106 protein-coding genes, 1 tRNA gene, 1 other RNA gene and 1 pseudogene (1 of these 109 cut by a window edge) are annotated in these 113,290 nt (G+C 64.5%); 47 read left to right on the forward strand and 62 right to left on the reverse strand.

Annotation, left to right across the window (positions count from 1 at the left end; translation table 11 throughout):
• Nucleotides 1-297: 297 nt before the first annotated feature.
• From EHH60_RS22195 to phnG, 9 genes are read right to left on the reverse strand one after another with little or no spacing between them, the layout of a single operon-like run.
• Entirely contained in the window at nucleotides 298-909 is a 612-nt protein-coding gene (locus tag EHH60_RS22195) for a pyridoxamine 5'-phosphate oxidase family protein (RefSeq protein ID WP_124161572.1), read from the reverse strand.
• 27 nt (nucleotides 910-936) lie between these two features.
• A complete protein-coding gene (gene phnN, locus EHH60_RS22200; RefSeq protein WP_124161573.1) occupies nucleotides 937-1,533 on the reverse strand; it encodes a phosphonate metabolism protein/1,5-bisphosphokinase (PRPP-forming) PhnN in 597 nt (198 codons plus the stop codon).
• Nucleotides 1,530-2,687 (reverse strand): alpha-D-ribose 1-methylphosphonate 5-triphosphate diphosphatase, encoded by a 1,158-nt coding sequence (locus EHH60_RS22205; protein WP_124161574.1) that lies wholly within the window; start codon nucleotides 2,685-2,687, stop codon nucleotides 1,530-1,532. The genes phnN and EHH60_RS22205 overlap by 4 nt, the downstream gene beginning before the upstream one ends.
• A 12-nt stretch (nucleotides 2,688-2,699) precedes the next feature.
• The gene (phnL, locus tag EHH60_RS22210; RefSeq protein ID WP_199751758.1) at nucleotides 2,700-3,398 is read right to left on the reverse strand and encodes a phosphonate C-P lyase system protein PhnL; all 699 of its coding nucleotides are present in this window, start codon (nucleotides 3,396-3,398) and stop codon (nucleotides 2,700-2,702) included.
• 8 nt (nucleotides 3,399-3,406) lie between these two features.
• Nucleotides 3,407-4,219, reverse strand: a complete 813-nt coding sequence (gene phnK, locus EHH60_RS22215) for a phosphonate C-P lyase system protein PhnK (RefSeq protein WP_502697417.1) — start codon at nucleotides 4,217-4,219, stop codon at nucleotides 3,407-3,409.
• Nucleotides 4,212-5,102: an alpha-D-ribose 1-methylphosphonate 5-phosphate C-P-lyase PhnJ gene (locus EHH60_RS22220; protein ID WP_124161576.1), complete on the reverse strand. Its 891-nt coding sequence runs from the start codon at nucleotides 5,100-5,102 to the stop codon at nucleotides 4,212-4,214. Before EHH60_RS22220 ends, phnK begins: the two co-directional genes overlap by 8 nt.
• A complete protein-coding gene (locus EHH60_RS22225) occupies nucleotides 5,099-6,202 on the reverse strand; it encodes a carbon-phosphorus lyase complex subunit (protein WP_124161577.1) in 1,104 nt (367 codons plus the stop codon). The genes EHH60_RS22220 and EHH60_RS22225 overlap by 4 nt, the downstream gene beginning before the upstream one ends.
• Nucleotides 6,203-6,206: 4 nt before the next feature.
• The gene (phnH, locus tag EHH60_RS22230) at nucleotides 6,207-6,815 is read right to left on the reverse strand and encodes a phosphonate C-P lyase system protein PhnH (RefSeq protein ID WP_199751760.1); all 609 of its coding nucleotides are present in this window, start codon (nucleotides 6,813-6,815) and stop codon (nucleotides 6,207-6,209) included.
• Between the two features lie 4 nt (nucleotides 6,816-6,819).
• The gene (gene phnG, locus EHH60_RS22235; protein WP_124161579.1) at nucleotides 6,820-7,284 is read right to left on the reverse strand and encodes a phosphonate C-P lyase system protein PhnG; all 465 of its coding nucleotides are present in this window, start codon (nucleotides 7,282-7,284) and stop codon (nucleotides 6,820-6,822) included.
• A gap of 117 nt (nucleotides 7,285-7,401) precedes the next feature.
• On the opposite strand from phnG, the gene phnF reads away from it, so the two are divergent.
• Complete coding sequence (gene phnF / locus EHH60_RS22240; RefSeq protein ID WP_124161580.1) at nucleotides 7,402-8,133, forward strand: phosphonate metabolism transcriptional regulator PhnF; 732 nt, start codon at nucleotides 7,402-7,404, stop codon at nucleotides 8,131-8,133.
• 242 nt (nucleotides 8,134-8,375) lie between these two features.
• Here the strand turns inward: phnF and phnE (EHH60_RS22245) are convergent, their stop codons facing one another.
• The 4 genes from phnE (EHH60_RS22245) to phnC all read right to left on the reverse strand — a co-directional run bounded on the left by phnE (EHH60_RS22245) (nucleotide 8,376) and on the right by phnC (nucleotide 11,999).
• The gene (phnE, locus tag EHH60_RS22245) at nucleotides 8,376-9,191 is read right to left on the reverse strand and encodes a phosphonate ABC transporter, permease protein PhnE (protein WP_502697419.1); all 816 of its coding nucleotides are present in this window, start codon (nucleotides 9,189-9,191) and stop codon (nucleotides 8,376-8,378) included.
• Between the two features lie 29 nt (nucleotides 9,192-9,220).
• Nucleotides 9,221-10,105, reverse strand: a complete 885-nt coding sequence (phnE, locus tag EHH60_RS22250) for a phosphonate ABC transporter, permease protein PhnE (protein WP_124161582.1) — start codon at nucleotides 10,103-10,105, stop codon at nucleotides 9,221-9,223.
• Between the two features lie 72 nt (nucleotides 10,106-10,177).
• A complete protein-coding gene (gene phnD, locus EHH60_RS22255; protein ID WP_124161583.1) occupies nucleotides 10,178-11,113 on the reverse strand; it encodes a phosphonate ABC transporter substrate-binding protein in 936 nt (311 codons plus the stop codon).
• 76 nt (nucleotides 11,114-11,189) lie between these two features.
• A complete protein-coding gene (gene phnC, locus EHH60_RS22260; protein WP_124161584.1) occupies nucleotides 11,190-11,999 on the reverse strand; it encodes a phosphonate ABC transporter ATP-binding protein in 810 nt (269 codons plus the stop codon).
• A gap of 174 nt (nucleotides 12,000-12,173) precedes the next feature.
• Between phnC and EHH60_RS22265 the strand changes: the two genes are divergently transcribed.
• Genes EHH60_RS22265 through EHH60_RS22275 form a run of 3 tightly spaced genes read left to right on the forward strand, consistent with a single transcriptional unit; the run spans nucleotide 12,174 to nucleotide 14,752 of the window.
• The gene (locus EHH60_RS22265; protein WP_124161585.1) at nucleotides 12,174-12,845 is read left to right on the forward strand and encodes an LbetaH domain-containing protein; all 672 of its coding nucleotides are present in this window, start codon (nucleotides 12,174-12,176) and stop codon (nucleotides 12,843-12,845) included.
• Nucleotides 12,842-14,035: an alpha-D-ribose 1-methylphosphonate 5-triphosphate diphosphatase gene (locus EHH60_RS22270; protein WP_245454558.1), complete on the forward strand. Its 1,194-nt coding sequence runs from the start codon at nucleotides 12,842-12,844 to the stop codon at nucleotides 14,033-14,035. The genes EHH60_RS22265 and EHH60_RS22270 overlap by 4 nt, the downstream gene beginning before the upstream one ends.
• An 18-nt stretch (nucleotides 14,036-14,053) precedes the next feature.
• The gene (locus tag EHH60_RS22275; RefSeq protein ID WP_124161587.1) at nucleotides 14,054-14,752 is read left to right on the forward strand and encodes a DUF1045 domain-containing protein; all 699 of its coding nucleotides are present in this window, start codon (nucleotides 14,054-14,056) and stop codon (nucleotides 14,750-14,752) included.
• A gap of 9 nt (nucleotides 14,753-14,761) precedes the next feature.
• Here EHH60_RS22275 and EHH60_RS22280 read toward each other — a convergent pair whose 3' ends face one another.
• The 14 genes and pseudogenes from EHH60_RS22280 to EHH60_RS22345 all read right to left on the reverse strand — a co-directional run bounded on the left by EHH60_RS22280 (nucleotide 14,762) and on the right by EHH60_RS22345 (nucleotide 31,515).
• Nucleotides 14,762-15,349, reverse strand: a complete 588-nt coding sequence (locus tag EHH60_RS22280) for a hypothetical protein (RefSeq protein WP_124161588.1) — start codon at nucleotides 15,347-15,349, stop codon at nucleotides 14,762-14,764.
• 83 nt (nucleotides 15,350-15,432) lie between these two features.
• Nucleotides 15,433-16,833, reverse strand: a complete 1,401-nt coding sequence (locus EHH60_RS22285; protein ID WP_124161589.1) for a selenium-binding protein SBP56-related protein — start codon at nucleotides 16,831-16,833, stop codon at nucleotides 15,433-15,435.
• Between the two features lie 229 nt (nucleotides 16,834-17,062).
• The gene (locus tag EHH60_RS22290; RefSeq protein WP_124161590.1) at nucleotides 17,063-18,004 is read right to left on the reverse strand and encodes a dihydrodipicolinate synthase family protein; all 942 of its coding nucleotides are present in this window, start codon (nucleotides 18,002-18,004) and stop codon (nucleotides 17,063-17,065) included.
• Nucleotides 18,005-18,163: 159 nt separating this feature from the next.
• Nucleotides 18,164-18,934, reverse strand: a complete 771-nt coding sequence (locus tag EHH60_RS22295; RefSeq protein ID WP_124161591.1) for an enoyl-CoA hydratase — start codon at nucleotides 18,932-18,934, stop codon at nucleotides 18,164-18,166.
• A 14-nt stretch (nucleotides 18,935-18,948) separates the two neighbouring features.
• Entirely contained in the window at nucleotides 18,949-19,398 is a 450-nt protein-coding gene (locus EHH60_RS22300; RefSeq protein WP_124161592.1) for a MarR family winged helix-turn-helix transcriptional regulator, read from the reverse strand.
• A gap of 48 nt (nucleotides 19,399-19,446) precedes the next feature.
• Nucleotides 19,447-19,671, reverse strand: a pseudogene (locus tag EHH60_RS22305) (tannase/feruloyl esterase family alpha/beta hydrolase); the annotation flags it as partial.
• 167 nt (nucleotides 19,672-19,838) lie between these two features.
• Nucleotides 19,839-21,293, reverse strand: coding sequence for a GntP family permease (locus EHH60_RS22310; RefSeq protein ID WP_124161593.1), 1,455 nt, complete (start codon nucleotides 21,291-21,293; stop codon nucleotides 19,839-19,841).
• A 3-nt stretch (nucleotides 21,294-21,296) separates the two neighbouring features.
• A complete protein-coding gene (locus EHH60_RS22315) occupies nucleotides 21,297-22,316 on the reverse strand; it encodes a patatin-like phospholipase family protein (RefSeq protein ID WP_199751763.1) in 1,020 nt (339 codons plus the stop codon).
• Between the two features lie 204 nt (nucleotides 22,317-22,520).
• Entirely contained in the window at nucleotides 22,521-23,765 is a 1,245-nt protein-coding gene (serA, locus tag EHH60_RS22320) for a phosphoglycerate dehydrogenase (protein ID WP_124161595.1), read from the reverse strand.
• A gap of 351 nt (nucleotides 23,766-24,116) precedes the next feature.
• Nucleotides 24,117-25,349, reverse strand: coding sequence for a rhodanese-like domain-containing protein (locus EHH60_RS22325; RefSeq protein ID WP_124161596.1), 1,233 nt, complete (start codon nucleotides 25,347-25,349; stop codon nucleotides 24,117-24,119).
• Nucleotides 25,350-25,445: 96 nt separating this feature from the next.
• A complete protein-coding gene (locus tag EHH60_RS22330) occupies nucleotides 25,446-26,735 on the reverse strand; it encodes a DUF1963 domain-containing protein (protein ID WP_124161597.1) in 1,290 nt (429 codons plus the stop codon).
• 153 nt (nucleotides 26,736-26,888) lie between these two features.
• Nucleotides 26,889-28,076, reverse strand: coding sequence for a PepSY-associated TM helix domain-containing protein (locus EHH60_RS22335; protein WP_124161598.1), 1,188 nt, complete (start codon nucleotides 28,074-28,076; stop codon nucleotides 26,889-26,891).
• A 2-nt stretch (nucleotides 28,077-28,078) separates the two neighbouring features.
• Complete coding sequence (locus EHH60_RS22340) at nucleotides 28,079-30,418, reverse strand: TonB-dependent siderophore receptor (RefSeq protein ID WP_124161599.1); 2,340 nt, start codon at nucleotides 30,416-30,418, stop codon at nucleotides 28,079-28,081.
• A gap of 212 nt (nucleotides 30,419-30,630) precedes the next feature.
• Entirely contained in the window at nucleotides 30,631-31,515 is an 885-nt protein-coding gene (locus EHH60_RS22345; protein WP_199751765.1) for a dihydrodipicolinate synthase family protein, read from the reverse strand.
• A 174-nt stretch (nucleotides 31,516-31,689) separates the two neighbouring features.
• Between EHH60_RS22345 and EHH60_RS22350 the strand changes: the two genes are divergently transcribed.
• Both EHH60_RS22350 and EHH60_RS22355 read left to right on the forward strand, forming a co-directional pair.
• The gene (locus EHH60_RS22350) at nucleotides 31,690-33,102 is read left to right on the forward strand and encodes an FAD-binding oxidoreductase (RefSeq protein WP_124161601.1); all 1,413 of its coding nucleotides are present in this window, start codon (nucleotides 31,690-31,692) and stop codon (nucleotides 33,100-33,102) included.
• 7 nt (nucleotides 33,103-33,109) lie between these two features.
• On the forward strand, nucleotides 33,110-33,775 hold the full coding sequence (locus EHH60_RS22355; RefSeq protein ID WP_124161602.1) for a GntR family transcriptional regulator: 666 nt from the start codon (nucleotides 33,110-33,112) through the stop codon (nucleotides 33,773-33,775).
• A 6-nt stretch (nucleotides 33,776-33,781) separates the two neighbouring features.
• Here the strand turns inward: EHH60_RS22355 and EHH60_RS37645 are convergent, their stop codons facing one another.
• On the reverse strand, nucleotides 33,782-33,946 hold the full coding sequence (locus EHH60_RS37645) for a hypothetical protein (RefSeq protein ID WP_199751768.1): 165 nt from the start codon (nucleotides 33,944-33,946) through the stop codon (nucleotides 33,782-33,784).
• Nucleotides 33,947-34,245: 299 nt separating this feature from the next.
• Here EHH60_RS37645 and EHH60_RS22360 point away from each other — a divergent pair, with 299 nt between their 5' ends.
• On the forward strand, nucleotides 34,246-36,267 hold the full coding sequence (locus tag EHH60_RS22360) for a YgiQ family radical SAM protein (RefSeq protein ID WP_124161603.1): 2,022 nt from the start codon (nucleotides 34,246-34,248) through the stop codon (nucleotides 36,265-36,267).
• A 523-nt stretch (nucleotides 36,268-36,790) separates the two neighbouring features.
• Here EHH60_RS22360 and EHH60_RS22365 read toward each other — a convergent pair.
• Nucleotides 36,791-37,999: an MFS transporter gene (locus tag EHH60_RS22365; RefSeq protein ID WP_124161604.1), complete on the reverse strand. Its 1,209-nt coding sequence runs from the start codon at nucleotides 37,997-37,999 to the stop codon at nucleotides 36,791-36,793.
• 973 nt (nucleotides 38,000-38,972) lie between these two features.
• On the opposite strand from EHH60_RS22365, the gene EHH60_RS22380 reads away from it, so the two are divergent.
• Entirely contained in the window at nucleotides 38,973-39,194 is a 222-nt protein-coding gene (locus tag EHH60_RS22380; RefSeq protein WP_124161605.1) for a hypothetical protein, read from the forward strand.
• 821 nt (nucleotides 39,195-40,015) lie between these two features.
• A complete protein-coding gene (locus EHH60_RS22385; RefSeq protein ID WP_124161606.1) occupies nucleotides 40,016-40,201 on the forward strand; it encodes a hypothetical protein in 186 nt (61 codons plus the stop codon).
• A 123-nt stretch (nucleotides 40,202-40,324) separates the two neighbouring features.
• Here the strand turns inward: EHH60_RS22385 and EHH60_RS22390 are convergent, their stop codons facing one another.
• The 5 genes from EHH60_RS22390 to EHH60_RS22405 all read right to left on the reverse strand — a co-directional run bounded on the left by EHH60_RS22390 (nucleotide 40,325) and on the right by EHH60_RS22405 (nucleotide 53,099).
• Entirely contained in the window at nucleotides 40,325-40,951 is a 627-nt protein-coding gene (locus tag EHH60_RS22390) for a hypothetical protein (RefSeq protein ID WP_124161607.1), read from the reverse strand.
• A 419-nt stretch (nucleotides 40,952-41,370) separates the two neighbouring features.
• Nucleotides 41,371-42,189, reverse strand: coding sequence for a methyltransferase domain-containing protein (locus EHH60_RS22395; RefSeq protein WP_124161608.1), 819 nt, complete (start codon nucleotides 42,187-42,189; stop codon nucleotides 41,371-41,373).
• Between the two features lie 551 nt (nucleotides 42,190-42,740).
• A complete protein-coding gene (locus tag EHH60_RS38100; RefSeq protein WP_245454560.1) occupies nucleotides 42,741-43,619 on the reverse strand; it encodes a multicopper oxidase domain-containing protein in 879 nt (292 codons plus the stop codon).
• Between the two features lie 9 nt (nucleotides 43,620-43,628).
• The gene (locus EHH60_RS38105; RefSeq protein WP_245454561.1) at nucleotides 43,629-44,075 is read right to left on the reverse strand and encodes a multicopper oxidase domain-containing protein; all 447 of its coding nucleotides are present in this window, start codon (nucleotides 44,073-44,075) and stop codon (nucleotides 43,629-43,631) included.
• 528 nt (nucleotides 44,076-44,603) lie between these two features.
• Nucleotides 44,604-53,099, reverse strand: coding sequence for an ExeM/NucH family extracellular endonuclease (locus EHH60_RS22405; RefSeq protein ID WP_124161609.1), 8,496 nt, complete (start codon nucleotides 53,097-53,099; stop codon nucleotides 44,604-44,606).
• Between the two features lie 501 nt (nucleotides 53,100-53,600).
• Between EHH60_RS22405 and EHH60_RS22410 the strand changes: the two genes are divergently transcribed.
• The 4 genes from EHH60_RS22410 (at nucleotide 53,601) to EHH60_RS22425 (ending at nucleotide 58,415) form a co-directional block, all read left to right on the forward strand.
• Nucleotides 53,601-55,379, forward strand: coding sequence for a type I secretion system permease/ATPase (locus tag EHH60_RS22410; protein WP_124161610.1), 1,779 nt, complete (start codon nucleotides 53,601-53,603; stop codon nucleotides 55,377-55,379).
• 10 nt (nucleotides 55,380-55,389) lie between these two features.
• Nucleotides 55,390-56,712, forward strand: a complete 1,323-nt coding sequence (locus EHH60_RS22415) for an HlyD family type I secretion periplasmic adaptor subunit (protein WP_124161730.1) — start codon at nucleotides 55,390-55,392, stop codon at nucleotides 56,710-56,712.
• Between the two features lie 446 nt (nucleotides 56,713-57,158).
• Nucleotides 57,159-57,521 (forward strand): hypothetical protein, encoded by a 363-nt coding sequence (locus EHH60_RS22420; RefSeq protein WP_124161611.1) that lies wholly within the window; start codon nucleotides 57,159-57,161, stop codon nucleotides 57,519-57,521.
• A 132-nt stretch (nucleotides 57,522-57,653) separates the two neighbouring features.
• Entirely contained in the window at nucleotides 57,654-58,415 is a 762-nt protein-coding gene (locus EHH60_RS22425) for a hypothetical protein (RefSeq protein WP_124161612.1), read from the forward strand.
• Between the two features lie 220 nt (nucleotides 58,416-58,635).
• Here EHH60_RS22425 and EHH60_RS22430 read toward each other — a convergent pair whose 3' ends face one another.
• The 5 genes from EHH60_RS22430 to EHH60_RS22450 form a co-directional block, all read right to left on the reverse strand.
• Nucleotides 58,636-59,559 (reverse strand): acetamidase/formamidase family protein, encoded by a 924-nt coding sequence (locus EHH60_RS22430; protein ID WP_124161613.1) that lies wholly within the window; start codon nucleotides 59,557-59,559, stop codon nucleotides 58,636-58,638.
• Between the two features lie 42 nt (nucleotides 59,560-59,601).
• Nucleotides 59,602-60,426: an ABC transporter permease gene (locus EHH60_RS22435; RefSeq protein WP_502697418.1), complete on the reverse strand. Its 825-nt coding sequence runs from the start codon at nucleotides 60,424-60,426 to the stop codon at nucleotides 59,602-59,604.
• Nucleotides 60,427-60,446: 20 nt separating this feature from the next.
• Complete coding sequence (locus tag EHH60_RS22440; protein ID WP_124161615.1) at nucleotides 60,447-61,274, reverse strand: ABC transporter ATP-binding protein; 828 nt, start codon at nucleotides 61,272-61,274, stop codon at nucleotides 60,447-60,449.
• Nucleotides 61,271-62,314 (reverse strand): ABC transporter substrate-binding protein, encoded by a 1,044-nt coding sequence (locus tag EHH60_RS22445; protein WP_124161616.1) that lies wholly within the window; start codon nucleotides 62,312-62,314, stop codon nucleotides 61,271-61,273. The genes EHH60_RS22440 and EHH60_RS22445 overlap by 4 nt, the downstream gene beginning before the upstream one ends.
• A gap of 329 nt (nucleotides 62,315-62,643) precedes the next feature.
• Nucleotides 62,644-63,012, reverse strand: coding sequence for a transposase (locus EHH60_RS22450; RefSeq protein ID WP_158626756.1), 369 nt, complete (start codon nucleotides 63,010-63,012; stop codon nucleotides 62,644-62,646).
• A 193-nt stretch (nucleotides 63,013-63,205) separates the two neighbouring features.
• Here EHH60_RS22450 and EHH60_RS22455 point away from each other — a divergent pair, with 193 nt between their 5' ends.
• The 3 genes from EHH60_RS22455 (at nucleotide 63,206) to EHH60_RS22465 (ending at nucleotide 65,426) form a co-directional block, all read left to right on the forward strand.
• On the forward strand, nucleotides 63,206-64,144 hold the full coding sequence (locus EHH60_RS22455; protein WP_124161618.1) for an acetamidase/formamidase family protein: 939 nt from the start codon (nucleotides 63,206-63,208) through the stop codon (nucleotides 64,142-64,144).
• A gap of 113 nt (nucleotides 64,145-64,257) precedes the next feature.
• A complete protein-coding gene (locus EHH60_RS22460) occupies nucleotides 64,258-64,716 on the forward strand; it encodes an Rrf2 family transcriptional regulator (RefSeq protein WP_124161619.1) in 459 nt (152 codons plus the stop codon).
• Between the two features lie 26 nt (nucleotides 64,717-64,742).
• A complete protein-coding gene (locus tag EHH60_RS22465; RefSeq protein ID WP_245454562.1) occupies nucleotides 64,743-65,426 on the forward strand; it encodes a class I SAM-dependent methyltransferase in 684 nt (227 codons plus the stop codon).
• Between the two features lie 196 nt (nucleotides 65,427-65,622).
• On the opposite strand, the gene EHH60_RS22470 is transcribed toward EHH60_RS22465, so the two are convergent.
• From EHH60_RS22470 to styA, 3 genes are all read right to left on the reverse strand, one after another.
• Nucleotides 65,623-67,074, reverse strand: a complete 1,452-nt coding sequence (locus EHH60_RS22470) for a DUF1254 domain-containing protein (RefSeq protein ID WP_124161621.1) — start codon at nucleotides 67,072-67,074, stop codon at nucleotides 65,623-65,625.
• A 147-nt stretch (nucleotides 67,075-67,221) separates the two neighbouring features.
• Nucleotides 67,222-67,707: a styrene monooxygenase NADH-dependent flavin reductase subunit StyB gene (gene styB / locus EHH60_RS22475; protein ID WP_124161622.1), complete on the reverse strand. Its 486-nt coding sequence runs from the start codon at nucleotides 67,705-67,707 to the stop codon at nucleotides 67,222-67,224.
• A 24-nt stretch (nucleotides 67,708-67,731) separates the two neighbouring features.
• Entirely contained in the window at nucleotides 67,732-68,982 is a 1,251-nt protein-coding gene (gene styA, locus EHH60_RS22480; RefSeq protein WP_124161623.1) for a styrene monooxygenase subunit StyA, read from the reverse strand.
• A 103-nt stretch (nucleotides 68,983-69,085) separates the two neighbouring features.
• On the opposite strand from styA, the gene EHH60_RS22485 reads away from it, so the two are divergent.
• From EHH60_RS22485 to EHH60_RS22500, 4 genes are all read left to right on the forward strand, one after another.
• On the forward strand, nucleotides 69,086-70,054 hold the full coding sequence (locus EHH60_RS22485) for a LysR family transcriptional regulator (protein WP_124161624.1): 969 nt from the start codon (nucleotides 69,086-69,088) through the stop codon (nucleotides 70,052-70,054).
• Nucleotides 70,055-70,156: 102 nt separating this feature from the next.
• Nucleotides 70,157-70,630, forward strand: coding sequence for a hypothetical protein (locus EHH60_RS22490; RefSeq protein WP_124161625.1), 474 nt, complete (start codon nucleotides 70,157-70,159; stop codon nucleotides 70,628-70,630).
• 165 nt (nucleotides 70,631-70,795) lie between these two features.
• Entirely contained in the window at nucleotides 70,796-71,818 is a 1,023-nt protein-coding gene (locus EHH60_RS22495; protein WP_124161626.1) for an LLM class flavin-dependent oxidoreductase, read from the forward strand.
• 99 nt (nucleotides 71,819-71,917) lie between these two features.
• Nucleotides 71,918-72,379 carry a DUF2846 domain-containing protein gene (locus EHH60_RS22500; RefSeq protein WP_124161627.1) on the forward strand — a complete coding sequence of 154 codons (462 nt, stop codon included), beginning with the start codon at nucleotides 71,918-71,920 and terminating at the stop codon, nucleotides 72,377-72,379.
• Between the two features lie 103 nt (nucleotides 72,380-72,482).
• On the opposite strand, the gene EHH60_RS22505 is transcribed toward EHH60_RS22500, so the two are convergent.
• The 4 genes from EHH60_RS22505 to EHH60_RS22520 form a co-directional block, all read right to left on the reverse strand.
• Nucleotides 72,483-73,802 carry an aminotransferase class V-fold PLP-dependent enzyme gene (locus tag EHH60_RS22505; RefSeq protein WP_124161628.1) on the reverse strand — a complete coding sequence of 440 codons (1,320 nt, stop codon included), beginning with the start codon at nucleotides 73,800-73,802 and terminating at the stop codon, nucleotides 72,483-72,485.
• Between the two features lie 264 nt (nucleotides 73,803-74,066).
• Nucleotides 74,067-76,205, reverse strand: a complete 2,139-nt coding sequence (locus EHH60_RS22510; RefSeq protein ID WP_124161629.1) for a GumC family protein — start codon at nucleotides 76,203-76,205, stop codon at nucleotides 74,067-74,069.
• Between the two features lie 256 nt (nucleotides 76,206-76,461).
• Nucleotides 76,462-77,505, reverse strand: a complete 1,044-nt coding sequence (locus EHH60_RS22515; protein ID WP_124161630.1) for a zinc-binding dehydrogenase — start codon at nucleotides 77,503-77,505, stop codon at nucleotides 76,462-76,464.
• 13 nt (nucleotides 77,506-77,518) lie between these two features.
• Complete coding sequence (locus EHH60_RS22520; protein WP_245454563.1) at nucleotides 77,519-78,184, reverse strand: class I SAM-dependent methyltransferase; 666 nt, start codon at nucleotides 78,182-78,184, stop codon at nucleotides 77,519-77,521.
• Between the two features lie 337 nt (nucleotides 78,185-78,521).
• Here EHH60_RS22520 and EHH60_RS22525 point away from each other — a divergent pair, with 337 nt between their 5' ends.
• Together EHH60_RS22525 and EHH60_RS22530 are read left to right on the forward strand one after the other, a co-directional pair.
• Nucleotides 78,522-78,848: a hypothetical protein gene (locus EHH60_RS22525; protein WP_124161632.1), complete on the forward strand. Its 327-nt coding sequence runs from the start codon at nucleotides 78,522-78,524 to the stop codon at nucleotides 78,846-78,848.
• 140 nt (nucleotides 78,849-78,988) lie between these two features.
• Nucleotides 78,989-79,354, forward strand: a complete 366-nt coding sequence (locus EHH60_RS22530) for a BA14K family protein (protein WP_124161633.1) — start codon at nucleotides 78,989-78,991, stop codon at nucleotides 79,352-79,354.
• Nucleotides 79,355-79,378: 24 nt separating this feature from the next.
• Here EHH60_RS22530 and EHH60_RS22535 read toward each other — a convergent pair whose 3' ends face one another.
• Nucleotides 79,379-79,603 (reverse strand): hypothetical protein, encoded by a 225-nt coding sequence (locus EHH60_RS22535; protein WP_124161634.1) that lies wholly within the window; start codon nucleotides 79,601-79,603, stop codon nucleotides 79,379-79,381.
• Between EHH60_RS22535 and EHH60_RS22540 the strand changes: the two genes are divergently transcribed.
• Nucleotides 79,596-80,387, forward strand: coding sequence for a phytanoyl-CoA dioxygenase family protein (locus tag EHH60_RS22540; protein WP_124161635.1), 792 nt, complete (start codon nucleotides 79,596-79,598; stop codon nucleotides 80,385-80,387). The two genes, EHH60_RS22535 and EHH60_RS22540, sit on opposite strands and share 8 nt — an antisense overlap.
• Before the next feature lie 111 nt (nucleotides 80,388-80,498).
• Here the strand turns inward: EHH60_RS22540 and queD are convergent, their stop codons facing one another.
• From queD to EHH60_RS22555, 3 genes are all read right to left on the reverse strand, one after another.
• On the reverse strand, nucleotides 80,499-80,855 hold the full coding sequence (gene queD, locus EHH60_RS22545) for a 6-carboxytetrahydropterin synthase QueD (RefSeq protein ID WP_124161636.1): 357 nt from the start codon (nucleotides 80,853-80,855) through the stop codon (nucleotides 80,499-80,501).
• Between the two features lie 83 nt (nucleotides 80,856-80,938).
• Nucleotides 80,939-81,015: transfer RNA gene (locus EHH60_RS22550), tRNA-Arg, on the reverse strand.
• 267 nt (nucleotides 81,016-81,282) lie between these two features.
• Nucleotides 81,283-82,782 (reverse strand): sensor histidine kinase, encoded by a 1,500-nt coding sequence (locus EHH60_RS22555; protein WP_124161637.1) that lies wholly within the window; start codon nucleotides 82,780-82,782, stop codon nucleotides 81,283-81,285.
• Between the two features lie 350 nt (nucleotides 82,783-83,132).
• On the opposite strand from EHH60_RS22555, the gene rpmH reads away from it, so the two are divergent.
• The 10 genes from rpmH to dapE all read left to right on the forward strand — a co-directional run bounded on the left by rpmH (nucleotide 83,133) and on the right by dapE (nucleotide 91,758).
• Nucleotides 83,133-83,267: a 50S ribosomal protein L34 gene (rpmH, locus tag EHH60_RS22560; RefSeq protein ID WP_008542748.1), complete on the forward strand. Its 135-nt coding sequence runs from the start codon at nucleotides 83,133-83,135 to the stop codon at nucleotides 83,265-83,267.
• A gap of 27 nt (nucleotides 83,268-83,294) precedes the next feature.
• On the forward strand, nucleotides 83,295-83,681 hold the full coding sequence (rnpA, locus tag EHH60_RS22565) for a ribonuclease P protein component (RefSeq protein ID WP_061879588.1): 387 nt from the start codon (nucleotides 83,295-83,297) through the stop codon (nucleotides 83,679-83,681).
• A gap of 16 nt (nucleotides 83,682-83,697) precedes the next feature.
• A complete protein-coding gene (yidC, locus tag EHH60_RS22570) occupies nucleotides 83,698-85,548 on the forward strand; it encodes a membrane protein insertase YidC (RefSeq protein WP_124161638.1) in 1,851 nt (616 codons plus the stop codon).
• Between the two features lie 110 nt (nucleotides 85,549-85,658).
• Entirely contained in the window at nucleotides 85,659-86,312 is a 654-nt protein-coding gene (gene yihA / locus EHH60_RS22575) for a ribosome biogenesis GTP-binding protein YihA/YsxC (RefSeq protein WP_124161639.1), read from the forward strand.
• The gene (locus EHH60_RS22580; RefSeq protein ID WP_245454564.1) at nucleotides 86,312-86,677 is read left to right on the forward strand and encodes a DUF423 domain-containing protein; all 366 of its coding nucleotides are present in this window, start codon (nucleotides 86,312-86,314) and stop codon (nucleotides 86,675-86,677) included. Before yihA ends, EHH60_RS22580 begins: the two co-directional genes overlap by 1 nt.
• 163 nt (nucleotides 86,678-86,840) lie before the next feature.
• The gene (argB, locus tag EHH60_RS22585; protein WP_124161640.1) at nucleotides 86,841-87,728 is read left to right on the forward strand and encodes an acetylglutamate kinase; all 888 of its coding nucleotides are present in this window, start codon (nucleotides 86,841-86,843) and stop codon (nucleotides 87,726-87,728) included.
• A 185-nt stretch (nucleotides 87,729-87,913) separates the two neighbouring features.
• Entirely contained in the window at nucleotides 87,914-88,900 is a 987-nt protein-coding gene (locus EHH60_RS22590) for a DUF1036 domain-containing protein (RefSeq protein ID WP_199751797.1), read from the forward strand.
• A 14-nt stretch (nucleotides 88,901-88,914) separates the two neighbouring features.
• Nucleotides 88,915-89,607, forward strand: coding sequence for a pyrimidine 5'-nucleotidase (locus EHH60_RS22595; RefSeq protein WP_124161642.1), 693 nt, complete (start codon nucleotides 88,915-88,917; stop codon nucleotides 89,605-89,607).
• Between the two features lie 128 nt (nucleotides 89,608-89,735).
• Complete coding sequence (dapD, locus tag EHH60_RS22600; RefSeq protein WP_124161643.1) at nucleotides 89,736-90,581, forward strand: 2,3,4,5-tetrahydropyridine-2,6-dicarboxylate N-succinyltransferase; 846 nt, start codon at nucleotides 89,736-89,738, stop codon at nucleotides 90,579-90,581.
• A 10-nt stretch (nucleotides 90,582-90,591) separates the two neighbouring features.
• Complete coding sequence (gene dapE / locus EHH60_RS22605; protein ID WP_124161644.1) at nucleotides 90,592-91,758, forward strand: succinyl-diaminopimelate desuccinylase; 1,167 nt, start codon at nucleotides 90,592-90,594, stop codon at nucleotides 91,756-91,758.
• 38 nt (nucleotides 91,759-91,796) lie between these two features.
• Here the strand turns inward: dapE and truA are convergent, their stop codons facing one another.
• The 3 genes from truA to def form a co-directional block, all read right to left on the reverse strand.
• Nucleotides 91,797-92,534, reverse strand: coding sequence for a tRNA pseudouridine(38-40) synthase TruA (gene truA, locus EHH60_RS22610; RefSeq protein ID WP_199751771.1), 738 nt, complete (start codon nucleotides 92,532-92,534; stop codon nucleotides 91,797-91,799).
• A gap of 110 nt (nucleotides 92,535-92,644) precedes the next feature.
• Entirely contained in the window at nucleotides 92,645-93,568 is a 924-nt protein-coding gene (gene fmt, locus EHH60_RS22615; RefSeq protein ID WP_124161646.1) for a methionyl-tRNA formyltransferase, read from the reverse strand.
• A 210-nt stretch (nucleotides 93,569-93,778) separates the two neighbouring features.
• The gene (gene def, locus EHH60_RS22620) at nucleotides 93,779-94,306 is read right to left on the reverse strand and encodes a peptide deformylase (RefSeq protein WP_124161647.1); all 528 of its coding nucleotides are present in this window, start codon (nucleotides 94,304-94,306) and stop codon (nucleotides 93,779-93,781) included.
• A gap of 171 nt (nucleotides 94,307-94,477) precedes the next feature.
• Between def and EHH60_RS22625 the strand changes: the two genes are divergently transcribed.
• Nucleotides 94,478-95,677: a DNA recombination protein RmuC gene (locus tag EHH60_RS22625; RefSeq protein ID WP_124161648.1), complete on the forward strand. Its 1,200-nt coding sequence runs from the start codon at nucleotides 94,478-94,480 to the stop codon at nucleotides 95,675-95,677.
• Between the two features lie 140 nt (nucleotides 95,678-95,817).
• Nucleotides 95,818-97,179: an AmpG family muropeptide MFS transporter gene (locus EHH60_RS22630; protein WP_124161649.1), complete on the forward strand. Its 1,362-nt coding sequence runs from the start codon at nucleotides 95,818-95,820 to the stop codon at nucleotides 97,177-97,179.
• 128 nt (nucleotides 97,180-97,307) lie between these two features.
• Here EHH60_RS22630 and EHH60_RS22635 read toward each other — a convergent pair whose 3' ends face one another.
• The 5 genes from EHH60_RS22635 to ffs form a co-directional block, all read right to left on the reverse strand.
• Nucleotides 97,308-97,742 carry a hypothetical protein gene (locus tag EHH60_RS22635; RefSeq protein ID WP_124161650.1) on the reverse strand — a complete coding sequence of 145 codons (435 nt, stop codon included), beginning with the start codon at nucleotides 97,740-97,742 and terminating at the stop codon, nucleotides 97,308-97,310.
• Between the two features lie 27 nt (nucleotides 97,743-97,769).
• Nucleotides 97,770-98,372, reverse strand: a complete 603-nt coding sequence (gene recR, locus EHH60_RS22640; RefSeq protein WP_124161651.1) for a recombination mediator RecR — start codon at nucleotides 98,370-98,372, stop codon at nucleotides 97,770-97,772.
• Between the two features lies 1 nt (nucleotide 98,373).
• Entirely contained in the window at nucleotides 98,374-98,694 is a 321-nt protein-coding gene (locus EHH60_RS22645) for a YbaB/EbfC family nucleoid-associated protein (protein WP_028176358.1), read from the reverse strand.
• A 24-nt stretch (nucleotides 98,695-98,718) separates the two neighbouring features.
• Entirely contained in the window at nucleotides 98,719-100,545 is a 1,827-nt protein-coding gene (locus EHH60_RS22650; protein ID WP_124161652.1) for a DNA polymerase III subunit gamma/tau, read from the reverse strand.
• Nucleotides 100,546-100,639: 94 nt separating this feature from the next.
• Nucleotides 100,640-100,736: signal recognition particle sRNA small type (ffs, locus tag EHH60_RS22655), an RNA gene on the reverse strand.
• 184 nt (nucleotides 100,737-100,920) lie between these two features.
• Here ffs and EHH60_RS22660 point away from each other — a divergent pair.
• The 9 genes from EHH60_RS22660 to EHH60_RS22695 all read left to right on the forward strand — a co-directional run bounded on the left by EHH60_RS22660 (nucleotide 100,921) and on the right by EHH60_RS22695 (nucleotide 107,560).
• Nucleotides 100,921-101,766, forward strand: coding sequence for a transporter substrate-binding domain-containing protein (locus EHH60_RS22660; protein WP_124161653.1), 846 nt, complete (start codon nucleotides 100,921-100,923; stop codon nucleotides 101,764-101,766).
• Between the two features lie 123 nt (nucleotides 101,767-101,889).
• Nucleotides 101,890-102,552, forward strand: coding sequence for an amino acid ABC transporter permease (locus tag EHH60_RS22665; RefSeq protein ID WP_124161654.1), 663 nt, complete (start codon nucleotides 101,890-101,892; stop codon nucleotides 102,550-102,552).
• Entirely contained in the window at nucleotides 102,549-103,343 is a 795-nt protein-coding gene (locus EHH60_RS22670) for an amino acid ABC transporter ATP-binding protein (protein WP_124161655.1), read from the forward strand. The genes EHH60_RS22665 and EHH60_RS22670 overlap by 4 nt, the downstream gene beginning before the upstream one ends.
• Nucleotides 103,343-104,098 carry an SDR family NAD(P)-dependent oxidoreductase gene (locus EHH60_RS22675; RefSeq protein ID WP_124161656.1) on the forward strand — a complete coding sequence of 252 codons (756 nt, stop codon included), beginning with the start codon at nucleotides 103,343-103,345 and terminating at the stop codon, nucleotides 104,096-104,098. The genes EHH60_RS22670 and EHH60_RS22675 overlap by 1 nt, the downstream gene beginning before the upstream one ends.
• Nucleotides 104,095-105,222: a muconate cycloisomerase family protein gene (locus tag EHH60_RS22680; RefSeq protein WP_124161657.1), complete on the forward strand. Its 1,128-nt coding sequence runs from the start codon at nucleotides 104,095-104,097 to the stop codon at nucleotides 105,220-105,222. Before EHH60_RS22675 ends, EHH60_RS22680 begins: the two co-directional genes overlap by 4 nt.
• 165 nt (nucleotides 105,223-105,387) lie before the next feature.
• The gene (locus EHH60_RS22685; RefSeq protein WP_199751774.1) at nucleotides 105,388-105,807 is read left to right on the forward strand and encodes an HIT domain-containing protein; all 420 of its coding nucleotides are present in this window, start codon (nucleotides 105,388-105,390) and stop codon (nucleotides 105,805-105,807) included.
• A gap of 11 nt (nucleotides 105,808-105,818) precedes the next feature.
• A complete protein-coding gene (nudC, locus tag EHH60_RS22690) occupies nucleotides 105,819-106,763 on the forward strand; it encodes an NAD(+) diphosphatase (protein ID WP_124161659.1) in 945 nt (314 codons plus the stop codon).
• A gap of 13 nt (nucleotides 106,764-106,776) precedes the next feature.
• A complete protein-coding gene (locus EHH60_RS37165; protein ID WP_158626757.1) occupies nucleotides 106,777-106,953 on the forward strand; it encodes a hypothetical protein in 177 nt (58 codons plus the stop codon).
• 97 nt (nucleotides 106,954-107,050) lie between these two features.
• Complete coding sequence (locus tag EHH60_RS22695; RefSeq protein WP_124161660.1) at nucleotides 107,051-107,560, forward strand: Lrp/AsnC family transcriptional regulator; 510 nt, start codon at nucleotides 107,051-107,053, stop codon at nucleotides 107,558-107,560.
• Nucleotides 107,561-107,624: 64 nt separating this feature from the next.
• Here EHH60_RS22695 and EHH60_RS22700 read toward each other — a convergent pair whose 3' ends face one another.
• The gene (locus EHH60_RS22700; protein ID WP_124161661.1) at nucleotides 107,625-108,974 is read right to left on the reverse strand and encodes a sensor histidine kinase; all 1,350 of its coding nucleotides are present in this window, start codon (nucleotides 108,972-108,974) and stop codon (nucleotides 107,625-107,627) included.
• A complete protein-coding gene (locus EHH60_RS22705; protein ID WP_124161662.1) occupies nucleotides 108,974-109,696 on the reverse strand; it encodes a response regulator in 723 nt (240 codons plus the stop codon). Before EHH60_RS22705 ends, EHH60_RS22700 begins: the two co-directional genes overlap by 1 nt.
• A 185-nt stretch (nucleotides 109,697-109,881) precedes the next feature.
• Between EHH60_RS22705 and EHH60_RS22710 the strand changes: the two genes are divergently transcribed.
• The 3 genes from EHH60_RS22710 to EHH60_RS22720 all read left to right on the forward strand — a co-directional run bounded on the left by EHH60_RS22710 (nucleotide 109,882) and on the right by EHH60_RS22720 (nucleotide 111,331).
• Nucleotides 109,882-110,103: a hypothetical protein gene (locus EHH60_RS22710; RefSeq protein ID WP_124161663.1), complete on the forward strand. Its 222-nt coding sequence runs from the start codon at nucleotides 109,882-109,884 to the stop codon at nucleotides 110,101-110,103.
• A 73-nt stretch (nucleotides 110,104-110,176) separates the two neighbouring features.
• Nucleotides 110,177-110,482, forward strand: a complete 306-nt coding sequence (locus EHH60_RS38110; RefSeq protein WP_245454565.1) for a cysteine rich repeat-containing protein — start codon at nucleotides 110,177-110,179, stop codon at nucleotides 110,480-110,482.
• Nucleotides 110,483-110,491: 9 nt separating this feature from the next.
• Nucleotides 110,492-111,331 carry a sterol desaturase family protein gene (locus EHH60_RS22720; protein WP_124161664.1) on the forward strand — a complete coding sequence of 280 codons (840 nt, stop codon included), beginning with the start codon at nucleotides 110,492-110,494 and terminating at the stop codon, nucleotides 111,329-111,331.
• A 14-nt stretch (nucleotides 111,332-111,345) separates the two neighbouring features.
• Here EHH60_RS22720 and EHH60_RS22725 read toward each other — a convergent pair whose 3' ends face one another.
• Together EHH60_RS22725 and EHH60_RS22730 are read right to left on the reverse strand one after the other, a co-directional pair.
• Complete coding sequence (locus EHH60_RS22725; RefSeq protein WP_124161665.1) at nucleotides 111,346-112,845, reverse strand: phosphomannomutase/phosphoglucomutase; 1,500 nt, start codon at nucleotides 112,843-112,845, stop codon at nucleotides 111,346-111,348.
• Between the two features lie 195 nt (nucleotides 112,846-113,040).
• A protein-coding gene (locus tag EHH60_RS22730; protein ID WP_199751777.1) for a TIGR02281 family clan AA aspartic protease crosses the window boundary here: on the reverse strand, nucleotides 113,041-113,290 show its final stretch. It continues 263 nt past the right edge of the window; the window shows 250 of its 513 coding nt (coding positions 264-513); the start codon falls outside the window, past its right edge; the stop codon is at nucleotides 113,041-113,043.

The following is a 113,290-nucleotide window of genomic DNA, read 5'->3' on the forward strand; positions in this document are numbered from 1 at the left end:
GCCGACGGGCAATGGCAGGTGCGCTTCTTCAACGTGCCGATCGGCATCATCGACCAGAAAACATCGACGCTGCGGCGCTGCGCTAGCGCAGCGCCGCAGCAGACCGAACCATGAACGACTGTTACCTATCCATCCGGTCTGTTTTGTTACCCATCCATCCGCTGGACAGCGAAGCGCCGGATGAGGGGTTTCTATCCGCAAAGTAAAATCGCGAGTGATGTGCTTGCGGAGGCAAACCCTCACCCGTCTCGCCGCTTCGCGGCGAGCCACCCTCTCCCGCAAGGGAGGAAGACAGAGCTACCACATCGTCGCAGCCGCGCGTTCGGGCCAGATGCGGTCGTACTCCGCGCCGCCGACCTTGTTCTTGCTCATCTCGGCGAGGATCTCGCCGGGCGTCGGCAGCGTTTTCGGATCGACGCGCTTGTCGGGATTCCAGAGGTCGGAACGGACGATGGCGCGGGCACACTGGAAGTAGATTTCATCGACGTTCATCACCATGACGCTGCGCGGCGCCTTGCCTTCGACCTTGAACGAGGCCAGCAGCTCCGGATCGATCGACAGATAGGCGCGGCCGTTGGCACGGACCGCGTTGCCGGAGCCGGGGATCAGGAACATCAGCGACACCCTGGGATCGCGCACGATGTTGCGCAGCGAATCGACCCGGTTGTTGCCGCGGCGGTCCGGCAGCATCAGCGTCTTGGAATCGTGGATGCGGACGAAGCCGGGCAGATCGCCGCGTGGCGAGCAATCGATGCCTTCGGGCCCGATGGTGGCAAGCGCGGCAAACGGCGCCTTCTCGATGAAGATGCGGTAGAGCGGGGTGACGTGGTCGGCGACTTTCACGGTCGAGGCGTCATTGGTGGCGCCGTAGATGGCTTCCAGCTGTTCGACCGTTTCGATCACCGACATTCCACTTTCTCCTCGTTGCATCGGCAGCTATTCGTGCCAGCCTTCATTCCTGATCACGCGGACGAGCTGGCGGCCGTGATAGTCCGCGCTGCCGGCGTTGAGGATGGTGACGTCGGCCCGCGCCGATGCGTCGTCGACGCTGCGCGACAGCCGCTCGGCGATATTGCCGTCGCTGTGTCGTGCCCGCGCGGCAAGCCGCTGCGCCAGTACATCGGGTGGCGCCGTGATCGCGACCACCACGACGTTTACATAAGCTCGGCGCAGCGTGCCGATCACCGTACGCGAGACGTTGGCAACCACGGCCCGGCCGGCGCGGATGTCGTCGTTGATCTCGAGCGGCAGGGCATAGGAATGCCCGTGCGCCTCCCAATGCACGGCAAAATCGCCGTGCTCCCGCACGCGGCGGAATTCTTCCTGGCTTATCGCAATGTTGTCCTCGTCGGCGGAGGACTCACGCGTCACGACGCGGCGCGGGAAGATGATGTCGGGATCGTCGGCGCAGGCCGCTTGCGCCAGCCGCAGCAAAGTATCCTTGCCGGCGCCGCTGGGGCCGACCACGAGCACAAGCCGCCCGGGGCCGATGGCACCCGCCTCGTCCTGCGCCGTGGTCACGGTCTCGCTCATGCGACGCGGTTCCCTTCGCGCCAGACGCTGCGGACGACGGGAACGTTGCCGGCCACGTGCACGCGGATCAGGTCGGCGCGCTTTCCGGTCGCAATCTCTCCGCGGTCGGTGAGGCCGACCGCCTCGGCAGGCGCTTTCGTCACGGTGCGAACCGCGGCCGGCAGGCTGATCGCGGGCACATGCTCCGGCAGCTGCAGCGCGCCCATCAAAAGGCTCGAGGGGATGTAGTCCGACGACAGAATGTCGAGCAGGCCTTCGCGGGCGAGATCGACCGCGGCGATGTTGCCGGAGTGCGAGCCGCCGCGCACGACGTTGGGCGCGCCCATCAGGATGTCGATGCCGGCCTGGTGCAGGCCGCGCGCGGCCTCCAGCGTGGTCGGGAATTCCGCCACCGAAACGCGGTCACGCACCGCGTCCGCGACGTTCTCCTCGGTGGTGTCGTCGTGGCTCGCCAGAGGGATCCTGTATTGATGCGCCAGCGCCACGATCTCGCGCATGTTGTGCGCCGCATATTGCTTCTGATACTCGAAGCGCTTTGCGAACAGCTTGTCGAGCTCGGCATCGGTCTTGCCGCCGCCCTTGCCGCGATAATAATCGCGCAGCTTGACCTCATCGCGAAACTGGCGCTGTCCCGGCGTGTGATCCATCAGGGACATCAGCTTGACGTCGGGACGGTCGATCAGCTCCTTGGCCTCCTCGACCACGCTCGGCATCGGGATCTCGCAGCGCAGGTGCAGGAAATGGTCGGCGCGCAGTAGGCTGGCCTCGCGCGCGGTCGTGATCGCGGCAGCGAGCACGCCGGCGCGGCCATCGACTTCCTCGGCGCCGTCCTCGCGCCAGACCCGGAGCGAATCGAAAACCGTGGTGATGCCCGAGGTCGCGAGCTGGCTGTCATAGGAGATGACGGCCGCGACCGGATTCCAGAACACCTTCGGCCGCGGCACGTAATGCGCTTCGAGGTGGTCGGTGTGGAGCTCGATCAGGCCGGGCATGATCAGGTCGCCCCCTGCGTCCTCGGCACCCGCAGGCGCCCTGCCCTCGCCGATCTCGGCGATGCGTCCGTCGGCAAGAGCGAGCCAGCCCTGCTCGATCACCTGGTCAGCCAGCACGATCCTGGCATTGGCGATCACTGTTATCTTCGGCTTGGCGTTCATTTCCCTCTTCCTTCAGGCCGCGGCGGCAAAGCTGGTGACGTCGACGATGCGGTCCGCAATCAGATGACGGATTTCGTCGTCATGGACAATGGCGACCATGGCGACGCCCTGGCGCTTCTTTTCGGCGACCAGCTCGACCACGACGGCGCGATTGGCAGCGTCGAGCGAGGCAGTCGGCTCGTCCAGCAGCAGGACCGGCAGATCCGAGATGAAGCCGCGCGCGATGTTGACGCGCTGCTGCTCGCCGCCGGAGAAGGTCGCGGGCGGAAGCTGCCAGAGCCGTTCGGGGATGCTGAGGCGATGCAGCAGCGCGCCCGCCCGATGCTGCGCATCAGGTCTGGCCAGGCCGTTGACGATCAACGGCTCGGCGACGACGTCGATGGTCGCAACGCGCGGCACAGCCCGCAAAAACTGGCTGACATAGCCGATCGTGGAGCGGCGGATGTTGAGCACCTGCCGCGGCTCGGCGGTGGCGAGATCGACCACCGTGCCGCGATGGCGGATGCCGATGCGGCCGCTATCGCAACGGTAGTTGCCGAAGATCATCTTCAGGATCGACGATTTGCCGGCGCCTGACGGCCCCGACAGCACGACGCACTCGCCGGGATTGACGTGGAAGGTCACGCCGCGCACCACCGGCAGCTCGATGCCGCCCTGCAGGTGCATCGTAAAGGTCTTCCGGGCATCGGCAACGTCGATCATGGCGGTCATCGAAAAGCTCATGGCGGGAGAATCGAGGAGACGAGGAGTTGGGTATAGGGCTCGCGGGGATCGTCGAGCACCTGGTCGGTGAGGCCGGTCTCGATGACGCGGCCGCCCTTCATCACCATCACGCGATGCGACAGGAGGCGCGCGACCGCGAGATCGTGGGTGACGATGATGACGGCGAGATGCAGCTCGGCGACGAGGCTGCGCACGAGATCGAGCAGGCGCGCCTGCACCGACACGTCGAGGCCGCCGGTCGGCTCGTCCATGAACACCAGCCGCGGCTCGGTGACGAGGTTGCGGGCGATCTGAAGACGCTGCCGCATGCCGCCGGAATAGGTCCGCGGAGCATCGTCGATGCGCGCGACATCGATCTCGACGCGGGTGAGCCAGTCCGACGCGGTCTCGCGGATGCGGCCGTAGTGATTCCAGCCCACGGCCATCAGCCGCTCGCCGACATTGGCACCCGCCGAGACCGCCATGCGCAGGCCCTGCGCGGGGTCCTGATGCACAAAACCCCAATCGGTGCGGAACAGGAAGCGCCGCTCGGCTTCACCGAGCGTCGTGAGATCACGCGTGACGCCGTCGCGCATCCGGTAGGACACATGGCCGGCGCTCGGTGCGAGCTGGCCCGACAGCATCTGCAGAAGCGTCGACTTGCCCGAGCCTGATTCGCCGACGATCGCCAGCACCTCGCCGGGATAGAGCGCGAAGGAGACGTCGCGGCAGGCGGCGATGCGGCCGAACGACTTGCTGAGAGACTGCGCGACCAGCAGCGGCTGGTCGCTTCCGAGCGTATCGAGATCAGCCAAGTCTTGATCAACCATGTGAGCCCGCCTTCTCCCTGTATGGCGCGGCGCTGAGGCTGCCGTAATGGCCGGCGGCCTGGCGGCCCTCGCAATAATCGGTGTCCGAGCAGACGAACATCCGCCCGCCCTTGTCGTCGGTGACGATCTCGTCGAGATAGGAATTTTCCGCCCCGCAGAGCGCGCAAGGCGCGTTGAACCGGTACGGCTCGAACGGGTGATCCTCGAAATCGAGCGAGACCACCTGCGTATAGGGCGGGATCGCGTAGATGCGCTTCTCGCGGCCGGCGCCGAACAATTGCAGCGCGGGGCAATTGTCCATCTTGGGATTGTCGAATTTCGGCGTCGGCGACGGATCCATCACGTAGCGCGCGTTCACCCTCACTGGATAGGCGTAGGCGGTCGCGATATGGCCGAAGCGCGCGATGTCCTCGTAGAGCTTCACATGCATCAGGCCGTATTCGGCTAGCGCGTGCATGCGCCGCGTCTCGGTCTCGCGCGGCTCGAGGAAACGCAACGGCTCGGGGATCGGCACCTGATAAACCAGCACCTGGTTTTCATTCAGCGCCCTCTCCGGGATGCGGTGACGGGTCTGGATCACCGTCGCCTCCGCCGTTGCGGTCGTCGTCGCAACGCCCGCTGTCTTGGCGAAGAACTTTCGGATCGAGATCGCGTTGGTCGTGTCGTCGGAGCCCTGGTCGATCACCTTGAGCACGTCCTGGGGACCGAGGATTGCGGCGGTGACCTGCACGCCGCCGGTGCCCCAGCCATACGGCATCGGCATTTCGCGGCTGGCGAACGGCACCTGGTAGCCGGGAATGGCGATGGCTTTCAGGATCGCGCGGCGGATCATCCGCTTGGTCTGCTCGTCGAGATAGGCGAAGTTGTAGGCGGGCGCGTTCATTCCGCGGCCTCCTTCATGGCATCAGACGCATTGGCATCGGCGAACTCCTGCCGCAGCTTGCGCAGCAGGCCGAGTTCGGACTGGAAGTCGACATAGTGCGGCAGCTTCAGGTGCTCGACGAAACCGGTCGCCTGGACGTTGTCCGAATGCGACATCACGAACTCCTCGTCCTGCGCCGGTGCCAGCGCCTCCTCGCCGAGCTCGCGGGCGCGCAATGCGCGATCGACCAGGGCCATCGACATGGTCTTGCGCTCGCTCTGGCCGAAGGCAAGGCCGTAGCCGCGGGTGAAGCACGGGGCTTCCGTGGCAGACCCCTTGAACTGGTTGACCATCTGGCACTCGGTCAGCTCGATCGAACCGAGCGGCACGGCGAAGCCGGCGTCTTCGGCGAAGAACTCCACCTCGACCTCGCCGAAGCGGATCTCGCCGGCGAAGGGATGATTGCGGCCATAACCGCGCTGGGTGGAATAGCCCATCGCCAGCAAAAATCCTTCGTCGCCCCGCGCGAGGTTCTGCAGGCGCAAATCGCGATCCGCCGGAAAGTTCAGCGGCTCGCGAGTGAGATCGCCGACGCTGGCGCCATCCTCGGCTTGCGGCGAGGATTCGATCAGCCCGTCGCGGCCGAGAATGTCGGTCACGCGCGGCGTTGGGGCAGTGGACGCTTCAGCCGTCGCTGGGGCGTCGGGAACGAAGCCTTCGGCGAGCGAGGGGTCGAGCAGGCGATGGGTATAGTCGAAGGTCGGCCCGAGGATCTGCCCGCCTGGAATATCCTTGAAGGTCGAGGACACGCGCCGCTGCACCCGCATGGCGCCGGTGTCGACCGGTTCGCTGGCGCCGAAACGCGGCAGCGTGGCGCGGAAGGCACGGACCAGGAAGATCGCCTCGATCAGATCCCCGCGCGCCTGCTTGATCGCCAGCGCCGCGAGCTCGCGGTCATAGAGCGAGCCTTCGCTCATGACGCGATCGACGGCAAGGCCCAGCTGCTCCGAGATCTGATCCAGCGAAATCTCCGCAACGCTCTGGTCGCCGCGCCGCTTATGCGCGAGCAGGCGATGGGCGTTCTCGATGGCGCGCTCGCCACCTTTGACTGCGACATACATGCTTTCAGCTTCCCTTGCTCACGACGCGCGTGGTGCGGGGAATCGCGACCACGGCGTCATCGGCGACCAGCACCACATCGATGCCGCGCGGAAACAGCGCTTCGTTGATCTGCAGGCGCTCGAACAGGTCGAAAGGCTTGATCGACGCTTTCAGCGTCGCGACCCCGTCGATCCCGGGGCCGCGCAGCTCGAAGCCGCGCCCGGAGGTGAAGCTGTCGATCTGGACGATCACAGTGGTCGAGCGGTCCGGATACTCGCCGGTGCCGAGCGCGAAGGACTCGAACGAAGGCAGGGCGCCACCGTCGCCGACGAGCGCGAACGAGGCGACCGACGAATCCTGCACCACCGGCGCGCCGGTGTGGAACTTGAGCCACTTCGTCACGTCGGCACTCTCCGCCATCCGCGCATCGAGCCAGAGCGGCGTGTCGTGGTCGAACAGCGTCAGCGCGATAGCGGCGGTGCCGCGCATCATCGTATCAGGCGCTCCCGCCATCGGCACGATGCGCTGGACAGATCCCGGCCGCGCCATCGCGTCCATGACCGAGCGAAAGGTCGATTGCGCCGACAGCACCTTGTCGGCAAAACCCGGCGGCAGTTCCGCAATAGTGGTCATGATCTCAGCCCTCACCGCGCACCATGGTGTAGAAATCAACCTTCGTCGCGGCGGTCTCCGCCGCCGCCTGCTGGCGCCGAATCATAAGCTGCTCTCGCAAGGGCGCGATGACACCCCGCTCCACCGCGCCGCCGTGATCACGGGACTGCATCAGCGCATCGCACAGCGCGATCAGCCGCGCCTTGTCACCGTCGCGGCCGAGCGTGTAGCCGAACCCGACCTCACCGCTTGCAAGCCGTACCGCGGCGCGCGAGACCGTGGCTTCGCCGAGATTGAACGGTGCGCCATCGCCGCCGACCCGGCCGCGCAGCATGACGAGGCCGTTCTCCGGCGTGCGCAAATCCTGATGGTCCGGGAGGGACAAGTTGCGGAGGCGAGCGGCGATCTCGCCCGCCTCCGCGTGCGCCAGCACCGCCATTGCGGCCTTGCGCTGGGCTTGCTGGTTGTTGTGCTGCGTCACCTGGTCCACCGAACTTTCTATAGAATTGCCGCATCGAAGTTGTCTATGTTAATAGACAACTTCATACCGACGCGCCATGACTGTTTCGTGACAATGATGTGATTTCTGGAGTAGGTTTCCCGCGACATGAGCATGCAGGACACAGCCTCCTCGGGCGTCGCGCTATGGCGCCTCGTAGCCGACGGCATCGAGCGCGGCATCGCCGACGGCCGCTTTGCGGCCGGCGACAAGCTGCCGGGCGAGATGGAGATCGCCGGAACCTACCGCGTCAACCGCCACACCGTGCGGCGCGCGCTGGCAGCCCTTGCCGAGCGCGGCCTGGTGCGGGCCGAGCGCGGCAGCGGAACCTATGTCGAGGCGCAGAAGCTCGCCTATCCGCTGCGCTCGCGCACGCGTTTTTCCGAGATCGTCGGTGCCGGCGGCCGCGAACCGAATGGACGGCTGATCGAGGCGACCGACGATATCGCGACGCGCGAGCTCGCACGGGAGCTGGGACTGAAGACCGGCGCGCCCCTGGTGCGGATCGAAGCGATCCGCCTCGCCGACCGCACGCCGATCTGTGTATCCACGACATGGGTTTCAGCGGACCTGTTCCCGGATGCGGGCGCCGTGTTCGCGGCAACGCGCTCGATGACGAAACTGCTGGAGCATTTTGGCGTGCGCGACTATCGCCGCGGCGCGACCCGAATCACCGCCGGCATCGTCGACGCCACCGACGCCGCACGGCTCGATCTGGCGCTGGGGCGACCGATCCTGGTGGTGGACGCCACCGACCACGATCTCACGGGCAAGCCGCTGGTGACGAAGCATTCGCGCTTTGCCGCAGAGCGGGTGGAGTTTCTGGTGGAGAACGGGTGAGATGCCTGCTCTCGCTCTCCCGTTCTCATGCAGGGCTATCGCCTATGAGTTCGTTCTTGGCAGGGGCCTGAGCGAGCGCCTCGTCCTTCGAGACGACCGCTTTGCGGTCTCCTCTCCATGAACCACCTGTCAGACGTCGTCTGAGGTGGTTCATGGAGAGGGCCCGCCAAAGGCGGGCGTCGCGAAGGATGGCCGCAGGCAAAAGCTCTCAAATGCGATCTCCCGCGTTTCTTGCGAAGGACCTACGCCACAGCCCGCCTGCCAATGATCGCAAAGCGCAGCTTGCCCGAGATGAAATCGATGGCGGCGACTGCGACCAGGATCATCAGGATCAGGAACGAGACCTTCTGCCATTCCAGCACGCGAATCTGCTCGGCGAGCTGGAGCCCGATGCCGCCGGCGCCGACGATGCCGATAATGGTGGCCGAACGGGTGTTTGATTCGATGAAATAGAGCACCTGGCCGGCGATCACGGGCAGCACCTGCGGCAACAGGCCGAAGCGGATCTCGTGCAGCGCGCTGCCGCCGGAGGCGCGGATGCCCTCGACCTGCTTCTGGTCGGCGCCCTCGATCGCCTCCGAGAACAGCTTTCCGAAGGCGCCGAAATCCGACACGGCGATGGCGAGCACGCCGGCGAACGGGCCGAGCCCGACCACGTTGATCCACACCAGCGCCCAGATCAGCGTATCGACGCCGCGAATCGAATCCAGGAAACGACGAACGGGAAAGCGCAGGATGTTCGACGGCACGATGTTGCGCGCCGCGAGCAGGCTGACCGGCAGCGCGAACACTGCCGCCAGCGTCGTGCCGAGCAGCGCGATCGACAGCGTCTCGCCGAGCGCCTTCAGATAGATCGGCAGCGACGAGCCGGGATCGGGCGGGATCATCATCAATGTGATCCAGCCGAGCTGGCTGAGGCCGGCGAAGAACCGCGAGGGCGAGAAGTCGAGATCGACTAGGCCGTAGATGAGGATCGCGAACGCCGCGGCGATCATCGCGGGCGTCGCGAGCCGCGACGAGGCCGGCCGGTTGAATACATCGGGATAGCGCGCACGCATCTGCGCGGCATCGACCTCCTGCGGCTTCGTCACGTCCGCGCCTCCTTGCCGAACAGGTGGCCGCGCAGCCAGCCGGTGGCGATGTCGATGATGAATACGGCAATGATGATGGTGAGCAGGATCGCGCTGACGTCCGAATAGTAGAACTTGCGGATGGCGACGACGAGCTCCTGGCCGATGCCTCCGGCGCCGACAAAGCCCATCACGGAGGCCTCACGGACGTTGATCTCGAAACGCAGCAGCGCGTAGCTGGCATAGCCCGCCGTCACCTGCGGCACCACGGCAAATCGCATGCAGGACAGCCAGCTCGCGCCGGTCGAGCGGATGCCCTCGACCGGCTTCATGTCGGCGTTCTCCACGATCTCCGAGAACAGCTTTCCGAGCGCGCCGGTGGAGTGGATCGCGATCGCCAGCACGCCCGCCATCGGACCGAGCCCGAAGGCGATGACGAAGACCAGTGCGAACACAATCCCGGGCACCGTGCGGGCGAACTCGAGCAGCCGCCGCACGACGAAGCGCAGCCAGGGCGCAGGCGAGGTATTTTCAGCCGCGAAGAAGTTCAGACAGAAGGCGAGAGCCGCGCCGATCAGCGTGCCGACGTAGGAGATCAGCAGCGTCTCGCCGAGCATCTTCAGCCATTTGCGCCAGCCCCAGAACCACTCGCCGATATCGGTCCAGACCCGCTGGCCGCTGTCGAGCGTGAGGATGCGGTCGAAATAGCTGAGGAAGTTGCCGAAATAGGTGAACAGCGTGCGCAAATTCACTTCGGCACCGATCGCGGCGAGAACCAGCGCGGCGGCAAAGATCGCTGCTCCCAATAGGAGGCGGAGCCGTCGCCGCGAAACCGCCTGGCGATAGGCGGCATTCAGCGCGGCGAGCTGCTGCTCGGGGAGGATCGAAACCGCTGTCGTCATCTGTCGAAACAGGTCCCGTCAAAGAAAGAGCCGGGTCCTACGGACCCGGCTCAGGTGCATCGTCCCGAAGACTCAGGACGCCTTCTTTTTACGCAGTGCGTCGACGAACTTGATCAGCTCGATCGTGCCATCCCAGTCCTTGGTGGTGGCGGGATGAAAACCCTTCTTCTGGCCATCCTGGAGGCGGTCGAAGGCCGCCTTGTCCTTGGCCGGCGCGTCGAAGAATGCCTTCGCGATCGCCGCCTTCGCGTCTTCCGGCAGGTCGGAGTTATAGGCGTAGGGACCGTTGATGATCGGCGCCGACTTGTGGATGATGCGGAAATCGTCCTTCTTCATCGCCGAACCATCGGCGTTCTTGAGCATGCCCTTGGTGAGCATCTGCGCCAGCGTCGAATCGTCGTCGCTGGTCCACTGGTTGGCGGCGACGTCGACGGTGCCCTGCGCCAGCGCCAGCACCGCGTTCTCATGGCTGCCGGTGAAGACGACCTTGCTGAAATAGGTGTCGGCATCGTGGATGCCCATCTTGTCGAGCTCGAAGCGCGGCACGTTGTTGCCGGAGGTCGAATTCGGGTCGACGAGGCCGAGGTTCTTGCCCTTGAGGTCGTCGATCTTCTTGTAGGGACTACTCGCCTTGACGAAGAAGACCGAGTAGTAGCCGGTCGAGCCGTCGGCGTTGATGTCGTTGGCGAAGGCGTCGGTCTTGACGCCGGTCAGGCGGGCGCGGGCGAACGAGGCCGAGCCGTAGCTCGCGATGTGGATGTTGCCGGCGCGCTGGCCCTCGATCACAGCGGCGTAGTCGTTGGCGATGCGCAGCGTGACCTTCACGCCGAGCTCCTTGGAGAGATAGCTCATGAACGGCGCCCAGCGCTCGGTGACGCCCGAGGCGTTCTCGGCCGGAATGACCGCGAAGGTCAGCTCGGGATACTTGGTTCTCCAATCGTCCGCGGAAGCGGAGGCGGTGAACGCGAGCGCGGCGGCGCCGGCAAGGACTAATCTGCGAGTGATCATGATACCCTCTTCATCGGTTGGTCATCGGTTGGGTCGGTTGACGCAAGAACCTGCAACTCAAAAGATGCGCCGCGGCTCAGGCCGCAGCGGCCGTTCCGAGCGCCGGGACGCCGGCGGACGCCGGCACAGGCATGCCGCCCATGACCTCGTTGGCTTCGAGATCGTAGAGCTCGCGCGCGACCTGATCGGTCAGCATCGACGGCGCGCCGTCGAACACCACGCGGCCCGCGGACATGCCGATCAGGCGGTCGCAGTAACTGCGGGCGAGATCGAGCGAATGCAGATTGCAGAGCACGGTGATGCCGAAATGCTTGTTGATGCGCAAAAGCGCATCCATCACGACCTTGGTGTTGCGTGGGTCGAGTGAGGCAATCGGCTCGTCGGCCAGGATGATATCGGGCTGCTGCACGAGGGCGCGGGCGATCGCCACGCGCTGCTGCTGACCGCCGGAGAGCTGGTCGGCGCGCTGGGCGGCGAGCGACGCGATATCGAACTGCTCCAGTGCGGACATCGCCAGCGCCTTGTCCTGCTCCGGCCAGATTTGCGACAGCGAGCGCCAGGCCGGCATCGTCGCGAGCCGTCCCATCAGGACGTTGGTGAGGACATCGAGCCGGCCGACCAGATTGAACTGCTGGAAGATCATTGCCGACCGCGCCCGCCATTGGCGCAGATCCTTGCCGCGCAATGCGGTGACGTCGACGCCGTCGAACAGGATGCGTCCCTCAGTCGGCGTCACCAAGCGGTTGATGCTCCGCAGCAACGTCGACTTGCCGGCACCGGATCGCCCGATCACACCGACGAAGCCGCCCGGGGAAACCTCAAACGAAGCGTCGTCCACTGCGGCTTTTGCGCCGAAGCGACACGTCAGACCATCGACCACCAGCATGCGGGGCTCCAGATTAACTGGAGCCAATCGCTAACGTCCATGCTTAACACTTGTGTGACACGGCCGTTGCAGCGCAGCGATCCTGCACACGTCATCCCCTGTCATCGCCACGTCATGACATCGTCATGAATCCGCTCGAAGAGGAACGCCCGCCCCTCGCACCTCGGATACAACATGGCCGCCAAAGCCCTATCGGTTCAGCCGACCATCGCCCCCTCGGCCAATTTGCATGAGACCCGGCTCGGCGCCTATACCGAGGTTGGCGCGCGCACGATCCTGCATGAAGTGGCGATGGGCGATTACTCCTATGTCGTCAACGATTCGCAGATCACCTACACCACTATCGGAAAGTTCTGCTCGATCGCGGCGATGACGCGCATCAATCCCGGCAACCATCCGATGCACCGCGCGACGCAGGCGCACTTCACCTACCGCTCCAGCGCCTATTTCGACGGTGAGAGCGACGATGCCGAGTTCTTCGACTGGCGACGCCAACATCACATCCATATCGGTCACGATGTCTGGATCGGCCATGGCGCGATCGTGTTGCCGGGTCGAAACGTCGGCACCGGCGCGGTGATCGCAGCCGGTGCCATCGTCACCAAGGACGTGCCGGCCTACACCATTGTCGCCGGCAATCCGGCCCGTATCGTGCGGCGGCGGTTCTCGGAGGAGATCGCCGGACGGCTCGCGAAGCTCGCCTGGTGGGACTGGGATCACGACAAATTGCGCGCGGCGCTGCCCGATTTCCGCAATCTCGGGATTGAAGATTTTCTTTCGACATACGAAGCACGGGCGAGCTCTCTCGCCAACTCTCCTGCCAGCAAACGAAGCGCGATCGCGTGACAGACATATTCCTCGAAGGCGGCCGCGCCCTGATCGGCGTCGAGTTCGTCGAAACCTCACTTCTCGTGTCCGGAACAGACATTGCACAGGTCGATGCTTCTCGCAGTCGTGCCCGGCTGGCGATCGATGCCCGCGACCTGTTGGTGCTGCCCGGCATCGTCGATCTGCATGGCGATGCCTTCGAGCGGCAGATGATGCCCCGCGCCGGCGTCGATTTTCCGATCGACGTCGCGCTCGCCGACAGCGACCGCCAGGCGATCGGCAACGGCATCACCACGGTCTTTCACGCAACGACCTGCTCCTGGGAGCCGGGCCTGCGCAGCGCCGACAATGCGCGCGGTCTGATGGAGGCGATCGAGCGGCAGCGTCCGCAATTCGCCGCCGACACCCGCTTCCATCTGCGGCACGAGACCTACCATCTCGACGCCGAGGCCGAGATCGCCCAGTGGCTCGCCGAAGGCCGCGTCGACCTGTTCGCCTTCAACGACCACATGGACGGCACCGTCGCCGACATGGCCAAGCCGCGCAAGCGCAACCGCATGGTGGAACGCACTGGCCTTTCGAGCGAGGAATTCGACCGGCTGGTCGAGCGTGTGGTTTCGCGCGCCGACGAGGTGCCCACCTCGGTGTCGCGCCTCGCCGCTTCTGCCCGCGCGGCGGGCGTGCGGATGCTCTCGCACGATGACGCAACGCCGGCGATGCGCCGGGAGTATCGCGAACGGGGAGCTGACATCGCGGAGTTTCCGATCAACGAGGAGACGGCGCGGGCTGCCGCAGAAGCCGGCGATGCCATCGTCTACGGCGCGCCGAACGTCGTGCGCGGCGGCAGTCATACCGGCTGGACCAGGGCCTCCGACATGATCGCCAAGGGGCTCTGCTCGGTGCTGGCTTCGGACTATTATTATCCAGCACAGCTGCTCGCCGCGTTCCGTCTCGCCGCCGATGGCGTGGTGCCGCTGGCACGGGCCTGGGACTTGGTCTCTGCCGGCCCGGCGCGCGCGACCGGCCTTGCCGATCGCGGCATTCTCGCGGAAGGACGCCGCGCCGACATTCTCCTCGTCGACGACAGCGCGAGGCTGCGGCCGCGGCTGATCGCGGTGATCTCAGGCGGCAAGCTCGTCCATCTCACCGATGCAACGCGGCTGCTCACTGCTGTGGCAGCGCCGCGCGAAGCTGTCGCGGCAGCGTGAATCGGCTATGCTGAGCCGATGACAGGTTTTCCCCGCTACGCGATCTATTTTGCCGCTGGCAGCAACAGCGCCCTCTCCCGCTTCGGCGCCGAGCTGCTCGGCTATGACGCCCACACCGGCGACGAGGTTTCGTTTCCGCAAGAGGCGTTGCGCGTCGCGCCGGACTGGCGCGACATCACCGCCGATCCTCGCAAATACGGCTTTCACGCCACGCTGAAGGCACCGATGGCGCTGGTATCAGGCAGGATCGAGGCCGAGCTCATGGCGGCCTGCGCGATGTTCGCCGGCCAATCGCGGACAATTCCAGTGATCCGCCCTGTCGTCGATACCATCAGCGGCTTCATTGCCGTCATTCCCGCCGAGCCGGTCGACGCTCTCCAGCAGCTTGCCGCTGATTGCGTCCGTGAATTCGACCCCTTCCGCGCGGCCCTCGCCGCGGAAGATCGCGCGCGGCGCAAGCCCGAAAAACTCACCGAGCGGCAGCGCGATTATCTCGACCGCTGGGGCTACCCTTACGTGATGGAGGAGTTCCGCTTCCACATGACACTGACGGGACGGCTGGATGCAGAGCGCCGCGCGCCGATTCTGGAGATGTTACGGACCAGGTTTGCGTCGCTTCGTCTCGGCACGCTGGCAATCGACCGCCTCGCCCTGTTCAAGCAGGACGAGGCGAAGGTTCGCTTCCGCATCATCGGCGAGTGGGCGTTGACGCGGTAGGCCTCACGGTCAGCTCCCAAGATTGACGGCGAGCGCCACGGCACCGACCAGAACGAGGCTGATCGCCCAGACTGCATCCAGATTGAACCAGCTTCGCGAGACGAACCTCAATCCCAGATAGCGGTAGACCAGCCAGGCCAGACATCCGCCGGCGCTGACCATCGCGACAACATGCACCAGGGACACCAGCACCGCCATCCCGACACTTGCCTTCATCAACTCGCCCGCCGCCTCATGTCCGGCATCGAGTTCGAAGGCCTGGCAGAGCCCAAGATAGATCGGCACGAGCATCAAGGCGGCACCATGGGCAATGGCAACGGCAAACGACCAGAGCACCAATTGCGTCGGAGGAATTCGTGCCAGCGCGCGGGGATGACGCCGCTCGATCAGCCGATAGCCGCCAAAGCCGATGACGAGAAGACTCGCACCGATCTGGATCGGACGCTGCCATTCGGCCAGTACGAGCAGGAAGGCGAACGGCAGCAGCACGAGAAGTGTTGCCAGGAGATGCCCGGCCGCCAGAGCCCACAATGCGCGGAAGAGCGCGAGGGGGCTCTTGTCCATAAGCCCGGCCGAAACGGCGAGCGGCCATCCCATTCCTGGATTGACCCCGTGGTAAAGACCGCTCGCAACAAGCGCGAGCCACAGCCAGCCAAGGGCCGGGCTCGCCTGCGTCCCATCTAGACCGACGGGTAGCAAAAGGAGTCCGTCGAACAATCGCCGCCCTCGAGCCTGATCTGGTGCGCACGATATCCGTCGGGGAAGCTCACGAAATAGTCCTTGTCGAGCTCGAGGCCTCCGTTGCGACCGACATTGGCCATGACCTCCACGCCCGGAACCCCATCGGGATAGAACTGGTCATCCCAGGTGGAATAGAGCGAATTGGTCCAGTACACGCGCCTGCCGTCGCGGCTGATCTCGACCATCTGCGGACCCGCCGCAAATGCTTTGCCGCTCGGATGGGGCGTGCGGCGCGCGATACCGCCGATGTGGACCGAGCCCGCAAGCTTCGGCTTTCTGGGATCACTGACGTCGTACTGGCGCATTTCGCCCGTGCCCCAGCACGAGACATAGAGAAACCGGTCATCCATCGACAGGTCGATGTCGGTCACCAGCGGCGGCACGGCGCCAAATCCCTGGAGCAGCGGCGGGAGCTTCTCCTTTGGCGCAGGCTCGGGCGGGATCGTCGCCGTCTTCTCCGCATGGAATTTCCCGCCTTCTCGCCACCAGGTCCAGATCGATGCTTCGAGATTCGTGGTGTCGACCACGACGCCTACGAAGCCGTACTCGCGAACCGGATCGTGCGCCGGTCGTACCTCCAGCGCCATTTGATGATTGGCGCCGAGGTCGATGGTCTGGACGTTGCGACGTGCGCGAAGATCCCAGAAGTGGAGACGATGGCCATATTTGTTCGACAGCAGATCTTCCGGGACGATCCCATTCTCGAACTGCGGCGGCAACGCCCATTCGCTCGTCACCATGTAGTCGCGCGGCAGATTCCACCAGAAATCATAATGCAGCGCCTGCGGTCCGCGGTCGATTTCCCATCGCCCGAGGACCTCGAAGGTCTCGCAATCCATGATGAAAACGCCGGGGGGGCCATCGGTCCCGTCCTTGCCGCCGCCGCCCAGCGTGCTGACGTAAATGCCGTCCGGCCCGCAATGGATCGTGTGTGGCCGCGAGTAGCCGGTCTTCTTGAAGACTTCCTCCGGCTCGATGATCTTGTGGATCTTGGCTTGGGTCGGATCGGGCTTGGTATCGATGATGTAGATCCGCGACGAGCGCAGCCCGGGAATGATGAGATAGCGCCGCTCGATGAAGGCATGTCCGGCGAGCGGCGACAAGGCGGAGGAGCAGGCATTCCAGCCGAAGTGATGGAACTCGTCGCCCTTGTTGGGCATCGTCACGGTGTGGACGATTTGGCTATAGGTCGGCGATCCCGGCTTGACGTCGATGACCGCGAGAGCATCCGGCTTTGAGAAATCCGGACTGAGCAGCAACGTGTAGGCAAAGTTCTCCGCAGGCGCTTCCATCGCAAGCTTGGGCGATGCGTGAAAGGTGGGATCCGGCCTCATCGTCATGGCACTGCCTCCCTGTTCTGTCGGTTTGCGCCAACCTGACTCGGGATAACGGCATAGTGAAGAGGTATTGCGCGATGTCTTGGACTCTCCGCAGGGCCGGTTGGCGAGCGTACAATATGCCATCGCCGGGCTGCGCGAAACCAGCGGAATCGCGTTAATTCGACGCCGTCAGCCGAAATGGGCAGACCCCGTCATCGCGAGCGAAGCGAAGCAATGACGATGGAGAGACTTACCTCCCCCACCGCAGCGCCAGCGCGTCGCGTTCCTTGGCGAGCTCCAGCAATCCCGCGCGCGTCGCCGGATGCAGCGGCTGTAGCGGATGCCGCACGGCTTCCGACTTGATCACGCCGCCGGCCTGCATCATCACCTTGCAGGCGATCAGGCCGCATTGGCGGTTCTCGTAGTTGATCAGCGGCAGCCAGCGCTCATAGGCGGCCTTCGCTTCCTCGCGCTTGCCGGCGAAATAGGGATCGATGATCTGGCGGATGCCATCGGGATAGCCACCGCCGGTCATGGCGCCGGTGGCGCCGGCATCGAGATCGGCCAGCAGCGTGATCGCCTCCTCCCCGTCCCAGGGGCCTTCGATGTCGCTGCCGCCCGCCTCGATCAGGCTGCGCAGCTTTGCGGCGGCGAAGGGAACCTCGATCTTGAAATAGCGGATGTTGGAGAATTCGCGCGACAGCCGCGCCAGCAGCTCGACCGAGAGCGGCGTGCCGGCCACGGGCGCGTCCTGGATCATGATGGGAATGTCGATAGCGCCCGAGAGCACCTTGAAGAATTCGACGATGCCCTTCTCGGGGACGCGGAAGGTGGCGCCGTGATAGGGCGGCATCACCATCACCATGGCGGCGCCGGCCGCTTCGGCCTGCCTGCTGCGCGCCGCGCACACGGCCGAGCTGAAATGCGTGGTGGTCACGATCACGGGAACCCGGCCGGCCACATGTTCCAGCACCGCATGCATCACCGTCTCGCGCTCGGCGTCGGTGAGCACGAACTGCTCGGAGAAATTGGCGAGGATGCAGAGACCGTGCGAGCCGGCGTCGATCATGAAATCGATGCAGCGGCGCTGGCCTTCGAGGTCGAGCTCGCCGCGCTCGTCGAAGATGGTGGGCGCGACCGGGAACACGCCGCGATAGGGGCGCTGGGCCTTGTGTTGTGGCGCGACCGGCATCGAACTCTCCATCCCTGATATGTCTTGCGTCTGTCTCGGCGCCCGCAGAGCGAGGCGCCACAGATGTACCCGCCATGCGGGGCGACGGCAATGCCCGCGCGACATCGGATGGGGAGACCGATATGAGCTCGGAAGCTGCCACTCCGTCGGGAAGTCGGCTCACGCCACCTTGGTGAAATCCGGCGGCCGGCGCTCGGCGAACGCCGTAAACGCCTCGCGCGCCTCCGCGGTGCGCAGACGCTGCGCGAACTGCTCGCCTTCGGCCTGCATCTGCGCGACCAGCGCCTCGCCGTTCCGCATCAGCCGCTTGGTCGCGACGAGGGCACCGGCCGGCTGGCGGGCGAGACGCTGCGCGAGGGCGAGCGCCTCGGCATCGAGCTTGTCGAGCGGCACCACGCGGTTGGCAAGGCCCCATTCCAGCGCCGACCTGGCCGGCACGGTCTCGCCCAGCGCGAACATCTCATAGGCGCGCGCATAGCCGATTCGCGCCGGCATCAAGAGGCTAGAGGCAGCCTCCGGCACCAGCGCAAGGCTGACGAACGGCGTCGACAATTGCGCGTTGTCGGCGAGCACGACGAGATCGCAATGCAGCAGCATCGTGGTGCCGACGCCGACGGCGCGGCCCTGCACGGCTGCGACCAGCGGCCGGGTGCAGCGCGCCAGCGCCTGGATGAAGCGCACGACGTTGCGGCTGCCTTCGGACTTGCCGGCTGCGACCGCGGCGAATTCGCCGACGTCGTTGCCCGCGGTGAACATGTCGCCGTCGCCGCGGATCAGGACGACGCGAGTGGACGGATCGAACTCGGCGGATTCGATTGCATCCGCCAGCTTGCCGTACATCGCATCGGTCAGCGCGTTCTTCTTGTCGGGACGTGCCAATGTCAGCGTGAGAATTCCGCCGTTGCTCTCGATCCGGACGTGCTCGGTCATTCGTCTGCTCCGTGTTATTCGTCTGAACTTCTTGGAAACTTGTCCTGAATGCTCGTCAGCCAGCGCGCGACGATGTCGATCTCCGCAGCCGTAAATCCTTCCGTCAGCGCCGCGTTGACCTCCGCCGCCGCGGTCTTCGCCTGCGTCAGCGCGGCGCGCCCCTTCGGCGTCAGCCAGATGCGCCAGGCGCGGCCATCCTCGCGATCGGCGCGCCGGTCGATCAACTTAGCGGCTGCGGTGCGGTCGACCAGGCCGGAAATGCCGGCCGGCCCCATATCGAGCGCCGCGCCCGCCTCGCCGATCAGGACGCCGTCCTGCTTGCCGAGGATGAACAGCAGCCCCGCTTGCGCCGGCGTCACCGTGCTCTGCGGCTGCGCCGCCATCCAGCGCTGCAAGCGGCGATGCGCGACGCTCAGCAGGTAGATCAGCCGATGATGCTTCGCGGCGCCCGCATTATTTCGCATGCGAAACATCTAGCCGGACACGAGGCGATTGTCAAACGAGCCGTTTCGTCACGGCGCACAGGTGAAGCTCGACGCCTCCGTCACCGCACCCGCCTTGTAGTGCGGCCAGGCCAGCCGGCGGCACAGCGGCAGCGCGCGCAGCGTCGCGAACGAAGGCGCCTCGGCCTTCTGCTCGCTGACTTCGAGATCGCCGGGCGCCTTGCCCTTCTCGACCCGGTCGACCAGCACGCTCAGCAGGTCGACATTGGCCGGCCCGCCGAAGCCGACATGGTCGCATGCTGCAGGCCGACCCAGTTGATCACCGGCACGCCACGAGCCATGCACACAGCTTCGCTCTGTTTCGCTTCATCGTTTCCACGCGGTTTGTTCTGTTGCGTTCGGAAGTTGGCCGTATTCAATGCAGCCTTCTCCCGTCCGTCGACCGCTGACGCCGGCTTTCGTCAGAACGAGCCCAACGCAGTGCCCAGGGCGATCACCGCCACCAGAGCCAGGAGCGAGGTCACGATGCCCACCATGACGATGTCGAAATAGCTGTCACGATGTGTCAGGCCGCAAATCGCGAGCAGGCTGACCACTGCGCCGTTGTGCGGCAGGATGTCGAGGGTACCCCCACCGATCACCGCCACGCGATGCATCAACGCAAGGTCGATGCCGCTCCGCGCGGCAAGCTCGACGTAGGTCGGGCCGAGGGCGTCGAGGGCGATGGTCATGCCGCCCGATGCCGACCCTGTCAGTGCGGCCAGGATATTGGTCGCGACGGCGAGCGAGACCAGCGGTCCCCCTTCGATCGCCAGCACCCAGTCGCGCACGATCGTGAACGCCGGCAGCGAGGCCACGACGGCGCCGAAGCCGACGAGGCTGGCGACGCTGAACGCAGGCAGGACCGATGCATTGGCCCCGGCGTCCATGGTCCGGCGCAGCGCCGGCAGGCGCGCCCAATTCAGCGCGATGGTCGTGACGATAGCGGCAGCCAGCGCCACCGCGACCGACCACACGCCTGCAACGGCTGCAAGCGTCGTGTCACCAAAGCGTTGCTCCGCGAGATAGCTGACATCGAGCCGCGGCAGCACCACCAGCGACATCACCAGATTGACGGTCACGACGACGACGAGCGGCGCCATGGCGTTCAGCACGGGCGATGGCCGCCCGCTGCGATGACCGTGCTGTAGCTCCGCCGGATCGAACTCACGGGCAGTCGTCGCACGCTCGCGCACGAGCTCGTCGGCAGCGGCCTGCTCGATCGCGCCCTCGGCATCGTCGCCATAGTCTTCTCCAGCGCGGCGCGCCGCAGCCTCAGCACGATGCAGCCACCACAATCCGGTGCCGAGCATGATGAACGAGGCGACGACGCCGAGGCCCGGCGCGGCAACCGGCGTCGTGCCGAAGAACGGCATCGGGATCGCATTCTGGATCGACGGCGTGCCAGGCAGGGCCGACATGGTGAACGTCGACGTTCCCAGCACGATCGCGGCTGGGATCAGACGACGCGGTATCGAAGCGGCACGAATCAGCGAGCGTGCCATGGGAACGATGACGAAAAACGCAACGAACAGGCTGACACCGCCATAGGTGACCAGCGCACCGGCGAGCGCGACCGCCAGGATCACGCGCCGTTCGCCGAGGCGCTCCGCCATGAAGCCGGCGACCGACGTCACCGCGCCACCGTCATCCATCAACTTGCCGAAGACGGCGCCAAGCAGAAAGATCGGGAAGAACTGCGCCAGAAATCCCGCCGCATTCACCATGAACACCTGGGTCAGGTTCGCGAGCAGCGGCTCGCCACCGAACAACGCGGCAATGAGTGCGGCGAACGGCGCGAGCAGCAGGACGCTCCAGCCGCGGAAGGCGAACAGGACCAGCAGACCGAGCCCGACGAGGAGGCCGAGGAGACCCATGCCTCAGCACTCCGACAGCAGGACATCGAGATCGGCGGTCGAACGACGGCCGATCTCCGCGCCGTGCTCGGCGAGGAAGTCGTCCGCAGCCATGCGCCCCTCGGCGCGCAGCATCGAAACAAACTCCCACTCCGCGTTGAGCTTCGAGGAGGCGCCGAACTTCGCCAGCATGTCGCTCTTGATCCGGTGTATCCGCATCTTCGCCCAGCGCGCGCCCTCGCCGCTGCCGGGGTCCGCCGCCTGTCGCAGCAGCGCGATCATGCGCAGTTCCTTCATCAGCGGCGAGTTGAAGGAGATTTCGTTGAGCCGGTTGAGGATTTCCGCAGCCGTCCGCGGTTCCTCCAGCCGCTCAGTCGGATTGATCTGGACGAGAATGGTGTCATGCGCGTCGCTTTCGCGCACCAGCGGCGTGATCGTCGGGTTGCCGGCGAAGCCGCCATCCCAATAGGGCTCGCCGTCGATCTCGATTGCGCGGAACATGGTCGGCAGGCAGGCCGATGCCAGCAGCACATCTGCCGTGATCTCCGCTTTGCGGAAGATACGGCCGCGCCCGGTGCGCACCCGCGTCGCGGTGATGAACAGCTGGATCGGCGAGCGGACGAGGCGTTCGAAATCGATGCTCTTGGCCAGCACCGCGCGCAGCGGATTGTAGCCGGTCGGATTGAGGTCGTAGGGCGACAGCACACGCGACATCAGGTCGGTGAGGATGTAGAAGGGCGACGTATCGAGGGTCCAGCGCCCCATCAAGCGGTCGAGCGGCGAGCGTTGCAGCGGGCTGAAGGCCGCGGCCTTGGAGACACGGCGCCAGTATCGATCGAGCGCCTCGCGCGCGCCCTCGGCGCCGCCGGCCGTCCAGCCGTCCGCCAGAACCGCCGCATTCATCGCGCCTGCGGAGGTTCCGGAGATTGCGGCGATCTCCAGCCATTTCTCTTCCAGAAGACGGTCGAGCACCCCCCAGGAGAAGGCGCCGTGCGAACCGCCGCCCTGAAGCGCGAGATCGATCAGTACGGCGTCCCGTTCCATGGCGGACACTCACGCAACTGAAGCTCAAATTCGACGCGATTTTTGGCCGGGCCGAATTCGGCGACAGTGTGGGAGCAGTTGCTACAAGTTGCAACCGGAACGTGGGGTGGTCTAGAGCTATTTCCGTTCTGATGCGATCGGAACGGAAATGGCTCTAGATTCTGGTTGACGCGTTTTCTTTGTATCCACTTCGCTCGAAAGCGCTTAGTGCTCGAACACCAGCCGCGCGCCGACGGTGCCTTCGAGGGCGCGGATCTGCTGGAGCAGTTCGCCGGAGTCCTGGCCGCCGAGATCGGCGTCGAGCACGACATAGCCGAGGTCGCCGGCGGTCTCCAGATATTGCGCGGCGATGTTGATGTCGCGCTGGAGGAAGACCTCGTTCAGCCGCCGCAGCATGCCCGGCACGTTGCGATGGACATGGCTGAAGCGCGCGCCGGAGGGGCGAAGATGCAATTGCACTTCCGGGAAGTTCACCGCGCCCATGGTCGAGCCGGTGATGAAATAGTCGACCAGCTTGCGCGCGACCTCGCCGCCGATGCGCTCCTGCGCCTCTTCGGTCGAGCCGCCGATATGGGGGGTGAGGATGACGTTCTCGAGGCCCTGAATGGGACTCTTGAAGCGATCGGAATTCGAGGACGGCTCGACCGGAAACACGTCGACGGCCGCGCCGGCAAGGTGACCATCGCGCAGGGCGCCGGCAAGCGCGTCGAGATCGACCACGGTGCCGCGGCTGTTGTTGATCAGGAACGAGCCCGGCTTCATCGCCCGCAGCTGCTTCTCGCCGATCATGCCCGCGGTCTCCGGCGTCTCTGGCACGTGTAGGCTGACGACATCGCTCAGCGCCAGCAGCTCTTCGAGCTTCTCGACCGGCTCGGTGTTGCCGTGGCGAAGCTTGTCGGTACGGTCGAAATAGATCACGCGCATGCCCATGGCTTCGGCCAGGGTCGAGAGCTGCGAGCCGATATTGCCGTAGCCGACAATGCCGAGCGTGCGGCCTCGCACCTCGCGGCTGCCGGTCGCCGATTTGTCCCACCCCCCGGCATGGGCCGACACCGAGCGCGGAAAGATCCGCCGCAGCAGCATCACGATCTCGCCGATCACGAGCTCGGCGACGCTGCGCGTGTTGGAGAACGGCGCGTTGAAGACGGGAATGCCACGCTTGCGCGCCGCCGAAAGATCGACCTGGTTGGTGCCGACGCTGAAGCAGCCGACCGCGAGAAGCTGGTCGGCGGCCCCGAGCACCTCATCGGTGATCTGAGTCCGCGAGCGGATGCCGAGCAGCGATACGCCCTTGAGCGCGCGCCGCAGGTCCTCGCCGTCCAGCGCCTTGGTCAGCCGCTCGACATTGGCGAAACCCGCGCTCCTGAACAGGTCCACGGCACTGTCATTGACGCCCTCGAGCAGCAGCGCCTTGGCGCTTCGCTCAGGGCTTTGACCTGGGGCTGACATGAAATCTCCGTAAGTCACAGCTTTGCCGCAGCTCATAGACCGTGGAGGATGTGCAGCACAATAGGGGCCGGATACGGGGAGAAGATGGCAGGAGCCCGTGCGCTTGGCATCCCACCAGCTCCGCCGTTCCCGCGCTCACAGCAGCCGTGCCGTCATCCCTGCGCAGCGGCGAAGCCGCTGTCGCTGGAGGTGCGAGTGGCGCGATGCTTGGCATCGCGCCGGGAGCCTCGAAGAATGAACAGCCCCGATGCAGCCGGGCCGTCGCCCTTCGGAGGGCCGCTGAAGGAGCGGCCACCTCAGGGTGACGGTGATAGATCAATGCGAGCGGCAAGGATCACCGCTCGCTCGCCGTCAAATCACGTAGAATCCGTGCGTGCCGTCGCGGCGGAGCTGCTCGACGAGGCCATATTCCCAATCGAGATAGGCCTGCATCGCAGCTTCGGCCACATCGGTGCCTTCATAGGGGCGGCGGTAGCGGTGTGCCGGATCCGGCCTCGGCAGGACGTGCGGCTGCCCGATCTCGAGCGCACCGTCATAGCCGCCTTCGAGCACATAGACTCCCCAGCCCATCTGCGCCAGCCAGGACGCCGTCATGTCGGCGCGGACGTATCTGTCGTCGGTCAGGAGAATGCGCGCACCGCGCACGGGAGCGGCGATGTCAGTCTCCTGGACGAGCTGGCCGCCCGGATAATGGCGGAAACCGGGGAGATGGCCGGCCGCATATTCCTCTGCGTCGCGCACGTCGAAGCGATAAAGCGTACGATGGGCCTGGGCGGCAAGCGCAGACATCTCGTTCACACCGACACGGCGAACACCTGCGCGGTAGGCGACATCGCGGGCATTGGCCGGACCGCCCTCGAACGGCCCGATCGCTCCGCGCCTGTCAGCGCCGTGGTCGAGATTGTGCCGCGCCAGCGTCCAGCCGATCGTGCCGTTGCGCAGCGCACGCACCTTGTTGGGCACGCCGGCATTGATCAGCGACTGGGTGCCGATGATCGAGCGGGTGCGGCCGGCGCAGTTGACGATGATCGTCGTCTCGGGATCGGGTGCGGCTTGCCCTGCCCGCAGCACCAACTCCGCGCCGGGCACGCTGACCGAGCCCGGAATATTCATGGTCGCATATTCATCGAAACGGCGGACGTCGAGGATGGCGATGTTGGCCTTGTCGGCGATGAGCTTTGCCACTTCATCGGCACTCAGCGAGGGTGTATGGCGGCGCGACTCGACCAACTCGCCGAAGGCCTTGGAATAGGAATTGACGTCCTCGAAAACCTCGAAGCCCGCATCGCGCCAGGCGGTCAGCCCGCCGTCGAGCGCGCCGATATCGGTGTAGCCGAGCGCGGCGAAACGCTCCGCGCCGGGTGCGACCAGCCCCTTCCCATCGTCATAGAGCACGATCGGCACGTCCTTGCGCGGCAGCCTGACCTCGGCCTCGACGGCGATCCGGTCCAGCGCCATGTTGGCGGCGAACAGCGGATGGCCGGTCGCGAAGGCCGCCTCGTATCTGAGATCGAGCAACGCGATCTCCTCGCGCAACAGCAGCGCGCGGCGGATGTCGGCAGGGGTGACGGTCGGAAGCTTCATGGCATGGACCTTGAGGACAGAGCCAGGAGCTTTTGAACCATTGCGGCGGTGTTGGCCAGCGATATCGGAGAACAGGACAATGGCGCAGATATCGGGCTAGTCGCACTCGAATGTCGCGACGACCTGCGAGAAGTCGCGTTGATCAAGAGCATCCCGACCGATCCAGAAATGAAGCACACCGCCAATGTTGGAGTGCCAATTGAAGAAAGCAAGATCACCCTGAATCTGAAGCAACAGCACGTCCTCCAGGTGCACCTCGGTCGCATCTTGCGGGCCGCTGCCGTATCCCAGCATCTGATGAAGCGCAGTTCTGAAGTGGCGGTGCTTGCCGTCGCCTACGGTTGGCGTCTTCCAGTGATTCTGCCGCGCCAGATTTGCGACGTAGCTGGACGGGGCGTGGTCGGAGATATCGACGTCCTGAGTCGCCATGCAACGGATCGTATGGTTGATGGCGTTGCCGAGGTCGTGCGCGATTGTACCCGCATATGTGGGCACCTGCCCGTCCAGCTTCTCGTAGGCATGCACGATCTTGAACCACCAGGATCTGAAGCTCGTCTTTGTATCCGGATCGACGTCGTCCATTGGGGTAAGCGCCCGACAGCGCTCGAGCCACCCGATTGCACCAGCGCGTAGCCGCTTCAATTCAACAGTTGCTTCGTCGGTGAGCGGCTTGCCATAATATCCACGCGTCAGATCGCGTTGGACGTGCGACAATACCGACCGAACCACATAGGTGATCAGGAGCCAGTTGAAGGGCCAATCCTCGTCCTTTTCGTATTCGGACGCAGCTCGGAATTGAAGCAGATCATTCTCGTGCGGCTCCCCCGGACCCAGCGCCCTACACAACTCTTTGACCATAAGCCCCCCTCCGACGGCGTCCTCCCGGAAGTAGAAATCCCGGAACGGTCGGAAGGAGACCGGATATTTGAATTCGACCCTAGAATGAAAATCGAGGTTGGGGTCGAGCCATCTGACCTGGGAATCACCGTCGGTGCCTGCCAGCGGCATCAGGTCTGGCGGTGGTGCGCGGTCGGGATACGCGCCACCATCCGTCGGGCTATAAAGTACGCGACAAGGTGGATGCCCTTCGCCAACAAACACAGAACTACAGAAAAAATAAAGGGTGCCCCGCGTCGGAAGCGGCGACCAGCCGGCCCCAGGCACTTCAGCCAGGTCAATTTGAGCCACGAATGTAAGCGCAACCTTTTCCGGTTTTTCATTGGCCGTGACCTCTGCCGTCGGCCAATCAAATTTCGGGGGCAGCTTGGGAAGCCCGCCGAAAAAGCTCCGCGCCGGGTGCGCGAGCGGCACGGGCAGATCGCTGCGTCTGACCAGCACCGCAGGCAGCGCCGTCTCTTCGATTTCATCTTGCTCGGATCGCGCCATCGATCACCCCAACTTTCGCATGGACTTCGCCAATCGAACCATTTGTGGAGAGTTCAGACAAGTCGCTCCGGTCCGCTGTGTGCGGCAGGCGTCGTTGCATTGGCTGCGGATGAGCTATCGGCGGCGCGTGGCGCGGCGGCTAGCGCGTCACTATCATTCGCCGGGAACGAGCCGCCCGAGCGGTGGCTGCGCCGAACGGCGCAGCTTGCGGCGCGACAGATAGAGCAGGATTCCCGTGGCCGAGAACAACGGCATCAGGGCCGCGGCAATCATGAACGCGAGCTTGCCCGGCCATCCCAGGATTGCGCCACGATGGATGTCGTAGATGGCCGCGATGACCTTCTCGCCGAATGTCTTCTCGGCATGCCGTTCAGCGGAAAGCAGCTGCCCGGTAAAGGCATCGACGCGGAATTCGTCGCGTGTCGCCTCGAGTGTCCTATCCTTCTCCCACGACCGGATCCGTATCACCGTGCCGTGGCCGGCCGGCAGCGTCAGCAGAGCCCTGGAGAAGCGGCCGCCCTCCTCGCGCTCGAACGTCGTCCATGCCCGATCGAATCCGATCGGCTGCGTGGTCTCCGCCGCAAGCAGGCGCTTTGACGGCATCTTGGGCTGCATCTTCGCAGCAGCGAGTTGCGGACGCGACAGCAGCCAGGCCACTCCATCCCTGTACCAATCGAAGGAGAACCACAGCCCGGTGAGCGTCATCACAAGATAAACCGGGAGCACCCAGGTGCCGATCACCGCATGCAGCGACCGGTGCAGTCCGCGGCCGCTGAGCGCAAGATTAGGTTTCAGCCACATCTTCACGCTGCCGGCGCGACGCGGCCAGCGCAGCACGAGGCCCGAAACCAGCATGACGATCAGGCCGAGCGCGACGGTGCCGGTGATCGGACGACCCCAGCCCTTGCCGTCGCCGGGAATCAGCAGCCAGCGGTGCAGCCTGCGCACGGTCGCGAAGAACGCCTCGCCACGCGGCGAACCCAGCGCGCGCGCGTCGTAGGGGTCGACATAGAGCGAGGCCGGCCGCGCGCCGCCTTCGTCGCGCGCGAAGCGGACATGGACCGCTGCCGCAGGATCGCTCGACAGCGTGACGGCCGAGACCTTGCCGAGATCCTGTGCCGCTTTCAGGCGCGCAACCAACGCGTCCGGCATCAGCGCCGGGATTTGACGCGGTGGGACCTGCATGATCCCGGCGTTGAGTTGATCGACGATCTCGTCCTCAAAACTCATGATCGCGCCGGTCAGCGCGATCAGGGCGAGCACCAGCGCGAGGACTAGGCCCGCGATGGAATGGACCTGGAGCAGAGCCGCCTTGGCCGTACGCCCGATCCGCACCGTCATCGCTAGAACTTCACCGTTGCCGACAGCGAGAACCGCCGCGCATCGCCGATGGCAACGTTCAAGGCATTCCCGGTGCTGGATGTATAGTAGAGCTTGTCGAACAGGTTCTTGACGTTGAACTGATACGTCACGGGCAGATTATCGATCTTGGTGTCGTACGTCGCAAAAATGTCCGCCACGGTATAGGCCGACAAGAAGAAGGTGTTCGCGGAGTCGCCGGGCCGGTCACCGACATAGTGCGCGCCGCCGCCGAGTCGCAGGCGTCCGGGGAGCGCATCGCCGAAATCGTAGACGAGATAGAGCGAAGCCGTGTTCATCGCGGAGTTCAGCAACTTGGCATTGCCGTTGATGGGATCGTTCTCCAGGCGGGCATCGGTGTAGCCGTAGCTACCGATCAAGCTCCATTGATCGCTCAGCCTGCCGGTCACGTCCAATTCGACGCCGCGCGATCGCGCCTTCGCGGACGTTCGTACCAAGACCGTGCCGCTGCTAAAAGGGTCGGAGACCAGCACGTTCTTCTTCTCGATGTCGTAGACCGCCAGAGTGCCGGACAGCCGCTTGTTGACGTCGAATTTGACGCCGGTCTCCCATTGGGTGCCCTCTTCGGGCAGAATGGTGGAGTCGACGACGAAGCCGATGGGAGCACCGGTGAAGAGCGCGATGGTCGAGGTCGGCTTCAGCGACTGAGTATAGCTCACGTAGTAGGAGAGCTGATCGTTCAGCTTGAAGATGATGCCGCCGAGCGGCAGCACCTTGTCGCCCGCCAGATTTGTGTTCGTGATGAAGTTCGGCCGGCCCTTTCCGGCGAGCTGCTCATATTCCATCCAACGCACGCCGCCGACCACGGACAGCCAGTTGGTCACGTGGAATGTGTCCTGGGCGAAGAAGCTGCGGGTGCCGAGCTTGTCGGTCTGCTCGCTGTCGGTTGCAGAAACGGTCGTGCCCGGTGTGACCAGCCCGTAGACCGGGTTGTAAAAATTGAAAGTCGGGGTCGCCTGGCGGATCAGGTCGTGACGATCGATCGTGCGATACAGCGCCTCGCCACCGAACAGGATCTCGTTGCGGAAGCCGCCGACCCAGACGTCACCCTGGAGATAGGAGGTGCCGTAGCTGGCGTTGCTCAGCGAGTTATGGGTGCCATCGTTGCTGCGGGTCTCGACGCCGGTTTTGGCGTTGACGCTGGTGATGCGCAGCTGATTGGCACTGTAAGTCTCGGTGTTGTAGCTGTAGGCTGCCGTAACCTTCCAATTGTCGTCGAGCTTCTGCTCGACCGAGCCCTGGATCAGGTCGGAGGTGCCCCACATGTTGTTGAAGGGCTCGTCGAGCCGGCGCGTCTTCGGGATCGCCAGCGGAGCGCCGTTGACGAAGGCCGTGCCGCGGTCGAAAGGATAGATGAACTCGCGGTGCTCATAGGTGAGCTGGACCGTCGTGGTGTCGCCGTACCAGGCCAGCGACGGGTTCACCAGCATCTCGCGATGCCGGCCGAAATTCCGCCAGAAATCCTCGCTGACGCCGTAGCCGATAAAGCGATAGGCAAGACCGCCGTCGCCGATCGGACCGGTGATGTCGAGCGTGCCGTCAGCGCCGTTCCGGTTGTTGGCGTAGGTCGAGCCCAGCAGCGTGACCGAACCGTGCTGATAGAGCTCGGGGAGCTTGCTGATGGTGTTGACGATGCCGCCAGGGTCCATGATGCCGTAGAGCAGCGAGGCGGGCCCTTTCAGCACCTCGACGCTCTCGACCGCGGCATTGAGGCTGCGGCCCTGCACCAGCGGCATGCCGTTGCGCATGATCGAGCCGTCGCGGTTGTCGCCGAAGCCACGCCGGATCACGGCGTCCTGGGTGCCGGCGAGCGTGTTGGTCTGGGTGATGCCGGAGATGTTGATGAGCGCATCGTCGATGTTGCGCGGGAGCTGATCCTTCAACACCTGCTCCGGCACGATGTTGACGGACTGCGATGTATCGAGCGGCGAGGCGCCGCTGCGCAGCGTGGTCGCGCTCGGCATTGCGCGGTAGCCGAGCTTTGCGGCCTGCTGTGCGGCGGCTTCCGCAGCGGCGCGCTCCGAGAGCGTCGGCACCGCAGGAGCAGACGTGGCAGTGCGACTGCGCTGGCGTGCGGCGGCTTGCGTGCGGCGTGAAGACTGGTCCGACGCCCGCGCTGGCTTCGGCCGCTGCGCCGGCGCTTCCACCGTCACCGGCGGCAATGCCGATTGCGCCTGCGCGATCGTCATGGTTGAGGGGCATTCGGCGAGCAGCACAGCCGCTCCGATGAGAAGATCGGCACGGCCCTTGCCGGCGCGATGACGACCGCCGCTGGCGCGTTGGCCATCCAGATAAGCACGCACGTTCGATTCACTTCCAGGTCAGACGCAGCATTGAAGCTGGCGCGTCTAACAGGCACGGATCACAAGCGAAACCGCAAGCGGACTTGAATCGCTCTAGTATTGAATGGTTCTAAGGACGGATCGGCGCTGAACGGCAATCTCAAATGGCCGTCCTGCCAAGCGCGGCACGCAGCACGCGAATTCGCGGCGGCGCGTCGCGATCTTGCGCGGGCTCACGCGATGGCAGGCGCCGTCAATGCGTCGAGCTTCCGCTTGAGCGCGGTGCCGTCGGGCAGCGCGCGGAGCGGGGAGCGCACGCGCAGCCAGCCTGGATCGCCCGTCTGCGCCGCGAGGATGGCCTTCAGCGTCGCGACCAGAGACGGCGTCTTCACCACGGCATCTGTCGCTGCCTGCATGCGCGCCTCGACATCCTTGCCGTCAATCATGTCCTTGACCAGCTCCGGCACGAGGTTGGCCATGCCGCAAATGGTGCCGGCGCCGCCCGCGGCCATCGCGCGGGCGATGTCGGGCTCGTTGCCGACGGTGATGGCGAGCTCGGGCACGGCCGCGCGGAACGCCAGGAACTGCTTGAAATCACCGCTGGAGTCCTTCAGGCCGGCGACCTGCTTGCCATAGCGCTTGCGCAAGTTCGCGGCGACCGTCGTCGGGATCGCAACGCCAGACACCTGCGGGATGTGATAGAGCGAGGCGCGCAGCCGATCGTCGGCGACACCATCGATGATGGCGGCAAAGGCATCCTCGATGCCTTCGGGCGTGACGCTGCGGTCGAAATAGGGCGGCAGCAGCAGCACGTGGCGCAGGCCGAGGCCGAGCACGGCGCGCGTCAGCGCGATGCTGTCGGTGATGGCGGGAAAGCCGCCGCCGATTCCGATGCGTTCCGGCGCGATGCCGGCCTTGAGCATGGCTTCGATCGTCGCGACGCGTTCGCTGGCATTGAACGAGGTGCCTTCGCCGGTGGTGCCGAACAGGACGACGCCGTCGACGCCCTTGCCGAAGAGTTGCCTGACGTGGCCGGCGAGCCGGGCGTGATCCACGCTGCCATCGGCCGCCAGCGGTGTCGCCGACGCCACCCAGAACCCGCGAATTGCCTCCGTCATCACACCGCCCTTTGCTGCCGCCCCGAACTAAGCCGCTGATCTCCAACGATCTTCCGCGCTTACCGGGATCCTGTTTTTGCTTTACTTTCCGCCTTGTACCTTACATACAAGATGGATGCAAATCTCAGCGCCATGAGCGCAGTGGAGATATTGGAAATATTGAGGAGGTCTCGCATGGACATGGTGACCCCCGCCGGGCGACCCGACCAGCTGCTCGGCGCATTGCGCGCCAGACTCGGTGCGGCCGCGGTGCTGACGGGCAGCGAGGTGCCAGCCCGCAATTGCAACGACTGGAGCGCGAGCCTTCCGCAGACGCCGCTTGCGGTGATCCGGCCGCTCGATGCACAGGGCGTGGCCGATGCGATTGCGACCTGCCGGCAGGCGCGGCTTCCCTTCGTGCCGCAGGGCGGACTGACCGGGCTGTGCCGCGGCGCCTCGCCCGAAGCAGGCTGGATCGCGATCTCGCTGGAGCGCATGACCGGCATCGAGGAGATCGATCGCGCCTCCGCGACGATGACGGTGAAAGCAGGCACGCCGCTGGAGACGATCCAGAAGGCCGCCGACGAAGCCGGCTTCTTCTTTCCGCTGGACCTCGGCTCGCGCGGCTCCTGCGCGATCGGCGGCAATCTTTCCACCAACGCCGGCGGCAACCGCGTGATCCGCTACGGCATGACGCGCGAGCTGGTGCTCGGCCTGGAGGTGGTGCTGCCGGACGGCACCATCATCACCAGCCTCAACAAGCTGATGAAGAACAATGCCGGGTACGATCTGAAGCATCTGTTCATCGGCTCGGAAGGCACGCTTGGCATCATCACCCGCGTGGTGCTGAAGCTGTTCCCGAAACCGCGCTCGACCATGGCTGCACTCTGTGCGCTGAAGGATTATGCCGCTGTGGTCGCGCTGCTCGACGCCGCGCGCTCAGGGCTCGGTCCGCTGTTGTCGGCGTTCGAGGTGATGTGGCCGGACTATTGGGACGTGATCACGAATCGCGCCGGCGTGAAGCCGCCGGTCGCGCCAGGTCACGGCCTTTACGTGCTGGTCGAGGCGCAGGGCACCGACGAGAGCGTAGACGCGCCGCGCTTCCAGAGCTGGCTCGAAGAGCTGATGGAGCGCGGGCTGCTCGCCGACGCCGCTGTCGCGCAGTCGCTGGCGCAGACGCAAGCCTTCTGGCGCGTGCGCGACGTCTGCGCCGAGTTCGGCCAGGTGCTGGGTCCGCACATCTCCTACGACATCGGCCTTGCGGTGGCGCGGATGGACGAATTCGTCACGCGCTGCAAGGCCGCGCTCGCTTCCGGCATCAAGGGCTGCGAGAGCGTCTATTACGGCCATATCGGCGACGGCAATCTGCATCTCGTCTCCTGGGTCGCCGGCCTCTCCGTCGCGCAGCAGCCGAAGGAAGCGATGGACGCGATCATCTACGGTCTGGTCCGCGAGCTCGGCGGCAGCGTCTCGGCCGAGCACGGCATCGGCACGTTGAAGAAGCACTGGCTGGGTCATGCCAGGAGCGATGCCGAGATCGCGCTAATGCGGACGCTGAAGGCTGCGCTCGATCCCGATCACCTGCTCAATCCCGGCAAGGTGATCTGAGAGCGCCATGCGATCGCTCAAGCTCGATACGCCGAAATCGCTGTCGCAGCGGGTGATGCTGCGGCTGCGCCAGGCCATCATCGACGGCGAGTTCGCGCTTGGAGCGGCCATCTCCGAGGAGATGGTGGCCAGCTCCTTCGGCGTCAGCCGCACGCCGGTGCGCGAGGCCATGGGCCAGTTGCAGGCGCAAGGTCTCGTCGTGATCCGGCCGCAGGTCGGCAGTTTCGTGTTCACGCCGAGCGCCGAAGACATCAATGCGCTCTGCACCTTCCGCATCGCGCTGGAGCCCAAGGCGGCCGAGCTCGCCTTCCGGCACGATCGTGACAGTACGATTGCGGCCATGAGCGCGGCGATCGCGGCGATGGAGCCGGCGGTCGCGGCGAAGGACAACATCGCCTATGGCCGCGCCGACGCCGCCTTCCACGAGGCGCTGTTCACCCATTGCGGCAACCACTACCTCGCCGAGTCCTATCAGCTCGTCTCCGGCCGCGTCGCCGCGCTCCGCACCAACCTGACGTCGCCGATCGACGTGCGCACCCGCACGTCCTTCGACGAGCATCGCAAGCTGCTCGATCTGTTCGCACGCGGCGAACTCGCCGCCTTCGAAGACCTGATGACGACCCACATCACCAATTCGGGAATCGTCTACGCAAGGGCGCTGAAGGTGGGTTGAGCGGATCTAACGCTCTCCCTTCGCTCCCGGCCTGTCCAGAAAGTCCAGCGCGGTGTTGATCTGCTCGAGCTGGTGCTCGATCTTGTCACGATCCTCCACCGACGGCGCCTTTTCGAGCTGTTCCACGAGCTTCTGCTTCCGCAGCAGCAAGTTCTCTATGACCGTGCTCACAGCTCCCCCATCGCCAGAGGCGACGTCACCGGACGCCAGAATGATGCAAACGCGCGCAAGCTGGGCCCGCGTCGAACCCTCAACCAGAATGTTCGCGGGCGCAGTTGGTTCCTATGGCCAGATCTGCGCCGTCACCAGGACGGAACCCGCCTTTCCTCCCCCGAAACCGATCCGAGGACGGCACGGGATGGAGCGGTCAGCCTGTGGACCGAGTCACGGCCACGCACGGCATCACAATCGGCGGTGGCGGCGCACCGATCGGTTGAATTCGCCCGCCCCGAGCCCTATGCGTAGGCGCCATGGACACCCAGATGATCGCCGCCGCAAAGCCGCTGATGGCCCGGGCGCAACCGCGCAAGCCGGCGCCGTTCCTGCCGATGAGCCGCGCCGAGATGAATGCGCTCAGCTGGGACGCCTGCGACATCGTGCTGGTGACGGGCGATGCCTATGTCGACCATCCGAGCTTCGGCATGGCGATCATCGGCCGGCTGCTGGAGGCGCAGGGTTTCCGGGTCGGCATCATCGCGCAGCCGGACTGGCATTCGGCCGAGCCGTTTAGGGCACTCGGCAAGCCGAAGGTCTTTTTCGGCGTCACCGGCGGCAACATGGACTCCATGGTGAACCGCTACACCGCCGACCGTCGCCTGCGCCATGACGATGCCTACACGGCCGGCGGCGAAGGCGGCAAGCGGCCGGATCGCTGCACCATCGTCTACGCGCAGCGCTGCCGCGAGGCGTTCAAGGACACCCCGATCGTGCTCGGCGGCATCGAGGCCTCGCTGCGCCGGATCGCGCATTACGACTACTGGTCCGACAAGGTGCGCCGCTCGGTGCTCGCCGACGCCAAGGCGGACTTGCTGCTCTACGGCAATGCCGAGCGCGCCGTGGTCGAGGTCGCCAACCGCCTCGCCGCCGGCGAGGCGCCCCGCGAGCTCGACGACATCAGGGGCGTCGCGCTGTTCCGCAAGGTCCCTGCCGATTACACGGAGCTGCACGCCGACGATCTCGATTCCGCCGACGAGGGCGCATCGCGTCAACGCGGGCCGACCGTGATCCGCCTGCCCGCGCTGGAGCAGGTCGAGCAGGATCGCGAGGCCTATGCGCGCGCCTCGCGCGTGCTGCACCGGGAGAGCAATCCCGGCAATGCGCGGCCGCTGGTGCAGCGCCATGGCGACCGCGATCTCTGGCTCAACCCGCCGCCGATCCCGCTCACCACCGAGGAGATGGATGCGGTCTACGATCTGCCTTACGCGCGCGCGCCGCATCCATCCTACGGGGATGCGAAGATCCCCGCCTGGGAGATGATCCGATTCTCGGTCACGATCATGCGCGGCTGTTTCGGCGGCTGCACCTTCTGCTCGATCACCGAGCACGAGGGCCGCATCATCCAGAACCGCTCGGAGGGCTCGATCCTGCGCGAGATCGAGAAGATCCGCGACAAGACGCCGGGCTTCACCGGCGTCATCTCCGACATCGGTGGCCCCACCGCCAACATGTACCGGATGGCGTGCAAGGATCCGAAGGTCGAGGCCGCGTGCCGGCGGCCGTCCTGCGTCTTCCCGGAGATCTGCCCGAACCTCAACACCTCGCATGACGATTTGATCCGGCTCTATCGCAAGGTGCGCGAGACCAAGGGCATCAAGAAGGTGATGGTCGCCTCCGGCGTGCGCTACGATCTCGCGGTCGAGAGCCCCGAATACATCAAGGAGCTGGTCACCCACCACGTCGGCGGTTACCTGAAGATCGCGCCCGAACATACCGAGCGCGGCCCGCTCGACAAGATGATGAAGCCGGGCATCGGCGCCTATGACCGCTTCAAGCGGATGTTCGACGCCGCGGCCGAGCAGGCCGGCAAGAAATATTACCTGATCCCCTACTTCATCGCGGCGCATCCGGGCACGACCGACGAGGACATGATGAACCTCGCGCTGTGGCTGAAGAAGAACCGCTATCGCGCCGACCAGGTGCAGACCTTCCTGCCCTCGCCGATGGCGACGGCGACGGCGATGTATCACACCGGCGTCAATCCGCTGCGCGGCGTGCGCCACGGCGGCAGCGACAAGGTCGAGGCGATCAAGGGCCTGCGCCAGCGCCGCCTGCACAAGGCCTTCCTGCGCTATCACGACCCCGACAACTGGCCGGTGCTGCGCGAGGCGCTGAAGGAGATGGGCCGCGCCGATTTGATCGGCTCGCAGCCGCACCAGCTCGTCCCCGCACACCAGCCGCCCGGCACCGGCAAGGCCGCCGGCACGAAGCGCCCTTTGCGTCCCGGCGGAAAGATGCAGCGGTTCACGACCAAGGGCCTGCGGATGATGAAGTAGCGGACGGGAAGGCGGATCAGGTCCGGTTCTGCGTGGCGCCTTCGCACCTCCAAAATAAAAATGGCGAAAACAACCCCATGCACAGTAGGCGGGGCAACAACATCAATGACTTAGAGCGTAACGAGACGGGCTGAACCGTCATCGCGCCCTGGCTTGCGTATCAAGCACGATCTTTTCCCGATTTACGAAACTGTTGCTCCGTCGGGCAAAACAGGCGCATGATGGCATCATCGCAGAACGTGGGCCAAGGCGAGCCCCTTCCGCTGTTCCGTATCGACATCCTCGCGCTTCACGCCGCGGCCCGCGCAGGCTGTTTGCTCGCCCGTTCGACTCGCTGACGGCCTCCTTGATCGCCTGGGAGACCAGCAAGGTCTGCGAAATGACCGCCGCAGGACTCGCCTTGCCCGCACCGCGCTCAAATCTTTCTTGGTTCATTGTGCTCATAGATGCCGGTTTCGGAGGCAACGCGGAAGCCAATCGTCTCAAGCGGGATAGGCGGCTTATGCCCCAAAGCGGACATTCATTATGCGCTGGGGTTGCGACGGCCTGCCAAGACAATGGTTGCAGCAAGAATGTCCAAGACCGCGGCGACAATCAGCGCGGGGGCGTAGCTGCCGAAGGCGTCGTGCAATATGCCGTAAAGACTCGGACCCAAGGCCGCAACCAGCTGTATAGCGCACGACGCGACGCCAAAAACAGAACCGAAGGCTTTAGCTCCAAACTCCCGCCTGACAATGATGGGCGACAACGTAGTGACATTGCCCACGGTCAAGCCGAAGATGATATTGGCGCCGATCAAGACCGGCAGAATAGGGAAAGCCGCCATTGCGGCGAACGATGCAGCTGCAACGACGAGGGCAACCGCCGCAGTCACCCTCGCATCAATATCATCAGCAAATCGCGCAAGCACGGCACGTCCTGCAAAAGCAGCAAGAGCCGTGGACGAAACGACCAAGGAGACGCTGAAGCGTTCGAAGGATTGAGCGAGTAAAGCGATCTGATGCGTTAGAAAGCCAATCTGCACCATCATCCCGATTCCGAACGCTGCCATTACGCTAAGAAGCGCTGGTGCTCGAAGTGCGGAGGGCAGTGTCCAATTCCGTCTATCGATGGTCGGCGCATGCGCTCTCACCGGCAATCCATCCGGCAAGAGCCCTAAATCTTGGGGGCGACTGCGCAGCACGAAGATAGCCAGTGCAAGTATGACAACCGACACGCAACAGCCCGCTGCTAGGGTCGTTGCTGCAAAGCCGATCCGCGATATGCCGAACAGAAGGACTGGCGCACCGAGGATGCCTCCGGCACTGGCTCCGAGCGACGCGATGGATACTGCCCGCCCTTGGTACCGATCAAACCACGGTGCGAGCGTTGTTGCGACCGCAGTGATCGAAAGGCCGGCCCATCCGATGCCCATCAAGAGAAAGGCGAAATAGGCTTCCCGAGGTGTCGTTACTCGACCAATCAAGGTCACTCCGCAAGCTAACGCGACGCCGCTGACTGCGATGATTGGGCGCGGACCGACGTTTCTGATACCAGAGCCGACCGGTATCAGTAGCAACGCGCTCGCGACATGGAACATCGTAACGGCGCCCGAGACCACACCGGTTGTCCAACCGTTTGCCGTCACAACCTGATGAAGATAGACACCCGCTCCAAACAAGCCGAGTGCATTCCCCATTAGTGAGCACAGCATGCAAGCGGCGACCATCCGCCAGCCAAAGAAGACTTGCATTGAGGCGTTCCAAGACGAAGATGCTGCCCCCGGAAGCTCCTACATAGTAAGCATGCGATGTTTCCACCTCTGCCGAAGTGTGACCGAAGTCCGATGGATGGATGGGGATACTAGCGCCCGCTCCTGGCCCAACCCGGACTCTCGCCGCCCTCGGCGTCACGGCGGCTCTGGGGCAAACCGGAGCTAAGCCCGATGCCGTTGAGGTCGGCCTCACTGAGCGCCAGATCAGAGAGCCTCGTCACCCTCACGCCATCGGCTCGGGCACCGCGCTGCCGTAGCACCGTCTCGCGCTCTTGGGCATAGGCCCCGCGTAACAGGACCAAAAATTTGTACCGATCGGGTTGCGAAAGCGTCCGCCAAGCCCGCCATGCCTGTTCCAGCTTGGTCATCGACCCTCATCCTTCTGAATTCGCGAGATTACCCGCGCAAGTAAAGTCGGAAGAGGCCGCGGTCAGATACGCGAAATGGCGGCGGTCGCGCGTCCCCGCGCTTCAAGGTCAGCTTCGGAGGACCCGCCAAAGCGCCGACACAAAACTCCAGAGTGGCCGGGGTGACGCATCGTCTTGGCGATCCGGCGGGTCCGTCGGTGCGTCGCCATCCAATTCGGTCAGCTGCTCCACCATACTTTGCAGTCGCAATGGTAGCGGAGTGAGATCGTCCGTGAGGGTGCCGCGAAGTCGCTCACCAATTTCGTTGCAGATCGCCCGGCGATGCTCCGGATGATCTAAACTTGGCGGATGGACCACGGGCGCGGTCGAAGGGGTATCTGCCATGGCTGCCACCATTGGCCCTGACGTGCACCGCCTCCTTGCCGTGCACGGATGATCCTGCCGCCACCGTGGTAACGTGCGACATGCCACCTTGATCCCGACCCTGTACCGATACTGTTGCTCTGAGCGTTCGAAGTTTTCCGTTCGCCAAAAACCAGGTTTCCCATGTTACCTTGCCTTCCCGCGTGGCTTGGAGGCAACAAATGTCTACTTACCTGCGATTACAAACCGCCAATTTAAAGCCGGAAATGGTCAGCCGCATCACGGCAGCTTACGAGCATGCGCTCCAAACGCTTTGCGTTAAGGATCGCGACGACCCGCTCACGGAGATGGTCGCAGGCAAGGTCATCAGGATCGCCCGCACGGAGATCCTCGCCCCGGCAGAGATTGCGGCTTTGGCGATCAAGGAACTCGAAATGAGTTAGGCATCGTGTGACTAACGAGATTTGGAACCCGAAACATTCCGACATCGCGAGGTTAGCTATTGGGCTTCCGGGCTTCGCAATATGCGAGGCACGCCATGATCTTTTTACTGTCGGGCGAAGCAATTCTCATGGTCGCCATCATGGGCTCACTGTCCTAATCGGGATTTCGCTTTTCGCCTCGATCGGAATGTTCTGAGAGAGCCGCGCCCGGGAGAACGCCTCCAAGTCCTGCCGAAATTTTTCGCCGGTTCCCGCGACCGTGGGACCTGCCTTCCACGGAACTAATTTTCAGCCTACAAAATTGTCTTGTCGTCAGCGATGGAGGATTGTCGCCATGAGAATCGAATATCTCTCTGCGACTGTGATAGCTTTTCTTGCCGCTGGTACCGCGCTGGCCGTCAATTTTCTCGGCTCGCCGCCTACCCAAATGCAGTCCACGCCGACGATGCAAGTGGCAGACCGACTAGCTGCGTCGGTCGATCCATTCTTGCATCGATCGGGTGGGTAACAGGCGGCGTTGCAGCCAGCGGTGCTTGCATCCTGCGGTAAGTCATTTCGCGCTGTAGTTGGATTTTTATCCGCGCAGCAGCGCTCCTAGGTTGTTTGACGAAGTTCTGCTGAAACAGAACGCTGCTACAATATATTTCATTGGCTGGCCCTGTTCTTTCTCGTGCCGACATCCAAGTCAGCCAATTGCGCCGTGCCGACGCTCAAACACAAGCTGTGAATGGGCTCACATTGAGCAGCGATCAACGAGTCAAGGTCATCCGAAAATTCGGTAGTGGAAATTCTACGATCATTTTCAAACGACGGGGGCAACCATGCCCGCCATATTCGACCTGCTCTATCGCGAATACTGCCGCGCCCGCCTGGCTGAAATGCGGAAGCAGCTTCTGATCGTGGGACAAGATCCTGAAGGCATACAAGCCGATTGTGATCATGCTGATCAGGGAAGCGTCGGCAGAGCAGACACGCAGTACGAAATCAGCCACGGCGTGCCGAATTGAAGCGGCCGCGAGACATGGGATTCTCCTCGACTTCGCAATAGCCAACCAAGCGGCGATGGTTCGGGACACCCAGTTGCGTACGGACTAAGATAGTAACCGCGCAGTCATCTCGGTTGTGAGGGCTCAACTCATGACGAAACACTTTTCGAAACGCATTGTGATCGATGTGCTTGTAGTCGCCATATCTTTGATGACAATCACGATTGCAGCGACATCGTTGGGCGCGCCCATCGTTGCAGGGATTGCTGCTTCTATTCCAGGCCCATTCCTTTTCGCGACGGAAAGGACACTTGCAGGCGCCGGGCCGAGCAAACCGACGCTCGCCCGCGCGCCAACGGATTGTCGGGTTCGATCTGCTCCTCTGCAATGGAAGGTGGACTGGCTTTTCGGGCCGCCTGCGGCTCCCTTACGATGAATTCTCCGCCCAGGGCCGCCGACCCGCTGCCCTTGAGGCTTAACGGAAAGGGCAAGCGGACGATTGCTCGCGTTTGCCGCGCCGTGATCGCCCTCGGCCATGTCGAAGATCTCTGTGAAGTAGCTTACATGCCCTCGCTCGTGGCGCGCGCTAATGTGAGGAAGGTTCTTACGGAGGCCCCAATGCTTGCAGCAATCAAATGGAACTCCCGACATAGTGCTCGCGAATGGGTAATGATGGCTGCGGCGCTTGTCGTCCGCGCGCAGGCAAACCGGCAGAACGGCGAAAGGAAGCAAAAGCAGCCACTCTGGAAGCAGTTCGACGACACCCATCATTGGAACTCAACGGCGGAGGAATGGGTCCCTAACCCAGACCGATCAACTTCCTAAATACTTGCGAACGCCGTGGTACCGGGCAGGGCGATGGAAGTTCTGTCAGCAAGACTGGCGGGATATCCATTCGGCGAGTTCAACGATTGGGACCGACTGCTTGCCAGTCTGATTGAACGAGTGGCTTACCCCATCCACGCGTGGACGAATCCTTTGGCTTGGCCTCCCAGCAATGCCTTTGAGCCTCGCCCGTCGCCGTTCTAAAGTGGCGTTACGGTGTCTAGCCAACATGATCCACGAACGCTTGATGTCGGATAATGACCCCGTGGCCGCTCAATCAGACGCCGCGATGTCTGCCTCTGGGAGATGAGCTGACCGTCTCCGGTAAGTTCTCGAGGGCGGCCTTTGACCCAAAGCAGCCGACCTCAGTGAACTGAGGCGGTCACCACGAATGATTGCTGCGGAAACGTTAGCTTGTCTCCGGCCAGCATCGGGGTGGCGAGGTGGGAGGCGGCGTCATCTGCAATCGACGTGATCAGATTTTCCCGTTCAGGCGCATCTTTGCCCTTCAAGAGCCCAGCCATTGGCGTCGCCGTGAGCTGAAAGCGAACATAATCCAGCATCGAGGGAAACGTGATTTGTTTTGTTACTGTGGCTACGTTGACAAGATCGAAGCCGGCCTGCTTCGCCCAACTGCCTATCTCCTGCGCATCGCAACTAAGGTGCTCCGAACGTTTAGTTTGCGAAGCCTCTTCGCCTAGATATTTATCTAGTGCCCGCACAAACGCGTACGCTGCCGGCGTCTTCTCGATTGCGCTGTAGACGCTGAATCCCGCGCGACCTCGCGGCTTCAGTACCCGTACCATTTCCCGCAGGGCCAGCGACCGATCCGGGAAGAATTGTAGCCCCAGCTGACATAGCACGACGTCAAAACTTCGTGCATCGAAAGGTAGATCAAGTGCGCTGCCCTCAATCCATTCGACAGAACCAGACTTTGCGCGTGCCACGGCCAGCATCGCCTTATTGAGGTCAATTCCAACGATGCGTCCGGCATGCCCACGCTGCTGCGCCAGTCGGGCCACGACGCCTGTTCCGCAGGCAACGTCTAGCATGCTATCTCCCCGGCCTGGCGCGACGCGGTCGAGCAAGTCATTCGCCCATAGGGAAGTGATAGCCGGTACGAGATAACGTTCGTAAAGCTCCGGAGCGCTGGCGTCCATTTGCCAATGTTCATGGACCGACATTGGTCACCCAATTCTATGGGATAAGCGAAAAATCACTGCCGCGGTATCAATCCGGATGCTGACCGACTTGGTGAGAAAGAGCAAGTAGGCGGAAGACCGCTTATGGCCCTAGCAGACGGACCAAGGGCTTGCGCCAAAGTCGGCTATCAAGGGCGAAGCGGACTGGATTTGGTGCCGGCGAACTTTTCGCCTTTTGACCCGTTCGGGACGTTCAAGGGCCGGCAATACTGGCTCGGCGAGCGCACAAACCTCAATGGCTGGGGCTCGTTATCGAGGGCGCAGGTGCGGCGCTGTTTATAACCGCTCCGAAGCCATGGCCGCGAGCCGGGACATCGGCACCTTCGAATGGACCGTTTGCGGAGCAACGATGGAGACGTGGAATACGGCTTGAACCGGCAGTCTCAGCCGACGGCCTTCGATATCGCCCGTTGTGGTCCAACAATGACTGCGAAAACCCTTACAAGAGGGGACAAGCTCACGCACCATTTAGTGCGTCGCGTAGGGTCTCGATCAAGTTCACCGGAGAAGCGCTCAGGAAATAGCCGACCGCGTCATGCGTAGGCAATCAGCCCGGCGAAGCCTTCGTCCATGTGGTCTTGGTGATGGCAATGGAAGAAGGTCGGTCCGGGGTCGTCGGCGACGAAATCGACCTCGGCGGTGGAGTATCTCGGCATGCTGATCGTGTCCTTGATCACCCCGGACGTCCGCTTGTCCCCGACCTTCGTGATCTCGAACGAGTGGCGATGCAGGTGCACGGGATGCTCGTCGCCGCTGTTGTTGTTCAGCACCAGGCGGTATCGCCTTCCCTTGACGACCGTGAAGAGCGGATTCGTGTCCGGCCAGGATTTTCCGTTGATGGTCCATCGATTGTAACCACCCCTTCCGCCCGGAATTTTCTCGAACTCGAGGCCGATCGTCTCGTCGGGCGATGCCGCCGGCACATCGGGACGCCCGAATGCGGCGTAGTCCCATTTCGATTTCGCCGGCGCCGACCAGGTCGGCTCGCCGCTGCGGCCAGCGTATTCGACGACCACGCCCATTCCCATGTTGCGGTCCTCGTCCTCCGTCGAGCCGAACACCCAGACGCCGGGATTGTTCATCTCCACGATCACGTCGGCGCGCTCGGCGACGTCGAGTTTCAGGACATCGACGGTCGCCGACGTCGGGACCGGATTGCCGTCGAGCGCCAGCACCTCGAAGCGATGTCCCGGCAGCGCCAGCGAGATCCCCATATTGCCGCTCGCGTTGAGCACCCGGAAGAGCACGCGGTCGCCCTCGCGTACGCGGATCGGCTCGCCGTGGCCGAGCATGCGATCGCCGAGGGTCGCCGCGTGATACATGACCTCCAGCCCGTTGTCCGGCGGCGGCCCCTTCTTGATGTCCTGCATACTGACCCAATGACCGTCCCAGTGATGGGCGGCAAGCAACACCTCCCGGTCTTAGCCGCCGGGATCGCCGGCGGCTGGCTCGACGATCAGGAATCCGAACTCGCCCGTATAGGTGCTCTTGTTCAGATCGGTCATGGCCATCGCGTGGCTGTGGTACCAGCGGGTCCCTGAGGGTTTCGCGACATACTCGTAGGTCAAGGATCTGCCGGGCTCGATGATCGGCGAGCCTTCTTCCGTCGCTCCATCCTGCTCCGACGGAATCATCAGGCCGTGGGAGTGGATCAAGTTGGGGTAGCCGGAATCGTTGGTGACCTCGATCCGGACGGGCTGGCCTTCCCTCACCCGCAGCGCGGGACCGGGAACAGTGCCGTTGTAGGCCGTGGTCTTGATGATCTTTCCGGGCGCGATCTCCAGCGAGATCGGTGCGATCCTGATCTTGTGGTCGACTGTCTTGTTCAGCGTCTGAGCACGAACGAGCGGGAGGGCCTTGGCAGTCATGAGCGACAATGCACCGGCCTGCGCGCCGCGAAGCAGCGTTCTCCGGCTGACGAGCGGCTGTCTCCGAAGGCCGTCTCCACGTCGATCGATATTCGTCATCGCTCCACCTCTCCGTCGGACGCCATGGACTAGCACCGGTCGATCGCTCCGCGACAGACGGGCGGGGGGCTCACGCCAACAAAAGAAATTGAGTTCGGACCCCGTTTTTTCAGGAACCGACGAGAGGTGACCCCAAGCTGGCATCATGCGTGTCTTAGGCAAGTTCGGCTGGCGAACAGCAATGTAGGCGAGGACACGGCGCTGCAGCTGTGATGTCGGCTATTGGATCATGCCGACGACGGCAATCACGGCTGACTGGAAATGACGGACGCATCGCCCAATGACTCATTTCAGACATTTGCATCGGAGGTTGCGCGCAACAAAAGGGCAGGCTGGCAGCGAGGCTCTGGCAGGCATCGACGCCGGCATCTTTTGCGAAGAACCACGGAACGCTGTTGCGTTCCGTGGTTCGGTTCAGTCCGCGATGGATCAGACGAAGCGGAAGTCGTCTGCCGAGAGCGAGGCCATCTGCAGATTGGCCAGCGTCACCGTGTTGTCGGCATCGAGCGTCAGGACGACGTTGTTGCCGACCTGCGCGGTATGCGACATCATCTCAGTGAAGTCGGCGAACAGGCTGCTTGAGAATTGCAGCACGTCGGCCGAGGCACCGGTGGTGGCGAAGTCGGTGACGGTGTCCTTGCCGAAGCCCGCTGCGAACATGAACACGTCGGCGCCCGAGCCGCCGGACAGGATGTCGTTGCCGGCATCGCCCGCGAGGATGTCGGCACCCGAACCACCCTTGATGGTGTCGTTCCCGGCACCACCATTCAGCGTGTCGTTCTCGGAGCCGCCATCGATGTTGTCGTCGCCGTCGCCGCCAGAGACAACGTCGACACCCGAACCGCCCTTCAACGTGTCCTTGCCGACGCCACCCTCGATCATGTCATTGCCGGAGCCACCGTCGACGCCGTCGTCGCCGTCGCCGCCGCGCAACGTATCATTGCCGGCACCACCGGCGATGACGTCGTTGCCGGCCCCGCCATCGAGCATGTCGGCGCCGTTGCCGCCTGTGAGATGGTCCGCACCGGCACCGAGCACGAAGCCCTCGATGCCGCTGAAGTGGTCGGTGCCAATGCCTGCGCCGGTCGCGGTGCCGGACACCAGGTTGATCGTGACCGCACCGGTGGCATCGGACAGATCCAAGATATCCTGACCGCAGCCGCCGTCGATGGTGTCGTCACCGGCACCGCCTCGGAGTACGTCGTCGCCGAGGCCGCCGAGCAGCACGTCGTCACCCGCGCCGCCGATCAGCAGGTCGTCGCCGAGGCCGCCGTTCAGTGTGTTGGCTCCGGCCGAGCCGATCAGCGTGTCGCCAAACACCGTGCCGACGGCGTTCTCGATCCCGGCGAGATGGTCGGCGCCCGGGAGATAGCCGGGATAGTAGGCAAGCCCGGACTCGAGGTCGATCGTCAGCTCGAACAGGATGTGACTGTAGTCGATGGTGTCGACGCCGTCGCCGCCGTCGTAGCGATCCAGACCATGGCCGCCGATGAAGATATCGTCGCCGGCGCCGCCGAACACCAGATCGTTGCCGATGCCGCCGACGATCGTATCGCTGCCGTTGGTCCCGATCACCAGGTTCCAGTAGCCGTCCGAGAAGCCGAGACTCTCGATGTTGCTCAGCGTGTCGGTCCCGTCCTGTCCGACGTGATCGACGACCATGATGCTACCGCCATCGTTGAGGGTGATGGCGTATCCGTCGATCGCGCCGGAGAAGGCCGCGATGTCGGCCCCCGCGCCGCCGTCGATGGTGTCGTCGCCGGCACCACCAATGATCAGATCGTCGCCGTCGTTGCCGTAGATCTCGTCGTTGCCGGCATCGCCGTAGACAGTGTCGTTGCCCTGGTTGGCGTAGATCCGATCGTTCCCTTCGCCGCCGTGGATGGTGTCGTTACCGAACGAGGTGTAAATCTCGTCGTTCCCGGCACCGCCGTCGATTTCCATGTTGGTCGAGATCCAGTCGTTGGAGATCAAGATATCGTTGCCGTTGCCGAGCAGGATCTGGCCCTGGATATCGGAGCCGATCCAGATGTTGACGAAGTCGTCGCCGGCGCCGAGATCGACCTTGCCGACGATCTTGCCGGTGTTGCCGAGCCTGTCGTTGCCGTCGCCGAAGCTGACGTCGCCGGTGATGACGCCAGAGCTCTGGTTGATCAGCTCGTCGGCACCGGCGCCGAGCAGGACGTCGCCGGTGATGATGGCGCGGTTGACGATCAGATCGTCACCCTCGCCCATGTTCACCGCTGATCCGCCGGTGGCGGTGATCGAGCCGTCATTGCTCAGCGTGTCGCTGCCGCCGCCCATCGAGACGCCGCCGACGATCTGACCGGTGGCGCTGTTGGTGAGGCTGTCGGCATAGGTGCCGACCAGGTTGATCGCCTCGTCGCCGCGCAGATCGAACCGCTCCGCATCCTCGGGGGTGACCCCTTCCGGACCGTGGCCGTCGCCCTTGATCAGGCCGTGGTTGACGATGGTCGTCACCCCCAGCGCGTTGGCGTTGCTGGAGTTGTCGACCTGGACCGCACGGCCGTAGCCGTAGATCTCGCCGCCGGCATTGTTGACGATGCTGCCGCCGCCGATCGCGATCGCTTCGGAGACGTTCGGCTCGCCGTCGTGATAGCCGTCGGCGCCGAGGCCCGAGATCTTGCCATAGTTCACGATCTGCACCAGACCGTCGACATCGATGGCGTCGCCGTCGCTGTCGGACAGTTCGGCCGAGCGGCCCTCCATCACGCCGTGGTTGGTGATGAACGCCCTCTGCGCTTCGGTTCCGTCGGTGTCGAGATTCACCGCCGAGCCGTTGCGGCCGATCATGGTGCCGAGGTTGAGAATGGTGACGGCGTTGTCACCGGTTACGGCATGACGCGAAGCTTCCATCCAGCCGCTGGCATAGTTGTTGACCTTGCCGCCGGTGTCGCTCTGGAAGTCGATCAGGTCGCCTCCGCCCACGAAGGTCGGATCCGTCGTGATCGTCCCCCAGTTGTTGACGACACCGTTAGTGCCCGGGCGGATCACGTCGGTATCGCTGCCGTGCTGGCGGATGACGCCCCCGGCAAGGTTGTTGATCACCGCCGACGCGCCGTTGTTGTCGAAGGTGCGGAAATCGAGGACGCGGCCGCTCGCTTCGATCACGCCGGCGTTGTTGACGATGATGGTCGCGTCGGCGTGACCGGCCCGTTCCGGGGTCAGCGCGCCGCGCACGACGCCGCCGGCCTGGTTGTTGAGGGTCACCGAGCCCGTCGCCCCCGCCGTGGTGGTGAGCGCACGGGTCGAGCCCGTGATCTCGCCGGCATTGTCGATGACCGCGTTGCCACCGCCCTGCCAGACGACCGCGTTGCCGGACACCGAGAGCGCGCCGCCGGCCTCGATGGCGACATGGTCGTTGTTGTCCACGACGAGGCTCGAAGCCAGCGTCGCGCCGCCCTGGATCGTCACGGCGTCGTACGATGCCGATCCGGCCACCGACCAGGTGCCTGCGGCCACCAGCAGGTTTTCGACATCGAGCGTGGCGGTCAGTGCCGCCGTGCCGCCGCCGATCAGTTTGACCGTGTCGTTGCCGGCGCCGCCGTCGATCGAACTCGGCGCGGCGTCGTCGGTGGAGACGATGATGAGGTCGTCGCCTTCGCCGGCTTCAGCCGTGTCGCCGGCGCCAGCCAGCAGCTCGTCGTTGCCGTCGCCACCTTGCAGGGTGTCGTAGCCTTCGCCGCCGACCAGGACGTCGTCGCCCTCGCCGCCGGTCAGGGTGTCGTCACCGTCGCCGCCCGCCAGCCGGTCGTCGTCAGCGCCGCCGTCGAGCGTGTCATCGCCCGCACCGCCAAGCAGCGTGTCGTCGCCGGCGCCGCCGGACAGGGCATCATCGCCCTCGCCGCCATCGAGCTGGTCGTCGCCGCCGAGCCCGGCGAGGACGTCGTCGCCCCCGAGGCCGTTGAGGACGTCGTCACCGAGCGCGCCGGTGAGTTCGTCGTCACCGTCGTCGCCGACCAGCACCAGCGCCTCGGTTTCGAGCACCGTGTCCTGACGATAGTCGAGGTTCTGGATGCGCTCGTCGTGCGCGCGGTCGGTGTCGGCGACCTCGTAGGGCGTGTCGGAGTAGTTCGCCGCCATGTATTCGGCGAAAGCATCCTGCTCGGTGCCTTCGGCGGCGAAGTTCGCCCCCTGCCCGGCATCCGGAACCAGGTCCGGCGACAGGTTGACGACGTTGGCAAAGGCGGGATTGGCCGCGATGAAGCTCGCGAACGGATAGCCGTCGCCGCCGGTGAGCAGGAAGCTCAAGGTCACGACCCGGATCGCCATGTCGGGATCGACCACCAGTTCGCCATTGGCGACCAGCGCCAGCACCGGATTGCCGTTGTCATCGATCAGCGCTGCCGACTGCACGCGGTTGCCGGCCGGCAAATCCTTGTCGAACGAGAACGCGATGCCGCCGACCTGGGCGAACTGGCCCGGCGTCGCGGTCGCGGTGGTCGCCGCCACCGCGTGCTCGAGCGCCTCGAGCAGCTGATCCGCGGTCACCGTGACCATCGACAGCGCGTTGTTGAAGCGTAGCGAGTTGGCGATATCGAGCTGCGACACCTCGCCCGCTTCCTTGCCGACGCTGGTGTTCGCCAGCGGCGGGCTCTCCACCGCTTCGCCGCCGACCGCATAGACGTAGCCGATCGAGTCGCGGATGCCGCCACCATTCTTGATCGAAACCAGCACGGTCGGGTCGACCTTCTGGGCGTACCACAGGTTCGCATCGGCGGTGAGGTCGCCGAGGTTGGTCTCTTCGGTGCGCGCCTCGCTGCGACGGCCCTCGAGATAGACGTCCGTCTTGCCGAAAGTGTTGCCGTCCTGCTCGTCGATGATGCCACCCACCGCCTGGGCGATGTCGTTGACCAGATCGCCGCGGCCGCCGTCGGCAAACGGATCGGCGTCGTCGGCATCTACGTCGCCGTCATTGTCGACATCGACCGTGGTGTTGCCGTCATACAGCGAGGTGACCACTTCTTCCGTGCTGGCGTAGGCGCCATTGACCGCCGTGTTGGCGGTGTAAATCACGTTGCCGTCAGCATCGAAATCGACCACCAGTCGTCCGACATAGGAGTATTCGCCGGAGGTGTTGACGATCAGCGTGGTCTTGCCGTCGGCGTTCGCGGTGACGATCGGATAGGTGTCGGCAGCGGTGTCGCCGGGACGGAGCGCGTCGGTCTGGTCCGCCAGCAGCGTGTGCGAGCCGCCGGCGATGATGACGTCGACGCCGTGCAGCAGGGGCGCCAGCGCCTTTTCAAGCGCGAGCTGCTGCAGATGGCTGACCAGGATGATCTTGTTGATGCCCTGGGCCAGCAGACCGTCGATGGTGGGCTGCAGGATTGCCGCCAGCGCCGCCATGTCATCGACATTGTCGCCGATCACCTCGACGCCGCCGGTCGAGGAGATGCTCTGCACGATCTGGGTGGTCGCGCCGATCACGCCGATCTTTTCGCCGTTCTCCTCGATGACCGCGGCCGGCGCGATCTTCTTGCCGATACCGGCCGTCGGCGGGAAGCCGGTGTAGGCGTCGGTATCCTGGATCGTGCCGGTGTAGACGGAGGCGAGATTGGCATCGGCCGAGAAGTCCAGATTGGCCGCGAGGTACGGGAACTGCGCGCCGGGATAGCCGGCGGTCTGCTTGATGATGTCGGCGAACGCCTTGGTCCCGGCGTCGAATTCGTGATTGCCGATCGCCGAGGCCTGCACGCCGATGATGTTCAGCATCGCCATGTCGGCGGTGCCGAAGCCGGGCGAGATGTTCAGCGTCCCGGCAGCGAGGCCGTAATAGGTCTCCAGCGCGGTTTCGTAGACCTCCTTCAGCGAGCCGTCGCTGCCGGCACTGAAGAACGGGCTGGGAATGAAATTGTCACCCGACGACAGCGTGATCGAGTTCTCGTAGGTCTCCTCGAGATAGTCGACGATCGCCGCGAAGTTGCCGGCGCGATCGACTGCGTTCAAGCCCGCCTCGAAGTCCGATGCATGCAGGATCTGCAGCGTGTAAGCCGGGGTCGGCTCCTGCTCCCCGAGATTGAGGCCTACGATCACCGGATCGTGGTCGGACACCCGGATCGCGGAGTCGTCGTCGAAGATCGAGGTGTCGCGGCCGTAGTCGGTGTTGTAGTCGAGCGCGTCGGCCTCGTCGGCGTTGATGTGCCAGGTGGTCACGCCGGACACCTGCGCGCCGAGGCTGGCATTGGCGAAGGCGTAGTCGAGCGTGCCGGTCTGGCCGTCGAACACATAGGAATAGGCGCCGTCCTCGCGGTCCTGCAGATTCTCATAGCCCGCGCTCTCGATGAGCGCGGTCGACTGCTCCTTGGCGTAGCCGTTGAAGTCGCCGAGCAGCATCACGTCCGGATCGCCCGAGCCGGTCGGATCGCTCGCCGCCCACGCGGTCAGCGCGGTGGCGGCCAGCTCGCGCTGGTTCTGCCAGTTACCCTGGCCGTCACCCTGATCGGAATCGGCGCCGGAGCCGGTACCGCTCTTGGACTTGAGATGGTTGGCGATCGCCGTGAAGGTTTCGCCGGTCGCAAGCTCCTCGAAGGTCACAGCGATCGCGTTGCGGCTGGTGTTCTCGCCGTCGAACACCGCCCCGACCGTGCTCTGCCCGAGCAGGCCGCCGAGGCCGAGGCCGGGCAGGTCGGCGTCGTTGAGGATCTCGACGGTCGTACCGCCGGCAATCTTCGCCGCGGTCGTGTCGTAGATGAAGCCGACCGCGATGGCGTCACCGCCAACGAACTGCTGGCCGGGATCGACCCAGGCATAGGTACCGGCCCCAGCCACGGCATTGAGCTGTTCGACCAGATACTTGATCGCGTTGCCGGACGATGCAGCGGAGAAGTCGTTCTCCAGCTCGGTCAGCGCCAGCACGTCGATGTCCATATCGAGGATGGTCGCGACCAGCTTTTCGGTCTGACGCGCGAACTCCGCGGCGTTGTCGGCGCCGCGCGGCGCTTCGCCGATCGCGGTGGTGCCGCCATTGTCAAGCGTCGTGAAGTAGTTCAGCACTTTGAAGCTCGCCACCTTCAGGCGGCCGCCGACGTCTTCCGGCGCATCGGTGCGCGGATTGTCGCCGGCTCCGAAGGTGTTGGCGCCATCCTCGACAGAGCGGATCCGCCAGGTCGCCCCCGAGGCGGAGTTGCCGGCCCATTGATAGTCGAGCACGCCGGTCAGGCCGGTGACGGTGTCACCCATCCGGACTGCGTCGGCGGTACCGTAGTTCGGCGTGGTGGACGTGTCGTCGTTCGGATCGAAGCCGTCGAGGTTGTTGATCGCGGCGTTCTGGACGTTCAGGCCATCGTCATACGTGATGGTGCGGGCACCGAGCTCGACCAGATACGCCTGGTAGGCGGCGGCGTCGGGCGCGTTCTCCTGCGTGAACTGTTCGGGCCGTTCGCCCGCCGCCAGCTTGATCTCGTTGAACCGGTCGAGATTGTACTGTTCGGTGACGGTCAGGGTCTGCGGAATCGTGACCAGCATGCCTTCATAGGCTTCGAGGTCGGGCTGGTAGTCGCCGTCCTGGCTCAGCGTGGTGCCCATCGACGGCAGGTCGATCTGCACCGCCATCGTGTCGACGTCGGCCACCGCGCCGGCCTGGACGACCGAAATGTTGCTGGCGGTGAGCTCGGTCAGACCGAAATATTCGCTGATCGAGCCGGTGACGCGGACCCGGTCGCCGATCTGGACGTCGGTGGCGCCGCCGTAGACGAATATCGCCTCGGAGGTCAGCACGTTGCCGTCGGAATCGGTGGTCTCCTCCTGGAGGTAGAAGCCGTTGAGATTGCGGCCGGCGTCGGCATCGCCGTTCTGGAAGTCGCCGACCACGATGGCTTCGACGGTCACAGTCTGGCCGACCATGGCGCTGCTGGCACCGCTGCCCTGAATCGCGCTGATCTTGGTAATGCCGACGTCGTCGTTGACGATGGCGCCGGTCGCCGTCGCGGCGCTGCCGATCGTGGTGGTCACGTCCGCCGAATTCGAAACGTCCTGCAACGTCAGCGTGAAGTTCTCGTTCGCCTCATTGTCGGTGTCGCCGGCGACGGTGACGGTCACGACCGCAGAGCTCTCTCCCGCCGCGATGCTGCCGCTGAAGCTGACCGGCTTGCCGCCGACATAGTCGGCCGCATCGGTCTGCGCCGAAGCCATCGTTCCCGAGAACGCGACGTCGCCCGTGGTGCCGCCGGTGCGCTCGACCGTGAACTGATAGACAGTCGGACCGCTGTTACCTTCGTCATGCGACACCGTGAGCGAATCCGGCGCAAAGGCGACGTGCTGAGCTTCGATCGACGATCCGGACGAACTGGTGACGCGGATGTCGTCGATGCCGACCCACTCGTCATTGCCGACGGCGTTGGTGGTGAGAATGCGGACCTGGATGTCGTTGCGGCCGTCGACGTCGGCAGGCAGCAGCAGATCGAACGGCGTCACCTGGGTCGCGGCACCGCCGGTGGTGACGTCGGCGGCGTAACCGCTCGGAACGTTGGTCCACGCCCCGCTCGACCCGAGCCGGTACTGCACGTTGATCTGCTGCGCGGCGTCGTCCGTGCTGGCGTCGAGGTCGCGTGCGTTGAAGCTCAGCCGGACATCTTTGCGGCCGGTGGCGTCGAGATGGATCACGAGGCTGGGAGCATCCGCACTGTTCGAGCCGTTCAGCGCCACCGTCGGGTTGGCGATCTGGAATTCGGCCACACCGCCGTTGGTGATGGCGGTGTTGGTCTGGTTGGCGACGACGTCGACATCTCCCGACGACGATCCGGTCGCCGTACGCGCGTCCACCCCGGTGGCCGAAACGACATCGTTGCCGAGATAGCCGACGATCGATGCGACCCCCGACCAGTCATCGTTGGTCGTGATAAGGCCGGTATTGGACCAATCCTGCAGGAAATCGCCATTCGCCAGGACATGAGGGGTCGTCGACATGTATCGCCACTCCAGCGCTCGAGAGAAGACGTCGCGGATCGCCGCCTCACGGCATGCGTAAGGGCGCGGTCCAGACGGCCGATGGTTAACGGATCGTTAATGCGCGTTGATAGAACGCCGACGACAACAGATCGGTGACTGCTTCTTAACGGGCCGGTGAAGTCGCGACACGAAAAGTCGGGCGAAGACCGAGCGAACCAACGAACTCGTCTTGCGACGTGCGACGCGCTCGACCTCTCGGCCGGCAGCAATCGCCAATGAGTTATCGAGCCAAAGCTCGATCAGCTCGCCGCGAGGAGCGACCACGCCAGGTTTCGAGTGCCGGCCTGCGCGGCCGAACTTTCGAACCAAAGCGGCGTTTCGTCGCAGGGTGTCGCGGCCTCGCTGCCATGGGCCCGCGGTTACGCACACCGCGCTTTGTCATGTGCCTGACGTTGAACCTCGCTAACGAACGCCGACCGTCCGACCGTGACGGTCCGACGTCGTTTTGAATTGAGTAACATGACCGCAACAACGTCCTCCGCGTCGACTCCCACTTCCGGCGATCTCGCGTCGGTCGCGATCGCCTCCTGCAGAACGGCCTTTCTGACGGTGGGACTGTTCTCGGCGGTGCTCAATCTGCTGATGCTCACCGGCTCGATCTACATGCTGCAGGTATATGACCGGGTCATTCCATCGCACAGCATTCCGACCTTGATCGCGCTGTCGATCGCGGTGGCGGCGGCGTATGCGATGCAGGGGCTGTTCGATCTGTTGCGTCAGCGCATTCTGACCCGAATCGGATCAGCGCTGCACGCGGCGCTGTGGCAACCGGTCGTCTGCAACATCCTGCGCGGGCCGCTGCGCGGCGGCGGCGCAAATCGCGGCCTGCAATTGTCCCATGATCTGGACTCGGTCCGATCGTTCCTGTCCGGGCTCGGCCCGACGACCTTGTTCGACTTGCCGTGGATGCCGCTGTATCTCGCCGGCTGCTTTCTCCTGCATCCTTATCTCGGCTGGACGCTGGTCGTGGGCGCGGTGCTGCTGTTCGGGATCGCGCTGCTCACCGAGGTGCTGACGCGGGCACCGACCCGGGACGCGTCGCGTGCCGGCGCAATCCGCGGCGTTCAGCTTGAAGCCGGTCGGCGCAACGCCGAAATCGTAGCCGCGCTGGGGATGGAGCAGCGGTTGATCGACCGGATCGGCGCCGCCAACGACGATCTCGTCGCCGCCCAGCAGCGCAACGCCGATATCGCCGGATCGCTCGGCGCGTTGTCGAAGGCGCTGCGCTTCATGCTGCAATCGGCGCTGCTCGGCCTCGGCGCCTATCTCGTGATCGAAGGGCTGGCCAGCGGCGGCGTGATGATCGCCGCGTCGATCATGGGCAGCCGCGCGCTCGCGCCGGTGGAACTGGCGATCTCCATCTGGCGTCCGTTCCTCGGCGCGCGACAGGCGGGCCAACGGCTCCGCGCCGCTCTCCGCAACGGCGACGCCCCGAACCCCGACGTCGCGCCCGAACGCGCCGCCCATCGGCTCACGGTCGAGCAGGTAACGATCGCCGCCCCCGGCGGCACCGCCGCGATCGTGCACAACGCCTCGTTCACACTTGAAGCCGGCCAGGCGGTCGGAATCATTGGCCCCTCAGCCGCCGGAAAATCGACGCTGGCGCGGGCGCTGGTCGGGATCTGGCCGATCGCACGCGGCGAGATCCGCCTTGATGGCGCCACCCTCGACCAGTGGCCGGCAGAAATTCGTGGCGGCATGATCGGCTATCTGCCGCAGGACGTCGAATTGTTCGACGGAACGGTAGCGGAAAACATCGCACGTTTCGATCCGGAGATCGACGAGACGACGGTGATCGCCGCGGCGAAGGCGGCAGGCGCCTACGAGATGATCCTGAAGCTGCCGAAGGGGTTCGAGATGCGGATCGGCGAAGCCGGCACCACCCTGTCGGGCGGCCAGCGGCAACGGATCGCGTTGGCGCGCGCGCTCTACAAGGATCCGTTCATGGTGGTGCTCGACGAGCCGAACGCCAGCCTGGACGCCGAAGGGGACGCCGCGCTGACCGACGCCATCCGGCGTGTCCGGGCTCGCGGCGGCATTGCCGTCATCATTGCGCATCGGCCGGCGGCGCTCGCCGCGGTCGACCTCGTGCTGACGCTGGCGACCGGCCAGGTGCAGGCGTTCGGCCCGAAGGACGAAGTGCTGCGCAAATCGCTTGCCGCTCATCCGGCGCCGGGCGGCGCGGCGCTGCAGGCGGTGCCCGATGCGCGCTCGGTTCCGGCCGCAGCCGCCAGTTGAGGACATCCATATGACCGCACTCCGCACGCCCGAAACTCGTCGCAGCGATCCGTTTCGCGATATCCGGCGCGCCACCGGATTAGGAATCGGCACGCTGGCGATCGTGGTGTCCACCGCCGGCGTTTGGGCGATGACCGCGCCGCTCGCCAGCGCCGTGATCGCGCCGGCGCAGGTGGTGGTCGACAGCAACGTCCGCCGGGTTCAGCACCCGACCGGCGGCGTGGTCGCCGAAATCTACGTCAACGACGGCGATCAGGTTCGGGCCGGCGACATGCTGGTCCGCCTCGACGAGACGCTGTCGCGCGCCAACCTTGCGCTGATCGAAAATCAGCTCAACCAGCTTGGGGTGCGTCGCGCCCGGCTGCAGTCCGAACAGAACGGCCGCGACGCGGTGGCGCTGCCCGGCGAGATCGCCGCACGCAGCGCCATTGGCGCGATCGCGGAGATGATCGAGGGCGAGACGACGCTGTTCGCCCGGCGGCGCGAGGCGATCAGCGGCCAGCAATCGCAGCTGCGCGAACGCAAGGCGCAGATCGCGGACGAGATCCGCGGCCTGGACGCGCAGATCGCGTCGAAGCGCGAACAGATCCGCTGGATCGACACCGAGTTGGAGGGCGTCCGCCAGCTGTACGAAAAGCGCCTGGTGCCCTATGCGCGCCTCACTGCGCTCGAGCGCGAGGCCTCCCGCCTGACCGGCGAGGAAGGCCAGCTGATCGCCGAGATCGCACGCGCCAAGGGCCGGATCACCGAAACCGAACTGCAGATCATCCAGCTGGTTCAGGACCAGCGCCGCGAGGTCGCGACCGAACTGCGCGAGGTCGAGACCAAGCTTGCCGATCTCGGCGAACGCCGCATCGCCGCGCTGGACCAGCTCGATCGCGTGGTATTGCGCGCGCCGCAAGACGGTCTGATCCACCAGAAGTCGGTCTTCACCGTCGGTGGCGTGATCACCGCGGGCGAACAGCTGATGCTGATCGTGCCGAAGGATTCGCTTGTGGTCGAGGCCCGGGTCGATCCACAAATGATCGACCGGATCAAGGTCGGGCAATCCGCCAAGCTCCGCTTCAGTGCGTTCGACGCCGCCGTGACCCCCGAGCTCGACGGCACGCTGACGCGGATCGCCGCCGACCTAACCAAAGACCCGCAGTCCGGCGTGGCTTACTACGTCGCCCGCATCAGCCTCGACGCGAGCGAACTCGCCAAGCTCGACGGCAAGGCTTTGGTGCCCGGCATGCCGGTTGAAGCGTTCATCCAGAACGGCGTGCGGACGGCGATCGCCTACCTGCGCAAGCCGCTGGAAGATCAGCTCGCCCGTGCGCTGCGGCAGAAGTAGTCGAAGTCCCTATCGCCATCGTTGTTCAGCATGCGGCCATATTGCCGCCGGCACGATATTCCGACTTTCGAAGCCGTTTGATCTTTCGGATCCTCGCCAATCGAGCAGGCGTGGTGTGCTGATGTTGCCTGAGTCTGCCTCTGGTCCATCGGCGAAGCTGCGGCTCGCCCCCTTGAGGTCTGCCTCGCAGGGTCTAGCGACTGGAATTGCTCGCGTTGAGCTTTTCTTAAAGTGCACTCGACAGACCTTCCGATACCTGTCTGATCCAGCAAACGGTTCGCCGTTACCGGTCTGTCCAGATGCAGCCCAAGATTTTGGGAGCCACCCAGCTGTTCTGGAGTTGGCGCGCCATGTGAAGCGGTTCATATTACGATCCCCGTTGGTTCGATTACTCTGATTGCGGAAGTCGCGGTGCAAATCTCTTTGCTTGCTTAAAGGAGATTGCAGTGACGAAGACAATTCTGACGACCGCCATCAGGGCGGTCATCGTACTGTTGGCATGGTCCTTCGCGGCGCAGGCGCATGATCAGAGCCGCCCCGAACTCAACAGCTGGTTCGAGAGCCTAAAAAGCGGCAGGGGTCCGTGCTGCTCCGGCGCCGACGGCACGGCGCTATCCGACGCCGACTGGGAGGTGAAGGATGGCCACTACCGCGTGCGCATCAAGAGCCAATGGTGGGACGTACCGGACGAGGCCGTGATCAAGGAGCCGAATCGCGCCGGTCCCACGATGGTCTGGCCCTTCTACGATTGGACGCTCGGCGAGGCGCGGATCGAGATCCGTTGTTTCATCCCGGGAGCCATGATGTGACCGACATGACGTTTCAAACGAGGCCTGTCCTGCACTTGATCGTCGTTGCCGGCCGAAGCTGTTCCGGCGGAACGATACTGAAGGAATTTTCTGGTCGTCGATAAGCGCGCACCTTGCACAAGGGAGGCTGCTATGGGCGTAATTTTTCATCAGGAAGTTGATTGCCGCGTACGACATGATCGTTCGACGAGCGGGCACCGTAGCCTCCGTCTTGCTTACGCGATGCTCTGCGCGGTGTGCATATTCCAGCTCGCGAGTGAAGCTCGGGCGCAATGCGCCGCACGAGATGTCCTGCAGAACCATTTGACACTCAAGAAAGCTCCTTCGGCCGGCGTGCCGCAGGTGCCGGTCAGATCCGCTGCCGACGTCCCAACCTGGAAAACGATTGCGCTGGGAACTTTTGTAGATTCGTTCGCTCCCCGTAACGCGCTGGACAAGAAAGGCTGTGGTGTCGGAGGGCTGGCTGCTGAAATTCTCGCTCGACCGGCCTTTGTCGTCGGTTCTACGAAAACAGACGTCGAGCTCGTCGCTGTATCCGCGGTCGAGATCGGCTTCAGCGCCGAAGTTGTCAATCTGGCTGCGATCTATGCGCGTGCCCAGCTATTCGGTTTTGAACTTGCGGCTGCAGAGGTCGGTCCACAACTGAGGCTTCAGTATCTAGACCAGCCCATGGGTGAATTTCTCATCATCGGAATGGAGCCGATCAAGACATGGAGCGGCGAGCCAGTCATTCTGAATGTAGCCAATGGCGGGGCCGGACTTATCCTCATTGGTCAGGATGGCCGACCTGACGCAGAAATTGCGGCAATCTCCCGCATCGTATTCGTACGATCCAACAGATCCGTGCCCGCTGACGAGCTTGCGAAGGCGGCAGCACTCCCGCCGACGCCCTGAACACGATAGGCCGGCAGCGCAGGATGCCCTTCAAGCCGACCGCGGTGTGCGACCGGCGGCATATTTCCGCACTTCGGCCGAGCCCTCAGCGATCGAACTCCATGTCCGCTGGCAGTCGGCATTCAAGGCAGGATTCGTTTTGGTTTTCCAGGTTGACCCTGGCGGTTATCGGGCCGATTCAGAGCGTCAGTCGCTGGTGCACACACCGGCTGATGACCGCTCAGCCGTAGTACCTCTCGAGCAGGCTTCTTTCGACCTTGCAAATGTAGGTGTATTTCGGATTGACCATCTGGGTGCACCGGGCTTCCGCGACCTGACCGAGCAGCATGTATCCCTCCGCAGCCGGAATGTTCCAGTCGTCCTCCATCCAATAGACCATTTCCTCGAACGCGATGCGCATCGCGTCCTCCAGCGGGCGCGCGCATCCCAGCGTGCAGATGTGGGTGGCCGTTTCGATGCGCGGATGGTTCAATCGGGCGGGCGCCTTCGCGAGGGAGACCTTGACCGTGAGATTGGCGGCGATCTCGATCGCGCCCATACCGTTGCATTCGCCGTCGCCTTGGATGGCGTGGCAATCGCCCAGGAAGAGATGCGCACCTTCCTTGTTCACGCGGAAGAAGATGCTGTTGCCCGTGGTGATCTCCTGGACGTCCAGGTTGCCGCCATGCGGGCCGTTGTCGACGGTGAGAATCGCCCCGTGCACCGGCGCGACGCCGGCCACGCCGATCATCGGTTTGACCGGAAGGCGGAGATGCTCATTCCAGTGAACGTGGCCTTCCCTGACTTCGACGACGCGTGTCTGGATGCCGAACTCCTTGCGCCTGACCCAATCCGGGAACATGCCGATGCCCGGCCAGAGCGCGGTAAAGCCGAGCTTGTCGAGCTGCATGTCCACGACATCGAGGCGCAACATGTCGCCTGGCTTTGCTCCGCGCACCTCGATCGGACCGGTGGCGCCGTTCACGAAGGGCATCGTCACGTCAGCCTCGGTCAATTGCTGTCCGAGATGGCGGATGGTGCCGTCATTGGCGTTGATGGCGCATTCGACCACGAACGTTTCGCCGGCTTCCACGCTCGCGATGAACTTGTCGTCGCCGGATAGCGCGTATTTGATGTTGCCGGCCTTGCTGATGCGCTTGGACATGGTCTCTCCGTGAACCTTTCCGGATGTGATGATGGCTTGAAGTCAGGCCTGGCGCCGCCACGGGATCAGCAGCCGTTCGAGCTTACCGACGAGGTACGTCAGGGCGAGAGCGAGGACAATCGTCACGACGAGCGCCGCGAAGACCTTGGGAATGATGTAAAGCGACCCGGCCTTGAAGATTGCGTGTCCCAACCCTTCCGACGAGGACATGAACTCGCCGACGATAGCGCCGATCAGCGCGAAGCCGACCGTGAGCTTCAGTCCCGCGAAGATGTCGGTGAGCGATGCCGGGACCACGAGCTTCCGGAAGATCTGAAACTTCGAAGCGCCAAGTGTTCGCATGAGATTGATCTGGTCGGCATCGACGCCGATCGCGCCCTTGTAAGACGTCACCAGCGCGACGATCACCACCGACAGGGTCGACATCGCGACCTTCGAGATCAGTCCGGTGCCGAACCAGATGATCACGATGGGAGCGAGCGCGATGATGGGGATCGATCCGAGCGCGACGACGAAGGGCTGGACGACGCGGGAGACGAATCGCGAATACCAGAGCGAGAGGCCGATCAAGGTGCCGACCAGATTGCCCATGAAGAACCCGAGCAATGTTTCCATGCCCGTGATTGCCGCATCGCGCCACAGGCTCCCGTCCTTCGCCATCTGCGCCAGAAAGCCGGCGATCGCCGACGGAGATCCGAACATGAAGGCTGCAGGGCTGCCCTTCGGCGTTGCGTGCTCCCAAAAGGCGAGGAGAGCGGCCAGGACGAGCACTTGCGTCGCCAGCACCGCGATGCTGCTGCGCAGTCTCTTCCAGCTTCGGCCCAACGGCGCGGAAACGCTTCCCATTGGCTTCGACGCATCAGCCATGCTGGTCTCGATACCTGTCGTCATTGGATCGCGACGTCGAGATCGGCCCAGATGCGCCGAACATACTGGCTGAAGTCCGGTCGCTCCCGGAGCGAGATCACGTCGGATCGGCTGACGCCGAAGTCGATGTGGTAGGTCGCCTTCACCCGCGTCGGCCGCCGCGTCAGCACGACGACACGATCCGCCAGCGAAACCGCTTCCTCGATATCATGGGTGATGAGCAGCATCGAGCGGCCGCCCTTGCGCACCAGGTCCACCATGTCGTTTTCGATCAAGAGCTTGGTCTGGAAGTCGAGTGCGGCGAATGGCTCATCGAGCAGCAGCACGTCCGGGTCGTTGACGAGGGTCCGGGCCAGCGCCACGCGCTGCCGCATGCCGCCAGACAGCGTCGAGGGGTAATGATCTGCGAACCCGTGCAGCCCAAGCTGATCGAGCATGGCCCGGCTGCGGTCTTCCGCTTCCGCGGCAGCCACGCCGCGAATCTCCAGGCCGAGCATGGTGTTGCCGAGCGCAGTCCGCCACGGCAGCAGCAAGTCCTTTTGCAGCATGTAACCGACGTTCTGCGGCTGACCGGAAACTTCCCGGCCGTGCCAACGGATGCGGCCGGCATCCGGTGCCATCAGACCGCACAACGTATTGAGCAGCGTGGTCTTGCCGCAGCCGGAAGGTCCGACAATGCTGACGATCTCTCCCTTGCGCAGGGTGAGGCTGAGGTCGGCGATGACGGGCACGATCCGACCGTCAAGGTCGTAGCCTTTGGCGACGTGCTCGACGACCAGCGGGAGGGCAGCGCGGTCGGCGGCCTCGCCCTCGCCATGCCTCGTGTCCTTGGCAGCCTCAACAATCATTTCAGGCCGGCAATCGCCTTTTCGGCAAAGGAATTGTCGATGATCTGCTCGAACGGGATCGATCCCTTGGCGTTGCCGAGGTAGATCTGCATGTCCATCAGGTTCTTCCACTGGTCCGGCTTGGTGACGACGGACTGCGCCGGAATGAGGTATTTGAGCTCGGCATCGATCGCCTTGTCGACGACGTCACCGGGTAGATCGGGGAATTCCTTCCGTGCGACCTCTTTGGCAAAGGCGGGGTCGGCGTAGGTCTTGCGCGACGCTTCCTCGAAGGAGGTTACGAGCGCCTGCACCATCTCGGGATCCTTCTGGATGGTCGAGGGCAGCACCATGATTCCGGTGTTGCAGAACGGTCCGACATAGTTGGAAAAGTCGAACACGACCTTCGCACCTTGCGCCTCGGCAGCGGCGACGCTCGGCTGATACGCGACCGCCATGTCAGCCTGTCCCGCCAGCATCGCCGCGATCTCGGTGCCGGGATTGACCGGGACGATCGTCGCGTCTGCGCCCAGTTTCAGGCCGGCTTTTTCAAGCATCCGCTTCGTGACGCTGAAATTGGTGTTGGGCTCGGGCGAGGTGACGATCTTGAGTCCCTTGAACTCCTTCGGATCGGTGATCGGCTTGAGCGTCTTGGAGACGCCGAAGTAGTGCGCGCGCTGCACGACCGTCCCCACGACGACGCCGGGGCCGCCGTTCTCGCGCGAGATTTGCGCCATCGTCGCATCGCCGATCGCGAAATCTGCGGACCCACCGAGCACGGCCGCGAAGGTCTGGGTGTCGCCGCCAGCGGCGCTCACCTTCATGTCGAGGCCGTTCTTCTTGAAGATGCCGGCATGCATGCCGACGTAGAGATTGATGTAACCCAGATTGTGCACGGCCTCGCTGAAGCGAATGGTCTTGAGCGCGGCCGCGGAGGCGACGCGGGATCCGAACAGCGGTGTGGCGCCGACACCGGCAGCGAGCACGGAGGCAGCAAGGAAATGGCGGCGGCTGAGCACACGACCACTCGGCGTGGCCGGAGGACGAGCATTTTCGGTCATGGCACGAATTTCTCCAGAACTGCTGACAGGCAGCCCCAAAGACTAGGTGTCGACCTCCGCTCATCAAGCCGAAATAAGCGACGCATTTTGCGCGCGATTTAAACCGCCGTTGGAATATGTCGCGCGATTGACACAGAGCGGAAGCGGCTGACCTGGCAATGCTGTTTTATTGCCCGTTGCGCAATCGCGCTGCCGAAATAGACATCCGACTGTCGTCGATTTCGTCATTTTTGACATTATCGCTGCACAAAGATTTTGCAGAGGCGGCACGGGAACTCGCCAAGCACCGCTTCGCCTGCAAGCGTCGCTGAGCCGCGGTGTCGTGCGCGTTACGGATTGACACGTACCGAGGAGAAGCGGCCGGTCAGCGCGCCGCCGCACTTCTCGGCCGCAATCCGGCTGGCGCGGGTGCCGTCTCGCGGACCGACTGCGGTCACGCCCTGTCTCTTCTCGGTGTCCGTGTTGCGCAGCAATTCGAAGAGATTGCTCACGAGCCCGCGCAAGCGCAGGTTCTCCGATTTCAACTCGTTCATCTGTTGAACCGCGTGGACGTCGAGCCCGCCGAGGCTGCGGCGCCAGCGGTAGAACGTACGCTCGGTAATGCCGGCGGCCTTGCATATTTCTGCAATCGGCACTCCGGAACTCGCCTCGGCGAGGAGATGAATGATCTCATTCTCGGTAAACCGGGATCGCCTCATCGATCTCTCCATCGGCCCGCCATTTGCACGGCGCTTAACCGCCGTGCGCGGCGCTGGGCCTGAGGTCGAGTATAGCCGAAGGATCGCCGCCGCCTAGAACATCCAAGCACGATTTTGCCGGACGCACCGTTGGCGATCCGGCGCCGACTTTGAACAAAAGAGTGCCCTGAAACGCTACGCCTGGAGTTGTCCAATGCAGCGCCGCCACGAAATACCCAGCACGCCCGAGAACATGGTTTGGGGGTATCTGGACTGCAACACACCACCTGTGCTGGAAATCAACTCCGGCGATAGCGTGACGCTGCATAGCTTCCCGGCGGGAGGGAAGGAGACGCTTCCAGACGACCTCTCGCTGGTTCCGGAAGACTATCGGCTTGCCCTCGAGACGATGCAGCCCGGGCCCGGGCCTCACTTCATTACCGGACCTGTCTACGTACGGGGCGCCAATGTCGGCGACACGCTCCAGGTCGACATCCTCAGCGTGAAGGTTCGCCAGGACTGGGGTTTCGTGTCGATCCTGCCGCTGCTTGGAACGCTACCGGACGAGTTCACCGACTACGAGACGATCCACCCGGTGATCGACCGCAAGCGCGAGGTCTGCATCATGCCATGGGGCACGGAAATGCCGCTCGACCCGTTCTTCGGCATCATTGCGACGGCGCCGCCACCGAGCTGGGGCCGCTGCGGGTCGCCCGTTCCGCGCGCGTTCGGCGGCAACATGGACAACAAGGAGCTACGAGCCGGCACGACGTTGTATCTCCCGGTGTTCAACGAGGGCGCGTTGTTCTTCGCCGGCGACGGCCACGGCGTGCAGGGCGACGGCGAAGTCTGCATTACCGCGCTCGAGACCGGCGTCACCGGAACCTTCCGTCTGACGGTACGCAAGGACATGGATATCAAATGGCCTTTCGCGGAAAGCGCCACGCATCTCATGTCGATCGGCCTCGATGAGGATCTCGACGACGCCGCCAAACAAGCTGTTCGGGAAATGGTCAAGCATGTCTGCGCCCGGACCATCCGCACGCGCAACGAGGCCTACATGTTGTGTTCGCTCGCCGGCAATCTGCGTGTCACGCAGCTCGTCGACGGCAACAAGGGCATCCACATGTTGCTGCCGAAGGCGCTTCTTTAGCGGGCCCGCACGAAGACGTCACAATCTCCTTCTCGCGTACGAGCCTCACCGGTCCGCCGGCGCGGCACGGTCAGCGGTTGACATCAAGGCCATCATGTAACATACAAAGTTACATGAAACGCGACTCCCGACTGTCCGGCGTGCTCCACGTCCTGCTGCACATGGCGCAGCAGCCTGGGCCGTTCACCTCCGAGACCCTGGCGAAGGCGATGGACACCAACCCGGTGGTGATCCGGCGCATCATGGCGGGGCTGCGCGAGCTCGGTTACGTCCGCTCCGAGAAGGGGCATGGCGGCGGCTGGACGCTTGCTTGCGACCTCTCGAAGGTGACGCTGCGCGATGTCTACGCCGCGCTCGGAAGCCCATCGCTTCTGGCCATGGGCAACCGGACCGAGGCGCCGGGCTGCCTCGTCGAGCAGGCGGTCAACGCCGCGCTCGATCAGGCCTTTCACGATGCGGAGGCGCTGCTGCTGTCGCGCCTCGGCGAGGTGACACTGGCGATGCTCGGCGCGGACCTGCGCAAGCGGCTAGGGTCGCGAAAGATCCACGACATGAGCGCGCATCGCGCGTGAATGGCTCCATTCGCAGGACAACATTCATGACCGACATTCAAGCCGCATTCTCCGATCCGCAGTTCGTGGCGAGATACACGGAGGGACCGCGGCGCTTCGTCCCGGGCTATGATGCCATGCAGACCATGGCGGCGATCCTGCTGGCCGAACGCGCCCCCGGCGATGCGCGGGTGCTCGTCCTCGGCGCCGGCGGCGGCCTGGAGCTGAAGGCCTTTGCGCAAGCGCACCCCGCCTGGAGCTTCGACGGCGTCGATCCCTCGGAGGCGATGCTCGCGCTCGCCAGCCAGACGCTGGGGTCGCTCGCCTCGCGCGCACACCTTCATCAGGGCTATATCGACGATGCCCCGGCAGGACCGTTCGATGGCGCCACCTGCCTGTTGACCCTGCACTTCGTCGACGTCGCGGAACGGCGTCGCATCGCCGCCGAAGTCCGCCGCCGCCTCAAGCCGCGCGCGCCCTTCGTAGTCGCCCATCTGAGCGCTCCTGACGGCGAGGAGGAACGCCCGCGCTGGCTGTCGCGGTACTCCGCCTTCCTGGCGGCATCCGGCGTCGAGCCGGAGCAGGCGGTGGCCGCACGGGATGCCGTCACCAACCATCTCCAGATTCTCGCGCCCGCGCAGGACGAAGCGGTTTTGCGCGAGGCCGGATTCTCGGATCCAACCCTGTTCTACACCGGCTTCGCCTTCCGCGGCTGGGTGGCCTACGCCTGAAGTGCCACGGCCTGTTCCACACCGCCACCTGTGCGAGTCGGCACGGGGCACGCGCGCACCAAAGCGCGATCCGATAAGGATGAATCGTCAGCGTGCGTCAGGTCATGTTTGAGCACGATCTTCGGAAAACCGCGGCACAGTTTTCCGGATCATGTAAGCCCCGGGGAGGCCAATCGCGAACTCACGGTGCCACCATCTAGCGCTGGACGACCGCAGCCAGTTTCTTCACCGGTGGCGGCTTCCACGTGCCGTTGACGATCGAGGGGCTCTTCTCATTCGGCCAGTACAAGCGCATCATCAGCTGGAATTTGCCGGATGGAGCCGGGAGCCAGTTGGATTCCTTGTCTGCGCCCGGCGAGTCCTTCTGGATATAGATGTCGATGGAGCCGTCCGGGTTCGATTTCAGATTCTGCCGGGCGCTGATCGAATAGCGGTTGATCGGGTTGGCCACGAAGAAGTAGCTGCTGTCATACATCGTGAGCGACCAGAAGCCACGCGCAGGCGGCAATTGCCCGTTTGCAAAACGCAGAACGTATTTGGCGGCGCCGTCATAGGCTTTGCCTTCGCCATCTTTCTGCGAGCTGGGATAGACGGCATCCTGCGGCCGGTTCGCGCCGAGACCGACGGCCGTCACGAAGGCCCGCATGAAATAGTCGGTCCCGTAGATCCCGGTTTTGGTCGTGTAACCCCACCCGTTGATATCCTTTATCTCCTTGTTGACCTTGAACTGAAGCATGATGCGATCGAAGGCGATTTGCGGAACACGTTTGGCAAAGTCCGCATTGCGCAATCTGCTCGGATCGAACTCCTGTCCGGCGACGAGGCCAATCCGTGCAAGCCTGGCGAGCGCAGGGGCATCCGCCGCGGCCGGTGGGTTCGCCTTCATGAGCCGCGCCAGGAGTGTGAAGTAGGCGATGGTATCCAGGCCATTCACTTGATCGCGCACGGCGGTCTTCATGTCGATGGATCGATCGACCTCGCCGGCCGGCGGCGTATAGGGCTTGCCGTAGCTGCTTAATGGGACCAGCTTGCACTGATCCTGCACAGCATGGACCGCAGCATAGTCTTCCGGCGTTCCCGTGCAGTAGATTCGTCCGAGTATCCACACGAGGCTGGTCGGCGACTTGTACTCCTTGACGCCCGAGGGGAGCGCACCCTTCCAGCCCGGCCCGGTGATCGCGTAGGTCTGCGCACCGGTCCCCGTGGTTCGCTTTCCGGGCGCCTGAAATACGTCGGTCCAGCCGTCCAGCATGGGAAACAGGAAATAGCGGTCCTTCATGTCGGGGATGCTGAGGACCCACGGCTCCTTCTCGACGTCGATGAATGCCGTCGTGTAGAGCGTGTCCGCATTGGGCGCAGTCACGTCGCGGAACGAAGCGTCGGGATATCGGCGTAACTTGATGAACTGGCCCATCGGCGCGTGATTGCCCACCGGAGTCGCGACATTCGTAATGATTCTTCGCGTATATTCCATGGTCACCAACGGATAGCCGTAGATGTAGGCATCCTGGGCGACGGCAAAATCTTCCACTCCGTCACCGAAATCGCGCAAGATGTCGCCGAACTCTGCGCGGGCCAATGTGCCGAATGATGCCCCTGCAAAGAGACTGAGACCGCCAATGGTCGCCTGTCGACGGGATATCCGCATGGCCTTCCCTCCTCTGCGCACAACCTTCACGCTAGGGACCACAAAGCGCGCGTTGCTTGATCTAGATCAAGCCCCCGGCGATGCCGCTCGCAGGACGGAGAACGCCTCAGATGGTGAGGAGAAGAGGCCTGAGGCGTCGCGCCTCCGTCACCGATCAACCGGCACGCCGGGGCCGAGATGATACCGACTGGAGAAGAACACCAACGGCGTGGTGTCGCGATAGTCGCAGCTCGAGACTTCGGCGATGATCAACGTGTGGTCGCTGACATCGACGGTCCGCGTCACTTCGCAGGCGAACCAGGCCATGCAGCCGGATAGGCGCGGCAGGCCGTCGACCATCTCGCAATGCGGCGCCGCGCCGGTGTTCGGCTGGCTCGCAAAATGCCGCGACAGATCCCGGCCATGATCCGGCAGGACATTGACGCAGTAACGTCCCGTCGCCGAGATCGCCCGAAGCATACGGCCGGGCATGACGGAGACCAGCACGGTCGGCGGCGACAGGCTGACGGTCACGAAGCTGTTCGCGGTCATGCCGCAGACGCGGCCGTGCTCGTCCAATGCGGTCAGCACCGCGACCCCGGTTGCAAAGCGCGACGCGGCTTCGCGAAACGACGCCGGGTTGGCGCGCGGCATCTCAGTCTCCGCTCGCATCGATCCTCACGCAATCGCCCTGACCGGCTCGGCCGGCGCGGACATGCGCTCGATCCAGGCGTGGATGCGCTGCGGCGTGGAAATGCGGTCCCACTGCCGGTCCGGATAGTTGAAATTCTCGGTGAACTCGTTCGCCAGCGCCGGATTCTGGCTCATCGCGCCGATCAGCATGCCCAGCGCTTCGCTCGGCGGCTGCAGCATCACATTGGTCCAGCGCGAGGCCGCCAGCACGCGGTCCTGCCGCTTCAGATCGATCTTCTCGCACAGGCGCGCATCGAGCGCGTCGGCGTTGACGATCTCCTCGCCGAGGACGAAGGCCGCATAGGAGGCGACATTGGCACCCTGGCCCATCATGGGATCGACGATGGCATGCACGTCGCCGAGCGCGATCGCGCATTTGCCGTCGTCGAATTCGACCACCGTGTTGCGCACCGTGGGGACCACGCCGCCCTGCAGCAGATCCTGCGGCTGCGCGAGATCGAAGCGGGCGGTATCGATGCGATCGTAGGTCGTCGGGTGATGCTTCTCCAGCTTGCCCAGCAGCACCTTCAGGAAGTGCCTCGGGTTGTCGTCATAGCTGAGCGTGGCCAGTTCCTCCATGTCGCCGCCGGGGACGTTCTCCATCAGCAGCGCATTGGCGATGCCGCCGAAGGTGACGGTGGGGATCACGATCATCTCGCCATGGCCGGGCGACACCGAGAGCGTGACGTTCATGGGTTCGGGCTGCCGCACGCCGGTGTAGAGCCCGACGCACAATCGCCGCTGCGGCTGCGAATAGGGCGTGTGCTCCGGACGGTAGGTGAAGAGCTGGCCCAGCGGCCCCTTGCCGGTCGAGACCACCAGCAGGTCGAAGCGCGCGACCAGCGGACGGATGTCGCGCTCCTCGATGCGGCGGTACTCGATGCTGCCGCCGCGCGTCGTGAAGTCCTGCATCAGGGCAGGAAGATAGATCCGGTAATCGACGGCGCGGCTCGCTTTCGAGAAATCGCCGCGAAAGCGCAGCGGCTGCGGAAAATTGAAGACGTGGTCGTGGTAGTAATAATGGTCCTTGGGATCGGTCCAGTGATTGACGCCGAGACAGTCCTCGCGCGCGATCGTCACATGGTGATGCGCGACGGTGTTAACGAGCCGGCTCTCGCGATAGTCTTCCGGCGTCCGGTCGGTGATGACAGTGGCGTCCACGCCGTGCTTTTGCAGGTAGAGCGCGAGATGCAGGCCGGCGATTCCGGCGCCGACAATTCCGACATGGCGTGCCACGTGACTCCCTCCCTGGTTGCTTGTTTTGAGGAAGCCTAGCGGCCCGAGCTGTTGCGCACTACGGAATATATGGGATATGATTTATTCCAGATCGGAATGAATTATGGACCGGATCGATTGCCTTCGCGCTTTCGTTCGCACCCTCGAAGGCGGCAGCTTCTCGGCGGCGGCCAAGGAGCTCGGCATCGGCCAGCCCGCGATCAGCAAGCGCATCGCGATGCTGGAGAGCGAGTTCGGCACGCAGCTGTTCTCTCGCACGACGCGCACGCTGAAACCGACGGCCGAGGCGCACCGCATCTACGATCTCGCGCGCCAGATCCTCGACAATTTCGAGATGGCGCGGTCGAGCGTCGAGCAGGCGGCGCCCCGCCCGACAGGCACGCTGCGGATCGGCGTGCCCTCGTCGTTCGGACGGCGCTACATGATGCCCGTCATCGCCGAGTATGTGCATCATTATCCTGACGTTCGGGTCGACATCCGCTTCAGCGAGCGGTTCGTCAATCTCGTCGAAGAAGGCATTGAGCTCGCCCTGCGCATCGGAAACCTGGAGCCGAGCACGCTGGTCGCCCGCCGGCTCGGCACCGTGCAGCGCTATCTGGTTGCGACGCCGACCTATCTGCACGGCCGCCCGATGCCGCGGACGCCCGACGATCTCGGCTCGCACCAGTGCATCGTCTATTCCAGGATGTCGCCGGCACATCAATGGGCCTTCGAATCCGAGCATGGCCGTCACGTCGTGTCCATCAACGGACCCATTCACGTCGACGATGCCGATGCGATGCAGGAGGCGACGATGCAGCATCTCGGCATCGCCATCCTGCCCGACTGGAATGCGGCAGAGGGCCTTCGCAGCGGTGAGCTCGAACATGTGCTGCCGGACTACACCATCGCCGCGCTGCCCCTGCATGCGGTCTATCCGGAGACGCAGTGGATGTCGCTGCGCGCGCGCAGCTTCCTGGACCTTCTGGTCGCGCGCGCCGATCATTTTTCAAGTGTCTCGGCGCATAACCCTAAGCCGGTGCGAGCAGTTGACGCCGCTCCTGCCTATGTGCGGGAGCATCACCCACGTTAACCCTGTCGGCAAATGATTCGTCTTGGGGTCGGCAGCCGTCGACAAGCTGCCTCATTGGCGCGGAGAATTTTCAGCGGCACGAACCTCTGTCAGAGGCGCATTATGCTGAGAATGGCGTTGTTGGGCCTCCTCATCCTGTTGAGTGCAGGGGTGCTGTCGGCAATGGAGCTGACAGCGCCACCGCGTCGCGCAGCCGCGATCGTGCAGCCGCCTGCCGAGCAAGACGCGGGCATTTCTGCTGCACACTATGCCTTGGCGAAGGCTGATCGCCTCGACCTTGCCGCGGTGAGCAGCGCGATGCCGGCACAGACTGCTCCGGTCGAAGACCGCGTTGCTCCGCCGGAAGTGCCCCATGTCGGCTCGCCCCACCCGGAGCGGGTCGTCCGTCATCGCCACACTCCGAAGAAGATCGTGACCGCGGAACGTCCCAAGCCCAAGCCGAAGCCGAAGCCAATTGCAGTCAAGCGAACTGCCGACGCCCAGCGCTCGGGGCCGGTAAACGATTCCGCGTTCTGTCGCCTCAAAGCGTTTGGCGGCTTGCGCAAGGCGTTGAACTTGACCGGCTGCGACATCTGAGGACGTTTCTCCGCAGGGCAGAGCGACATCGAACGATCCGAGGTCGTGGTCCGCCGTACGACGGAAACACCAGCAGGCCCGAACGGTGCGCTACGCACGCCTCGCTGCCACCTTTCCGCCCGTCGACGTCTCGCAAACCCATTCGATCATTCATATGTTACCTTCATGAAAAAGATCGGATTCCTCTCCTTCGGGCACTGGACACCCTCGCCGCAATCGCAGACCCGCTCTGCGGCCGACACCTTGCTGCAGTCGATCGAGCTTGCGGTCGCGGCCGAGCAGCTGGGGGCCGACGGCGCCTATTTCCGCGTCCACCACTTCGCGCGGCAGCTCGCCTCGCCCTTCCCGCTGCTTGCGGCCGTCGGCGCCAGGACCAGCGGGATCGAGATCGGCACGGCCGTGATCGACATGCGCTATGAGAACCCGCTCTACATGGTGGAGGACGCAGGCAGCGCCGATCTCATCGCCGGCGGCCGGCTGCAGCTCGGCATCAGCCGCGGCTCGCCGGAGCAGGTGATCGACGGCTGGCGCTATTTCGGCTATCAGCCGGCCGAGGGCCAGAGCGATGCCGACATGGGCCGGCGCCATGCGGAGGTCTTTCTCGACCTGCTCCGCGGCGAAGGTTTTGCCGAGCCCAATCCGCAGCCGATGTTTCCCAATCCGCCGGGGCTGCTCCGCCTCGAGCCGCATGCGCAAGGCCTGCGCGAGCGCATCTGGTGGGGCGCCGGCTCGAACGCCACCGCGGTGTGGGCGGCGAAGCTCGGCATGAACCTGCAGAGCTCGACGCTGAAGAACGACGAGACCGGCGAAGCCTTCCATGTGCAGCAGGCCGCTCAGATCCGAAGCTTTCGCGCGGCATGGAAGGAGGCCGGCCACGCCCGCGAGCCGCGCGTGTCCGTCAGCCGCAGTATCTTCGCACTGATGAACGATCGCGACCGCGCCTATTTCGGCGGAGAGCGCGGCGGCGAAGACCAGATCGGCTTCATCGACCCGCACACCCGCGCGATCTTCGGCCGGAGTTATGCGGCGGAGCCGGATGTGCTGATCGAGCAGCTGCGGCAGGACGAGGCGATCGCGGAGGCGGATACGCTGCTGCTGACGATTCCGAACCAGCTCGGGGTCGATTACTGCGCACATGCGATCGAGGCGATCTTGAAGCACGTCGCGCCGGCGCTCGGCTGGCGGTGACATGAACTGGTGCGGCACGACCAGAAGTCGCGATTGACTTCGTGCACTACCCCCGCCAATGATCCCTTGGGGACTGTTGGACTGAATCAGGGGGTTGGAATGGGCTTGCGTCCAGGGATCTTCGTTGCGGCGTTCTTGCTTGTGGGGTGTGCATCAGGGCCGATGGGCAGCGCGGCTCTGACAGATAACGTCAATGCAAATACCGCACGGCTGGTGGTCTATCGCTCATCCGCCCTGGGTTTCGCAGTCCAGCCAAGCTATGCGGTCGATGGACGCGTCATTGGCGGCAGCCAGGCTGCGGGGTTCGTCGCCTGCGAGCTGCCTCCGGGCCGCCACGAGGTTGCAGTCAACAATCTTCCGCTGAGCAGCAATCTGTTCGGGCAAGGAAGCGAGAAGGTGAGCCTCGATCTGCGTGCCGGCAGCACCACCTACCTCTCCGCCCAACCGCAGATGGGAATCGTCACGCCCGGCGCAATCACGTTGATCCAGGTCACGGAAAGCCAGGGCCGTGCCGACGTGGCCAGCTTGCATCAGAGCAACAGCTCATGTGGCAAGGCTTGATCTGAGGCGCGCTTTGCGGTTTCCCGAGGAGCCCGCCCAAGCGGGCGTCTCGAATGGCCGCACGAGACTGCTCTCAAATTTGGTTTGCTATCCGCGCCAGCCTTCACCCCGTCTTCGTGCCGGTGATGATGGCCAGCGCCTCGACGAGGCGGTCGAGATCGGCCTCATCGGTAAAGAGCGACGGAGTCACGCGGATGCACTGGCCTTTGGCGACGCCGGCCCGGCGCACCGTCAGGATCTTGTAGCCGTCCCTGAGCTTCACCACCGTCGCGTCGTTGTCGGGCTTGCTGGTCTTGCCGGCAAGACGGAAGGACGTGATCGCGCCATATGAGCCGGCTTCATCGGGCGTCAGAATCTCGATGTCCTTGAATCCGCGGACGCGGCTGACCCAGGAGTCGCGCAGATGACGCAGGCGGGCCTGCTTTGCCGCCGCGCCGATCTGCTGATGCAGCGCCAGGGCCGTGGGCACCGTCAGCACCGTGGCGAAATTGACCGTGCCGGTATGCACCCGCGAGCGGATGTCGCTTTCCGGAAAATCCTCGTCGCCCATGTCGCGATCGATGGCCGCGAGGCGGTCCTTCCTGATGTAGAGGAAGCCGACGCCGAGCGGCGCGCCGATCCATTTGTGCAGATTGAATCCGACAAAATCGGCCTCGAGCTCGCTCACCCGGAAGTCGATCTGTCCCCAGGAATGGGCGGCATCGACGATGGTGTCGATGCCCTTGGCCTTCGCCATTCGGGCGATCTCGGCGACCGGCATGACGAAGCCGGTGCGGTGGCTGACATGGGTCAACAGGAGAAGTCTCGTCTTCGGGTTCGCCTCGATGGCGCGGACATAGGCGTCGAGCACCGCCTGGCGGGTGGCCGGCTCCGGCACGTCGAACTTGACCACGTCGACGCCGCGGCGCGCCTTCAGCGCGTTCATCGCATACTGCATCGAATCATAGTCGAGGTCGGCATAGAGCACGCCATCGCCGGGCTTCAGCCTGTTGTAGCCGCCGATGAGAAGCTGAAGCGCCTCGGTCGCGCCGCGGGTCAGCGCGATCTCCTCAGGCAGCGCGCCGACCGCTTCCGCCACCCTGGCGCGTACGGCCTCGAAATCGGTCCCCGCGCGCAGCCGCGCGTAATAGGTGTTCTGATAGTTGACCATGTCGGACTGGCGGATGAACTCGCGCCTCACGGGCTCGGCCATGATGCCCCAATAGCCGTTCTCGAAATTGACGACGTCGGGCGTCACGGCATAGAGCCCCTTCACGGCCGTCCAATAGGGCTTGTCCGTGGCGATCGCGGTCACCGAACCGGTCGGCTGCGCCGGAAGGCCCTCGGCCGCCATCGCCGGGACCGCAAGCGGCGCCACGGCTGCCGCCGCGAGGCCTTTGAGCATCGAACGGCGGTCAGCCGAAATCGTCTTGATCAGTTGCATGTCAGCTCTCCCCAGAGCGTCTTCGAGCGAAGCGGCGTCCGGCTCCGCGTCAGGAAAACGCGTCTAGCAATCATCCGGAACTCCGTTCCGATGTCGTCGGAACGGAAGAGGCTCCGGAGCGCCCGGGAAAAGAGCAACGGACCATGCAGCTGAGATGACCGGAGCATGACAATGCGATGATCGCGCAAGGACGCGCAATTGTCGGCGAAGAGATTGACAGCAGCATCGCCGCGGCCAGTAGGCCACGGCGCAACGCCGTCATCGTCAGACCGCAAGACCCAATGCGCCGCCCTCGGGGTGCGGCGCCTGCGAGCCCGCAGGCGCATGATTGACGACGAGCCCCGTCGGCACGGCCTCGTACCTCGACAGCGCCGCGGTCACCCGGCGCATCGCGGCCGAACCGAGCTCGCCGGCGCGCGCCACCAGGACGATCATATCCGCATGCGCGGCTAGGGCGATGGCGTCGGGCTGCAAGGCGAGATTGCCGGCGTGGACGACGATCAGGTCGAACTCCGAACGAATATCGTCCTCCGGCCTCGCATCGGGTTTTCGGCCGGCACTCAGGAGCTCCTCGATCGACTGAAGGCCCGCCGTGGTCGAACCGTCGTGCCATTCGGTCACCGGCGGCTGGTGACTTGCGAACTCCGGCTGGAGCCGGATCAGCACGCTCATCATGCCCCGATTCACGGCGGCGCGATTGAGGGAGCGCGCAACCGTGTTGCCGCCTGCGCTCTTGCCGACCGACAACACCAGCGCGACCTTGCAGCCGCGCACCGGCACTCGATCGATGCGTTCGAGCAGCGGCCGCAGATGGGCGGCGAGATCGAGCTCGGCCGAAGTGGCAACCGGTTTTTGCCAGACGGTACTGGTCCCGGCTCCGGACGCCAGCTCGGGGATGCGGGCCCAGACGGCAAGGCTGGGCATCGGCTCGGGCCCGGCGGCCGGCGGCGGCTGGGCTGGCCGGCCGGGCGTCTCCTTCGCGTCCACGGATGCAGGCGCCTGAACGGACATCGGCTTGTCGGCGGACGCGCTCGTCATCACCGCAACGGCGCCGGTCGACGTCAACAGCGAGCCGATCGCCAGCGCCGCGAGCAGCAAGGCGAGCGGCGGACGCGTCGAGCGCAGCGGCGGAATGGCGATCGAGGCGACCTTGGTCTGGGACGCCTGCAACTGACGCTGCTCGTTGGTGGTCTTGAACCGCGACAGGAACTGCTCGTAGATGTTCCTGTTGGCATCGGCGTCGCGCTGCAGCTCCTGCAGCTTCACCAGTGCCTGGCCATCGACCAGTATCTTCGTCTCGACCGCCTTGAGCTGCTTTTCCAGCGCGTTCTGCTGCTCGCGCTGGGCCTCATATTCCGATTTCGCCGTGTCGATGTTCTTCTTCCGCTCGATCTCGATCTGCCGGTTGATATCGGCGAGCTGGCTGTAGGAGATCGCGAGGTCGGGATGCCGATCGCCATACACCGCCTTCTTCTGCGCGATCTGGTCGTTCAAGGCCGAGCGCTGCGCGCGCAGCATGCTCAGCAGGTCCTGCTTCACCGGCCCTTCGACATTGGCCTTGAGGTCGCGTTGCACCTGCTCGTAGCGCGCCTTGGCCTCCTCGGTGCGCGCGCGGGCGGCGGAGACCTGCTGGGACAAATCGGTCACCCGCAATTGCTGCGTGGTGGATTCCTTGCCGGCATTGACGATGTTGTGTTCGAGCCGAAAGGCGGCGACGGCATCTTCCGACGCGCGCAGGCGCTCGTTCAGCGTCTTCAGCCGGTCCTTGAGCCAGTCGGCGGCCTCGTCGGTTGCCTCGGTGCGAACGCGGCCCTGGCTGGCAACGAATGCCTCGGCGATCGCATTGGCGTAGTAAGCGGCCCGTTCGGGCCGGTTCGAGGTGAAGGAGATCGCAATGACGTAGGTGAGCCCGCGCCGGGTGATCTCGAGGCGCTTGCGGAATCTTTCGAGCAGGCGCGTCATGTCGGTATAGCCGCCCGCGATGTCCTCGTCGTCCGCGATCTTGAGCTGCTCGATCAGGGGACGGAGAAAACCATCGGATTTTGCAATCTCGATCTGGCTCTGAAGCGCCGCGGCATCCTGGCCGATGCCCGGCAGCACCTCCTGATCCGAGGTCACGCGCAGCTCGCGGGGATCGAGCACGACCAGGGCGGTCGCGGCGTAGCGGACCGGAAGAATCATCAGGACGACGATGCCGAGGGCGAACAGCACCAGGGCCAGCGTCAGAATGCGCCGGCCGTTCTCGCGCAGAAAGGAGAGTGTACCGGAGACGGTCAGCGATCCCTTGATCAGGGCGGGCCCGATGCCGTCAGGCTTCACCTTCGCAGCCCGCGGCGCTTCCCACGAAGCCGCTTGCTCCGTCGGGGCGATGCTTCGCGGAGATGCGCGGCTACCGAACGCCATGGGGTGGGACTCGAAATCAACTGACAGTCATAGCTCAGAGGCTTGCTACACCGTAAATATCCATGGTTAACCGACGGTTACGGCGCGGGGAACGCGCCACGGCCGGCGATATGGCCATGCCGGCCAACAGTGCCGCCCTCCCGTGTCAGGCGGTTGGATCGCGTGAGAACCGCGCAACCGGTGGAGCCGGAACCCATCACCCGGATTGCATCTTGCGATGCGATCGGACCTCTCCCTACGGGAGAGATGACGACACTCAGCTGATGTTTAGAAGGATCCGCCCCGATGTGCCGCTGCGCATCAAATCCAGCGCATCGTTGATATCGTCGAGCGCGAACTCGTGGGTCACGATGCCGCGGTAGCTCACCTTGCCGGCATCGCTGAGGCGAACCAGCCGCGGGATATCGCGCGCGGGCTGGCATTGCCCGCCTTCCGAGCCCTTCAGCACCTTCTCGAAGTGCAAGGGCAACGTATAGATCTCGGCCTTCTCGCGGGGCACGCCGACGAGGATGCAGCGACCTTTCTTGGCCGTGATCTCGTAGGCGAGCTCGATCAAGGTCTTGACGCCGGTGGTCTCGACGACCTTGTCGGGTCCGTCGGCCCCCGTGATGGAGCGAACCGCGGCGGCCACATCCTTCACCGCCTCGGAGTTGATGGTGTGGGTGGCGCCGAAATCCATCGCCATCGCCAGCTTGTTGTCGAGGCGGTCGATGGCAATGACCGGCCAGGCGCCGACCATCGCGGCAAATTGCACGATGTTCAATCCGACTCCGCCGACGCCGAACACGACGACGGCTTCGCCGATGGCGATCTGCGCATCGTTGTTGACGACGCCGAGCGCGGTCGTGACCGCGCAGCCGAGCAGCGGCGCGCTGGTGCGATCGATCGAGGCGGGAACGGGCGTGACGCGGTTCTCCGACACCACGGCATATTCGTTGAAGGTGGTGACCCAGCCGGCGTTGAGTCGCTCGCCGCGCCAGGAATAGACCGGCGTGTTGGACTGGATGCCCTTGCCCGGCCGCCAGTGCATGACGACCGTGTCGCCCTGCTTGCAAGAGACGACGCCGGGTCCGGTTTCGACGATGGTTGCCAGCGCCTCGTGCCCCAGAAGGTGCGGCAGGAACTTGTCGACCCCCTTGACGGCGTCGATCTCGTTGATCTGCGCGCCGCAGATGCTCGAAGTGTGCACATGCGCAAGCACCTGGCCGTGCTCGAGCGTATCCGGCAGGGTGAATTCGTCGACAACCAGCGGCTTGCCGGATTCGACGAGGATTGCCGCCTTGGCAGTCTTGATCTCCATCAGCAGCGCCCGGTCACTCGAAATAGATGAATTCGTAATCGCCGGTGTAGCCGAGCTTGCCGTACAGCCAGATCCATTCCGACGTGTGCAGGATGGACTCCGCCGTCAGCGCCCAGCATTCGAGGTTGTGCATTTCGGCGACGTTCCGGTAGCCCTCGACCATGATGTACTTGTTCTTGCCGACCCGCTCGATCTCCTTGACCGCCGCCTCAAGCTCATACAGCCTGAGATTGTGCAGGGTGCCGAGCGAGATGACGAGATCGAAACTGTCGTCGCCATAGGGATAGACGTCCTGGGCGCGATAGTTGAAGAGGTAGGGTTTCACCTGCTCGTGCGCATGTGCGAGACCGTGCCTGGAGATATCGAAGCCGACGACCTTCAAGCCGGGCAGGATCTTCTGCATCTCGTAGAGCAGAAAGCCCTTGCCGCAGCCGACGTCGAGCACGCTCGACCCATCCTTCAGACCATAGGTCTCGATCAGGGCCTTGGCCACCGGCCCCCAGCGCCCCTCGATGAAGCGGTAGCCGCCATAGCCGAAGCGGCGGTCGCCATCCCAGTAATCGGCCTCGTATTCCCGCGCTTTCAGCGAGCAGGCAATCTTGTCGTCGTTCATCCGGGCCATGTAGTCGCGCCTGGTTGCCGTATGCAGCGGCGTCACAATATTCAGTAGTCGTCCCATCGAGCCCTCGGATTTCATCACGCGCGGAGATTGTCTTGTACTGGCCTGGGGAGCCTTGCGCCGTGAACTGCGACTCGCCCTAGCATTTGGCCCGAGCGCCATCATTGTTTCAGATCAATGAACAGCGAATCGTGCCGCGGCGTCACCGATCCGCCCGCCGAACACCGGAGACGCTGCGACACATCGGGGCGACCGGCACCAGGTTTCCGGTGCGGCCGTCGGAGAACATGACATAGATGCGCATGCAACCAGAATACGAAAATCGCGTTCATGCTGAAGAGAAGGATTGCCGATCTCGTACGCAAGATCGTTTGTCATTGCCGCAAGGGAATCCACCATGCCGACCAAACCGACCATCGCCCGCATCTGGCGCGGCCGTACCCGCCGCGACCTCGCTGATGCCTACCAGGCCTATCTGCAAGCCGAGGGGATTCCGCCGCTGCTAAAAACCGCGCTGGGTGTGCAGCAGTTGCGCGAGGACCGTGATGAAGAGACCTGGTTCACCACCATCTCCTATTGGCCGGACATCGAGGCCATGACGGCTTTCACCAAGGCCGAGCCGACCAAGGTCCATCATCTCGCGCGCGATGCGGAATTCCTGATCGAGCTGCCGGAGCGCATCGAAATCCACCGCATTCTGATCGATGAACAGGGTCTGCGGTGAAAGGCTCAGCGCCATATTGTTCCGCCAGCACTCTCGAGAGAGTTCATTTGCTGCGGCCCTCTGACGCTCGCCCTGCGCCGGGGGAACGGAATGAGCAACCCGCCGTTGCTCCAGCACCCCTCGACAACATGGAGCCGGACATGACATTGCGCAAAGTTTTCGCCGTCCTCTCGGCCGTTGGAGCGATGCTCTCGACGGCTGCTTCGCCGGTGCTCGCGGCACCTCTGCCGATCGCGAACCCCGGTCCTGACGCAGGCGTGCAGCAGGTCCAGTACCGGCATTGGCACGGACATCGGCATGGTTATTACGGGCACCATCGCGGGCATTACGGTAACGGCGCAGCCGTACTTGGCGGCCTCGCGGCGGGCGCGATCATCGGCGGCGCAATCGCCAGCAGCCAGGCTCAAGCCAACGCCGCATCCTATTGCGCGCAGCGCTATCGATCCTACGATCCCGGCTCAGGGACCTATCTGGGCCGCGACGGTCTGCGCCATCCTTGCCCGTGACGCGCACGTGAAGCTGCGGCAGCCTCATCGCCCGGCGAGAGGCTGCCCGAGCTCGAGGCAATTTTCGACCGGCGGCCAGCGCATCTTGATTCCGTGCTCCGCCGCGCTATACGTTCCCGCCATGATGTTCACGTCCACATTCTTCCCGCTGATCTGAACGGCTGAAAGTCGTTCCGGCGCATCTGCGCCGATCAGATCAAAACGGCTGCGCTTGATGCGGTAGCCGAGCGGAGAATGTGCAATGCCCAAGACCGAACAGGTTGGCCTGACGCCCCGTCAGGTCCAGAACTTCATCAACGACGGTTTCGTCAAGATCGAGAATGCCTTCAGCACCCAGCTTGCAAAGCAATGCAGGGACGAGCTGTGGGCGGATATTGGCCTGTCGCCGGACCACCCCGAAAACTGGACTCAGCCCGTTGTCCGGGTGGGGTCCAAGGCTTCGTTCCCATTCATCGAAGCCGCGAATGCGCCGCCCCTGCACAGAGCCTACGATCAACTCGTCGGCGAAGGGCGCTGGCTTGCGCCCAGGGGCCTCGGGACCTTTCCGATCCGCTTCCCCTCAGCGGAATCCCCTGGTGATGATGGCTGGCACGTGGACATGAGCTTCGGCACCGCCGATCCGGATTTCATGGAGTGGCGTGCCAATGTGAAGAGCAGCGGACGCGCTTTGCTGATGCTCTTCCTGTTCTCGGACGTCGGCCCGGACGATGCACCCACGAGGATCCGGAAAGGCTCGCATGCTGCCATCGCGCGGGAGCTGCTGCCCCATGGCGAGGCAGGCGCGACGCTCCGGCAGCTGTCCGCCGCGAACTATGCCTCGACGGCGGATTGCGAAGTAGAACTGGCGACCGGCGCGGCAGGCAGCGTCTATCTGTGCCATCCGTTCCTGGTTCATGCCGCGCAACCGCATCGCGGGAAACGGCCGCGCTTCATGGCACAGCCTCCGCTGCTGCCGAAGGGCGAGTTCGATCCTGCGTTGCCACCTGCGCCGGTTCAGATCGCGATCCGGCAGGCTTGCGGGCTGGCGTTGTAGTCGCAGCACGCCGCCGGCCGGCACACAGGTGATGCCCGCAGGCGCGACTTCGACCACTTCCGGCGGCTTGTGGCACGATGGCGGCTGGGCCGGGTCAGCGTACGACTGTCGTCACCGCCCCTGATATTCGGCCCAGCAGTCCGCCGTCTCATAGACTCGGATCGCCGATAGCTGCCGAAGGCTCGGCTTCAGCCGGTCCCAGATCCAGACCGCGATGTTCTCGGCGGTCGGGTTCTCGAGTCCTTCGACCTCGTTCAGGCATTGGTGGTCCAGCGCGCCCATGATGTCGGCGAAGCTTTTTTCGATATCGAAGAAGTCGGCGACGAAGCCGGTGTGCGGGTCCACCGGACCATCCAGTTGGACCTCGACCCGATAGGAATGGCCATGCAGCCGGCTGCACCGGTGAGTCTCGGGCACGTTTGGCAGCCGATGCGCCGCCTCGAACTTGAACGCCTGCGATATCCTCATCCAGCTCCTCACACGGCGTGGCCATCCGGTCTCGGCCGGTCTGGCGACCAGATGCTGCTTGGTCCTGACCTTTCGGCGAAGAATGGCGCGCCCGGAACGATTCGAACGTCCGACCCTCAGATTCGTAGTCTGATGCTCTATCCAGCTGAGCTACGGGCGCATTTTCGCAAACAGCGATAGCGGGCATGACCCGCGACGCAGCTCCCGGAGGACCGGGAGGGGTGCGAAAGAGCGCTCTGACTAACCGCTCTTGTCGGCGTTGGCAAGGTCCGGGATAGGGAGATTTTTGCAAGGCGATGATGATCTCTAGCCGGTCATTCCGGGGCTCGCGGAGCGAGAACCCGGAATCTCGCGCCCAAAACCTCGGGATTCCGGGTTCGGCGCTTTGCGCCGCCCCGGAATGACATGCGGCTCGGACTCTGGCCGACTACGCCCTCTGCCGCTCGTTGCGGATGGAGAGCAGTTCCACGGGGCGATCCGGGATGACGATCCGGAAGGTGGCGCCGATGGTGCCTTCGACCAGGTGGATGTCGCCGCCATGGGCACGGACCAGCTCGGCAGCGATGGCGAGGCCAAGGCCGCTGCCGCCGGGGCGGCCGGAGGTCTGGAAGGCCTCGAACAGGTGCTCCCGGGTCTTCTGGGGAACGCCGGGGCCGGTGTCGGAGACCTCGATGATGGCGACGGAGCCTTCGCGCTTCCCGGTGATCCGGATCTGCTGCACGCGGCCCTCACACGACGCGTGGCTTTCAAGCGCCTGGGCGGCGTTGCGGACGAGGTTGAGCAAGACGCGGAACAGCTGGTCGGGATCCGCATCGACCGCAAGCCCGCGCTCGATCGCGGCGACCCAGGCGATCGAGGCTTCGTTGGCGAGCCCTGCGGTCTCGCGCACCTCCAGCACGACCGGCTCGATCAGGATCATGCGGCGATCGGGCGCGGCCTCCTGGGCGCGGCCATAGGACAATGTCGACTGGCAGAAGGCGATGGCGCGCTCAAGCGAACGCACGAGCTTGGGCGCAAAGCGCTGCACCCGCGGATCCGGCACGCTGGCGAGCTGGTCCGACAAGAGCTGGGCCGAGGCAAGCAGATTGCGCAGATCGTGATTGATCTTGGAGACAGCGAGGCCGAGGGCGGCGAGCCGGCTCTTCTGATGCAGCATCGACATCAGGTCGCGCTGCATGTCCGACAATTCGCGCTCGGCCACTCCGATCTCATCGCTGCGCTGGCTCGGCACGATGATCCCGGCCGAACTCTCGGGATTCTCATGGAAGCCGACCAGGCTCGCGGTCAGCCGCCGCATTGGCCGCACGAAGAGATAATGGAGGGCGAGATAGACGAGGCCCGCGGTCAGCACTGCGATGATCAGCGCGACCACCACGAGGTTGCGGGAGAAGCGGTACATCTGCTGCCGCAGCGGCAGCTCGTCGGTGACGATCTCGATGAACTGGGCATTGCCGACCCCGGGACCGACGATGCGGATGGGCTGGTTGCCGGTCTCCAGCATCATCCGGAACGAGCCGGTGATCGCCTCCCATGCCGTCATCTCGCGCAGGTCGATGTCGTGCTCGATGGCGGACGGGATGTTGTCGCTGGCGAGCAGCCGGCGCTGCTGGCCCATCTTGATGGCGACGGCGCGGGCATTGATGCTTTTCAGGATCTGGCGCGACAGCGAATCGGGGACCATGCCGAGCGGCGCCGCATCCAGCACCAGCGCCGCCGTGTTGGCCGCCGCCACGCGGTCGTTCAGCCGGTTGACCCAGAAGTTGGCGATGGCGGGCACGTAGAGCAGCACGGCTGCGATCATCACCAGGGGAATGGTCAGCAGCAGCAGCTTGCCGGACAGCCCGAGCCCGCGCGTCCCACGGGGGCGCATCGCCGGCTGGTCCGGCTGATCCAGATCCTGGATCGGCTGGCGATCTGTGGCTGCCACGAAATTCGCCCCTGTTGGCCTTGGCTGATGGAGGATGCGGCCCGCCCGGAGTCCGGTCAAATTACGGATCGCTAATCTGCCAAAGTGGGATGTAGGCGCTGATATCGCGAGCCGCCACCTCAAGGGTTAAAAACCCCGCACAAACAGCGATATTCACCGGAATCGCGCGCTTGTGCGGCGTTGACGAAAAGAAGGCGCTCGCTTATAAGCCGCGCGAATTGTCCGCGATGACCCGGTGCGACGCCGGGAGCGGCTCTCTTGGGGCCGGAAAAGGGCCCGTTTTGGGCCGCATCTTCCGGACTTTACCATCAATTCTACAGGCAAATTGCCCGGTCAGCGGAGAAAAACCCGTGAAGCGGACTTATCAACCCAGCAAACTGGTGCGCAAGCGCCGTCACGGCTTCCGCGCCCGCCTCGCCACTGCCGGCGGCCGCAAGGTCCTCGCCGCCCGCCGTGCCCGCGGCCGCAAGCGTCTGAGCGCCTGAGCCGGACCCCCTTTTTGGGATTTCATCATGGATCGGCTGAGGCAGCGGGCGGATTTCCTCGCCGTTGCCAATGGCGCGCGGGTGAATAGTCCCGCGTTCGTCCTGCAAAGCCGTCGCCGCGATGATTTCGGCCCGATCCGGATCGGCTTCACCGTCACCAAAAAGAACGGCAACGCCCCCGAGCGCAATCGCATCCGGCGCCGGCTTCGCGAATTGGTGAAGCGGCTCGATCCGGTGTCGATGCAGCCTCATCATGATTATGTGCTGGTCGGACGAAGGGACGCGCTCTCGCGCGACTTCGCCACCATGCTCGACGATCTGCGCATAGCGTTCACGAAGCCCGCGCGGCATACGGCCAAAGCGCGTGGCCAGAGGCCCGGCCCCGCTCCCGCTGCCAGCCGCAAACCGGATTGATGACGAGACATTCGAGATGACCGACAATCGCAATACCATCCTCGCCGTCATTCTGTCCGGCCTGGTGCTGATCGCCTGGCAGTATTTCTACAACATGCCGCAGATGGAGAAGCAGCGCGCCCAGCAGCAGGCGCAGACCGAACTCCAGAAGACCACGCCGCAGCCGGCCGCCTCCGCGACACCCGGTGCCGCGCCGCAGCCGGGCAGTGCGACCCAGCCGGCAACGCCGGGCGCGAGCCAGCAGGGCCAGCCGGTCGTCGGCCGCGATGCCGCGCTCGCAGCCAGCCCGCGCGTGAAGATCGAGACGCCGCGGATTGCCGGCAGCATCTCGCTGAAGGGCGGCCGCGTCGATGACATCGCGCTGGTGCAATTCCGCGAAACGGTCGATCCGAAGTCGCCGCCGATCATCCTCTATTCGCCCTCGGGCACAGCGGAGCCCTACTACGCCGAATTCGGCTGGGTGGCGGCGACGGGCGTGACGGCGAAAATGCCCGATGCCCAGACCGTCTGGCAGCAGGACGGCAGCGGCAGCCTGACCCCGTCGACGCCGGTGGTGCTGAAATGGGACAATGGCGAGGGCCTCACCTTCCGCCGCACCATTGCGGTCGACGATCATTATCTCTTCACCATCAAGGACGAGGTGAGCAATGTCGGCAATGCGCCGGTCACGCTCTATCCGTTCGCGCTGATCTCGCGCCACGGCGCGCCGCAGGTCTCGGGCTACTACATCCTGCACGAAGGCCTGATCGGCTATCTCGGCGACCAGGGCTTGCAGGAATACGCCTACAAGAAGATCGACGAAGCCAAGGCGGTGAACTTCAAGGTCACCAATGGCTGGCTCGGCATCACCGACAAGTACTGGGCCTCGGCGCTGCTGCCGGACACCAATGCCCAGCTCCAGGCGCGCTTCTCGTCGAACCCGGTCGGCAACGTCCACACCTACCAGACCGACTACCTGCTCGATCCCGTCACCGTCCCCATCGGCGGCACCGGGACGGCAAATGCGCGGCTGTTCGCCGGCGCCAAGGAAGCCGGCGTCGTCGGCGTGTTCCCGTTCGCCGGGCTCGGCGGCTACAACAAGGAACTCGGCCTCAATCATTTCGATCTGCTGATCGACTGGGGCTGGTTCTACTTCATCACCAAGCCGATGTTCCTCGGGCTGGACTTCTTCTTCCGTTTCTTCGGCAATTTCGGCATCTCGATCCTGCTCGTGACCGTGATCGTGAAGCTCTTGTTCTTCCCGCTGGCGAACAAGTCCTACGCCTCGATGGCGAAGATGAAGTCGATCCAGCCGCAACTTCTGGCGCTGAAGGAGCGCTATCCCGACGACAAGGTGAAGCAGCAGCAGGAGATGATGGAGATCTACCGCAAGGAGAAGATCAATCCGGTCGCCGGCTGTCTTCCCGTGCTGATCCAGATCCCGGTGTTCTTCTCGCTCTACAAGGTGCTGTTCGTCACCATCGAGATGCGGCACGCGCCGTTCTACGGCTGGATCAAGGACCTCTCGGCGCCGGATCCGACCAATTTGTTCAACCTGTTCGGGCTGCTCCCGTTCGATCCGACCACGATCCCGGTGTTCGGCCACTACCTCGCGCTGGGCATCTGGCCGATCATCATGGGCATCACGATGTGGTTCCAGATGAAGCTGAACCCGACGCCGCCGGATCCGAGCCAGCAGCTCATCTTCAACTGGATGCCGCTGATCTTCACCTTCATGCTGGCGGGCTTCCCGGCGGGCCTCGTGATCTACTGGGCCTGGAACAATCTGCTCTCCGTGATCCAGCAGAGCTACATCATGCGCCGCAACGGCGTGAAGGTGGAGCTGTTCGACAATCTCAAGGCGACGTTCGCGCGGAAGGCGACGTAATCGTCATTGCGAGGAGCGAAGCGACGAAGCAATCCAGACTGTTTCCGCTGGAGAAAGTCTGGATTGCTTCGCTTCGCTCGCAATGACGCGGGGAAGCAGCGAGGCTTCGCATGACCGACGACAAAGATGCGAAGCTGATCGAGGCCGGGCGAAAGCTGTTTGCCCGCGACTGGCAGTTCATCTGGGCCTCGCCCTCGATCGCCACGCTGCCGCCGATGGCAGGGCTGGAGATCGCCTTTGCCGGCCGCTCCAATGTCGGCAAGTCCAGCCTGATCAACGCGCTGACGGGGCGCAACAGCCTGGCGCGCACCTCGCATACGCCGGGCCGCACCCAGGAGCTGATCTTCTTCGAGGTGCCCGGGAAAAGCGACCTGCGCCTCGTCGACATGCCCGGCTACGGCTATGCCAAGGCGCCGAAGAGCCAGGTCGCGTCCTGGACCGAGCTGATCCACAAATTCCTGCTCGGCCGCGCCTCGCTGGCGCGCGTCTACGTGCTGATCGATGCGCGGCACGGCCTCAAAGACGTCGACCTCGAAGTGCTCAAGACGCTCGACCGCTCCGCCGTCAGCTACCAGATCGTGCTGACCAAGGCCGACCAGGTGAAGGCCGCCGAGCTGCAAGCGCGCATCGCCGAGACCGAGGCCGCGCTGGCCAAGCACCCGGCCGCATTCCCGACCGTGCTCGCGACCTCGTCACGCAGCTCGACCGGCATGGAGAGCTTGCGCGCCGCGATCGCGAAGCTCTTGGAAGAGCGGAGCAAGTAGTGCTGGCCCATCGCCTCTTGATTGGGCTTGCCGGATTGATGGGCGCCGCCGGCGTCGCGCTGGCCGCCGCCTCGGCCCATGGCGCGGATGCGAGCCGGCTTGCCACGGCGAGCGCCATGCTGTTGTTTCACGCAAGCGCCATACTCGCGACCACAGCCCTGCTTGCGCGCGGCCTTCTGCACGGCGGAATTGGCCTCATCGCCGCGTTCGGCTTCGTGACCGGCGCCGCGCTGTTCGCGGGCGACCTCACTTTGCGCCAATATGCCGGGCACGCGCTGTTTCCGATGGCGGCGCCGACCGGCGGAACGGTGATGATCGCGGGCTGGCTGGCGGTGACGCTGGCGGCGGTGATGGCGAAACGCTGACCTCGTAGCCCAGATGGAGCGAAGCGCAATCCGGGGCCGGTGCCTGCGGTAAGAATCCCGGATTTCGCTTCGCTCCATCCGGGCTACATATCAGCCACACTTTGCGCCACGCCCGCCAATCGGATAGAACGCGCACCGACCGACCCGCCAGCGAGACCGTGACATGACCGACATCTCTCCGCTCGACCAGGCCCGCATCCTGTCCGAGGCGCTGCCGCACATGCAGCAGTATGACGAGGAAACCATTGTCATCAAATATGGCGGCCATGCCATGGGCGACGAGGAGACCGCGAAGAACTTTGCCCGTGACATCGTGCTGCTGGAGCAGACCGCGATCAATCCCGTCGTGGTGCATGGCGGCGGACCGCAGATCGCGACCATGCTCAAGCGGCTCGGCATTCAATCGGAGTTCGCGGCCGGCCTGCGCATTACCGATGCTGCGACGATCGAGATCGTCGAGATGGTGCTTGCCGGCTCCGTCAACAAGCAGATCGTCGGCTACATCAACGAGGCCGGCGGCAAGGCCGTCGGGCTGTCGGGCAAGGACGGCAACATGGTGAAGGCGTCGAAGACGACGCGCACCATTATCGATCCCGGCTCGAACATCGAGAAGGCGATCGATCTCGGCTTCGTCGGCGACCCCGAGAAGGTCGACCTCACGCTGCTCAACCAGCTGATCGGCTACGAGCTGATCCCGGTGCTTGCGCCGCTGGCGACCTCCAAGGAAGGCCAGACGCTGAACGTCAACGCCGACACCTTTGCCGGTGCCGTCGCGGGCGCGCTGAAGGCCAAGCGCCTTCTGCTGCTCACCGACGTGCCCGGCGTGCTGGACAAGTCGAAGAAGCTGATCCCGCAGCTCTCGGTCAAGGATGCGCGAAAACTGATCGCCGACGGCACCATTTCGGGCGGCATGATCCCGAAGGTCGAGACCTGCATCTACGCGTTGGAGCAGGGCGTGCAGGGCGTCGTCATCATCGACGGCAAGATGCCACACGCGGTGCTGCTCGAGCTCTTCACCAACCAGGGCACGGGTACGCTGATCCACAAGTGAGAGACGAGCGGCGCAGAAAAGAGGGCGTCATGCCCGGGCAAAAGCGCGAAGCGCGTCTTCGCTCAGAAGTCCCGGGCATCCACGTTCTTTCTTTGCGGAAACAAGACGTGGATGGCCGGGTCAAGCCCGGCCATGACGAATGGAGAGAGCGACGAGCCAGCCGCTCGCCTCTCGCGCGCTTCCTCATGACGCTGCCGGCAGCGATCGTCTCGTTCCTGCTCTCCTCCGCACCGGCCTTTGCCGACCTCAAGATCTGCAACCGCATGTCCTATGTCGTGGAGGCCGCGATCGGCATCGACGACAAGGCGGCGACCGCGACGCGCGGCTGGTTCAGGATCGATCCCGCCACCTGCCGCGTGGTGGTGCAGGGCACGCTGACGGCCGACCGCATCCTGCTCAATGCCCGCGCGCTCGGCGTCTACGGCGCTTCCCCGCTCCCGCAAAGCGGCAATGACATGCTGTGCGTGGCGCAGGACAATTTCGTCATCGCCGCAGCGCGGCAATGCCGCAGCGGCCAGACGCAAGTCCCCTTCACGCAAGTGACTCCGACGCAAGGGGCGGACGGCAACCTCGTTGCCTATCTTGCCGAGGACTCCGAATATGACGACGAGCAGGCGCGCCTTGCCGGCATCCAGCGGCTGCTGGTGATCGCAGGCTACGACGCAGCGCCGATCGATGGCGTCGACGGGCCGAAGACACAAGCCGCGCTGGCCGCGTTCCTGAAGAGCCGCGGATTGCCGTCGGACATCGTGGCCTCGCCGAACCTGTTCAAGGCCATGATCGACGCCGTGCAGACACCCTCTTCGACCGGCCTGACCTGGTGCAACGACACGCCGCACAAAGTGATGGCCGCGATCGCGACCGACGATGGCAAGTCCGTGACGAGCCGCGGCTGGTATCGCATTGATCCCAAGACCTGCCTGCACCCCGATGTGACCGGCCAGCCGAAGCAGATCTTCAGCTTCGCGGAAGCGGTCGATGCCGACAATCGAATCGTCAAGCTGAAGGACCGGCCGCTGAACTGGGGCGGCGACAGGCAGCTCTGCACGCGCGAGACCAAGTTCGAGACGAGCGAGCAGACCGATTGCGGCGCGCGCGGATTTGCGCCGACGGGCTTTGGCGCCGTGGACATGTCGAGCGGCGGCAAGACGCTGCGCTTTGCGGTGCCGTGAGTGAGAGAGTTTTGATGAACCCACCCCGCGCCTTCGCCCATGTCGAAACCTGGGTGTTCGATCTCGACAACACGCTCTATCCGCATCACGTCAATCTGTGGCAGCAGGTCGATGCGCGGATCGGGGAGTTCGTCTGCAACTGGCTGAACGTCGGCCCGGAGGAAGCGCGGGCGATCCAGAAGGACTATTACCGGCGCTTCGGCACTACGATGCGCGGCATGATGACCCTGCACGGCGTCTCCGCCGACGACTATCTCGCCTATGTCCATGAGATCGACCACTCGCCGCTGGAACCGAACCCGGAGCTCGGCGCAGCCATCGCTAAGCTGCCGGGCCGGAAGCTGATCCTCACCAACGGCTCGGTCGATCATGTCGATGCCGTGCTGGCGCGGCTCGGCTTCGCCTCGCATTTCGACGGCGTGTTCGACATCATCGCCGCCGAATTCGAGCCCAAGCCGGCGCCGCAGACCTACCAGAAATTCCTTAGCCAGCATGCCGTCGATCCAACGCGCGCCGCCATGTTCGAGGACCTCGCCCGCAACCTCACCGTCCCGCACCAGCTCGGCATGACCACGGTACTGGTGGTGCCGGATGGGACCAAACAGGTGGTGCGCGAGGATTGGGAACTGGAGGGCCGCGATGCGGCCCATGTCGACCATGTCACGGATGACCTGGCCGGGTTCTTGGCCGGACTGTCACCACAATAGAGGTTGTCGTCCCGGGGGCGCGAAGCGAGCCCGGGACGAGGGTGGAGTATGCCTTGACTCCGCCCCTTCAAATCTCGAAAAAGCGCTCCAATTCTCGCGAAACCACGCGCTCCCTAGAGGAAATCCCGATGTCGCTTGCAGCCCTCGAATCCACCATCAACAGCGCCTTCGAGGCGCGCGACGGCATCTCGACCACGACCAGGGGCGAGGTGCGCGAGGCCGTGGACCAGTCGCTGGAGATCCTCGACAAGGGCGAGGCGCGCGTTGCCGAGCGCGGGAGCGACGGCAAGTGGAAGGTCAATCAATGGCTGAAGAAGGCTGTGCTGCTGTCCTTCCGCCTCAACGACATGGGCGTCATTCCCGGCGGCCCCGGCAAGGCGACCTGGTGGGACAAGGTGCCCTCGAAGTTCGAGGGCTGGGGCGAGAACCGTTTTCGCGATGCCGGTTTTCGCGCGGTGCCGGGCGCCATCGTCCGCCGTTCGGCCTTCATTGCCAAGAACGTCGTCTTGATGCCGTCCTTCGTCAATCTCGGCGCCTACGTCGATGAGAGCACCATGGTAGATACTTGGGCCACCGTCGGCTCCTGCGCGCAGATCGGCAAGCGCGTGCACATCTCGGGCGGCGCCGGCATCGGCGGCGTGCTCGAGCCGCTACAGGCCGAGCCCGTCATCATCGAGGACGATTGCTTCATCGGCGCGCGTTCGGAGGTCGCCGAAGGCGTGATCGTGCGCAAGGGCGCGGTGCTGGCGATGGGCGTGTTCCTGGGCGCCTCGACCAAGATCGTCGACCGCGAGACCGGCGAGGTCTTCATGGGCGAAGTGCCGGAATATTCAGTGGTGGTGCCCGGCGCGCTGCCCGGCAAGCCGATGAAGAACGGCCAGATCGGCCCGAGCACCGCCTGCGCCGTGATCGTCAAGCGCGTCGACGAACGCACGCGCTCCAAGACCAGCATAAACGAGCTGCTGCGGGATTGATCCGACGCGCATGACCGATGCTCTCTCCATTGCCCGCGATCTCATCCGCTGTCCCTCGGTAACCCCGGCCGATGCCGGCGCACTGGGGGTGCTCGAAAAGACCCTCAACGCAGCCGGCTTCACCTGCCACCGCGTCACCTTCAGCGAGCCCGGCACCGCCGACGTCGACAATCTCTATGCGCGGATCGGCACCGAGGGGCCGCACATCACCTTTGCCGGCCACACCGACGTGGTGCCGCCGGGCGACGAGAGCGCCTGGAGCGTCGGCGCGTTCTCCGGAGAGGTGAAGGACGGTGTCCTGCATGGCCGCGGCGCGGTCGACATGAAAGGCGGCATCGCCTGCTCGGTCGCCGCGGTGCTGGAGCATCTCGCCGCCAATGGCGGCAAGCCACGCAGCGACGGCAAGGGGTCGATCTCATTCCTGATCACGGGCGACGAGGAAGACGTCTCCATCAACGGCACGATCAAGCTCTTGAAATGGGTCGCCGAGCGTGGCGAAAAATTCGATCATTGCGTGCTGGGCGAGCCTTCCAATGTCGAGACGCTCGGCGACACCATCAAGGTCGGCCGGCGTGGCTCGCAATCGGGCACGCTCGTCGTCGACGGCGTGCAGGGCCATGTCGCCTATCCGCACCGCGCGTCCAATCCGGTGCCTGACATTTCGCGGCTGATCGTGGCGATTTCCGACGAGCCGCTCGACCATGGCAGCGCGCAGTTCCAGGCCTCCAATCTCGAATTCGTCTCGGTCGATGTCGGCAACAAGGCCTTCAACGTCATCCCCGGCGAGGCCCGAGCCAAGTTCAACATCCGCTACAACGACAACCACACCCAGGCATCCCTGCGCGAGCTGGTCGAGACGCGCCTCGCCAAGGTCTGCGGCAACCGCATCAAGGCCCGCATCGTCTGGGAGCCCTCGAACTCCAACGTGTTCGTGACCAAGCCCGGCCCGTTCACCGATCTCGCGGTGTCCGCGATCGAGGAGGTGACGGCGCGCAAGCCGGAGCTGTCGACGTCAGGCGGCACGTCGGACGCGCGCTTCATCTCCAGTTACTGCCCCGTGATCGAGTTCGGCCTCGTGGGCCAGACGATGCACCAGATCGACGAACGCGTGCCGGTGGCCGATCTGGAGAAGCTGACGAAAGTGTATCGCGGGATTTTGGCAAGGTATTTTGGGTAGGGTCTAGCTCTCGCCAAACGCTCCGCCGTCATCGGACCCTAGTAATCCACCTTCATCAGGTACAGTCCCTCCGGCGGGGCGACGACGCCGCAGGCGGCCCGGTTGCGGGCTGCGAGGGCCGCGGAGAGATCGTCGGCAGTCCAGCGCCCCTCGCCGACCCAGACCAGCGAACCCACCATCGAGCGCACCTGGCTATGCAGGAAGGAGCGCGCCGAGGTGATGACCGTGATCTCGCGGCCGTCGCGCAGCACGTCGAGCTGATCGAGCGTCTTCTCGGGCGATTTGGCCTGGCACTCGGTATCGCGAAAAGTGGAGAAATCGTGCTTGCCGAGCAGGCGTTGCGCCGCCGCGTGCATCGCATCGGCATCGAGTCGGCGCGGTACGCGCCAGGCGTGGCCGATGTCGAGCGCGAGGTTGGCGCGGGTGTTGACGATGCGATAGCGGTAGTGGCGCTTGACCGCCGAGAACCGCGCCTCGAAACTGTCGGGCACGATCTCGGCTTCCAGCACCGCGATCGGATGCGGACGCAGATGCGCGTTGAGCCCGTCGCGAAAACGTCCCGGCGGAAACTGCTTCTCGACGTCGACATGCGCGACCTGTCCGCGCGCATGCACGCCGGCATCGGTGCGGCCGGCGCCGTGCACGCGCAAATCCGCCCCCGTCATCGCCTTCACCGCAGCCTGCAGCGCGCCCTGGACCGACGGCAGCGTCTCCTGCACCTGCCAGCCAAAGAACGGCGCGCCGTCATATTCGATGGTGAGCTTGTAGCGGGGCATCGATCCGATTTGATCCGGTGTCATTGCCGGGCCTGACCCGGCAATCCATCGCCTGGAAAGAGTCTTGTTGGAAGATGGATACGCGGGTCAAGCCCGCGCATGACGGTTGGTTAGCTGAATTTCGCTCCGGCCTTCAGCGGCACGCCGCGCAGAAAGTCCGCGGCCTGCATCCGTGCCTTGCCCTCGCGCTGGAGTTCGATGATGCGGATGGCGCCCTCGCCGCAAGCGATGGTGAGCTGGTCGTCGAGCACTTCGCCAGCCGCGCCGGAGCCCTTCGCCAGTTCGCAGCGCAGGATCTTGACGCGTGCATTCTCGAACTCGGCCCAGGCGCCGGGAAACGGCGACAGGCCGTGGATGTGGCGCAGCACGGCTCGCGCGGGCATGGTCCAGTCGATCCGCGCCTCGGCCTTCTCGATCTTGGCGGCATAGGTGGCGCCGTCCTCGCTCTGCTTCTTCAGCTGGAGCCCGCCGCGCTCGAGCGCGGCCATCGCGCGCACCATCAGATCGGCACCCAACCGGGAGAGGCGATCGTGCAGATCGAGCGCGGTCATGCTGTCGGAGATCGCGATGCGCTCGGCCATGGCGACGTCGCCGGTATCTAAGCCGACGTCCATCTTCATCACCATCACGCCACTCTCGGCATCGCCGGCCATGATGGCGCGGTTGATCGGTGCCGCACCGCGCCAGCGCGGCAGCAGCGAAGCGTGCAGATTGTAGCAGCCGAGCTTTGGCGCATCGAGGATCGCCTGCGGCAGAATCATGCCGTAGGCGACGACGACTGCGGCGTCGGCATCGAAGGCGCGGAACTCCGCCAATGTCTCCTCGGTCTTCAGCGTCTTCGGCGCCAGCACGGGAATGCCGAGTTTTCGCGCGGCTTCCTCGACCGGCGTCGGCTGCAATTGCAGGCCGCGCCGCCCGCCGGGCTTCGGGGCGCGGGTGTAGACCGCCACGATCTCGTGGCCGTGCGCGACGAGCTCGAGCAGCGTCGGCACGGAGAAATCGGGCGTGCCCATGAAGATGAGGCGAAGGGGCATCAACAGACTCGTTGTGTTCCCTCCCCCCTTGCGGGGGAGGGCTAGGGAGAGGGGTGCCACACGACGCGCTCGTTCGGGATGAGCGCGGGTGCTTTGCTTGCGCTCCGCAAATCAGGAGCACCTTTTGCTGGGCTACCCCTCTCCCCCACCCTCCCCCGCAAGGGGGGAGGGAGCGCATGGGAGCGCGTGGTAGCACCAATCGCTTGCAACTCACTCCGCCGCGCGCTTGGCGGCTTTCTCGAACTTCTTCATCACGCGGTCGCGCTTGAGCTTCGACAAATAGTCGACGAACAAGACGCCGTTGAGATGGTCGATCTCGTGCTGGATGCAGGTGGCGAAGAGGCCTTCGGCGTCCTCCTCGTGCACCTTGCCGTCGAGATCGGTGAAGCGCACGCGCACCTTCGCCGGGCGCTCGACCTCCTCGTAATATTCAGGAATCGAGAGGCAGCCTTCCTCGTAGACCGAGAGTTCCTCGGAGGAAGCGAGGATTTCAGGATTGATGAAGACGCGCGGCTCGCGCTTGGTCTCGCCGTTCTCGTCGCGCTTGGCGAGGTCCATGGTGATCAGCCGCAAGGGCTGCGCGACCTGGATCGCCGCGAGGCCAATGCCGGGCGCGTCGTACATGGTCTCGAACATGTCGTCGGCAAGCTTGCGGATCTCCGACGTGACCTTCTCGATCGGCTTGGAGACCAGGCGCAGCTGCTTGTCCGGCAGGATGATGATTTCTCGTAGGGCCATGGGCGCGATTTAAGCCGCGCGCCGGATGCGGTCAATGCGGCCAGGAACCCCGTTAACCTTCCGCTAACCATGAAACTTCAGGATTCGTTAACCATAATATCAGGGAGCAACTGACGATAAACGTTCCCTCTTCGTTCGCCAGCCCCTGCGAATCGGGCTACAAGGGCGGGTATGAACGAGATCATTTTCATGCTGGGCGACTGGCCGGTGCGCGCCGTTGACGCGCTGATCGGCTTCGGCACCCTCGTCCTTATCCTGCTGGTTGTAATTGCGGTGGTGATCGCGCGCTCCGGGCGGCGCGGCGCGGAACTCGCGATGGCGCACGCGATCCGGGCCGACGAGCTCGAGGAGCGGCTCAGCGAGGTGTTGCGGGCGCAGAGCGAGTCGTCGGGCCGGGTCGATGCCATGACCCAGGCTCTGGCCGGCCGTCAGGCCGAGATGGCGCGAGCGGTGAACGAGCGGCTGGATTCGGTCACCCACCGAGTCGGCCAGTCCATGGAACACTCCACCCGCAACACCATGGAGAGCCTGCGCGCCCTGCACGAGCGGCTCGGCATCATCGACAGCGCGCACAAGAACCTCACCGATCTCACCACCCAGGTGACCACCTTGCGCGACGTGCTCGCGAACAAGCAGTCGCGCGGCGCCTTCGGCCAGGCGCGGATGGAGGCGATCGTCCAGGACGGGCTGCCGAAGGGTGCCTACGAGTTCCAGTTCACCCTCTCCACCGGCAAGCGGCCCGACTGTGTCGTGTTCCTGCCCGACCAGCGGCCGCTTTGCATCGACGCGAAGTTTCCGCTGGAAGCGATGACGGCGCTGCACGACGCCCGCACCGACGAGGAGCGGCGAATCGCCACGCAACGACTGCGCGGCGACGTGATGAAGCATGTCAGCGACATCGCCGAAAAATATCTCGTCGCCGGCGAGACGCAGGAGATGGCGCTGATGTTCGTGCCGTCGGAATCCGTCTACGCCGAGATCCATGACGGTTTCGACGACGTGATCCAGAAGGCCTATCGCGCCCGCGTCGTGCTGGTGTCGCCCTCGCTGCTGATGCTCGCGATCCAGGTGATGCAGCAGATCATGAAGGACGCGCGCATGCGCGACGCCGCCGATCAGATCCGCACCGAAGTGATCAAGCTCGGCGACGACCTCGGCCGCCTGCGCGACCGCGTGCTGAAGCTGCAGAAGCATTTTGCCGACGTGAGCGAGGACGTCCGCCAAGTGCTGATCTCCGCCGACAAGATCGAAAAGCGCGCGGGACGAATCGAGGAGCTCGATTTCAGCAAGAGCGACACGTCGGAGGCTCCGCGGCTGGTTGCGACAGCCGCACCGGAGCTGTTCCCGCGGAAGCTCCAGGCGGGGGAGTGATTCCAGGTCGTCATGGCCGGGCTCGTCCCGGCCATCCACGGCTTTTCGGCGGCATTAAGAACGTGGATGGCCGGGACAAGCCCGGACATGACGGACTTTGTGGCAGAGGCAGCGCCGCCAGAATCTGCTAACACCCCGCCATGACCGCACCCGACGCGACCTCCTCCGCCGATGCCCCCGCGCCTGCGCCCTCCTGGCGCGAGAGCCTTGCCGTGTATCTGCAGCCGCGTGTGCTGATCGTGCTCTTCCTCGGCTTCTCCTCGGGGCTCCCGCTCGCACTGTCGGGATCGACGCTGCTGGTGTGGATGGCGGAGGCGGGGGTCGATCTCGGAACCATCGGGTTGTTTGCGCTGGTGGGAACGCCGTACACGCTCAAATTCCTGTGGGCGCCGCTGGTCGACGCGCTGCACGTGCCGTTCTTCACCCGCGCCTTCGGCCGCCGGCGTGGGTGGCTGGTGTTTTCGCAGCTGCTGCTGATCGGCGCGATCCTGCTGTTGGCGCTGACCGATCCAGCGCGCTCGCCGCTGTTCGTCGCGCTTGGTGCACTCCTGGTCGCGACGATGTCCTCGACGCAGGACATCGTCGTCGATGCATTCCGCGTCGAGAGCCTGCCCGAAAGCGAGCAGGCCGCCGGCATGGCCGCCTATGTCGCGGCCTATCGCATCGGCATGCTGATATCGACCGCGGGCGCCTTGTTCATCGTCACCGGCTTCGAGGCGATCGTCCCTCGTGGCGCCGCCTGGATGTGGGGCTATGTGGTGATGGCCGCTCTGGTGCTGATTGGCACGGTGACGGCGCTGGCCGCCACCGAGCCCGCTCAATCCAAGCGCGCCGAGGCTGCCACGCAGAACGAGGACGCGCTCATGCGGGTGTTCCATGCCGCGATGGGCGCGTTCTCGGAATTCCTGAGCCGCAAGGAAGCGTGGGCGGCGCTTGCCTTCGTCGTGCTGTTCAAGTTCACCGACGCGTTCTCCGGTAATATGACCGTGCCGTTCGTGATCGACATCGGCTTCACGCGGAACGACTACGCGGTGATCGTGAAGGGCGTCGGCATCGCAGCGACCTTGGCCGGCGGGTTTGCCGGCGGATTCGTGGCACGGCGCTATTCGCTCGCAACGAGCCTGTGGATCGGCGGCATCGTACAAGCGGTCTCCAACCTGTCGTTCTCGTGGCTGGCACTGGTCGGCGTCAATGAATGGGCGCTGACCCTCGCGATCACCTCCGACAATTTCTGCAACGCCATCGGCACCGTGATCTTCGTCGCCTATCTCTCCGCGCTGTGCCAGAACCCGTTGCACACCGCGACCCAATATGCGCTGCTGACGGCGCTCGCCGCCGTGGGACGCACCTATTTGTCGTCGGGCGCGGGTTATCTGGCGAAAGCGACGGGCTGGCCGATGTTCTTCGCGATCTCCGTCCTCGTCGCCATCCCCAGCCTGATGCTGCTGGCGTATTTGCAGAGGCGCGGGCATTTCGAGACGCTGGAGCCGGCGCGGGTGTGAGCTGACGCTCTCGCCATCGTCATTGCGGGCGAAGCGAAGCAATCCAGACTGTCACCGCAGGGGCTGTCTGGATTGCTTCGTCGCGAGGGCTCCTCGCAATGACGGCGGAGAGAGCCGCGCAGACGCCCTTACTGCTTCTTGATCAGGCTCCACTTCGTGATCACGGCCTCGCTCATCTGGCCGGCATCGCTGGCACAGGCGATCTCGTCGACCTTGACCGAGATCTCCTTGCCGACGAACGACTTCAGCTGCGTGGCCTGCGCGTCGGTGGAGGTGACGAGCTGGAAGGTTTCGGGACCGGTCTCGAGATTGCACAGCCCGTTCGGCGGAGGCAGCCGGCGCGGCTCGGAGGTGATCTGGTAGGTCGCGACGCGCTTGCCGTTCTTGACGTCGCGAACCTTCATCGCGTTCAGTTCGCCCGAGAGCACGTCACCGGTGTTGATCGGCTTGCCGGGCTTGGACGGCGGCGGCGTCTCGTCGCCCTGCTGCGCGGAGTTGGCCGGGCTCACCAGCAGCATCATCATCGCGACCAAAGCCCATCGCGTGGCGAAAAGTTTCGTCATGTCGTCCGTTCCGTAAAGTCTGGATGGCTAGAACAGCGTACGCTGCCGCATCGCAGCCGATAGCGTACCTTCATCGAGATAATCAAGCTCGCCGCCGACGGGAACTCCGTGGGCGAGCCGCGTCACCTTCACATTGGCGTCCTGAAGCAGGTCGGTGATGTAATGCGCGGTGGTCTGGCCGTCGACCGTCGCGTTCAGCGCCAGGATGATCTCGTGCACCTGCGAATCATGTGCGCGCGCCACCAGCGAATCGATGGTGAGATCCTGCGGACCGACGCCGTCAAGCGGCGACAACGTCGCGCCCAGCACGTGATAGCGCCCCTGGGTGGCGTTGGCCCGCTCCAGCGCCCATAGGTCGGCGACGTCGGCAACGACGACGATGATGGAGGGATCGCGCTTCGGATCGGTGCAGACAGTGCAGGGATTTTGCGTGTCGATGTTGCCGCAGGTCTTGCAGACCTGGACCTTGTCCAGCGCGACCTGAAGGGCCGAAGACAGCGGCATCATCAGCGCTTCGCGCTTCTTGATCAGATGCAGCGCAGCGCGCCGCGCCGAGCGCGGACCGAGGCCCGGCAGCCGCGCGAGAAGCTGGACCAGCCGCTCGATCTCGGGACCCGCAACAGCGCCCATATTACTGGCCGAACAACCCCGGCGGCAGGCCGAGCCCGCCGGTGAGGGCCTGCATCTTCTCCTGCATGGCGGTCTCTGCCTTGCGGCGGGCATCACTAAGCGCGGTGACGAGCAGGTCTTCCAGCACCTCGCGCTCTTCCGCCTTCATCAGCGAGGGATCGATCTTGATGCCCTTGACGTCCATCTTCGCGGTCATGCGCACGGCGACGAGGCCGCCTCCGGAGATGCCTTCGACCTCGACGTTGGCGAGCTGCTCCTGCATCTCCTGCATCTTGGATTGCAGCTGCGCCGCCTGCTTCATCATGCCGAGAAAATCAGCCATGGGTTGCGTGTCCTTAAAAGAGGCTCAGAAATCGTCGTCGCCGTCGGAACCGTCGGGCGGATCGTCACTGCCATAGTCGGCGTTAATATTGGTTTCCGGCGTCTCGGGGGCAAGCCTGCGGACCTCGACGACCTTGGCACCGGGAAAACGCGACAGCACCTCCTGCACGCGCGGATCGGCTTCCGCGGTACGGGCATGCTCCTGCTTGGCCGCCTGGTTCACCGAGCGCAGCGTCGGCTGGCCCTGCTCGTTGGACACGATCACGGTCCAGCGCCGGCCGGTCCACAGCTCGAATTTCTTCGCAAGCTCCGAGATCATGGTCTTGGAGGCGTTGGGCTCGAGCGCGACTTCCAGCCGGCCCTCTTCGAAACGGACGAGGCGCATGTCGCCTTCGAGCGCGCTCTTGGTCATGATGTCGCGCTTCTGCCCGGCGAGCGCGACGAGCTGGGTGAAGCTGGTGATGCGCAGCTGCGGTGCCGCGGCTTGCGGGGCCGGCGCGGGGGCAGCCATCTGCGGCCGTGCCCCTCCACCAAACGAAGGCGATGAAGTCGGCATACGAACTGGCGGCACAGGCGTAGCCGGCGCCGCGGAAGCAACCGGCGCCCCCGGGGCGCTGCGCGCCGCACCGCCGCCGCTCACGACCGGAGAGCCGCCGCCGTTCTGCTCCAGCATCCTGATCGCTTCATCGGGCGTCGGCAGATCGGCGACATAGGCAATGCGTACCAGGACCATTTCCGCCGCGGCCGCGGGGCGCGTTGCGGCCTGCACCTCGGTGATGCCCTTGAGCAGCATCTGCCACATCCGCGACAGCACGCGCATCGAGATTTTCGACGCGAAGTCCCGCGCGCGAACCCGCTCGGTCTCCCCATAGGCGACGTTGTCGGCGGTCGCCGGCACGATCTTCACGCGGGTGACGAAATTGACGAACTCGGCGAGGTCCGAGAGCACGACAATGGGATCGGCGCCGACGTCGTACTGCTCGCGGAACTCCCTGAAGGCGGCAGCGATGTCGCCGCGCGCCAGCGAATCGAAGAGATCGATGACGCGGGTGCGGTCGGCGAGACCCAGCATCTGCCGGACGGCATCGGCCTTGACGGTGCCTGCCGCATGCGCGATCGCCTGATCGAGCAGCGACAACGAATCACGCACCGAGCCTTCGGCGGCGCGCGCGATGATGCCGAGCGCCTCGGGTTCGATCTCGACGCTTTCCTTCGTCGCGATATTGGCGAGGTGCTTCATCAGCACATCCGCCTCGACCCGGCGCAGGTCGAAGCGCTGGCAGCGCGACAGCACGGTGACCGGAACCTTGCGGATCTCGGTCGTCGCGAACACGAACTTGGCGTGCTCCGGCGGCTCCTCCAGCGTCTTCAGGAAGGCGTTGAAGGCTGCCGTCGACAGCATGTGGACTTCGTCGATGATGTAGACCTTGTAGCGGGCGCTGGCGGGGGCATAACGCACGCTGTCATTGATCTGGCGGACGTCGTCGACGCCGGTATGCGACGCCGCGTCCATCTCCAGCACATCCATGTGCCGGCTTTCCATGATCGCCTGGCAGTGCACGCCCAAAGTCGGCATGTGGATGGTCGGGCCCTTCACCGAACCATCAGGCATCTCGTAGTTGAGCGCGCGGGCAAGGATGCGCGCAGTGGTGGTCTTGCCGACACCGCGGACGCCGGTGAGAATCCAGGCCTGAGGAATGCGCCCGGTCTCGAACGCATTGGAGACGGTGCGGACCACCGCCTCCTGGCCGATCAGGTCGTCAAAAGAGGAAGGGCGGTATTTGCGCGCCAGCACCCGGTAAGGCGCGTTGCCGGCGCTGTCGGGATTGGGAGGGGCGCCAGCGTCGGTCATCGGTCGATCCGCAATGGAATGTCTCTTGGCCGGCTCTTGCGGAAAGGAGCGCGCTGGCGGGACGACCGCCGGCGCAATTCGCTCGAAAAAACAGGTAGGAGACTGACGAGCGACCCGATCCGGACCTCGTTAGGGCTGCTTCCTTCCGGACCTGACCCGGTTGGCGAGTGGCTCGTCCACCGCCAATCTCCCGGTCCCTATTTGGGGCCAAAGAGGGCGGAAAGCAAGCGGGTATCGGTTCGTACGGCTCGAGTTTGCCCAGCATCAGGGCAATTCCCGGCCTGCCCAGCCGATAGGCTGTGCTTTCGCCGCACGGACCACCTTGCTAAGAACGCCTGCCGGAACTCCATCCAACCAGAAAAGCGATAGATCCCAATGGTTACACGTCGTGATGTTGCATCGATTGTCGGATTGGGCGCGGTGACAGCGGCCGCGCTGGTTTCGCCGACCGCGGCCCAGACAGCCGATCCGAACGAATCGACCTTCGCCCGCATCCGCCGGACCAAGAAGATGCGGATCGGCGCGGTCGGCGGCGGCGCGCCCTATTACATGAAGGACCTCGCCTCCGGCCAGTGGAAGGGTTTCTACATCGACATCGCGAAGGGCCTCGCCGACGACATGGAGGCCGAGCTCGAGATCACCGAGACCACTTGGGGCAATTCGGTGCTGGATCTCCAGGCCAACAAGATCGACATCTTCTTCGGCCTGAACCCGCCCCCAAAGCGCGCGCTGGTGGTCGATTTCTCCGTGCCAGTCTTCAACAATGCCTTCGCCATCCTCTGCAAGAAGGATTTCAAGCCGAAGAGCTGGGCCGAGCTGAACTCGCCCGACATCAAGATCGCGGTCGACCAGGGCTCCTCGCATGACCAGGTCGTCAGCCGCCTGACGCCGAAGGCGCAGATCACGCGGCTGAAGACCGCGGACGATGCCACCGCCGCGCTGCAGACCGGCCGCGTCGATGCGCAATGCCTGATCACCATGCTGTCGCTGACCGTGCTGAAGAAGAACCCGTCGCTCGGCCAGCTGGTGCTGCCGACGCCGATCTTCGCCACCACGTCGAATGCCGGCTTCCGCCGCGAGACCGACAAGACCTGGCGCGACTACGTCAACACCTGGATCGACTTCAACAAGGGCCTCGGCTTCATCCGCAATGCGATCATCACCAACATGGAGCTGGTGGGCGTGACGGAAGCGGACATTCCGCCGGGCGTGTCGCTGTAGGTTTCCACCGTCGTTCCGGGGCGCCCGAAGGGCGAACCCGGAATCTCGAGGTTCCGGGTTCGATGCTTCGCATCGCTCCGGATCGACGGTGCAAAATGGCACCCACGACGAGTAATCGCACGCATGTATCAGTGGGACTTCGGCATCCTCTGGAGCTATCGCTGGCTCTTTCTCAACGGGCTCGGCGTCACCGTCGGCTTCACGATCGTCATCGTGGTGTGCGGGTTGCTGTTCGGGCTGCTGGGTGCCTTCGGCAGCCTGTCGCGCTTCAAGGCGTTGCGCCTTCTCGCCCTCACTTTCATCGAGGCGTTCCGCTGCACGCCGATCCTGGTGCAGCTGATCTGGTTCTATTACGCACTTCCGATCCTCGCCGGCGTCGAGATGACGCCGATTACCGCCTCGGCGCTGGCGCTGTCGCTCTATGGCGGCTCGTTCTATTCGGAGATCATCCGCGGCGGCATCGTCTCGATCGACAACGGCCAGTCCGAGGCCGGTGCCGCGCTCGGCATGACGCCGATCCAAACCATGCGGCGCATCGTGCTGCCGCAGGCGATCAAGCGCATGATTCCGGCGCTGATGAACCAGTCGATCATCCAGTTCAAGAACACCTCGCTGGTCTCGGTGCTGGCGGTCCCCGATCTCGTCTATCAGAGCCAGGTCGCGGCCCACGACAGCTACCGGCCGCTGGAGACCTACACCGCCGTTGCGGTCGCCTATGCGGCGATCCTGATTCCGCTCACCATCCTCGTCCGCCGCGGCGAGAAGCGACTGGCGGTCGGCGAATGAGCGAGACGCCGAAAATCGAGATCCGGTCCTTACGCAAGAGCTTCGGCAGCAACGAGGTCCTCAAGAACATCAATCTCGACGTCGCCAAGGGCGGTGTGGTCGCGCTGATCGGCCCGTCGGGCTCCGGCAAGTCGACGCTGCTCCGCTGCATCAATCTGCTGGTGGTGCCCGACGGCGGCAGCGTCCGCGTCGGCGACACCCGGTTTGCGTTCGGCGACGGCGCCAAGCTGCCGGACGTGAAGACACTCGCAAGATTCCGCGCCACCACCGGCATGGTGTTCCAGCATTTCAACCTGTTCCCACATATGACGACGCTGCAGAACGTGATGGAAGGCCCAGTCACGGTGCGGCGCATGGCCAAGGCCGACGCCGAGACGCTCGCGCGGGCACAGCTCGCCAAGGTGGGCCTTGCGGAGAAAGCCAACCAATATCCGGCGACGCTCTCGGGCGGGCAGAAGCAGCGCGTCGCAATCGCGCGGGCGCTCGCGATGGAGCCTGATGTCATGCTGTTCGACGAGGCCACCTCCGCGCTCGATCCTGAATTGGTCGGTGAGGTGCTCAACGTCATTCAGCAGCTGGCGTCCGAGGGCATGACCATGGTGATCGTGACCCACGAGATCGCCTTCGCCCGCGAGGTCGCCGACCGCCTCGTCTTCATGCGCGATGGTATCGTCGTCGAGGAAGGTCCGGCGCGGCAGGTGATCGACAATCCCAGGGAAGCGGCAACGCGCGCCTTCCTCGGCCATTTCCACCGCACCGGCGCTTTGCCGCCGGCCACAACGGCACCGTGATGTCTGAAATCAATCGCGTCTATCTCGTCACCGGTGCCGCCAGCGGCATTGGCCGCGCCACCGTAAAGCTGCTCGCGGCGCCCGGCATCGGGCTCGCGCTGCATACGCGCTCCAATTCAGAAGCCCTCGAGGCAACCGCAGCGGAAGCCGCGGCGCAAGGCGCTCTCGTTGCAAAATGCCTCGGCGACCTCGCCGAGGAGACCGCGGCCGCCGACGCCATCGCTGCTGCGCAGACCGCCTTCGGCCAGCTCGACGGATTGGTTCTGGTCGGCGGTCATGCCCGCCGCGGCAGCGCCATCGGCACGCCGCCGGACCAGTTCCGTCAGGCGATGGACGAATCGGCGCTCGCGTTCACGCGGATGGTCGACGCCGCGCTGCCCCTGCTGCGCGCGGGGCGCGATGCGCGCATCGTCGCGGTGTCGTCCTTTGTCGCACACGCGATCCGCCCCGAATTCGCGCCCTTCGCGGCGACGGCCGCAAGCCGCTCCGCGCTGGAAGCCCTGGTGCGGCTGACCGCGGTCGAACTCGCCAGCGACGGCATCACCGTCAACGCAGTTTCGCCCGGCCTCATCGTCAAGGACAAGCCGAGCGAGAGCCGCCTTTCACCCGAGCAGATCGCAGCAACCGAGGCGCTGATCCCGATGCGCCGGCGCGGGCGGCCGGAGGAAGTCGCCGAAATCATCGCGTTCCTCGCATCCCCCAAAGCATCCTACGTCACCGGCCAGATCTGGCACGTCAATGGAGGCCTGACATGACCGAAGCGACCATCGAACGCCTCAGGCTGTTCCTGATCGAAAGTCCAATCAAGATGACGCGCCTGCAGGGCGTCGGCAACGTCAAGGGCACCGTGAAGCGCGTGCTGATCGAGCTCACCTCGAGTGACGGCGTGATCGGCTGGGGCGAGGCCGCGCCGTGGGAGGTCTTTACGGGCACGCCGGAAGCAGCGTTTTCGGCGCTCGATATTTACTTGAGGCCGATCGTGCTCGGCAAGCCGGTGCGCCGCATCCGCGCGGTAATGGCCGAGCTCGACCGCGCGCTGGTCGGACATGCCGAGGCCAAGGTCGCAATCGAGATGGCGTTGCTCGACATCGTCGGCAAATCGTCGGGACTTTCTGTCGCCGACCTCCTCGGCGGCCGCGTGCGCGACACCATTCCCCTCTCCTTCTCGATCGCCGATCCGGATTTCGCCGCCGATCTCGAGCGCATGCGGAAGATGGTTCCCGACGGCAATATCATCTACAAGGTCAAGACCGGCGTGAAGCCGCATCGCGAGGACCTCGATCATCTCGCGGCGATCCGGAAGGAATTCGGCGATAAGGTCGATTTGCGCGTCGATTACAATCAGGCGCTCGCGCCGTTCGGCGCTATCAAGATCCTGCGCGATGTCGAGGAATTCGCGCCGACCTTCATCGAGCAACCCGTGCCGCGCAAATTTATCGATGCGATGGCGCAGCTCACCGCGGCGCTGGAAACGCCTGTGCTCGCGGATGAGAGCTGCTTCGATCGCCGCGACATGATGGAGGTGGCGCGGCGCGAGGCGGCGGACGCCGTATCGATCAAGCTGATGAAGGCCGGCGGCCTGTTCGAGGCGCAGGCGATCATGGCGATCGCCGACATCGCCGGCATGCCCGGTTATGGCGGCACGCTGTGGGAGGGCGGCATCGGGCTTGCCGCCGGCACGCAGCTGATCGCGGCGACATCAGGCATCTCGCTCGGCTGCGAGTTCTACATGCCACACCACGTGCTGACCGAGGACGTGCTGGAAGAGCGCATCGCCAACCGCGCCGGTCACGTCGTCGTGCCTGACGGCCCGGGCCTCGGCATCCGCGTCAGCGAAGCCTCGGTCCGAGCCAATGCAAGGGTGCTGGCGGAGGCGTAAAGGCAGCGTCAACACCGCCACAAACTCGGTCGTCGTCACTGGCAAGCCTCAGCGCAGACCCGGGGCGACGAGCGTGTATGCAGTTGCCGTCCTTCCCCTATCGGAATCGCTGTCGTATGGTCGCTCCAAACAAGCCCGAACTCATCGGGCCGTCCGGAAACGCATATGCCCGAACCCGCCTGGTCGCTGCACTCCCGCCTGAAAGAGGACACCATCGACATCGGCGATCTGCCGCTGTCGAAAGTGCTCGTCATCAAGGATGCACACTATCCCTGGCTGCTGCTGGTGCCTCGGCGGCCTGACGCGGTCGAGATCATCGATCTCGACGAGGTGCAGCAGGCGCAACTGATGACGGAGATCTCCCGCGTCTCGCGTGCGCTGAAGGAGATCACCAGATGCGACAAGCTCAATATCGCCGCGCTGGGCAACCTCGTACCGCAGCTGCACGTCCACATCATCGCACGCCGGACCAGTGACGCGGCCTGGCCACGTCCGGTGTGGGGCGTGATGCAGCCGCTGGCGCACGACGCCACCGAAGTGCAGAATTTCATCAGCGCGCTCCGCCGCAAGATCTGGTTGGGTTGAAAGAACAAGAAATGTCAGCATTCGACGCGTTTCCGCTGGGGCAGCCGGCCTTCGTCACCAACATTCTCGACCGCGCCGCGCATCTGCGCCGCGACGACGAAAAGCTGTTCGCGATGGAGCAGAAGCCGTCGTCGCGCGCCTATGTGGTCTATCGCGATTCGCTGCTGGTGAAGCGCGAGGGCGAGAAGGTGCGCGCGCTGCTCGGGGTCGAGGAGGCGCTGAAGTGCGGCGCCAATCCCGGTACGATCTTTCTGGGCCTGCGCGATGGTGCGGCCGTGTTCGGGATGGGACTATCGCAGGCCGCTGCCGAGAAGCTGGTCGGCCGCGAGGACTACACCATCACCGAGCTGCGCGGCATGGCGATGCAGGGTGCGCTTCCGCCAGAGGAGTTGTCGGCGATCGCGATGGCGAAGTCGATGGTGAGCTGGCATCAGCGCCACGGCTACTGCGCCAATTGCGGCGCGCGCACCGCGATGAAGGAAGGCGGCTGGAAGCGCGATTGCCCGGCCTGCAAGGCCGAGCACTTTCCGCGCACCGACCCGGTCGTAATCATGCTGGTCGCCTCGGGCGACAAATGCCTGCTCGGCCGGCAGAAGCAGTTTCCGCCCGGCATGTATTCCTGCCTCGCCGGCTTCGTCGAGGCGGCCGAGACCATCGAGGACGCGGTGCGCCGGGAGATCCTCGAGGAGTCCGGCATTCGCTGCACCGACGTGCAATATTATATGACCCAGCCCTGGCCCTATCCGTCGTCGCTGATGATCGGCTGCAGCGCACGGGCCGTGAGCGAGGACATCGTCGTTGATCGCATGGAGCTGGAAGACGCGCGCTGGTTCACGCGCGAGGAGGCAGCCCTGATGCTGACGCGGACGCATCCCGACGGGCTCGCCGGCCCGCATCCCTTCGCCATTGCTCATCATCTGCTCGGCCGCTGGGTGCACGACAAGAGCAGCACCTGAGCTGAGACCATCGATGCCCCGGATCGCGCCGCGCATCCTCTTCCATGGCGCCTTCACGCTCCGGCTTGCCGAGGGCGAGGGGGCACGCGAGGCGCTGCGGCCGCCGCAGCACCGAAATGCGCCCGCATCGCAGCGGCCTTCCGTCCCCCAACGCATTGAAGTTGAAGAACTTCTGCTCAACCGGCCCTAGAGCGGTTCCATTGCGCCGCGAAGATTATAGGCTTGCTGTGGAAAGATTTTCTCTATATCAGGAAAATAAGCCCCTTAAATGAAACAAAGTTCTTCGAATGACTGATGTTGCCGCCCAGGTTCCCGAGACCAGCCGCCGGCTCGATGCCATCGACCGCAAGATCCTGATGGTCCTTCAGGAGGATGCCTCACTCTCCGTCGCCGAGATCGGCGACCGCGTCGGCTTGTCTTCGACCCCCTGCTGGAAGCGCATCCAGCGCTTGGAGGCCGATGGTGTCATCATCAAGCGCGTGGCGCTTGTCGACCAGAACAAGATCGGACTTGGCATTTCCGTGTTCGTGTCGGTCGAGAGCGCCGATCACTCGGACGCCTGGCTGAAGCGGTTCGCCGAAGCCGTCAGCGCCATGCCCGAGGTGATGGAGTTCTATCGCATGGCCGGCGACGTCGATTACATGCTGCGCGTCGTGGTCGCGGACATGCAGGCCTATGACGTGTTCTACAAGAAGCTGATCAGCGCGGTGCCGCTGAAGAACGTCACCTCGCGCTTTGCGATGGAGAAGATCAAGTCGGTCACCGCGCTGCCGATTCCCGCGGTGGTGGTGGCCTGACGCCGATTCTCATTCTGACGCGTTTTCTTCACACGAGCCGGTATCCACTTCGCTCGAGAACGCTTCAAGCCGGCTGAAACACCGGCAGGGTGACGCTGACGCGCGTGCCTCCGCCCGGCGCCGCGCCGATCTCGATCGTCCCGCCATGGGCCTCAACCAGGCTGCGGACGACGGCGAGACCAAGGCCGGCGCCGCCGGTCGCGCGATTGCGCGACTTCTCCAGCCGGTGGAACGGCTCCAGCACGGTCTGACGCTGATCGGGCGGAATCCCCGAGCCCTCGTCGCCGATCGACACGACGACGGCACCGTCCTTCAGGGCCGTGCGCACATGCGCTGCATGGCCATAGGCGAGCGCGTTGTCGATGATGTTGGCGAAGACCCGCCGCAGGGCGAGGCGGTCGCCGAGGACAACAACGTTGCGCACACGCTCGTCCGTGACCAGATCGACCGCTGCGCCCTGAACGTGCCGGTCGTGCACCTCGACGGCGACCAGCGCGGCGAGCTCGACCATCTCCTGCGACAGTCCGCCGACACCCGCCCGCGTCGACAGCAGCGCGTCGTCGAGCAGCCGGATCATGTCGTCGATATCGGCTACCGCCCGCTGCCGCTCGGCGTCGTCGGGAATGTGCTCGACGCGCAGTCGCAGCCGCGTCGCGAAGGTCCTGACGTCATGAGCGATGCCGCCAACCAGCGTCATGCGCGCACGCAGCATCTCGGCAAGCCGGCCCTGCAAGCGGTTGAACGCGGCGACGACGGCGCGGATCTCCGGCGCGCTGCGCTTTGCATCGGGCAGCGGCGGCGGATCGGCCGACAAGTCGACACGATCGACGGCGGCGGCGAGCTGCGCCAGCGGCCGCGTCTCGCGTTGCATCACCAGAAGCGCCAGCAGCGCCACGATCGAGCCGAACAGGCCAGCACCGAAGCCGACGGGCAGGCCGAAGGGGGTCACCGGCAGGCGGGTATAGGCGTCGATGACCAGCAGATCGCCGCTGCGCAGGCCAATGCGGAATTCGATCGCATTGGCCATCAGCCGCGCGAGGCGGGGAAAGAATCGACTTCCGCGATGATTCGGCGGCGACACGATCTCGACCGGGCGACCCGCAAGGCCGGCCGCATAGGTCTCGCGCAATTGTCGCTGCTGCTCCGGCGTCTCGCCGTCGACTGGCGCCCCCGACGGCACGATCCGCGCCTTGAATTGCGGCGACGACACTGCGTCGAGGACGGCCTGCCGTGCGTCGCCGACCGTGCCCTCGAGCAACGTTGCAAGCGCATCGAGGCGCGCAGGCGATGGCCGCGTGAGCTCGTTCTCCTGCAGCGTCGTGCGGTAGAAGATCCCCACGAGCAAGGTAACCACCACGATGAAGCCGACCAGTCCGATCAGCGCCAGCCGGGCGGCGAGCGTCACGCGCAGCATCACGACACCTGCTTGACGGTCGCGGTGAACAGATAGCCGCCGTTGCGCACCGTCGTGATCAGGCTCGAGCCGGGACTTGCACTGTCGAGCTTGCGGCGCAGCCGCGAGATCAGCATGTCTACGGTGCGGTCGAACGGCTCTGCCGAACGGCCACGGGTCCAGTCGAGGATCTGGTCGCGCGTCAGCACCCGGCGCGGGCGCTGCACGAAACAGCCGAGCAGGCCGAACTCGGCGCTGGTCAATTGCAGCGCCGGCGTCTCGGCCTCGATCGTCTCGACACTGCGCGCATCGAGATCGATCACGAAGCGGTCGAACGCGAAGCGCCGAACCAGCGGCTTGGCCGGCGCCCCGCTGGCACGACGCAGGATGGCGCGAACGCGCGCCAGCAGCTCGCGCGGCCCGAACGGCTTGGTGAGATAATCGTCCGCGCCCATCTCGAGACCGACCACGCGATCGATCTCGTCGCTCTTGGCGGTCAGCATCAGGATGGGGAGGGAGTCGTCGGCCCGCAAGCGACGACAGATCGAGAGCCCGTCCTCGCCCGGCAGCATCAAGTCGAGGATGACGAGGTCGGGCCGCAGGCGCTGGAGCATCGAATCCATCGCCTTGCCGTCGGCGACACAAGCGACCTGGAACCCCTCGCGCCGCATGAAGTCGGCAACGAGGCGGCTGATCTCGGGATCGTCCTCCACCATGAGGATCGTGGCCGAATGTGCGTTCATCGCCCGCATTTTGGACGACCGCGCGTTCCGCGCAAGGGCAGCGGCGCCGTTGTTACACAGTGTTACATGGCGCCGACAAAGGCCTAACAATCGTTTCGTCCCGGCAATGCGGCGCAGACGCCGCAGCTCCAGTCTCCTCTGCATGGCTCCCGCTGACGGCAGCCCCCAGAAGGAGACGACGAACCATGACCAAGCTTTTCCTCACCTCCCTCTTCATCGGCACCTTGTCGGTCGCCGCGGCGGCCGACGCCAATGCCTGGACGCGATCGGCGACGGCGACCGGGCCGCGCGGCACCTCCCACGTCACCGCGACGGGAAGCTGCGCCAACGGAAGCTGCACGCGCAGCGTGACTCGCACCGGTCCTGCCGGCAACACCTACACCCGCACCGGCACGATCTCACGCTGACGCCGCGCCGCCGTCGCCGCGTCAGCCCCGCGCGGCGACGGCCGATCTCGTCGAATCAGAAAGGATCAGCACGGTGCCATCGATTCTCCGTTTCCTGCCGCAAGCTGCAGCCATCGTCGCCCTCGGCGCTTCGACGTCCGCATTCGCCCAGAGCCAGCTGCAAACGCAGATCACGCCGAAGACGCGCAGCGAAGCACGAGCGACCATGCAGGCCTGCCGCGCCGACTATCGCCGCCTTTGCAGCGACGTCGCGCCGGGTGGCGGACGCATTCTCGCCTGCCTGCAATCCCACGCCGGCCAGCTCACCTCGACCTGCGCACAAACGCTGCCTCGCACGCAGGCAGGGGACAGCGCCGCCACCGGCGCCGCACCGAAATAGGAGGATGCCGTGGGCTACGCCTCACTTCTGCTCGATCCGACGCTCAGACGCGTGATCCTGGCGACGGCGATCTGCCTGATGCTGCTCGAATACGGCATCGGGCGGCTTGCCCATCGCGACACCCACGACTGGCGCGAGAGCGTTGCCTCGTTCGGCGTGGCCCTCGGACAGAACCTGCTGCGCGCGCTCGAGGCAGGCATTCTGGCGGTGCCGTTCGCATTCCTGTACGAGCGCCGCCTGTTCGACTTCGCGCAGACCGGTCCGCTTGCACTCGCAGGATTATTCCTGGGCAGCGAGTTCCTGTACTACTGGCAGCATCGCGCCTCGCATCGCATTCGCTGGATGTGGGCAACGCATGCAGTGCATCACTCGACGACGCGACTGAATCTGACTGCGGCGATCCGGCTCGGCTGGACCGGCAACATATCAGGCAATTTCCTGTTCTTCCTGCCGCTCGCGCTGGTCGGCTTCCATCCCCTTGCGATCGTCGCGATGCTCGGGATCAATCTGCTTTACCAGTTCTTCATCCACAGCGACTTCGCGCCGAATCTCGGCGCGCTCGAATGGGCGCTCAACACGCCGAGCCATCATCGCGTGCATCATGCCTGCAACGAGCCGTGCCTCGACAAGAACTACGGCGGCATCCTGATCGTGTTCGACCGCCTGTTCGGGACCTTTGCCAAACCGCCCTCTGACCAGCCGCTCCGCTTCGGCCTCGTTGGCGGCACACGATCCTTCAACCCGATCCGGATTGCGCTCGGCGAATGGATCGCGATGCTGGGCGACGCCTGGAAGGCACGGGGCGCGGGCGCGAAGCTCCGCGCCCTGTTCGGCCCGCCCGGAGGCTGAGCGCGCGCCGGCGCTCAAATCTTCTGATTGTACTCGCCGACTTCAGGATGCGTGCCGAGCACGCTGTTCACCATCTCGAACATGTCGTGCATGCGCTGCTCGGAGACCGGGCTCTCGACCACGACGACGAGTTCGGGCTTGTTGGAAGAGGCGCGCACCAGGCCCCAGCTGCCGTCCTCGACCGTGACGCGGACGCCGTTGACGGTAACGAGATCGCGGATCGCCTGCCCCCCGATCTTCGCGCCCTTGGCCTGCAGGCCCTCGAAGTGCTTCACCACCTTGTCGATGACGCCGTATTTGGTCTCATCCGCACAGTGCGGCGACATGGTCGGCGACGACCAGGTCTTCGGCAGCGCGTTCTTCAGATCTGCCATCGACTTGCCGGGCGCGCGGTCGAGCATGTCGCAGATCGCGATTGCCGAGACCAGGCCATCGTCATAGCCGCGGCCATAGGGCTTGTTGAAGAAGAAGTGGCCGGACTTCTCGAAGCCGGCGAGCGCGCCGGTCTCGTTGGTGCGGCGCTTCATGTAGGAATGGCCGGTCTTCCAATAGGCGGTCTTCGCGCCCTGCTTCTGCAGCACCGGATCGGTGACGAACAGGCCGGTCGACTTCACGTCGACGACGAACTGCGCGTCCTTGTGGATTGCCGACATGTCGCGCGCCAGCATCACGCCGACTTTGTCGGCAAAGATCTCCTCGCCGGTGTTGTCGACGACACCGCAGCGGTCGCCGTCGCCGTCGAAGCCGAGGCCGACATCGGCCTTGTGATGCAGCACTGCGTCGCGGATCGCGTGCAGCATCTCCATGTCCTCGGGGTTCGGGTTGTATTTCGGGAAGGTGTGGTCGAGCTCGGTGTCGAGCGGGATCACCTCGCAGCCGATCGCCTCCAGCACCTGCGGGGCGAACGCGCCGGCGGTGCCATTGCCGCAGGCAGCGACCACCTTCAGCTTGCGCGTCAGCTTCGGACGGGAGGTGAGATCGGCGATGTAGCGCGCCGGATAATTCTCGTGGAATTGATAGGAGCCGCCCGCGTTGTTCTTGAACTCGGCATTGAGAACGATTTCCTTCAACCGCGTCATCTCGTCGGGACCGAAGGTGAGCGGACGGTTGGCGCCCATCTTCACGCCGGTCCAGCCATTGTCGTTGTGCGAGGCGGTCACCATGGCGACGCAGGGCACGTCGAGATCGAACTGTGCGAAATAGGCCATCGGCGTCACCGCGAGGCCGATATCGTGCACCTTGCAGCCCGCCGCCATCAGGCCGGAGATCAGGGCGTATTTGATCGAGGCCGAATAGCCGCGGAAATCGTGGCCGGTGACGATCTCCTGCCTGACGCCGAGCTCGGCGATCAGCGCACCCAGCCCCATGCCTAGCGCCTGCACACCCATCAGGTTGATTTCCTTCTGGAACAACCAGCGCGCGTCGTATTCGCGAAAGCCCGTCGGCTTCACCATCGGTTCGGATTCGAAGGCGTAGGTGTTTGGCAACAGTACGGATTTCGGCTTCGGGAACATTGAGACGGTCTCGTGAAAAAGGGGCGGGATTTGCTGCAGCCTTAGCGAATGCCCGGCCGCAGCGGAAGGCGGGATTGAAGGCTTATGGCCGATAATTGCGGCAGATTGGTAACGAGGAGACGTTACCGCGAGGGCGGCCAGAGCAAAGATATTGTTGTCTTGAAATGGACGGGCGCGCGATCGCGCGGGCTGGCCCTACTGCTCCAGCACCATCCGGCCGTTGGCGTATTCGAATCGCTTCAGGCGGGACAGGAAGGAGAGGCCGAGAAGGTTCTCGGAGAGCGCCGCGTCCGGCAGCACCATGGCATCGACGTCGCGCACGACGAGGCCGCCGACGTCGAGCATGGCGATACGGGTGCGCGCGGCCTTGATGGTGCCGTTGGCCGTGGAGACGGTGGCAGTGTACTCGCCGCGCGAGGGACGCAGGCCGAAGCGAGCGGCCGAG

Source organism: Bradyrhizobium sp. RP6, assembly GCF_003837805.1.
In the GTDB taxonomy this organism is placed as follows: Bacteria; Pseudomonadota; Alphaproteobacteria; order Rhizobiales; family Xanthobacteraceae; genus Bradyrhizobium.

Coding starts and splice junctions, on each gene's coding strand:
- EHH60_RS22435 (WP_502697418.1), bottom strand. CDS start 60,426: ATGGCTGATGCGTCGAAGCCAATGGGAAGCGTTTCCGCGCCGTTGGGC.
- EHH60_RS22205 (WP_124161574.1), bottom strand. CDS start 2,687: ATGAACGCCAAGCCGAAGATAACAGTGATCGCCAATGCCAGGATCGTG.
- EHH60_RS22225 (WP_124161577.1), bottom strand. CDS start 6,202: ATGTATGTCGCAGTCAAAGGTGGCGAGCGCGCCATCGAGAACGCCCAT.
- EHH60_RS22660 (WP_124161653.1), top strand. CDS start 100,921: ATGGTTACACGTCGTGATGTTGCATCGATTGTCGGATTGGGCGCGGTG.
- EHH60_RS22665 (WP_124161654.1), top strand. CDS start 101,890: ATGTATCAGTGGGACTTCGGCATCCTCTGGAGCTATCGCTGGCTCTTT.
- EHH60_RS22390 (WP_124161607.1), bottom strand. CDS start 40,951: ATGATGGGTGTCGTCGAACTGCTTCCAGAGTGGCTGCTTTTGCTTCCT.
- EHH60_RS22430 (WP_124161613.1), bottom strand. CDS start 59,559: ATGTCCAAGCGCATCAGCAAGGCCGGCAACATCAAATACGCGCTATCC.
- dapE (WP_124161644.1), top strand. CDS start 90,592: ATGACCGATGCTCTCTCCATTGCCCGCGATCTCATCCGCTGTCCCTCG.
- yidC (WP_124161638.1), top strand. CDS start 83,698: ATGACCGACAATCGCAATACCATCCTCGCCGTCATTCTGTCCGGCCTG.
- EHH60_RS22195 (WP_124161572.1), bottom strand. CDS start 909: ATGTCGGTGATCGAAACGGTCGAACAGCTGGAAGCCATCTACGGCGCC.
- EHH60_RS22330 (WP_124161597.1), bottom strand. CDS start 26,735: ATGGCGCGATCCGAGCAAGATGAAATCGAAGAGACGGCGCTGCCTGCG.
- EHH60_RS22525 (WP_124161632.1), top strand. CDS start 78,522: ATGCCGACCAAACCGACCATCGCCCGCATCTGGCGCGGCCGTACCCGC.
- EHH60_RS22335 (WP_124161598.1), bottom strand. CDS start 28,076: ATGACGGTGCGGATCGGGCGTACGGCCAAGGCGGCTCTGCTCCAGGTC.
- EHH60_RS22630 (WP_124161649.1), top strand. CDS start 95,818: ATGACCGCACCCGACGCGACCTCCTCCGCCGATGCCCCCGCGCCTGCG.
- EHH60_RS22645 (WP_028176358.1), bottom strand. CDS start 98,694: ATGGCTGATTTTCTCGGCATGATGAAGCAGGCGGCGCAGCTGCAATCC.
- styB (WP_124161622.1), bottom strand. CDS start 67,707: ATGCCGCGCGCCAACCCGGCGTCGTTTCGCGAAGCCGCGTCGCGCTTT.
- EHH60_RS22415 (WP_124161730.1), top strand. CDS start 55,390: ATGACCGCACTCCGCACGCCCGAAACTCGTCGCAGCGATCCGTTTCGC.
- phnL (WP_199751758.1), bottom strand. CDS start 3,398: ATGACCGCCATGATCGACGTTGCCGATGCCCGGAAGACCTTTACGATG.
- EHH60_RS22315 (WP_199751763.1), bottom strand. CDS start 22,316: ATGGAACGGGACGCCGTACTGATCGATCTCGCGCTTCAGGGCGGCGGT.
- EHH60_RS22675 (WP_124161656.1), top strand. CDS start 103,343: ATGTCTGAAATCAATCGCGTCTATCTCGTCACCGGTGCCGCCAGCGGC.
- EHH60_RS22500 (WP_124161627.1), top strand. CDS start 71,918: ATGGGCTTGCGTCCAGGGATCTTCGTTGCGGCGTTCTTGCTTGTGGGG.
- EHH60_RS22700 (WP_124161661.1), bottom strand. CDS start 108,974: ATGCTGCGCGTGACGCTCGCCGCCCGGCTGGCGCTGATCGGACTGGTC.
- yihA (WP_124161639.1), top strand. CDS start 85,659: ATGACCGACGACAAAGATGCGAAGCTGATCGAGGCCGGGCGAAAGCTG.
- EHH60_RS22695 (WP_124161660.1), top strand. CDS start 107,051: ATGACTGATGTTGCCGCCCAGGTTCCCGAGACCAGCCGCCGGCTCGAT.
- EHH60_RS22520 (WP_245454563.1), bottom strand. CDS start 78,184: ATGGGACGACTACTGAATATTGTGACGCCGCTGCATACGGCAACCAGG.
- EHH60_RS22710 (WP_124161663.1), top strand. CDS start 109,882: ATGACCAAGCTTTTCCTCACCTCCCTCTTCATCGGCACCTTGTCGGTC.
- EHH60_RS22460 (WP_124161619.1), top strand. CDS start 64,258: ATGAAACGCGACTCCCGACTGTCCGGCGTGCTCCACGTCCTGCTGCAC.
- EHH60_RS22485 (WP_124161624.1), top strand. CDS start 69,086: ATGGACCGGATCGATTGCCTTCGCGCTTTCGTTCGCACCCTCGAAGGC.
- EHH60_RS22590 (WP_199751797.1), top strand. CDS start 87,914: ATGACGCTGCCGGCAGCGATCGTCTCGTTCCTGCTCTCCTCCGCACCG.
- phnK (WP_502697417.1), bottom strand. CDS start 4,219: ATGGTTGATCAAGACTTGGCTGATCTCGATACGCTCGGAAGCGACCAG.
- argB (WP_124161640.1), top strand. CDS start 86,841: ATGACCGACATCTCTCCGCTCGACCAGGCCCGCATCCTGTCCGAGGCG.
- EHH60_RS22625 (WP_124161648.1), top strand. CDS start 94,478: ATGAACGAGATCATTTTCATGCTGGGCGACTGGCCGGTGCGCGCCGTT.
- EHH60_RS22280 (WP_124161588.1), bottom strand. CDS start 15,349: ATGGGATGGCCGCTCGCCGTTTCGGCCGGGCTTATGGACAAGAGCCCC.
- phnE (WP_502697419.1), bottom strand. CDS start 9,191: ATGCGTGCGCGCTATCCCGATGTATTCAACCGGCCGGCCTCGTCGCGG.
- phnC (WP_124161584.1), bottom strand. CDS start 11,999: ATGCTGGTGGTCGATGGTCTGACGTGTCGCTTCGGCGCAAAAGCCGCA.
- EHH60_RS22410 (WP_124161610.1), top strand. CDS start 53,601: ATGACCGCAACAACGTCCTCCGCGTCGACTCCCACTTCCGGCGATCTC.
- EHH60_RS22355 (WP_124161602.1), top strand. CDS start 33,110: ATGCGATCGCTCAAGCTCGATACGCCGAAATCGCTGTCGCAGCGGGTG.
- EHH60_RS22510 (WP_124161629.1), bottom strand. CDS start 76,205: ATGGCGTTCGGTAGCCGCGCATCTCCGCGAAGCATCGCCCCGACGGAG.
- phnD (WP_124161583.1), bottom strand. CDS start 11,113: ATGATCACTCGCAGATTAGTCCTTGCCGGCGCCGCCGCGCTCGCGTTC.
- EHH60_RS22310 (WP_124161593.1), bottom strand. CDS start 21,293: ATGGGTCTCCTCGGCCTCCTCGTCGGGCTCGGTCTGCTGGTCCTGTTC.
- recR (WP_124161651.1), bottom strand. CDS start 98,372: ATGGGCGCTGTTGCGGGTCCCGAGATCGAGCGGCTGGTCCAGCTTCTC.
- EHH60_RS22350 (WP_124161601.1), top strand. CDS start 31,690: ATGGACATGGTGACCCCCGCCGGGCGACCCGACCAGCTGCTCGGCGCA.
- EHH60_RS22705 (WP_124161662.1), bottom strand. CDS start 109,696: ATGAACGCACATTCGGCCACGATCCTCATGGTGGAGGACGATCCCGAG.
- queD (WP_124161636.1), bottom strand. CDS start 80,855: ATGAGGATATCGCAGGCGTTCAAGTTCGAGGCGGCGCATCGGCTGCCA.
- EHH60_RS22685 (WP_199751774.1), top strand. CDS start 105,388: ATGCCCGAACCCGCCTGGTCGCTGCACTCCCGCCTGAAAGAGGACACC.
- EHH60_RS22290 (WP_124161590.1), bottom strand. CDS start 18,004: ATGCCGGTCGCGCCACAACACAAGGCCCAGCGCCCCTATCGCGGCGTG.
- EHH60_RS22540 (WP_124161635.1), top strand. CDS start 79,596: ATGCCCAAGACCGAACAGGTTGGCCTGACGCCCCGTCAGGTCCAGAAC.
- EHH60_RS22490 (WP_124161625.1), top strand. CDS start 70,157: ATGCTGAGAATGGCGTTGTTGGGCCTCCTCATCCTGTTGAGTGCAGGG.
- EHH60_RS22385 (WP_124161606.1), top strand. CDS start 40,016: ATGCCCGCCATATTCGACCTGCTCTATCGCGAATACTGCCGCGCCCGC.
- EHH60_RS22515 (WP_124161630.1), bottom strand. CDS start 77,505: ATGGAGATCAAGACTGCCAAGGCGGCAATCCTCGTCGAATCCGGCAAG.
- fmt (WP_124161646.1), bottom strand. CDS start 93,568: ATGCCCCTTCGCCTCATCTTCATGGGCACGCCCGATTTCTCCGTGCCG.
- EHH60_RS22595 (WP_124161642.1), top strand. CDS start 88,915: ATGAACCCACCCCGCGCCTTCGCCCATGTCGAAACCTGGGTGTTCGAT.
- EHH60_RS22365 (WP_124161604.1), bottom strand. CDS start 37,999: ATGCAAGTCTTCTTTGGCTGGCGGATGGTCGCCGCTTGCATGCTGTGC.
- EHH60_RS38105 (WP_245454561.1), bottom strand. CDS start 44,075: ATGACTGCCAAGGCCCTCCCGCTCGTTCGTGCTCAGACGCTGAACAAG.
- serA (WP_124161595.1), bottom strand. CDS start 23,765: ATGTCAGCCCCAGGTCAAAGCCCTGAGCGAAGCGCCAAGGCGCTGCTG.
- EHH60_RS22455 (WP_124161618.1), top strand. CDS start 63,206: ATGCAGCGCCGCCACGAAATACCCAGCACGCCCGAGAACATGGTTTGG.
- EHH60_RS22360 (WP_124161603.1), top strand. CDS start 34,246: ATGGACACCCAGATGATCGCCGCCGCAAAGCCGCTGATGGCCCGGGCG.
- phnF (WP_124161580.1), top strand. CDS start 7,402: ATGAGCATGCAGGACACAGCCTCCTCGGGCGTCGCGCTATGGCGCCTC.
- EHH60_RS22345 (WP_199751765.1), bottom strand. CDS start 31,515: ATGACGGAGGCAATTCGCGGGTTCTGGGTGGCGTCGGCGACACCGCTG.
- EHH60_RS22275 (WP_124161587.1), top strand. CDS start 14,054: ATGACAGGTTTTCCCCGCTACGCGATCTATTTTGCCGCTGGCAGCAAC.
- EHH60_RS22220 (WP_124161576.1), bottom strand. CDS start 5,102: ATGAACGCGCCCGCCTACAACTTCGCCTATCTCGACGAGCAGACCAAG.
- EHH60_RS37165 (WP_158626757.1), top strand. CDS start 106,777: ATGCCCCGGATCGCGCCGCGCATCCTCTTCCATGGCGCCTTCACGCTC.
- EHH60_RS22395 (WP_124161608.1), bottom strand. CDS start 42,189: ATGTCGGTCCATGAACATTGGCAAATGGACGCCAGCGCTCCGGAGCTT.
- EHH60_RS22450 (WP_158626756.1), bottom strand. CDS start 63,012: ATGAGGCGATCCCGGTTTACCGAGAATGAGATCATTCATCTCCTCGCC.
- phnN (WP_124161573.1), bottom strand. CDS start 1,533: ATGAGCGAGACCGTGACCACGGCGCAGGACGAGGCGGGTGCCATCGGC.
- EHH60_RS22465 (WP_245454562.1), top strand. CDS start 64,743: ATGACCGACATTCAAGCCGCATTCTCCGATCCGCAGTTCGTGGCGAGA.
- rnpA (WP_061879588.1), top strand. CDS start 83,295: ATGGATCGGCTGAGGCAGCGGGCGGATTTCCTCGCCGTTGCCAATGGC.
- EHH60_RS22425 (WP_124161612.1), top strand. CDS start 57,654: ATGGGCGTAATTTTTCATCAGGAAGTTGATTGCCGCGTACGACATGAT.
- EHH60_RS22300 (WP_124161592.1), bottom strand. CDS start 19,398: ATGCGAAATAATGCGGGCGCCGCGAAGCATCATCGGCTGATCTACCTG.
- def (WP_124161647.1), bottom strand. CDS start 94,306: ATGGCCCTACGAGAAATCATCATCCTGCCGGACAAGCAGCTGCGCCTG.
- dapD (WP_124161643.1), top strand. CDS start 89,736: ATGTCGCTTGCAGCCCTCGAATCCACCATCAACAGCGCCTTCGAGGCG.
- EHH60_RS22380 (WP_124161605.1), top strand. CDS start 38,973: ATGTCTACTTACCTGCGATTACAAACCGCCAATTTAAAGCCGGAAATG.
- EHH60_RS22445 (WP_124161616.1), bottom strand. CDS start 62,314: ATGACCGAAAATGCTCGTCCTCCGGCCACGCCGAGTGGTCGTGTGCTC.
- EHH60_RS22650 (WP_124161652.1), bottom strand. CDS start 100,545: ATGACCGACGCTGGCGCCCCTCCCAATCCCGACAGCGCCGGCAACGCG.
- EHH60_RS22505 (WP_124161628.1), bottom strand. CDS start 73,802: ATGCAACTGATCAAGACGATTTCGGCTGACCGCCGTTCGATGCTCAAA.
- phnE (WP_124161582.1), bottom strand. CDS start 10,105: ATGACGACAGCGGTTTCGATCCTCCCCGAGCAGCAGCTCGCCGCGCTG.
- EHH60_RS22680 (WP_124161657.1), top strand. CDS start 104,095: ATGACCGAAGCGACCATCGAACGCCTCAGGCTGTTCCTGATCGAAAGT.
- EHH60_RS22295 (WP_124161591.1), bottom strand. CDS start 18,934: ATGACCGAGCACGTCCGGATCGAGAGCAACGGCGGAATTCTCACGCTG.
- nudC (WP_124161659.1), top strand. CDS start 105,819: ATGTCAGCATTCGACGCGTTTCCGCTGGGGCAGCCGGCCTTCGTCACC.
- EHH60_RS22405 (WP_124161609.1), bottom strand. CDS start 53,099: ATGTCGACGACCCCTCATGTCCTGGCGAATGGCGATTTCCTGCAGGAT.
- EHH60_RS22325 (WP_124161596.1), bottom strand. CDS start 25,349: ATGAAGCTTCCGACCGTCACCCCTGCCGACATCCGCCGCGCGCTGCTG.
- phnH (WP_199751760.1), bottom strand. CDS start 6,815: ATGACCACTATTGCGGAACTGCCGCCGGGTTTTGCCGACAAGGTGCTG.
- EHH60_RS22285 (WP_124161589.1), bottom strand. CDS start 16,833: ATGACGATGAGGCCGGATCCCACCTTTCACGCATCGCCCAAGCTTGCG.
- EHH60_RS22635 (WP_124161650.1), bottom strand. CDS start 97,742: ATGACGAAACTTTTCGCCACGCGATGGGCTTTGGTCGCGATGATGATG.
- EHH60_RS22470 (WP_124161621.1), bottom strand. CDS start 67,074: ATGCGGATATCCCGTCGACAGGCGACCATTGGCGGTCTCAGTCTCTTT.
- truA (WP_199751771.1), bottom strand. CDS start 92,534: ATGCCCCGCTACAAGCTCACCATCGAATATGACGGCGCGCCGTTCTTT.
- EHH60_RS22670 (WP_124161655.1), top strand. CDS start 102,549: ATGAGCGAGACGCCGAAAATCGAGATCCGGTCCTTACGCAAGAGCTTC.
- EHH60_RS22495 (WP_124161626.1), top strand. CDS start 70,796: ATGAAAAAGATCGGATTCCTCTCCTTCGGGCACTGGACACCCTCGCCG.
- EHH60_RS22265 (WP_124161585.1), top strand. CDS start 12,174: ATGGCCGCCAAAGCCCTATCGGTTCAGCCGACCATCGCCCCCTCGGCC.
- EHH60_RS22440 (WP_124161615.1), bottom strand. CDS start 61,274: ATGATTGTTGAGGCTGCCAAGGACACGAGGCATGGCGAGGGCGAGGCC.
- EHH60_RS22725 (WP_124161665.1), bottom strand. CDS start 112,845: ATGTTCCCGAAGCCGAAATCCGTACTGTTGCCAAACACCTACGCCTTC.
- EHH60_RS22530 (WP_124161633.1), top strand. CDS start 78,989: ATGACATTGCGCAAAGTTTTCGCCGTCCTCTCGGCCGTTGGAGCGATG.